This window comes from Arthrobacter cupressi (assembly GCF_900099975.1).
Taxonomy (GTDB): Bacteria; Actinomycetota; Actinomycetes; order Actinomycetales; family Micrococcaceae; genus Arthrobacter; species Arthrobacter cupressi.
In genome coordinates this window covers 1-112,382 of the sequence record NZ_FNEI01000011.1, presented here as the reverse complement: position 1 = coordinate 112,382, position 112,382 = coordinate 1, and the positions used below count along the sequence as shown (strand labels likewise).

Below are 112,382 nucleotides of genomic sequence, written 5' to 3'. Positions count from 1 at the left end.
GCACCGCGTCAGTGTGGAACGGAATGCCCCGTGCGGCGGCGAGCGCTGCCAGTTCGCGGACCGGCTGCACCGTGCCGACCTCGTTGTTGGCGTACATAATGCTGGCGAGCGCGGTTTCCGGGCGCAAGGCGGCGGCGAACGCCTCCGGAGTGACCAGGCCGTGCCGGTCCACCGGCACCACATCGACCGTGAAGCCGTGAACCCGCCGCAGGTAGTCCGCGGACTCCTCGACGGCGGGATGCTCGATGGCGCTGATCGCCACCCGGTCCAGGGCCGGATCGGCGCCCCTGCGGGCCAGCGCGATTCCCTTGAGGGCCAGGTTGTCCGCCTCGGTCCCCCCGGAGGTGAAGGTGACTTCCCCCGGCCGGCAACCCAGCACCTTCGCGACGGCGGCCCGCGCCCCCGCGAGCGCATCCGCCGCGGCCTCCCCCAGGCTGTGGTGGCTGGAGGGGTTGCCGAACTCGCCGCTCAGGTACGGCCACATGGCTTCGAGCACCTCCCGGCGCACGGGGGTGGTGGCGGCTGCGTCCAGGAAGATCATGGCTGTCCTAGGAAACTTCCGCCGGCACGTCCAAGGTAACGTCCAGGCCCAGGTCCAGGGCGGTGACGCTGTGGGTCAGCCCGCCGATCGAGATGACATCGACACCGGCAGCGGCGATGTCCGCCACGGTGGACAGGTTAACGTTGCCGCTGGCTTCCACCACGGCCCGCCCCGCCACCTGCCGTACCCCGGCGCGGAGCTCCTCAAGGCTGAAGTTGTCCAGCATGATGGTGTCCACTCCGGCGGCCAGCACGGGTTCGATCTGCTCGGCCCGGTCCACTTCGACCTCGAAATGGGTGGTGTGCCCAAGCTGCGCCTTCGCCGCGGCCAGGAGGGCGGTGAGCTTGCCGGCATCGCCGCCGGTCATGACGGCGAGGTGGTTGTCCTTGGCCAGCACGGCGTCGGACAGGCTGTAGCGGTGGTTCGCTCCCCCGCCGCAGCGCACCGCGTAGCGTTCCAGGACCCGCAGGCCCGGGGTGGTCTTGCGGGTGTCGGTGATCCGGGCGCGGGTGCCCTCGACCAGGCGGACGAACTCCGCGGTCTTCGTGGCGATCGCGCTCATCCGCTGCGCCAGGTTCAGGCCGACGCGTTCGGCGAGCAGCACCGAGCGGGCGCGGCCGCTGACCCGGGCGAGGTGCGTGCCGGCGTCGAAGGCTGCTCCGTCCGGCAGCAGCAGCTCGACTTCGGTGTCCGGGTCGATGAAGAGCATGGCGTCGCGGAAGACGGTCCCGCCGCTGAAGATGCCGGGCACGCGGGCGTTCAGCACGGCGGTGGCGCGGGCCTCGGCCGGGATGAGCAGCTGCGAGGTGATGTCCCCGCTGGGCGCGTCCTCGGCGAAGGCCCGCTCGAGGATGTCGCGCACGGCGGCTGCGGGAAGGGACAGGCTAGTCAAGGATCAGGCTCGCTTTCCGGCTCATGGTGTAACGCTTGTCAAAGTCTTCGTCCGCGGGACCGTCGACGGCGGCAGTTTCCTCCCACGAATCGCTGCGGTAATGCGCGCCCAGGGAGGTCCGGCGTTGCCGGGCGGCGTGCACCAGCAGCTGCGCGGCCAGCAGGAGGTTCGCGTCCTCGTGCTCGCGGGGGTCCAGGGAATCGGGAACCGTCTCTGGGTCCACGACTTCAGCCCAGGAACCCAGGACGGCGGCCGCCTCCCGGAGCAGTACGCCGTCGCGGAGGACGCCGGCCTTGGCGGTCATGAGCCGCCGCAGGGTCTCCCCGTCGAAAGGTGCCGGATCAACGAGCGGTTCGGGAGATCCCGAAAGCGCCGTTGTTGCGTGGCGGTCCGAGTCGGCCGCCGAGCTTGCGAGGCGTTCGCCGACGCGAGGCCGGAGCGCAGGCGCCGAGGGATCTGGCGAGCCGCCCCACAGAAACCCCTCGACCACCCGCCGCCCGAAGACAAGCCCTTCGAGCAGCGAGTTGCTGGCCAGCCGGTTGGCGCCCTGCACTCCTGTGCACGCCACTTCGCCGGCGGCCAGCAACCCGGGCACCGAGGTGCGGCCGTTCAGGTCGGTGACCACGCCACCCATCCAGTAGTGGGCCGCCGGTGCCACGGGAACCAGCTCGCGGGTCCAGTCGACGCCGGCCTCGAGGGTGCGGGCGGTGATGGTCGGGAAGCGCCGGGCCAGGAAACCCGCGCCGCGGCGCTCTTCGAGCGCGCGGGCGTCCAGGTAGACGTGCCCGTTGGGGTCGCCGAGCGCGGCCAGGTGCAGGGCGATGCTGCGGGAGACGACGTCGCGCGGGGCCAGCTCGGCGTCCGGGTGGTACGCGGGCATAAACCGTTCGCCGTGCGCGTCCACCAGGATGGCGCCTTCGCCGCGGACGGCCTCGGAGATCAGCAGGGGGTCGCTGCCCGCGGTTTCCCTGGCATCCCCGGGAAGCACCATGCAGGTGGGGTGGAACTGGAAGAACTCAAGGTCCGCCACTTCGGCCCCGGCGCGCCACGCCAGGGCCAGGCCGTCCGCCGTGGCAACCGAGGGGTTGGTGGTCTGGGCGAAGAGCCGGCCGGCTCCCCCGGTGGCCAGCAGCACGGCGTCGGCCTGGCAGCTTAGCTCGCGTCCGTCGTGGACATAAGTCACCCCGGTCACGCGGCCGAAGGCCTGGGTCAGGGAGGTCACGTGGGCGTGGCCGATCACCCGGATCCGCCCGGCCGCCTGGGCGTCCAGGACGGCGCGGATCAGCGCCCGGGCCACCCCGGCGCCGGTGGCGTCCCCGCCGGCGTGCAGGATGCGCGGCGCGGAATGGGCGGCCTCGATCCCCAGGGCGGGGTCGCCGCCGTCGTCCAGGTCGAAACGGACGCCGAAGCGCCGGAGCCCGGCAATGTCACGGCGCGCCTCGGCGCACAGCACCCGCACGGCGTCTTCGTCGCAGTGCCCGTTGCCGGCTTTGAGGGTGTCGGCAATGTGCGCGGCGACAGTGTCCCCGGGCGCCGGCTCGTCCAGGACGGCGGAGATGCCGCCCTGGGCGAAGTAGGTGTTGCTGTCCGCCAATGCCCCCTTGCTCAGCAGCACCACCTCGGCGCCGCCCTCGGCGGCGAGCAGGGCCGAGTACAGCCCGGCGATGCCACTTCCGACGACGACCAGCCGCTTGCGCTGCTGCCTTGCGGCAGTGCGTTCCACTGCAAGGTCATGTGCAGTCATGTCAGCCTCGTTCGCTTGCGTACGGCAGGTTCAGGGGCGGGCCGCCAGCATGCGCTCCAGCGCAATCTTGGCGTTGGCCTGCACGGCGTCGTCCACGGTGATGCGGTTGACGATGCGTCCTTCGACGAGTTCCTCCAGCACCCAGGCGAGGTAGCCGGGGTGGATGCGGTACATCGTGGAGCACGGGCAGATGACCGGGTCCAGGCAGAAGATGGTGTGCTGCGGGTTCTCCGCGGCGAGCCTGTTCACCATGTTGATCTCGGTGCCGATGGCGAAGGTGGTGGGCTCGGTGGCCGCCGCGATCGCCTTCTTGATGAAGTCGGTGGAGCCTGCGCCGTCGGCCGCGTCCACGACCTCCATGGGGCATTCCGGGTGCACGATGACGTTGACGCCCGGGTAGTCGGCGCGGGCCTTCTCGATCTGGGCGACGTTGAAGCGCTTGTGGACCGAGCAGAAGCCGTGCCACAGGATCACCCGCGAGTCGCGCAGGGTCTGTTCGTCGTTGCCGCCCAGTTCCTTTCGCGGGTTCCACATGGGCATCTGCTCCAGCGGGACGCCCAGGGCCTTCGCGGTGTTGCGGCCGAGGTGCTGGTCCGGGAAGAACAGCACCCGCTGGCCCCGCTCGAACGCCCACTCGAGAACCGTCTTCGCGTTCGAGGACGTGCAGACGATCCCGCCGTTGCGGCCGCAGAAGGCCTTGAGGGCTGCCGAGGAGTTCATGTAGGTGACCGGGATGACCGGGACGCGGCCGGCGTCGTCGGCTTCGGTCCCGAAGATCTCCTCAAGCTGCTCCCAGCACTCCTCCACGGAATCCTCATCCGCCATGTCCGCCATGGAGCAGCCTGCCGCGAGGTTCGGCAGGATCACGGCCTGTTCCGGGGCAGAGAGGATGTCAGCGGTTTCGGCCATGAAGTGCACGCCGCAGAAGATGATCGCTTCGGCGTCCGGCCGGGTGAGGGCGGCGTTGGCCAGCTGGAAGGAGTCGCCCACAAAGTCCGCGTACTGGACCACTTCGTCGCGCTGGTAGAAATGGCCGAGGATCACGGCCCTGCTGCCGAGTTTCTCCTTGGCGGCACGGATGCGGGCGTCGAGTTCGGCGTCGCCGGCCAGCTTGTATTCCTCCGGCAGCTGGCCCTGGCGGGGGGTGCTGCGCGGCGCGGCGTCGGCGCTGGAGGCGCCGGGTCCGTAGGCGGGGATTCCGGCCAGGGATTCGGCGAGGTCGTACTCCCACGGCCCCTTCGCGAGGGCGGGGCTGCAGGTTGAGCCGGCCACGGAGCGGCCCTTTTCCGCTTCCTCGCGGGTGATCAGCTGGATGGCTGTGTTGACGCTGCTCATGGTGTGCTCCTGTTGTCTGGCCCGAGGCCGGGTGTGCCGGTAAAGCGGTAGAGGCGTGGGGGGCGGTGTTTCCCGCCCTGGAGGTACTCACCGGTTTCTTCGATCTCCGGTGCGGTCTTGAGTTGGCGGCGGAAGTTCGCCGGATCGAGGGGGCGGTCCAGTACGGCCTCGTAGACCTCCCTGACCTGGGCGAGCGTGAAGTATTCGCCGAGGAAGTGGTAGGCGATGGATCCGTAGGCCATCTTGTTGCGCAGCCGCCACAGGGCATAGTCCACGATCGCGTTGTGGTCGAAGGCGAGTTGTTCGAGCCGGTCGGCGCGGAACCAGCGCACGTTCTCGGACTCGTCGGCGAGCGCGGCCTCGGTGGGCTGGACGAGGGCCCAATAGACGATCGACACCACGCGCTGGCTGGGAGAACGGTGCAGGCCGCCGAAGGCGTACAGCTGCTCGAGGTATTCCGGGGCCAGGCCGGTGGTCTCCAGCAGGTTCCGGGAGGCGGCGTCCTGCAGCGATTCGTCGTGGGTGAGCGGCCCGCCGGGCAGCGCCCACATTTCCTTGAACGGCTCGCGGATCCGGCGCACCAGCGGCAGCCAGAGGGTGGGCCGGCCGGAGCTTTCGCTCGGCCGCAGGGCGAAGATCACCGTGGAGATGGCCAGCGACGGCGGCGCGAGCCTGCGTTCGGAGACGTTGGCAGAGTTCGTGAACACCGTTTCACCTGCTTCCCTGCCTGGTGCCATCGGAGGGCGGATTAGTTATGGTCAAAATGACTTTAACTAATGGTAGGGCCCGGCCTGCCGGTTGCCAAATGTGAGCTACGCTGCATAACGCTGTAAAATTCGACGGGTCCCATGCGGGCCAGCACACGATCCGAGGAAACTAAGGCCACCACGAATGACAACGAAGTCCACCGGCGCTATCCCATCCACCCATTCGGCAGGCCTCGGCCATGCGATGAAACCGCGCCAGCTCACCATGATGGGCTTGGGCAGCGCAATCGGCGCCGGGCTGTTCCTGGGTTCGGGTGCCGGGATCCAGGCGGCAGGACCTGCTGTCCTCATCTCCTACCTTGTGGCCGGCACCCTGATCATCCTGGTGATGTGGGCGCTCGGCGAGATGGCCGCGGCGAACCCAAACAGCGGCGCCTTCTCCGTCTACGCCGAAAAGGCCATGGGCAAGACGGCCGGTTCGACCGTCGGCTGGCTGTGGTGGCTGCAGCTGGTGGTGGTGATCGCCGCGGAGGCACTCGGCGCGGCCGGGCTCCTGTTCTCCGTGTGGCCAGTGGTTCCGGTCTGGGTGCTGGCACTGGTCTTCATGACGGTCTTCACCGCGATCAACCTGGTGGGGGTCCGCAGCTTCGGCGAGTTCGAGTTCTGGTTCGCCATCCTGAAGGTCGCCGCGATCATCGCCTTCCTCCTCATTGGTGCGGCGCTGCTCTTCGGCTGGCTCCCCGGCACCGCTTCGCCGGGCCTTGGCAACTTCACGGGGAACTTCGCCCCGGCCGGCTGGGGCGGCATCGCCGCCGCCCTGTTCGTCGTCATCTTCGCCTTCGGCGGCACGGAAATCGTGAGCGTCGCTGCCGCCGAGACCCAAGACCCGGTGCACAGCGTCGGCCGGGCCATCCGCACCGTGCTTTGGCGCATCCTCGTGTTCTACATCGGTTCCGTTTTCGTCATCGCGGCTGTGCTGCCTGCCGGCTCCGAGGGCCTGAAGTCCCCGTTCGCCGGCGTCCTGGACATGGCCGGCATTCCGGGTGCCGGCACGGCCATCACCCTCGTGGCCGTCGTCGCCCTGCTGTCGGCGTTGAACGCGAACCTCTACGGCGCCTCGCGCATGGTGTTCTCCCTCTCCGAGCGCGGCGAAGCTCCGGCTTTCCTCTCCGGCCTGCGCGGCAAGCAGGTGCCGATGGCCGCCGTCGGGGTGTCGGTGGCCTTCGGCTTCATCGCCACGGTGCTCGAACTGCTCTTCCCGGACCGGGTGCTGCCCGCCCTGCTCAACCTGGTGGGCTCCACCTGCCTGGTGGTCTGGGGCAGCGCCTTGGTCTCCCAGCTCATCCTGCGCCGCCGGGCCGACCGCGAAGGCACTGAACTGCCGCTACGGATGAAGGGCTTCCCGGCACTGACCGTTTTCGGCCTGGTGCTGCTGTCCATCGTCTTCGTGGTCGGTTTCTCCAACCCCGAAAGCGCCGGGCAGCTGGTGGCCACGTTCCTGCTGATCGCAGGGATCGCGGTAGCCTGCCGGGTGGGCGAAAAGGTCAAGGCCTCACGGTCAGCAGGCCGCACGATCTGACACGGAGAACTCCCTTTCCGGAGTATCGTGGGCACTGTTCGAGCAGTAGACGCACCGACGCGCCGGGGTTGCCCGGGCGCCGCACTTGATGAGGACTGAGGCCATGACGGGCAGGCACACAGGAGAACTCCACCACACCGTGGAAGGCACCGATCCGGGCCTGTTCGTCGAGGTCCATGAACCCGCTCAAGGCAAGGACGCAGGCCTGCGCCCTGTGCTGCTGATCCATGGCTTCTCATCCTCCGGCAAGCTCAACTGGGGCGACACCGGCTGGGTCGCGGCGCTGCAGCAGGCCGGGCGCCGGGTCATCGTGGTAGACCTTCCCGGGCATGGGCGCAGCGGCTCGCCCGAGGACCTGGATTCCTACTCCCCCAGCAGGATCCGGGCGGACCTCCTGCAGATCGTGTCCGACGCCGGCGCCCGCCCGCTGCGCGACGGTGATCCTGCCAGCGGGCTGGACGTGGTGGGCTATTCGCTGGGCTCCCGGCTCGCCTGGGAGTTCGGCGCGACCCAGCCGGAGCTGGTCCACCGCCTGGTGCTCGGCGGACCGAACAAGGAGGATCCGCTGGCAGCCTTCGACCTCGCCGCAGCGCAGCGGCACCTGGCCGACGGCACACCTGTGGCCGACGAATCGACCGCGGAGCTGCTCAGGATGGCCCAGTTGCTGCCAAGCAACGATCTCTTCGCACTGTTGTCCCTGATCGAGGCCATCAAGGGCGAACCTTTCGACCCCGCCGAGGCCGCGCCGCATATGCCGGTGCTGCTGGTTGCGGGCGAAAAGGACGAGCGCGCCGCCACCATGCCGGAACTGGCCGCGATCGCCGCTCGCTCCGGCAGCATGGCCGAACAGCTGCTTATCCCCGGCCGAACCCACAGCAACGCGGTCACCAGCCGCGCCTTCAAGGACGCCGCCATCGGCTTCCTCGGCGTCTGAACAGGGACCCATGGGCATGCGCTTCAAGGACCGCACGGAGGCCGGGCACCGCCTGGCCGCCGCTCTTCCGCAGCTTCGGGAGCGCCCGGACACCATCCTCCTTGGCCTGGCCCGGGGCGGCATCCCCGTGGCAGCCTCCGCCGCCGCAGCCCTTTACCAGCCCTACGGCGCCGTGCTGGTGCGCAAGCTCGGCATTCCGGGACGCGACGAAACCGCGTTCGGTGCCCTGTCCTGGTCCAACGGCAGGATCGTCCGCATGCTCAACCGTCCCTTGCTGGACCGCATGCTCCGGCACGGCATCAGCCCCGAGTCGCTGGACGCCGTCGAGACCCGCGAACGAACCGAACTGCTCCGCCGGGTGGACAGCTATCCGCGGGTAGCCTTCGACGTCACGGGGAAGACCGTGGTGCTGATCGACGACGGCCTGGCCACCGGGGCCACCATGCGCGCGGCCATCGAGGGGGTGCGGGCCGGCGGTCCCGCCGCCGTCATCGCCGCGGTGCCGGTGGCTTCGCTTGAGGCGCAGGCCTCGATCGCCAGGGCCTGCGACTTCGCCTTCTCCCTCTACACCCCGGGAAAGTTCCACGCGGTGGGTACGTTTTATGAGCACTTTGAGCAACTGAGCGACGACGACGCCGTCACGCTCCTCCGGGAGGCCGGCTAGCTTCCGCCGAACGAAAGAAAAGGGTGCGGACCGGCGGTCCGCACCCTTTCCGGGAATAGCTATCAGTGGGCGCTGAAGCCGAGGTGGCGGCCCTTGGTTTCCTTCGCGAGCACCACGCCCGCCCCGGAAATCACGCACAGCACCATGATGTAAATGCCCACCGAGCCGGACCATTTGGTGTTGTCCAGCAGGGCCTGGGCGATCATGGGGGCGAAGGCGCCGCCAAGGACGGAGCCCAGCGCGTAGCCGATCGAGATGCCGGAGTAGCGGACCTGGGCCGGGAACATCTCGGCGTACATCGCGGACATGGGGCCGTAGGACAGGCCGAGGCCGATGGTGAGCACAAAGAGCGCGGTGCCATAGAGGAAGATGTCCTTGGTGTCGATCAGGGCAAAGAGCGGGATCATCCAGGCGAACACGATTGCGTAACCGGCCAGGAAGGTCTTGACGCGGCCGATCTTGTCCGAAAGCCAGCCGCCCACCATGGTGAAGATGAGCCAGCCGAAGGAGGCGACGGTGGTGGCCAACAGCACCTGCGCGGACGGCATCTTGAGGGCCTTGTTGGCGTAGGAGATGAAGAAGGCGATCAGCAGGTAGCCGGCGGCATTGTTGGCGATGAAGATGAGGGCGGCCAGCACCACTTCCTTGGAGTTCTTGCGGAACAGTTCGCCCAGGGGTGCGCGGCTTTCGGCCTTGCGCTGGGCGATCTCCTTGAATACCGGGCTTTCGCCGACGGCGCGGCGGATCATGTAGCCCACCACGATCAGCACCACGGACAGCAGGAACGGCACGCGCCAGCCCCAGTTGGTGAAGTCCGCGTCTGACATGTTCGACTTGAGCATGGTCAGCAGGCCCGTGGCGAGGATCATGCCGATGGGCACGCCGATCTGCGGGTAGGCGCCGAAAAGTCCGCGCTTGGAGATGGGCGCGTGCTCCACGGCCATCAGGGCCGCGCCGCCCCATTCACCGCCGGCGGAGAAACCCTGCATGACGCGCAGGGCGATGAGCAGCACCGGCGCCCACGCGCCGATGGCGCTGTAGCTGGGCAGCAGGCCGATGAGCGCCGTTGCCGCTCCCATCAGCACGAGGGTCATGACCAGCACCGCCTTGCGGCCCAGGCGGTCACCAAGGTGGCCGGCCACGAACGCGCCGAGGGGGCGGAACAGGAAGCTGATGCCGATGGTGGCGAAGGAAAGAATCTGCGCCAGGCCGGGGTTGGACTCGTTGAGCGGCGTGAGGAACAGAGGGCCAAGAAGGGTGGCCGTCAACTGGGCGAAGATGAAGAAGTCGTACCACTCGATCGTGGTGCCTACCAGGGTTCCGGCAAGCACCCTGCGTTCTTCACGCTTGCTGCTGGGACCCGAAGGGGCATCGACAGAGGAAGTTGCAGTCATTGAAACTCCGATGATGGGGGTGCGGGGAGGCCTGGACGCTCGGTTCGAATTACCGACAGAACGGTCAGTTGGAATAGCTTACTACACCGCCTGTGAGTTGCAACACACCCCGGATCCCGGTGCGCGGAAAACCCGCCCGCCCCGGCGCGGGACCACGCACGGCCAATGCACGGAGCGCCGCCATAGGATGGAACGCATGATGTCTCCCAACGCCGCGAGCAGCCGAAAGGAAGCCGAGGGCACGGTGTCGCCGTCGCAGACCCTGTCCCGTGGCATCCAGGCCCTCGAGATCCTGGCGGCCGCCGAACGTTCCCTTACGATTGCCGAGCTCGCCGCAGCCCTCGGCGTGCACCGCTCCGTGGCGTACCGGATCCTGCGCACCCTGGAAGACCACTCGCTGCTGGTCCGCGACGACGCCGGCCGGGTTCAGCCGGGGCCCGGCCTGGCCGTCCTTGCCCGAGGCGTGTCCCGCACCCTGCAAACGGCGGCGCTCCCCGAGCTCACCCAGCTCGCCAACACCTACAACATGACGGCGTTCGTCGCCGTCTGGGACCACCAGGACTGCGTCACCCTGGTCACGGTGGAACCGCGCCATTCGGCCGCAACACTGGTCCAGCACCCCGGCACACGGCATCCCGCGAATGTCGGCGCGCCGGGGATCGCCATCCAATCCACCATGAGCCCCGAGCAATGGGGCGCCCTGGCGCCCGGACTGCCTTACCGCCCCGAGGCCGCCGATGCCCGGCAGCTCGGCTACGCTGCGAGCCACGACGAGGTGATCGAGGGGCTCTCGTCCCTGGCCGCGCCCATCCATGTCCCGGGCGGACGGCCGGCCGCGATCGCCGTCGTCTACATCCGGCGCGACCAGGACGAGGCCGCCGTCGGGCAGGCACTCGCGGCGAGCGCGGCACGGATCGAAAGCCAGCTTTCCTGACCCACCCGGGCGCGCCGTACTGCGGGTGCCCGGGTGTCCGCGGCTCCTGCCGGAAAGGCCACCCGGCCCGGCCTGAAGTGTAGAATTGCGGGCAAGCTCACACCCCGGCTGGCCCCGTTCCAGGAGGCCGCGGGCGCATATCGGGGCCGTTCGAAGGAGTTCCATGACTGCCGTGGCCGAAACCGGCGCCTCCGCAGTGCAGACCGTCGTCGCCGACAGTTTCCAGGACTGGAGCCGTGCCATTTCAAAATCCTTTGTGCCGCTGATGGTCAAGGACAACGGGGCGGCGGAGTTCCATGGAACGATGCGTTCCCGGGTCCTGGGCAACATCTCCGTGGTGGAGGTGACGGCGGGGCGGCACGCGGTGGTCCGCACCCCGGCCCTGATCGCCAAGTCCGCCACCCGGTACTTCAAGCTCAGCATCCAGCTCACCGGAACGGGAACGCTCATCCAGGATGAACGCGAGGCGGTCCTGGCGGCCGGTGACCTCGCCATCTACGACACCTCCCGGCCCTACGAACTGCGCTTCGACGGCGATTTCCGCAGCCTGGTGCTGATGTTCCCGCACGAGCAGCTCGACCTTCCGGCCGGCGCGATGGAGCACGTCACGGCGCTGCGGATGCCCGGCGACGAGGGCTTGGGCGAACTTATCAGCCCGTTCCTGGTCCGGCTGGCCGACAACCTCGAAGCGCTCTCCGGAACCAACGGACTGAGACTGGTCCACAACGCCCTGGACCTGGTGACCACGCTGTTCAATGGCGAACTTGACCAGTTGGTGGATGCGGGCCGTGACCCCCACCTGCTGCTGCTCGCCCGGATCCACGACTACATCGAAGCCAACCTCGGGGACCCCACCCTCGGTCCCGGTTCGATCGCCGCGGCGCACTATATTTCCACCCGGCACCTGCACGATCTGTTCCAGGAAATCGGCACCACCGTGGCCGCATCGATCCGCCAGCGGCGCCTGGAGCGGTGCCGCCGCGACCTGCGCGACCCTGTCCTGGCAAACCGGCCGGTCACCGCCATTGCGGCCCGCTGGGGGTTCACGGACGCCGCCCATTTCAGCAGGATCTTCCGGGCCGCCTTCGGCAATTCCCCCACCGGGTACCGGAACGCGGGCTAGGCTCCCGGTCTCCGGCCGCCGTCGGGCTGGCCCGCCTTGCCGCGCCGCAGCAGGACGCCGGCCAGCCCGCCGAGCACGGCCAGGGCGGCAGCCGAAGCCAGGGAAACCAGGAACGCTGCCGCGAAGCCCTGGCTCTGCGCCGCCTGGCCGCCCAGGAAAGCGCCCAGGGCCGTGCCGGCGACGATCCCGCTCGCCAGTGCAGTCATGACCGTAGCCATCCGGCCGGCCGGGGCCACCAGCCCGCCGATGCTGAACACCGTGACCATCACCGGGCCCACAGGGATGCCGACCACCAGCAGGACGGCCGCCATCGGCCAGATCCCCGCGGGCAGGAACAACAGGAGCGAGAGCACGGCCATCAGCGCCGCGGCCGAAGTCCAGCGCGCAGCGAGGCCGAACCGCTGGGGCCAGTAGGCGACCGACAGTGCAGCGACGGCAGAGCTGAGTCCCATGACCGCATACATCAGGCCGGCAATCTCCGCCGTGGCGAACTGTGCGGAAAAGGCGCTGAGCGCGTTCTGCAGGGAGCCGAAGAAGGTACCCATGCAGACCATCGCGAGCACGGCCACCGCCACCTTGAGCCAGGCCAGCGCCCCGGCCCCTCGTCCGGGCTTAGTATCCGCATGCTGCCCGACGCCGGCCCCCGCCTTGCGCTTTGCGGGCACCACAGCCAGCTGTGAAGGATGCACCGCGAAGGCGGGAACGAGGGTTGCCGTGAGGAGGGCGGCGAAGGCCAGGGGGAGCCAGGGGGCGAAGAGACTGGCCAGGAGGCCGACCAGGGCGGGCCCGAGCACGAAGGTGAATTCGTCCGCTGTCCCCTCATAGGACAGCGCGGTGTCGAGCTCGGCCCGCCGGGTGGCGATGCTGCCCTGGCTGCGGCCAGTGCCCGGCTCCGTGGCCGCCAGGTCCCGGGTGGTGAGGGCCATCCAGCGGACCCTGGCCATCGGTCCGACCTGGGGGCAACTGGCGCCGGAGAGGAAGGCGGTAAGGACTACCGCGGCGGGGCCGGCGGGCGCGGCAAAGTCGTGCGTGAGGTAGGCGGCGATGATCAGTGCGGCGACGGCCAGGGTGTTGACCGCGGCAGCACACAGCAGCACCGTGCGCTGCCCGGCACGGTCGGCCAGCGCACCGAGCACCGGAGCGCCGGCGGCGGAGCCAATGCCGACGGCCCCCGCCGCGAGGCCGCCGATCGCGTAGGAATGGCTCACCGCCGTCGCAAGGGTCAGGGCGCCGACAGTGAGCATCGCCAAGGGCAGGCGGGCAAAAAGCGCAATCGGCAGGAAGCCCGGGCCGGCGAGTTCCGGGAGCCGGGCGAAGCGGCCGGGCAGCCGGGAACGCCGGGCGTTGCTGCGGGCGGGGCCGTCGGCCGGGACTGCTGCTTTTGCAGGGACTGCGGAACCCGTGGCTTCAGTCGAGGAGGGTTCAGGGGATGCGGCGGCGCCGTAGGCTGCCGCCTTATGGGAAGGCAGGGAGGTCATGTTTCCTGGTTCGCTAAAGGGTGCGCATCGTCCCTCCTCCCGATGCGCGCGACCCGGGTAACCCGGCCATTCTACCGGACGTCGGCCTCCAGCACCCGGACCGTGGAGCCGTTCCTTCCTTTTTCCACCTGCAGTTGGCTCGAGATGCGCTGTTTCATTTCCGCCACGTGGCTGACCAGGCCGACCACACGGCCGCCGTCGCGCAATCCTTCCAGGGCATCCATGACCTGTTCCAGGGCCTGTTCGTCCAGGCTGCCGAATCCCTCGTCAACGAAGAGGGTTTCGATGTCCACCCCGCCTGCCTCCTGCTGCACGACGTCCGCCAGCCCGAGGGCGAGGGAGAGGGACGCCATGAAGGATTCGCCGCCGGAAAGGGTGGCGGTGTCCCGGTGCTGGCCGGTCCACTCGTCGACGACTTCCAGGCCGAGGCCGGATTTCTGCCCGCGGGCGGCCCGGGCGTCGGTGTGGCGAAGCGTGTAGCGGCCGTCGCTCATGGCGACAAGGCGCTCTGACGCGGCGTCGGCGACCTGCTCAAGCCGCGCGGCCAGCACATAGCTGTTGAGGCTCATCTTGTAGCTGTTATCCCCCGCCCCGCGGGCGGTGTCCGCCAACGCGGTGAGCATCCTGGCACGCTCGCGGGGCAGGTGGACGGCCTCGGCGGCGGCCGCGTAACGGGAACGGATCGACGCCAGCGAATCCACGGTGCGTGCGGCCAAGCCCGCGGCAAGGTCGAGGCTGCGGGCGAACTCCGTGCTGCGGCCGGCCTCCCGGACCAGCTCCGCGAGGTCCTCTTCGCCCAGCGGGAATTCGCCCACCTGTGCTTCCTTGGCCGCCAGCACGAGGTCTTCCGATTCGAAGAGCTCCGCGACCCGTGCGCTTTCCTCGTCTGCTTCCCGGACCTGCCGATCAAGCCGTGCGGCTTCGGCGTCGTCCAGGAGTTCACGGCGGGCCGCCTCCGCCGATGCGAAGCCTGCCGCTGGCAGGGCCTGCGCGAGTGCCTCCCCGGCGTCGGCGCATGCTTCCTCGGCCCGGTCCAGCTGCTGTCGGGCGGAAACGACTCCCTGGAGGAGCGACTGCTCTTCGGCAAGATCTGCCATGCGGGCGCGCAGGCTGGCGAATCCGCCGCGCAGTGCAGCAAGGGTGGTTTCCAGGTCAGCGTGCTGTTCGCCCAGCGCAGCGGCGGTGGACTCCGCCTGGGCCGCCTCAGTGGCGGCGCGCGCGAGTTCCTGCTCGGCTCCAGCGATCGCGGTGCCGAGGCGTTCAATCGCAGCCCTGACCCCGGCGAGTTCCGACGCCGCCGCGCGCGCCCCGGCCAGGGACTGCTCAGCTGCGGCGAGCCTGTCCGCAACCTCCTCCGGATCGCTGTCTCCTCCTTGCGCCGCGAGCACGGCCGCTTCCTGCTCCGCCGCGGCATGTTCGCCCGCCAGGCGGCGCACCGTGGCATCGCTCGTTTCGAAGAGTTCGTGGGCCGCTTTTTCTTCGTCCGCCAGGGCGGGCCCGGAGAGGACAGCCTGGGCCGGCTGCGGGTGCTCGCAGCTGCCGCAGACAGGGCAGGACTCGCCCTCTTGCAGCTTGTCCGCCAACTCGGCCGCAGCATTCCGCAGACGCAGTTCGCGCAGGTCGAGCCAACGCTGGCGCAGTTCCAGGGAGTCGTGCCGCGCGGCGCTGTGCCGCTCTGCCGCGGACGCGACCTGCTGCAAGGCGCCGGCGTACCTTTCGATGGTCTCCACAAGAACCGCCGCGGCGGCCGCCTCCTGCTCGCACCGCTCGAGGCTCGCGGCCCTGCCTTCCAACGGGGCGATCCGCGCGGCAAGTCCCTCTGCTTCCTCGCGGAAGGCCGACAGTTCCGCGGTCCGGAGCGCGACGGCGGCCTCCCGCCGCGACCGTTCGGTGCCAAGTGCGGCGAGACGTGCGGCGAGGTCCTGCAGCCGGTGTTCGTCGGGGATCCGGGCGTCCAGGACAGCCAGTTTCTCCTGAACCTCCGCCAGTGCCGCAGCGGGATCGCCACTGTCCGCGGCGGCTTCCTGAAGCCGTTCCCGGGCGGCTGCCAACTTCGCGGTCGCGGCCGAACGCGCAGCGTTAGCCCTGTCCATCCCGTCCAGTTGCCCGCCCAGCACAGCGGCCTTCGCATGGCGGCCAAGCTTCTCCCTGGATTCCTGGTTGGACTCCGCGTCCGCGGCGAGTGCGTCCCGGCGCAGGACGGCGGCCCGGAATCTGGCGTGCCGCCGGCTGCGTTCCTGTGCGGCCTGGAGCCTGTCCGCGAGCTGCAGCCTCCCGGCCTCCGCCGCTTCCGCTGCGTGGCGGCGCCTTGCCAATTCGGCGCATGCGGCGTCTTCCATATCAGAGAGCCGGTGCTCGGGCGCAGGCCCGGGCTGACCGCCGTCCGCTGTTTCCGGCGCAGCCGCTCCCGCCTCTGCTCCGAGCTCGGCGAACTCCGCTTCCGCGCGCTGCATCAGCAACCGCAGGCCGTTCTCCTCCGTTTCAACGACGGCGCGGGCATCCTGTGCCTGACGGCCGAGTTGCTGTTCGAGCGCTTCGAACCGGGCTGTCCCGAACAGCTTCTGTAGCAAGGCCAGGCGGTCGGCTGCCTTGGAGCGCAGGAACGCGGCGAAGTCCCCTTGGGGAAGCATGACCACCCTGGTGAACTGTTCACGGTCCATGCCCAGCAGTTCGGTGATTTCGGCGCCGGCTTCGTCGTTGCGGGAAGACTTCTCTTCCCACGAACCGCCCGTATATTCACGGAGCAGGGTCTTGGCCTGCTGGGTGGTGAAGCCTTTGCGTCCGCGGGCACTGGGGCGGTCCCAGGCCGGAGAGCGCGTGACTTCGAAGCGCCGTCCGCGGGCGGAGAATTCGCAGACCACGCGCGGCTCGGCTGCGGGACCCGCGTGGTCACTACGCAACCTCTTGCCGTCCTGGCGTGCCCCGGGCACCGAGCCGTAGAGCGCAAAGCAGATGGCGTCCAGCACACTGGTTTTGCCGGCACCGGTGGCACCGTTCAGCAGGAACAGGCCCTGGGCGCCGAGTTGGTCGAAATCGATGGTCTGGACGTCGGCAAACGGCCCGAAGGCTTCGATTTCCAGGCGGTGGATCCTCACAGCTCTGCTCCTTCCAGGCGGACCGCTTCCAGTGCTTCCCGGAGCGCCGCCGTCTCCTGGTCGCCTGCCGCGCGCCCGCGGACATGGTCCAGGAAGCCGCAGCACACCCCGAGGTCGTCCTGCGCCCCGGCCACTCGGCTGCTGTAGCTGATCTTGCCCTTTTCCGCGCCGCCCTCGGGTTCGAAGCCAAGAACCAGGGTGTCCGGAAAGCGGGTGCGAAGTTGTTCCATGGCCTGGGGCGGGCGTACGGGATCGGTCAGGGTGACTTGGCAGTAGGCAGATTCGGCCCAGGACAGCTCCGGTGATTCCAGGAGTTCGGCCAGCCGGCCGCGCAGGACGGCGAGTTCACGCGGGGCCTGCCACAGGACCTCGGTGACGCCCGCAAGTCCGTCCGGGCCGACGTCAAGAAGCCAAGCGCCCTTCCGGTGTTTTGATTCGGAAAAGGAGTACGCCAGCGGCGAGCCGGAGTAGCGAACATTCGGCGCAAGTTCCTGCCGGCCGTGGAGATGGCCCAGTGCCGTGTAGGCAAAACCTTCGAACAGGTCCAAGGGGACGGCGCCAAGCCCGCCGATACTCAACTCGCGTTCGCTGTCCGAGGTGATCCCGCCGCTTGCGAAGGTGTGGGCGAGGACCACCGCATGCACGGACGTGGCACCGCGCCGTGCCGCGAGGTCCGCCCGGATGCGTTCCACGGCCGCCCGGGTGACGTCGAAATGGTGGGCGGCGGCCTTGAGTTTTCCTGCCACGAGCCGCGGTTCAAGGTAAGGAATCCCGTAGACGGCGAGCAACGCTCCAGGATGATCCGGTCCTGGATGATCGGGCCCTGAGTGATCCCGTCCAGCGTGGCCACCGGGGTCTTCCGCGGCGCCGACCACCCGCGGACCCTCTTCGCCCAAGGAAAACAGCACCGGGGAGTCAAGCTCCTCGACCCGGGTGCGCAAGTGGACTCCCCCGCGTTCCAGCAGCCGTGAGGCGAAACCAAGGCGGATGGCGGAGTCGTGGTTTCCGCTGGTAAGGACAACCTGCGCACCGGCTCCGGTGATGCCCACCAGGGCTTCGTCCAGCAGCTTGACGACGTCCAGGCCGGGCAAGGCGCGGTCGTAGACGTCTCCGGCGATCAGCACCACGTCCACGGACTGCTCACGGACGAAGTCCACCAGTTGGGCAATGAACGCGCGCTGGGCGTCCAGCATGCCGACACCGTGGAAGGAGCGGCCCAGATGCCAGTCCGATGTGTGAAGAAGCCTCATGTTTCCAAGCTAGGTGGCGGCACCGACATTATTGGCCAGCGGCCCGCCGACACGGCGGAACCGGGGTACTCCCCCCGGAAAGGCCGCCCCTCGTATGTCCTGTTCAGTCCCGATTGCCGTCGAAGAAGTCGCGGGCCTCATCCCGCTGGGCAGCGTCCCGCGCGGCAGTGTCCCGCCGGGCGGTTTCCGCCGGGGCGTCGCCGCCGTCGGGCTCTGCTCCCCCGTTGGGGCCGTCTTCATTGTCGTCCCCCTCGGGAGCGCCCCCGTCAAGCGCGTCATCGTCAGAAGCCGCCTCGTCAGGAACGGCTTCGCCGGCTGCTGTTTCCGGGGCCGGGAGGAGGCCGAAGCCGCGGAACACCAGGCCCGCAATGGCAGCGCCCATCAGCGGGGCCACCCAGAACAGCCAAAGTCCGCCGGCAGCCCAGCCGGTGGAGAAGAGCGCAGCGGCCGTAGCGCGGGCGGGGTTGAACGCGAGGTTACCCATCGACTGGCCAAGCTGGAGGAGTACGGCCACGGTCAGCCCGACGGCAAGCGGAGCGGACAGCGCGGCGCTTTTCCGTCCCAGGCTGGCCCCGAGGTAGATGGCCACCAGCAGCGCGGCACCGAGCACCTCGACCAGCAGGGCGCCGGCCAACTGGACCTTGATCACCGAATGCTCGCCGAAGCCCGAGGCCACGGTGTCGAACGCGGCCCGGCTGTCGCTGATATTCGAAAGGCTCAGGACAACCGCGAAAAGGACAAAGGCGCCCAGGATGCCGCCGATCAGCTGCGCCGCAAGGTAGGCCAGTCCGTCAGCGAAGCGCGTCCTGCCGGCGATCATGGTACCCACGGTGATGGCCGGGTTGAAGTGCCCGCCGGACACGGCCCCGAAGGCAAGCATCGCAGCCGTGACGGCCAGGCCGGCGGCCAAGGAATCCGGAAGCGGGTTCAACTGCGGTACGGCAAACAACGGAACCCCGAGCGCAATCACCACGAGGAACAGGGTTCCCAGGGCCTCTGCGGCTGCCCGGGCAAGCAGGCGGGTGCTGCCGGAGCGGGAAGCGGACACAACTGAGGTCATTTCTGGGAAGTCCTTCGCGTAGGGGGGGTGTCCTGTCGGGTGGCATCCCCCGGACACGGGTCCATTCAGGGGCAAGCGCGGAACAGGGAGAGGCCATTCGCCTCCTGCATCCTGCCAGCCGATTCTGGACAGTTCCTGAATGCTAACAGAGGACACCGGGCCCCGAACTGAGCGTGCGAAGTTGGGAGGAGCGTTAGTGCCCCAGCGCCACGGCCGCGAGCGCGGCGGCTCCCAGGACCAGTACAGCCAGCGTGCACAGCCGCATCATTGCCGCGGACGGCGCGGCGGCACCCGCGGGAGCGAGGCTGTTGGCCTGGCCGCGCAACCGGCCCGCGCCGCGCAACTGGTTCGACCTTGCCCAGACGACACACCCCAGCACGATGGTCGCCGCGGCTGCGGCGGCCGCGCAGAGTCCCTGGTAGAACGCTCCTGGAGTGCCGCCGTCGCCGGCTGCAGCAGAGAGCCAACTGCGCCAGACGAACAGGTCCGCCACCAGCAGCGTGAGCAGGGTGCGGCGCCACGACAAGGTGGTGCGCTCTGCCTGCAGCCCGGGGTCCCGGACGGCGGGGCTCACCTGGCCACCAGGATCAGCACTGCAAAAACGAAAGCCGCCACCGCCACCACGATCGTCATGGCCAGCAGCAGGCGGGAAAAGGGCAGCGCCTGGTCCTGGCGCATGGCTGCCTCCATGAGGCCCCAGCGGCGGTAGGCCATGACGGCCAGCCCCGCGCCCACCAGGGCAAGCATGAGGCACAGGACGATGCGTACGGTGTGCGGGGCAATGTTCGGGGCAAGCTGGTCGATCGCAACGGCGCCGGCGAGCAGTGCCAGGGACGTCCTGATCCAGGCGAGGAAGGTCCGTTCATTCGCCAGCGAAAAACGGTAGTCCGGGGTTTTGCCGGTTTTGCGCCACTCGGGTTCACGCATCTGCGTCCTCCTCTTCCCGTGTGCCACCGTACCAGCGCGGTCCCGGCACCGTGCGCCACGGTAGATTTACAGGCATGAGCGTTCCCCCTGTGACTTCCTCCGCGCCCACCCCGCAGTCCCGGATCCTGGGCTGCCTGCTTGGCGGCGCCCTGGGCGACTCCCTCGGCTACGCCGTGGAATTCGATCCGATCGACACCATCCGCGCCCGTTTCGGTGCCGAGGGGCTCACCTCCTTCGGACAGCTCGACGGCGGCAGCCACTTTTCGGACGACACCCAGATGACCTTGTACACGGTCGACGGGTTGCTGGAGGCGCTCGAATGGGCCAACGACGGCGTGGCCGCCGATGAGACCGCCTGCCTCTGGCTGGCCTACCTCCGTTGGCTCGCCACCCAGGGCGTGGAGACCCCGTCCTCCGCCCCTGTCCCCCAGCCCCGCTGGATCGACGGCCATGAAGTCCTGCGGCACCGGCGCTCCCCGGGCAATGCCTGCCTTAGCGGACTGTCCGGCGGTGAGATGGGCACCGTGGCGCGGCCGGTCAATCCCGACTCGAAGGGCTGCGGCACGGTGATGCGTTCGGCACCGTTCGGGCTCATCCCGCACATCGGGGAGGCCGCCGTCTACAAGCTCAGCGCCGGCGCCGCCTCACTGACGCACGGGCATCCCTCGGCGCGGCAAAGCGCGGCCGCCTTCAGCGTGCTGATCCACCGGATCATGGCCGGCGCGGAGGTCCGGGACGCCGCGCAGCATGCCCTGGAGGTGGTAGAGAACCTGCCCGACGCCGACCCCGACCTGGTAAAGCGGCTGCGCCGTGCGCTGGAACTCACAGCGCGGGAACTGCCGGCGGGCGCCGCACTCAGCCCGGAGGAACTGGTGGGGCAACTGGGTGAGGGCTGGGTCGCCGAGGAGGCCCTCGCCGTCGGGCTCTATGCGGTCCTGGCAACGGACGCCGGCGGGCAGGATCCCGCCGCGCACTTCCGCAAAGCCGTGGCCCTGGCGCTCAACCACAGCGGGGACAGCGATTCCACGGCGTCCATCGCCGGGAACATCCTGGGCGCCCGCTATGGCGAGGAAGCCCTTCCCGCAGACTGGCTCGCCGAGCTGGAAGCGCCGGAACTGATCCGCGGCATGGGCGAGCGGCTGATCGCCGTCACGCTGGGCTAGTCCGCGTCAGAGCCGGCGCAGCTCGATGTTGTTGCAGGCCTCGCAGACGGACTCGGGGATGAGGCCGCGGCGCTGCAGGAGGCCGAAGATCGCGCATCCAAGGCAGAAGCCGGCAAACGCTTCCAAGGATGCCGCCACAATCAGTACGCCCAGCAGGACCCAGGCCGCCGGCGCGAACCCAAGGAAGTACAAGGCTGCCGCAACGGTGCTCAGCCCGGCTCCGATGCCCTGGGCGAAGCGCTTGGGCGGGCCAGGCACCAACTTTGCGCGCCCGATCCGGGGCGCAAGGACCTTGACCGACAGCAGGGCGAACGGTGAGATCCGCGGCCCGAACAGCACCCGGAGCCAGAATCCGGCGGCGATCAGGACCAGCCCGGGTCCGAAGCCGGTGGCGAGGGTGGCCACCGCCGCCACCACGACGAGCGCGGCGGTGATCCTCGCCGCAAACTCGTTGACGGGGTTGGGGAAGGCGAAGATCCCTCGGCCAGGGATGGTTCCGGAGCCTTGCTGGGCTGTGCTCTGCTCGGACATGGTTCAAGGCTAGGGACGCCTGTCCGGGCATGGGAAGCATTGTTGCGCCGTATGAAACGGCGGCAGCGCTCAGGCGCCGCCGACCATCTGCAGGAACTCCCCTTCGGAGAGCACCTCAATCTGCTGCCCCCGGCCGTGCAGTTCCAGTACGCGCTTGGCCTTGCCGGTCAGCCTGCCGCTGCGAAGGTCGTCCGCCACAAAGCCGTCACCCACCACGAGCACAGTTGTCCGGCCGGTCACGCGGCTTTCGGGCCGCGCCCCCATCTCGGCGGCACGCTGCTTGGCCTCGGGACGGGCGATTGCCAGGTCCCCGGTGAACACTACGGTCTGCCCGAACAACGGATGGCCGGGTTCGGCGGCCAGGTTGGGCTCCGGGTTGGGGCCCTCCTCGGGCCAGGCGGCCCAGCCCCGGGCGGAAGATCCGACGGCGGCCCCTCCTGGCGCGGCGGTCCTGCGGGTTCCGGCGCCCAGCACTCCGGCGCTCCCCCGGGCCGCGATGGCGGCGAGGCTCTGCTTGGACAGGGCGTCCCCGGGCCGGACGGCCTGTTGCGTGGGAATGGCCAGGCCGAGCGACAGGTAGAGTTCCGCGATGCTGTTGGCCTGGTTACGGCGGGCGATATCGATGAGGATTCCGGCGCAGGCGCGGGCGTCTTCCGAGGCGTCGTGGTGGTTGACCAGGGGCACCCCTGCCTCCTCGGCCGCGTAGGGCAGGGAGTTGGAGACCAAGGAGTAGCAGCGGCGGGACAGCATCACCGTGCAGACGTAGTCGTACGCAGGACCCGGCAGGCCGGACACTTCAAGGCCGGAACGGATCACGCCGAGGTCGAAGGCTGCGTTGTGGGCGGCCAGGATGTCGTCCCCGATGAAGCCGGCAATCTCCGGGAACAGTTCGCCGAAGCGCGGTGCCCCCGCCACGTCCTCGGCACGGATCCCGTGGATCCGGGTGTTGTGGAAGTCGAAGTGGTCATGGTGCTCCGGCGGCCGCATCAGCCAGGATGCCTCCTCGACCACCACGCCGCCCCGGACCTTGCTCAGCCCCACCGAACACGGTGATCCCCGGAAGCCGTTGGCCGTTTCGAAGTCAATCGCCGTAAAGTCCAATGCCACCTGTCAAGGGTACAGGGAGCGCACGGGCCGTCCGAGCCACGGCAGGCCGCCGACCCCTGCCAGTCACGTACCCTTGAAAGGTGACCCTTTCTGCGATAAGCGACTTTGCCGTATCCACCTTGGGAGGCGCCGGCCCCGTGCAGCCGCATATGGCCTCGTTCCTCCCCGACTGGCTGAACCCCCAGGTTTTCCTGGCCGATCCTGCCCTGGCCCCGTGGGTGGTGCTGCTCGTCTGCGGCATCGTATTCGCCGAAACCGGCCTTTTGGTGGGCTTCTTCCTGCCGGGCGATTCCATGCTCTTCACGGCTGGCCTGCTCGTGGCCACGGACACCATCAAGTTCAACATCTGGGCCCTGGCCGCCCTGATCATCGTGTCCGCGATCATCGGCAACCAGACCGGCTACTTCATCGGCTCCAAGGCCGGCCCCGCGATCTTCAACAAGCCCGATTCCCGCCTGTTCAAGCGCGAGAACGTGGAAAGCGCGCACGCCTTCTTCGAAAAGCACGGCGGCAAGGCCCTGATCCTGGCCCGCTTCGTCCCCATCATCCGCACCTTCGTCCCCGTAATCGTCGGCGTGGCGCAGATGGACAAGCGCAAGTTCTTCCTTTTCAACGTGGTCGGCGCGCTCCTGTGGGGCGGCGGCGTCACGTTGCTCGGCTATCTCCTGGGCGACCGCGTCCCGTGGGTCCGCGACAACCTGGACATCATCTTCATCGTGATCGTCCTTATCTCGGTGATCCCGGTGGGCATCGAGGTGCTCCGCGGCTTCCTGGCCAAGCGCAGGGCGGCGGCGGACGGCACCGATCCCGTGGAGGAATTCATCGAGGAGCACGACGGCGGCCACCGCGGCGAGCGCTGAGCGCGCCGGTCCGGTACACCGGATATCAAAGCACAACAGCAAAGGCACCCTGCCCTGCAGGGTGCCTTTGCTGTATGCGGGTCGCCTTCTTCAGCGCCCTAGCTCAATGCGTCAATAATGGCCGGCAGCAGGGCCCGGAAGGCGTGGCCGCGGTGGCTGATGGCGTTCTTTTCCTCGGAGCTTAGCTCCGCGCAGCTACGGTCCATGCCGCTGGGCTGCAGGATCGGGTCATAGCCGAATCCGCCCTCGCCGCGCGGTGCACGCAGCAGGGTGCCTTCCAGCTGGCCGTATTCCACCACCTCGCGGGCACTGCCGCCGTCCCCCGGGATGGCGAGCGCAGCGGCGCAGATGAAGGCAGCGCCCCGGTGGCTGTCCGGCACGTCGGAAAGCTGCGCCAGCAGCAGCTGCAGGTTCGCGGCGTCGTCACCGTGCCGTCCGGACCAGCGCGCGGAGAAGATCCCCGGCGCGCCGCCCAGCACGTCCACGGCCAGGCCGGAATCGTCGGCGATGGCCACCAGCCCGGTTGCTTCGGCCACGGCCCGGGCCTTCAGCAGCGAGTTCTCGGCGAACGTCACGCCGTCTTCGACGACGTCGGGGGCACCCGCCGCGGCGGCGTCCACTACCTGGGTATCGACGTCGAGCCCGGGGACCTGGCCGCGGAGCAGTTCCCGCAGTTCCCGCAGCTTGCCCTGGTTGTGGGTGGCGAGCACCAGGCGGGGCAGCCGCTCCGTCCCGGCGTGCCCGTCGGAACCGGCGCTCACGGGGCCTCCGCCAGGGTCTCGCGCTGGATGGCTGCCAGTTGCTCGGTGCCAAGCAGTGCGAGGTCCAGCAAGGCGTTGAGTTCGTCGCGGTCGAAGGGCGCGCCTTCCGCTGTGCCCTGGACTTCCACGAACTTGCCGGAACCTGTGACCACCACGTTCATGTCGGTCTCGGCGCGGACGTCCTCCACGTAGGGCAGGTCCAGCATCGGCACGCCGTCGATGATGCCCACGGACACCGCCGCGATGGTGTCCGTCAACGGCTGGGAGGAGGCCGGGATGATCTTGTTTTCCCGGGCGAAGCGGATGGCCTCGGCGAGCGCCACGTAGGCACCGGTGATCGCGGCGGTGCGGGTGCCGCCGTCGGCCTGCAGCACGTCGCAGTCCAGCACGATCGTGTTTTCGCCCAGGGCCTTGGTGTCGATGATGGAACGCAGCGAGCGGCCGATCAGGCGGGAGATTTCGTGGGTGCGGCCGCCGATCTTGCCCTTGACGGACTCGCGGTCGGAGCGGGTGTTCGTGGCGCGCGGCAGCATCGCGTACTCTGCCGTCACCCAGCCGCGGCCTTCGCCCTTGAGCCAGCGCGGCACGCCCTCGGTCAGGGAAGCCGTGCACAGGACCCTGGTGTTGCCGAATTCAATCAGCGCGGAGCCCTCGGCCTGCTTGGACCATCCGCGGGTGATGCTGATGGGCCTCAACTGGTCGGCAGTGCGTCCGTCGGCGCGGATCACGGGGGCAGTGGTGGCTTCTGAAGTCATGCTTCCAGCTTAGCGTTCGGGCCCTGCCCCGATGACCGCGGCGGCGCGGGATCAGACGGTGTAGTGCACCCCGGCGACGGCGACCGCGACGTCCCCGGCGAACTCCGGTTTCGCTTCGGCGAGCACGGCGGTCTGCGAGGTCCACACCGGGATGTGGGTCAGCAGCAGGCGGCGCGCCCCGGCGGCCGTGGCGGCCTGACCGGCACGCTTGCCGGTGAGGTGCACATCCTTGATCCCGTCGTCGCGGCCTTCCTCAAAGGCGGCCTCGCAGAGGAAGAGGTCTGCGCCGCGGGCGGCGTCCTCCAGGCCCTGGCAGCTGTCGGTGTCCCCCGAGTAGGTCAGCACCCGGGTGACCGGCGTGCCGTCCTTGTCCGGTTCGGTGACCTCCACGCGCAGGGCGTAGGCCTCCTCCACCGGGTGGTTCACGGCGAACGGGGTGATGGTGAACGGACCCACCTTGACCGGCACGCGCTCGGCCCAGTTGCTGAAGTCGAATTCCTCATGCATGCCCGGGTCCAGGTCCAGGCCGTAGGCGGTGGCCATGCGGTCGGCCGTGGCGGCGGGCCCCCAAACCGGGATCCGGTCCCGGCCCCAGCCGCCCGGCTTCCACCGCACGGCGACGTGCAGGCCGCACAGGTCCATGCAGTGGTCCGGGTGCAGGTGGGTCAGGAAGATCGCGTCGATGTCCTCGAGGTCGGTGTAACGCTGGATGGCGCCGAGCGCCCCGCTGCCCAGGTCCATGACGATCTTCCACTGCCGGTCGCCGTCCTGCGCCGTGAGCAGGTAGCACGACGCCGGCGAGCCGGGTCCGGGGAAGGAACCGGTACAGCCCACGATGGTCAGCTTCACCGGGAACCTCCCGGTTCCGCGCCGGCCTGGGCCTCCACGAAGTTGGAGGTGCGGCGTGCGCCTCCGACGCGGGCCGCTGCCAGCATTTCCGGGGTGATCCGGGCCAGGCTGCCGGTGGGGTACTGGGCCGCCACGTGGTCCACGTGCCGGACCGAGAGGACCTCCGGGCCCAGGAAGCGGCGCGCCAGGGTTTCGAACTGCGCGGCATCGCCGGTGGCCATGAAGTCGTGGGTGGGGGCTTCCGCGCCGTTGCGCTGGATCCCATGCGTGGCCAGGGCGCGGTACACATCCTTGGCGGTCTCTTCGGCGCTGGACACAAGGGTGACGTCTTCGCCCATCACATAGGAAATGACGCCGGTCAGCAGGGGGTAGTGCGTGCAGCCGAGGACCACAGTGTCCACGCCGGCCTGCCTGAGCGGTTCCAGGTAGCTCCCGGCCGCCGCCAGCAGTTCCGGACCCGTGGTGATGCCCGCTTCGACAAAGCTGACGAACTCCGGGCAGGCCACCGAGGTGATCGCCAGGTCCGGGGCTGCGGCGAAGGTGTCCTCGTAGGCGCGCGAACCCACCGTGGCGGAGGTCCCGATCACCCCGATCCGGCCGTTCCGGGTGGCCGCGACCGCACGGCGGACCGCTGGCTGGATGACCTCGATGACCGGGATGCCGTAGCGGGCGGTGTAGCGTTCGCGGGCGTCGCGCAGCACAGCGGCCGACGCCGAGTTGCAGGCGATGGTGAGGAGCTTGACGCCGGAGTCCACCAGTTCGTCCATGACGCCCAGTGCGTTGGCCCGCACCTCTGCGATCGGAAGCGGTCCGTAGGGGCCGTTGGCGGTGTCGCCGACGTAGAGGATGGATTCGTTGGGCAGCTGGTCGATGATGGACCGTGCCACGGTGAGGCCGCCGACCCCGGAGTCAAAGACGCCGATGGGACGTGACGCCACCGCGTCCCCGCCCGCGGAGTGCTGCCGGTGATCCCCTGCCGGAGCGTTTGCCGTGCCCGATGCTGAATTCATAATTCTCCGAGAATAAAGCACAGCCACTAAGCGCAGCCATGCGTTGCGACGTGCGACTCATGTCTGCTTCGTCACAGGAACGGCCCAAAGCGGACTGGGCGCAGGTGCTCAGGAACGGCGGTCCATCGCTGCCACCATCGACTGCACGAGCGATTCCTGCAGCCAGGTGGTGAAGTTGTAGACGAGGGCGAGGTAGCTTTCGACGTCCTCGGCCTGGGACCAGTCCTGCATGGCATGGACATGGTCGGCATCAGCTTCGTCACGGATGTCCAGGCGCTCTGCGAGCACCAGCCGGATGTCGTTCAGCGCCATGGACCAGAGCCTGGCCTCGTCCTGGGTGAGCGTGAGTTCCTTGCGGTCAAGGCCCATGGCCGCGGCGCGCAGGGCGCCGATCTTGCTCTCCCGCAGCGAGCGTTCGGTGAGCTGGCGGAACTCCAGCGAGCCGGCGTCGTCGTCCTTCATGACGTTGGGAAGCAGGCGCAACAGGGCCCGGTCGGTGGGTGCCTGCACGTCCAGGTCCAGTCCCACGAGGGCGGCGAGCGGGTCCTGGTCCGCGGCTTCGCGGGGCTCGAGCATAGAAACGACGTCGTCGATCAGCCCGCGAAGCAACTCGCGTTCGGCCGGTTCCAGGTATCCCGTGATGCCCTTGAGGCCGTACTTAAAGGCCTTAGCCACGCGCACCGCCCTTGCCCGTTCCGGCGCTGCTCGCCTTCTCGACGGTCGCCCACAGCCCGTAGCCGTGCATGGCAACGGCGTGCTGTTCGACCTGTTCCTTCGCTCCGTGGGCCACGATCGAGCGGCCCTTGCGGTGCACTTCGAGCATGAGCTTGTTGGCCTTCGCCTCGGGATAGCCGAAGTAGCTCTGGAACACGAAACTGACGTAGCTCATCAGGTTGACGGGATCGTTCCAGACCACCAGGTTCCAGGGGATGTCCGGCGCCACGAGGACGGCGGTGGAACTCTGCTCTGCAGTTTCCGTCCGTTCCTCGACATCGACGCCGATGGCAGTGCCTGCGGCAACGGTTGTGGTCATCTGTCCATTCTATGGCGTGGGCCCACGCCGGCGAGGGCCCCGCGTCGAAGCGAAGCGAGACGTGGGAGCGGGTGGGTGGGCCCACGCCGGCGAGGGCCCCGCGTCGAAGCGAAGCGAGACGTGGGAGCCGGTGGGGACGTAGAGTGAAGCCGTGAGTAGATCCACCGCCTGGGACCATCCCTGCACTTCGCTTTTCACCGACCACTACGAACTGACGATGCTCCAGGCAGCCCTGCATTCGGGCGCCGCGCACCGCCGTTCGGTGTTTGAGGCGTTTGCGCGCCGCCTGCCGGACGGGCGCCGCTACGGCATCGTCGCCGGCACCGGCCGCCTGCTCGAAGGCATCCAGAACTTCCGTTTCGGCGAGGACGAACTGGCGTTCCTCGAACGGAACCACGTGGTGAACCGCGAGACCCTCGACTACCTGGCGAACTACCGCTTCAGCGGCGACGTGTGGGGCTACCCCGAGGGCGAGGCCTACTTCCCGCATTCCCCCGTTCTCATCGTGGAGTCGACGTTCGCCGAGGCGTGCATCCTGGAGACCTACATCCTCTCGGTGCTGAACCATGACACCGCGATCGCCTCGGCCGCCTCCCGGATGACCAGTGCGGCCGGCGGCCGCCCGTGCATCGAAATGGGCTCCCGGCGCACCCATGAGGAATCGGCGACGGCGGCAGCCCGGGCCGCGGTGATCGCCGGGTTCGGCAGCACCTCCAACCTCGAGGCCGGCCGCCGCTTCGGCCTGAAGACCGTGGGCACTGCGGCCCATTCCTTCACCCTGCTGCATGACAGCGAGCGTGACGCCTTCGCCGCCCAGATCGAGGCATTCGGACCGGAAACGACGCTCCTGGTCGATACCTACGACGTCGAGACCGCGGTGCGGACCGCCGTCGAACTCGCCGGCGACAAGCTCGGCGCGGTGCGCCTGGACTCAGGCGACCTCGTCACCCAGGCACAGTGGGTCCGCGAACTGCTGGATAACCTGGGCAACACCGGCACCCGGATCGTGGTCACCTCCGACCTGGACGAGTACGCCATCGCTGCCCTCCAATCCGCACCGGTCGATGCCTACGGCGTCGGCACCTCGCTGGTCACCGGCTCCGGGGCACCGACCGCCAGCATGGTCTACAAGCTGGTCAGCCGCAGCAACGACGCCGGTGAATTCGTGCCGGTGGCGAAAGCGGCCAAGAACAAGGCCAGCGTGGGCGGGCGCAAGTACGCGCTGCGCAAGCTCAACGAGCACGGCACCGCCACCCAGGAACTGGTGGGAATCGGGCATCCGCCCGAGGACGACGGCAACGACCGCCAACTGCTGCAGCAATTCATCAAGAACGGCGAACTCCTGCCCGGCTGGACCGGCCAGGAGGGCGTCATCCGCGCCCGCGAACGGCATGACGCAGCCATGGCGGAGCTGCCCTCCGTGGTGCGCCGCCTGCAGCGCGGCGAACCCGCGATCCCCACGGTCTACGAGGAGGACTGACATGGCCAGGGCCCTGATCATCGTCGATGTCCAGAACGATTTCTGCGAAGGCGGGTCCCTTGCCGTGACGGGCGGCGCGGCGGTGGCCGCCGCCATCAGCGACTACCTCGACGCCCGGCACCAGCATTTCGACCACGTCGTGGCCACCCAGGACTGGCACATCGAACCCGGCAGCCACTTTTCCGACGACCCGGACATGGTGGACAGCTGGCCCCCGCATTGCCGCGCGGGAACCAAGGGTGCCGAACTGCACCCGGACCTGGACAGCGAATACGTCCAGGCCTACTTCCGGAAGGGCCAGTTCGCAGCCGCCTATTCCGGCTTCGAGGGTGTCCTCGCCCCGGAGGATGAAGTCCCCACTGGCGAACAGCTCCCCGGCGTGACGGCGGCCGACCCGGAGGATGCCATCGGCCTGGACGACTGGCTGCAGAGCCACGACGTCGAGGAGCTCGTCGTGGTGGGCATCGCCACCGACTACTGCGTCAGGGCCACGGCGCTGGACGCCGTCCAGGCCGGCTACGCGGTCACCGTGATCGGCGAACTCACCGCGGGGATCGCCGAGGACCTCAGCAGCACCTACGCCGAACTGGAGGAGAACGGCGTCGAGCTCGAAGAGGCTTAGCCCACGGCTCCGGTTGCCGGGCGCCCGCGGCGCTACTTGCGTCCGATGAACCAGTCCTGCAGCTTGCGCAGGCGGGCCTGCAGCTGCTGTTCATTGGCCTGGGCCACGGCGGGGCCGCCACACAGTTCGCGCAGCTTGTTGTGCACCACGCCGTGCGGCGTGCCCGTCCGCGCGGACCAGGCGGCCACGTTCTTCGCCAGCTCGTTGCGCAGGTCCGTCAGCATGCGGTGGTCCGGAACCGTTCCCGCGGCGGCCGCCGCCAGCGGGGACTGCCGCTTCTTCCGCGACTGCTGGTCATGCTGGCGCTGGCGCAGCAGCGTGCCCACCTGTTCGGCGTCGAGCAGGCCCGGGATCCCCAGGAAGTCCAGTTCGTCTTCGGAGCCGATGTCCGCTCCGGTGCCGAACTCGCCGCCGTCGAAGAGTACCCGGTCGAAGGAAGCCTGGGAATCCAGCGCCTCGAACTTGCCCTTCTCGAGGGTGTCCGAGGCCTTCTCCTCGCGGTTGGCCTCGGCCATCAGGGACTCTTCGGGGTTGTACAGGCCGTCCGGGTCCTCTTTCTCCGGACGGTCAAGCGCGTGGTCCCGCTCGGCTTCCATCGAGTTCGCCAGCACCATCAGGGGCGGCACGGACGGCAGGAACACCGACGCCGTCTCGCCGCGTTTGCGGGCACGCACAAAGCGGCCAACGGCCTGGGCGAAGAACAGGGGCGTGGATGTGGACGTTGCATAGACACCGACCGAAAGCCTCGGCACGTCCACGCCTTCGGACACCATGCGCACGGCGACCATCCAGCGCTTGTCCCCTTCGGAGAATTCCTCGATCTTGCTGGAGGCCTTCGAATCGTCGGAGAGGATCACCGTGGGCGACTGGCCCGTGATCTTCTTCAGTTGGCCGGCATAGGCCCGGGCGTCCTCGTGGTCGGTGGCGATGACCAGGCCGCCGGCGTCGGGCACCGTGCGGCGGACTTCGCTCAGGCGCTTGTCAGCGGCCGCGAGCACGGCCGGAATCCACTCTCCGGCCGGATTGAGCGCAGTACGCCAGGCCTGCGAGGTGATGTCCTTGGTCACCGCGGCCTCACCGAGCGAGGCCGCCATTTCGTCGCCGGCGCTGGTCCGCCAGCGCATCTGTCCGGAATAGGCCATGAACAGCACCGGGCGGACCACGTGGTCCCGCAGGGCGTTGCCGTAGCCGTAGGTGTAGTCGGCCTTCGAACGGCGGATGCCGTCACGGTCCTCGGCGTACTCAACGAACGGGATCGGCGAGGTGTCGGAACGGAACGGAGTACCGGTCAAGGCCAGACGCCGGGTGGCCGGGTCGAAGGCTTCGCGCAGTCCGTCGCCCCAGGACAGCGCCTCGCCGCCGTGGTGGATCTCATCGAGGATCACCAGGGTCCGGGCCGCCTCGGTCTTCGCCCGGTGCAGCATGGGCTTGCTGGCCACCTGCGCGTACGTCACGGCGACGCCGATGAAGCCGCGGCCGTGCTGGCCGTCGGAGTTCTTGAAGTTCGGGTCGATTGCGATGCCGACGCGGGCGGCCGCGTCAGCCCACTGCCGCTTGAGGTGGTCCGTGGGGGCCACGATCGTCACCCTGTTGACGGCGCCGCTGTCAATCAGCATCGAGGCGATGCGCAGCGCGAAGGTGGTCTTGCCTGCACCGGGAGTTGCCACGGCCAGGAAGTCGCGCGGGCTGTTCCGCAGGTAGAGGTCCAGGGCTTCCTGCTGCCAGGCACGCAGCTTCGGGGCGGTACCCCAGGCGGCACGCTCGGGATAGGCCGGTGGCAGGGAAGGTCCGCCGAATAGCGTCTCCGTCATGCGCCGGCCCCCTGCCCGGCCGGCTGCCCTTCCGCGGGCCGGGCAGGCCGAGCCGCGGCGGCAACTGATCGGGTCGGGTCGGCCGTATCTGGGTCGGCACGGTTCGGTTCGGCGCTGTTCAGCACCTGCCAGCTAAGCACAAAAACACCAATCTGTTCCGGGTCTGTTCCGGGCGTGCCGGATCGCACGGACCGCCGGGTCGGGCGGTTCGGGTCAAGCGGCAAGGAAAGGGGCCGGCGCGAGGTGGCGCCGGCCCTGGGATACGTCAGGGGCGACGGGCCCGCTTAGCGGGAGTCGCCGTCGTCGCCGGGGCGCAGGCCCTCGTAGATCTTCTTGCATTCGGGGCAGACGGGGAACTTCTGCGGGTCGCGGCCGGGAGTCCAGACCTTTCCGCACAGGGCGATCACCGGTTCGCCGGTCAGCGCCGACTCCATGATCTTTTCCTTGCGGACGTAGTGGGAGAAACGCTCCCGGTCGCCGGGTTCCACTTCCTGGCGCGTTTCCTCGCGCTCAATGGTGGCCGTGGAGGCACCGGCTCCGGAAAGCTCGCGCATTGGATCGTTCTCGAAGGGGTCCGGAGGCAGGGTCGTCATGCCAACCATCTTAGCCGCTAGAGGCCCTGCCACCCGGGCTTGCTCTCGAAGGTGTGGCGGTAGTAGTCCGCCAGCCGGAGGGAGGAGGCCGCGGCTTCGTCGATCAGGACGGTTGCGTGCGGATGCAGCTGGAGCACGGACGCGGCGCAGATCGCGGCCACCGGGCCTTCCACGAAGTCGCGTACTGCCTGGGCCTTCCGGGCCCCGGTGGCGATCAGGATCACGTGGCGGGCGTCCATGATGGTGCCCAGGCCCTGGGTGACCACGTGGTGCGGCACGTCGTCGATGCTGCGGAAGAAGCGGGCATTGTCCTTGCGGGTCTGCTCGATGAGCGTCTTGATGCGGGTCCGGGACGCCAGGGAGGAGCCGGGCTCGTTGAAGCCGATGTGCCCGTCCGTGCCGACGCCGAGGAGTTGCAGGTCCACACCGCCGCGCTCCCGGATGGCGTCCTCGTATGCCTGGCAGGCGGCCGGCAGGTCCTCCGCCGTTCCGTCCGGGCTGTGGACATTGGCCGGATCGATGTTCACGCGGTCCGTGAATTCCCTGCGAATGACCTCGCGGTAGGACTCGGGATGGCCGGGTTCAAGGCCGACGTACTCATCCAGGGCGAACGCGTGGGCGCGGCTGAAGTCCAGCCCTTCCTCGTGGTGGCGGCGGCTCAACTCATCGTAGACCGGCAGCGGCGAGGAACCGGTGGCCAGGCCGAGGACCGCGTCCGGCTTGGCCCGAAGGAGCGTTTCGATGGCATCGGCCGCTAACCTGCCGATCTGCCTGGTGCCCGGCAGGATGACAACTTCCATCGTTCACGGCCTTTCTACTCTGGCGCCCGCCCCGCACGGGGCGTCTTCCTTGAGGCTATGCCATGCAGGACGTTTTCAGCGGTTGTCGGCGAGCTGCGCGAACATTTCCGGGCCGCGACGGTCCAGCCAGCGTCCGCCGAGCCTGATTCCGGCCACGAAGAAACCCACCCCGAACACCGGTCCGGCCGCCAGGCCGATCCATGAAAACGCCGCCTGGCCTGTCACGGCCTGGGTAACCACCATCGCGATCTCCGGCAGGAGCAACACCGCCATGACGCCCATTCCCGCGAACTGGACCAACAGGGTCTGGGCGGTGTTTCCCGGCGGCTTCTTGAACGGGCTCTCGCCGGGAGCAGGAACCGCGCTGGTCCACCGGGCGGAGACCACCGATGCCAGGCCCAGGCCCGTGAACAGTGTGCCGAGGGAACTGCCGAGGATGTTGGGCAGCCACTCCCAGCGGCCGGTCGCGGCAGCAGAGCCGACGGCGAACAGCAGCACCAGCGGCAGCGCGAAGGACAGGCAGGCGAGGGCCCGGCCGAGGCGGTCGTCCCGGCCCCGGACCCCTGTGGCCAGATGGAGCGCAAAAGCTGTGTTGTCGTAGGAGACGTCGGCCGAGATGGACCAGGCCAGCAGGAACGCCGTCATCGGAGCCACCACGATCAGCAGGTCCTGGTTGCCGTTCTGGGAGCCGATGAAGTAGAACAGCACAGGCAACAGCGGCACCACCACCAGCGAGCCGGCGTAGCGCGGGTCGCGCATCCAGTAGGTCAGGGACCGCGCCGCCACCGCCCCGGCAGGCGTTGCGGGAAATATCCCGAACAGTCCTGCCTTTCCGGCCTTCCCGCTGCCGCCGCCAGCGTAGGCCGGGGTGACCATGGCCCGTCCCAGCAGCAGGTACCAGGCGCTGCCCAGGACAGCCAGGCTGGCCAGGGCGATCAGCAGTTTCACCCCCGCGGCCGCGGCGTTCCCGGCGTCGAGCTCCCCGCCAAGGGACCAGGCGGCACCCAGCGGGGTCCACGAAACCACCGCGGCCAGCTCCGGAAGATAGTCCCGGCTGTCTCCGACGCCGCCGACCACAGCCGTCACGATTGGCCCGGCCAGCACCAGGGGAATGACGAAGAGAATGCTGCTGATGTCCTTGAAACGGCGGGAAGACAACAGGCTCGACACCGCCGTCGTCACCACCTTGGACGCCACCACGCAGCTCAGCACGCCGAGCACCGCACCGACCAGGGCACCGGCGGCCGGCACGAAACCGCGGGACCAGGTTGCCACGGTGCCCAGGGCTGCGATGAGTGTGGCAATCCCCGGCAGGCCCAGCAGCCCGGCCAGGGCAAGGCCCGGGAGCAGGTCCCGGATCGGGATGGCGGAGGTGGCGAAGCGGCTCGGATCCAGGGTGAGGTCAGCGGCGGAGGTCACGAGCGGTATCACCGCCCAGCCCGTTACGGCCAGCGCCCCGCCGAGCACGACGACGGTCTGCGCGGTCTGCGGATCGGCCCACCGCAGTGCCACGAGTCCGACGACGGCGGACAGCACGAGGCCCGCCGCATAAAGCGCGCCGGCCACGATGCCGACGATCTGCCAGGGGCTGCGCCGGAAACCGTTCAGCAGCAGGCGCCATTTCAGGCTCAGAAGGTGCGCAACCATTCCAGCCCCTCCGCACGTGTGCCGCCGCCCACCAGCGCGACGAAACGCTCTTCCAGCGTTGCCCCGGCGCGCACTTCCTCCACCGTCCCGGCGGCCAGCACCCTGCCGGCGGCCACCACCGCCACGTGGTCGCACATGCGCTGGACCAGGTCCATGACGTGGCTGGAGACGATCACGGTGCCGCCGGAAGCGACGTATTGTTCGAGGATGCCCCTGATGTTCGCGGCGGACACCGGGTCCACGGATTCGAAGGGTTCATCGAGCACCAGCAGCCGGGGTGCATGGATCAGGGCGGAGGCCAGGGCGATCTTCTTGCGCATGCCCGCCGAATAGTCCACCACCAGGGTTCCGGCGTCCTTCGAGAGGTCCAGGGCAGCAAGCAGCTCACCGGCCCGCGACTGCACCACAGCTCGGTCCATGCCGCGCAGCAACCCGGCGTAGCTGAGCAGTTGCTCTCCGCTCAGCCGGTCAAACAGGCGCACCCCGTCGGGCAGGATGCCCATGAGCTTCTTGGCCTCAAGCGGGCGGGCCCAGACGTCCACGCCGTGGATGAAGGCCGTGCCGTAGTCCGGCCGCAGCAGTCCCGTGGCCATGGACAGGAGGGTGGTCTTGCCGGCCCCGTTCGGGCCCACGACGCCGTAGAAGGAGCCCGCGGGCACGTCCAGGCTGATGCCGTTGACGGCGATTTTGTCACCGAAGCGCTTTGCCAGGCCCCGCAGCGCCAAGGCCGGGACGGCAGGCGAAGGGTATCCGGCAGGGCCGGGGTGTTCAGTGGGGCCGGGGTGCGGACCCGTAACGGGGTACGGAGCAGCGCCGGGGTGCGGCTCGGGGGCAGGGTATCCGGGAGACGGGACGCTCATGCTGCCAGCGTAACGCCCGCCGATTTCCGGCGGGATCATCCGGCAGGACGAACTCCGGCAGACGCCGGACGGCGGGGCTCATCCAAAGGGAGGAGCCGCCGCCGTCGTCAGGAAAACGCCCTGCTCAGAAGAGCACGCGGGCAAGGCCCTGCCGGGCTTTGGCCACCCGTTCGTCGGCGACGCCGACGACGTCGAACAGTTCCAGCAGCCGCACGCGTGCGGTCTCCCGCTCGGGGCCGAAATTGCGTCCGATGAACGCGATGATGCGGTTGAAGGCGTCGTCGATGTGTCCGCCGGAGACGTCGAGATCGGCGATGGCCAACTGCGCGTCGACATTGTCAGGCTCCTGCGCGGCCTGCTGGCGCAGTGCCTCGGCCTGGGGAGCCGAAATGGCTTCCAGCCGCTGCATCAGTTCCACCTGGGCCAGGCCGGCCTTCGCCTCCCGGTCCGCAGGCTGTTCGGCGAGGGCCTGCCGGTAGGCCTGGGCGGCCGCCGTGTAGTCACCGGCCTCGATCGCATCGAAGGCTGCCTGATGCAGGGGCGGCACCGGCGCTTCCTGCGGCGCCGCGGCGTCACCCCGGACGCTGCCCGTGACGCCGTTTTCCGCAGCCACCTTCAGCAGTTCGTCCAGCAGCGCCCGGATTTCGTGGTCCGCCGCGGGCCCCTGGAACAACGGCAGGGGCCGGCCCTTCAGGACCGCGACGGCGGTGGGAACGGCTTCGATGCGGAAGGCATCCGCCAGTTGCGGGAAGGCCTCGATGTCGGCGGCGGCGAGGACAATCCGGCCGTCGTAGCTGTCGACCACGGCCTCAAGGCTCTGCAGGAGGGTGCCGGACTCGGGCGAATAACGGGCCCAGAGCAGGAACAGCACCGGAATCCGCGCCGAAAGCTCCACGAGGTCCTGGAAATTCGCCTCATTCGCATCTACCCGGAGGGGGCGCCGGGCGCCCTCTGCTGCGTCCTGGGGTCCACCGTCCGGCACTGCCGCGCCGTTGCCCTGCGCCGGCGGCGCGGGCGGCGGGGCGGCAGGGCGCCGGAGTGCGGAAAGGTCGACGGCGCCGCGGAGGTTGAGCTGGCTGGCGGCGGCCGGGGAAACGGGTCGTGATCCTGGCGAACTCATAGTGTCCACTCTATCCGTTTCGCCGGCCGCCACTGCCTACTTGAAGCTGGCGGCCACCAGTCCGCGGAAGGCGGCCACAAGCTTCATGGGGTCGCTGGATCCTGCCGGCGGAACGTAGATGGCCACGGACTCGGCGAAGGTCTGGGACAGGCCCGTCTTCGTCGATTCCCCGCCGGCCAGCACCGCCGCCGCCTTGTCGGCGATCAGGGTGTCGCCTTCGGCCTTGGGAGTTGTGGTGAACCCGAAGTCCAGCCGGCCCAGCACCAGAGCGCCGCCGTCGGAGGTACGGAAGACCGTCGTGTCGGCGGCAACCGGGGAGTGCGTGAACTTGAAGGTTCCGCTGCTTCCGGCTTTGACGGCGTCAGCCTGGTAGTCCAGGACATCGGCGATGTACGGCGAGCCTGTGCCTTCGACCAGCTTGGTCTTGAATGCCGAGTTCGACTTTGTGAGGCGGTCCGCCAAGGCTGCCATCGCCTCGTTGCCGCTGTAGAGCAGCCCTGTCTTGTCACCGGCAGCTGCCTGCTTGGTGCCGCCGAGCGGGATGGCCGGGAAGGACGTGCCCGGCTGGAGCGGTGCCGTGGCGAGCAGCTTGTAGTTCTCCCGCGGAGCCGACTGGCTCAGGGTCAGCACCTGGGGCACCACGTTTCCGTCGCCCTGGGTCACGGCGACGACGGTGCGCGGCCAGGTGCGCTGGTTGGTCACGACGCTGCCCAGCAGCTTGCCGGCGCGCACGGGCATGCGTGCCTGGTGGCTCGCCACCTTGGCGCGGATCTTGTAGTTCTGCGTCCGGACCAGCAGTTCGGTGCCGCCGACGCGGCTCTTCAGCTTCGCGGCGTCACGGGCGGCGTCGCCGGCCGAGACTGCGTTGGCGACCTGTTCCAGGATCCGCTTGAGCTGGGCGTCGACCAGTACGGGCACGTCCTGGTCTGCCGGGGCGTCCTGCGATGCCGCAGGTGAGGGGGTTTCGGCGGCCTGGGCCGCCGTCACCGAGGTGCCCGCAAGTGCGGCGGAGACGACGCCTGCCAGCAGAACGCGCAGGGCGGTGGAGCCGCCCTTCTCCTTCGGACGCTGGCCCTGGCCTGCCTGGCGCTGGCTTGCCTGGTCCTTGCTTGCCTGGTCCTTGCTTGCTTGGTCAGTGAACGGCGCCGGGGTTGCGGTGGCTGCGGCCTGCGGGGCAGTTTGCCCCGCGGCGCTGCTGCCGCCGCCGTTGCCGCCGGAGCGGCCGTTCCCGCCGTTGCGGGCGCCCAGGAGGCCGCGAAGCACGGGCAGTGCCACACCCGCGGCGATGAGGACGGCGCCGAAGAGGATGAGCGGAACGGCCCAGGGCATCGCGGTGTCGTTCGGGTAGGTCACGGAGATCGACGCCGGCGCGGGTTTGGTGCCGTCACTGGCCAGCAGGAGCGCCCACTCGCCGTCGGCCGGCGGGTTCCACGTGTAGTCAAGCTGACCACTGGCGCTTTCCGTCTCGACCCACAGGTCCGAGCCGGCCGGCGCGGGCGCCGTGGCTTCACCGGCCGTGTTGCTGACCTGAAGCGACTTGCCGTCTTCCGAGATCCCGCTCACGGTGTTGTGGGCGGTCTTGCCTACCCAGCCGTCGACGTCGTCGGGCCGTCCGACAGCCAGGACGAAGTTGCCTTCGCCCTGGATGGTGATCCGGCTCGGCCCGCCTTTGTGGTCCAGGAGGCTTTGCTCGATCACTGTCAATGGCGCGGCCTTGGTGTCGCCGGGAGCGGACACGGTCACGGTGTCGGCAGGAGCCCAGAAGGTCAGCTGGCCGATGCCGGCCAGCAGTACCAGCAGGCCCAGCAGGGCCAGGGTTGCTGCAGTCTTCAATCGCACAGGAATACCAATCATCAGCGGTCGTTGAGCTTTAAGGGTAACCGTTTTGTTACCAGGAGGCCGGTTCGGGGGCCTGGGCCGCCACCCCCGGATTCCGCTCCGTGGCGCGCCAAAACCCCAGATTCAGGCTGCTGGTAGGGTGACGAACAACATTGGAATCGGCTTGCCCACGGGGCCGTCCGGAACGCAAAGGCAGTAGAAGCACAGTGAATGAGCAGAAGTCTCCGACGCCCCCCGAGCCGGCCGCGGAAGCCGACGGAGCCACCGAAGCGGTACACGCCCGGAGGCCCAGGGTAGGCGTCTTCGCCGTGGTCGCCCGCAGGCTCCGGCAGCCCATCCCCGGTGCCCAGCCGCGCGTGCGCTTCGAGATGCCTCCGGAGCTCGAGGGCGGCGATGACGCCGCGCCCGGGCACGGCGATGCCCGTTTCGGTTCGCCGGGCCCGCGGATGTCCGCACAGCACCCGCTGTATCTCGGGTTCATGGGGACTGCCGGCGTCGGCGTCGCGCTGCTCCTCTTCTACATCGGCACGCACACGGCCCAGCTCCTGTTGTGGATCGTGACCGCCCTCTTTATCGCCCTGGGACTGGATCCGGTGGTCCGCTGGCTTGAAAGCCAGAAGGTTCCGCGCCCGGCGGGCATCCTGCTCTCCGTCGGCGTGCTGGCCGCGGCCGTCGCCGGCTTCTTCGCCACCCTGATCCCCACCATCGTGGAACAGGTGACGGAAATCGTCCGCCAGGCACCCACGTGGATCCGGGATTTCCTGGACTCCGAGTTCTTCCGGACCCTGGACAGCCAGTTCGGCGTGCGGGACAGGATCAGCGAGGAAGTGGACAAGTTCGTCAAGAACCCCGACGCCATGGGCGGAATCTTCGGCGGCGTGGTCGGCTTCGGTTCCACGGTTGCCAACAGCCTCTTCGGGGCGCTGATCGTGCTCGTCCTCAGCCTCTATTTCCTGGGCGCCCTGCCGGCGATGAAGAAGTGGGCCTACCGCCTGGCGCCGCGGTCCCGGCGTCCCCGGGTCGAGGCCCTCTCGGAAGAGATCACCCGGTCCGTGGGTAACTATGTGATCGGCCAGGCCTGCGTGGCCCTGCTCAACGCGCTGTTCGCCTTCATCGTCATGACCATCCTCGGCGTCCCGTTCAGCGTCCTGCTCTCGTTCGTGGTCGCGCTGCTCGCCTTCATTCCGCTGGTCGGTGGCATGATCGCGGCCGTCGTGGTGATCCTGGTGGCGCTCACCGTCGGATGGCAAACCGCGCTGATCTATGCGATCTGCTACTTCGCCTACCTGCAGTTCGAGGCCTACTTCATCTCGCCGCGCATCATGCAGCGCGCCGTCGCAGTCCCCGGCGCCGTCGCCGTCATCTCGGTGATCGCGGGCGGGAGCCTGCTGGGCGTGCTCGGCGCGCTCATCGCGATCCCCACCGCCGCCGCGATCATGCTGCTGATCAAGGAAGTCTTCATCGTCCGCCAGGACCGCCACTGACGCTGGGGGCGGTCAGGCCGCCGTCGCGAACGGCCCCGCCCACTCCCGCGGCAGGCCGTCGGCGCCGGCACCCGCTTCGGTGACGTCGTCGACGATTTCGTCCAGGACGCGGGCGGCGTACTTCTCCCCCACCCACAGGTGCTTGGCGCCGTCGACCCCCAGCAGCCGGGCCTGCGGCACGAGGCTGAAGCGCTCCGCCGCCTCGGCAGGCTGGAGGAAGTCATCGTGCTCGGGCACCAGCACGGTCAGCGGCTTGCCGGAGGCGGCCCATTCCTTCAGGTGGACATCCGTGGCGCGGTGCAACGGCGGCGAAAGCAGGATGGCGCCTTCAACCGCGGACGCCACCGGTTCCACCGCCCCGTACATGAGCGCCAGTTCCGTACCGAAGGACCAACCCACCAGCCAGCGGTTCGGCAGTCCGCGATCGACGGCGAAACGCACCGCCGCCTCGACGTCGTACCGCTCGCCGATGCCCTCTTCGAAGCTGCCCTGGCTGGTGCCCCGCAGCGAGTGCGTACCCCGGGTGTTGAAGCGGAGCACAGCGACGCCGGCCAGCGCCGGGAGCCGGTAGGAGGCCTTCCGGTAGACATGTGAATCCATGAAGCCGCCGTGGGTGGGCAGCGGATGCAGGGTGATGAGGGTGGCCGTGATTTCCCCCGACTCCGGAAGTGCCAGCTCCCCCACCAGGACCTTGCCGTCTTCTGTGGTGATTTCGATGTTCTCGCGGCGGGCGGGCAGCACGGTAGATGCGCGGATGGCCACGGGAGCGCCGGGCTGGGTAAACACGAAGGAAGCAGGGTCGAAAGTCATGCTTCCAAGGGTATCCCGCTACCCGGGAAGCGGCCCCCGCGCCTCAGCGGTAGCGGTAGGTGCGGCCGGTCCAGCACTTGTTGTGCCAGTGCCGGCGCTCGGAGAGGCCCGCGGCGTCGCCAAGCAGATGGCTGGCCGACCACACCACAAGGTGCGCGGTTCCCGGGAGGATTGCCATCGAGCAGCCGGGGCAGACGTAGTTCTTCTCGGCGTTCTTCGCGGTCATCGTACGGACGTACCAGTCGCCGTCGGGAGCGTTCTCCCGCCTGGCAATCCCGGCCCGGGCCCGTTCCAGATCCAGTTCCGGAGTTTCGGCACCCCGGGTCCACTTCGAATTCGCGGAGCCGGCACGGCGGGGTCGGTTGGATCGGGGCATGGCTCCATTCTGCCCCAGCGACGCCCGGCACGCGGCAACGCGTCGCGGGCGGTAACAGGCAGTAAAGTTGAGCGGGTGCGACTCGTCATAGCCCGCTGCTCAGTTGATTACGTCGGCCGTCTCAAGGCCCACCTCCCCCTGGCCACCCGGCTCCTGCTGGTGAAGGCCGACGGTTCCGTGCTGGTCCATTCGGATGGCGGTTCCTACAAGCCGCTGAACTGGATGAGCCCGCCGGCCACCCTGCGCGTCACCTCGCCGGAGGAGACCGAGGTCGAGGAAGGCGTCGTGGAGCAGTGGACCGTGCAGTCGGCCAAGACCGACGACCGCCTCATCATCAACATCTACGAGCAGTTGCACGACACCTCCCACGAACTGGGCACCGACCCCGGCCTGATCAAGGACGGCGTGGAGGCCGACCTCCAGCGCCTGCTGGCCGAGCAGATCGAGACTCTAGGCACCGGCTATTCGCTCATCCGGCGGGAATACTTCACCGCGATCGGCCCGGTGGACATCCTGGCACGTGACGCCGACGGCGGCACAGTGGCCGTCGAGCTCAAGCGCCGCGGCGACATCGACGGCGTGGAGCAACTCACCCGCTACCTCGAACTGCTCAACCGGGATCCGCTCCTGGCGCCCGTCCGCGGGATTTTCGCGGCCCAGCAGATCAAACCGCAGGCGAAGGTCCTCGCGAACGATCGCGGGATCGACTGCGTGACGCTGGATTACGATGCGATGCGCGGCGTGGACGATAGTGAGTCCCGGCTCTTCTGATCGCCCCTGATTGAAATATTTTATTTCCAATCAACAGCAGTCATCTTGGCGGCTTGCTCCGGCCCATAGAATCTAGGCATGACAGACCCGCGCCTGCCTTCGGCCATGCCCACGCCCGCCCGCCATCTCATCAGCGGAACCATCGTCAGTGACCGGACTGTCATCGAGAACGGCTTGGTGGCAGTGGAGGGCGACCGCATCGCCTTTGCCGGCCCGGTGGGGGACTTCGACGAGAACGCCTTCGAAGGCTTCGCGGGCCTGCCGCGCGCCGAGCTCCCGGCCGAGCGCTACATCCTTCCGGGGTTCATCGATGTGCATTGCCACGGCGGGAATGGCGGCGACTTCCCCGGCGGTGACGAGGAGTCGGCTCGCAGGGCGATCGATTTCCTGCACCGTTCAGGGACCACCACCCTTCTGGCGAGCATGGTCACCGCCTCCCGCGAGGATTTGCTGCGGGGCATCGGGCTCTATGTGCGCCTGACGGAGGAAGGGCTGCTCGCCGGCATCCACCTCGAGGGCCCCTTCCTGTCGCACGCCCGCTGCGGCGCCCAGAATCCCGCCTACCTCGTGGAGCCCGACCTCGGACTGATGACCGAGCTCATCGAGGCGGCCGAGGGCAAGCTGGCCACAATGACGTACGCGCCCGAACTGCCGGGTGCGGCAGCACTGGTGGACCTGATGACCTCGCACGGCGTGACGCCGTCCCTGGGGCACAGCGACTGCGACGACGCCACTGCCGCCGCGTCGCTGGCCGCCGCCCGGGAGGGCCTGGAGTCGGCAGGGTTCGACGGCGTCAGTTCGCTTCCCACGGTGACCCACCTGTTCAACGGGATGCCTCCCCTGCACCACCGCTCCCCCGGCCCTGTCGCGGCGTGCCTGCGCGCCGCGCAGGCGGGCAAGGCCGTTGTGGAATTGATCGCCGACGGCACGCATCTGGACGCGGCCACGGTGGCCACTGTCTTCCAGTTGGTCGGTGCCCCCAACATCCTGCTGGTGACCGACTCGATGGCAGCCGCCGGACTGTCCGACGGCCACTACATGCTGGGACCGTCCCCGGTCACTGTCAGCGGCGGCGTCGCCACGCTGGACGCTACAGGCTCCATTGCCGGCGGCACCGCCACCATGCTCGACGTCGTACGCCGGACGGTGGCGGCCGGCGTCGGGCTCGCTGACGCCGTCTACTCCGCAACCGCGGTGCCGGCCGCGGTGCTTGGCCTGTCGGATGAAGTGGGCGGGATCCGGCGGGGTCTGCGGGCCGACCTGGTGATCGTGGATGGCGGCCTTGAACCGGCCGCGGTTCTGCGCCAAGGGAGCTGGCTTTAGCCCGCCCGCGCAATGGCCCGGCCTATTACCTTATTTTTAGGAAAATGGCGTTACCTTCTTTTTACTTAAATTTTTCCGGAATTCCTTGGCAGACCGTTGACCTGCACTAATGGCCATGAAAGTGTTGTAGCAGTCTTTGTGTAGGTGTGATTCATGCTCGCAAGACGTGTTGCGAGCTTGAAGCTCCTGCAATGCAAGCCAGGCAATGTCCGGGCGGAATTCAGGTCTTCTCGCGGAGTGACTAAAGCGCGGCACGCGGTGTGCCGGACTTGAAAAGAAGTTCCACAATGAGGAGAAACAAATAATGGCACTGGGCACTGTCAAGTGGTTCAACGCTGAAAAGGGCTTCGGCTTCATCACCCCGGACGACGCCGAAGGCGACGTCTTCGTCCACTACTCGGAGATCCAGACCTCCGGTTTCCGCACCCTCGACGAGAACCAGCGCGTTCAGTTCGAGATCGGCCAGGGCGCCAAGGGTCCGCAGGCAACCGGCGTGACCGCTCTCTAATCGAGCCACGCAAAAAGAAAGACCCGGGCACCCGCCCGGGTCTTTCTTTTTATGCTTCCTGGAATCAGCGCCAGGTTCCGACTCCGATCACCGGACCGGCCTCCAGCCAGGAGGACAGCCCCGCATAGGCTTCAAAGCGCATGGCCAGCATGAAGGACTCCCCTTCGTGCCGCAGTTCAACCACCACGACGTCGGGCTGCAGCTTGGTCAGCTCCACCTCGCTGGGCTTCCGCCGCCCGAGCAGCTCAAGCGAGCTGCGCTTGAAGCTGTGCCGCGGCCGGAAGCTCAGGGACAGGAGGCTGAACCATTCCAGCTCTGAGTCCTGATAACGACAAACCCCCATCCGCCAGCTGTTTCCAGCCATGCAGATGGAGGCGTCCACCGTGCCGAGGGCGCGCCGCAGATTGAAGCGGCGCACCCCCACGAGGCACAGTGTCAAAACAAGCAGGCCAAAGGCACTTGCCAGGATGATGAACGGAAAAACAGAATCGTCCATCAAGGTCGTGCTATCGGATCCCCGCAGTAGCTGATTCGCCCAGCTGGGCGTTGTCAGCAACAATGACCACCCGGTTGTTGTCGACGGAGAAGAATCCGCCGTCGACCGTCACCGCGATGCGGTCCCCGGAAACCGGCTCGATTGCCAGCTCGCCCTCGGCCAGGATGGCGAGCAGCGGCGAGTGGCCCGGCAGGATTCCGATTTCACCATCGCTGGTGCGGGCCTTGACCATCTTGGCCGCGCCGGACCACACGAAGTGGTCCGCCGCTACAATCTCAACCTCGAGCTCAGCCATGCTACTTGGTCTGTTCCTGGATCTTGGCCCACTGGCGCTCGACGTCATCCATGGCGCCGACGTTGAAGAACGCCTGCTCCGCGATGTGGTCGACGTCGCCGTCGCAGATGGCCTTGAAGCCCTCGATGGTGTCCTTGATGGAAACCGTCGAGCCCTCGACACCGGTGAACTGCTTGGCAGTGTAGGTGTTCTGGGAGAGGAACTGCTGGATGCGGCGGGCACGTGCCACCACGATCTTGTCTTCTTCGGACAGTTCGTCGACACCGAGGATGGCGATGATGTCCTGGAGTTCCTTGTTCTTCTGCAGGATCTGCTTCACGCGCACAGCGGTGTCGTAGTGGTCCTTGCCGATGTACTGCGGGTCGAGGATTCGCGAGGTGGAGGTCAGCGGGTCCACGGCCGGGTACAGGCCACGGGAGGCGATTTCACGGGAGAGTTCCGTGGTGGCGTCCAAGTGGGCGAAGGTGGTCGCCGGTGCCGGGTCGGTGTAGTCGTCAGCCGGGACGTAGATGGCCTGCATCGAGGTGATGGAGTGGCCCTTGGTCGAGGTGATGCGCTCCTGGAGGAGACCCATCTCGTCGGCCAGGTTCGGCTGGTAACCCACGGCGGAAGGCATGCGGCCCAGCAGGGTCGACACCTCGGAACCGGCCTGGGTGAAGCGGAAGATGTTGTCGATGAAGAGCAGCACGTCCTGGTTCTGGACATCGCGGAAGTACTCCGCCATGGTCAGGGCGGACAGCGCCACGCGCAGACGCGTTCCCGGCGGCTCGTCCATCTGGCCGAACACAAGGGCGGTGTCCTTCAGAACGCCGGCCTCGTCCATTTCAACCCAGAGGTCGTTGCCTTCACGGGTACGCTCGCCGACACCGGCGAACACGGAAGTACCACCGAAGTTGCGGGCAACACGGGTGATCATTTCCTGGATCAGAACGGTCTTGCCGACGCCGGCGCCACCGAACAGACCGATCTTTCCACCCTTGATGTAGGGGGTCAGGAGGTCGATGACCTTGATGCCGGTTTCCAGCATCTCGGTGGAACCTTCGAGCTGCGCGAAGGACGGAGCCTTGCGGTGGATCGGCCAGTGGTCATCGGCCTTGATCTCGGACTCGTCGACGTCCAGCGGCTTGCCCAGGACGTTGAAGATGTGGCCCTTGACGCCGTCGCCGACAGGCACGGAGATCGGAGCGCCGGAGTCCTGCACGGAGGTGCCGCGGACCAGGCCGTCGGTGGCCTGCAGGGAGATGGCACGAACGAGGTTGTCGCCCAGGTGCTGGGAGGTCTCGAAAGTGATGGTCTTGGTCTCACCGTTGAGGGTGATCTCGGTGGTAAGTGCGTTGTAGATCTCGGGGATTGCGTCGGCCGGGAATTCGACGTCGACAACCGGGCCAATGACACGGGCAATGCGGCCGGTGGCACCGGTCGTTGCGGCTACGTGCTCGGTAGCGGTGGCAGTCATCTCTCTCACTTCATTCGGTAGATGGCGTGGGGTTAAGTTTATCTGTTTGGTGCAGCTGCGGCTGGCGCCGGGCCATGCACCGGCGGCTACGCGCTGAGGGCGTCGGCGCCGGCCACGATCTCGGACAGTTCCTGCGTGATTTCGGCCTGGCGGGCCGTGTTGCGCAGTCGCGTGTACTTCTTGATCAGCTCGGTCGCGTTGTCACCGGCCGACTTCATCGCACGCTGGCGGGCTGCAAGCTCGGACGCTGCGGCCTGCAGCATGGCTGCGAAGATGCGGGACTCGATGTAGCGCGGCAGCAGGGCGTCGAGGACCTGCTCGGCTTCCGGCTCGAACTCATACAGCGGCAGCAGCTCCGATTCGGTGACCGCCTGCTCTTCGACTTCCAGCGGAAGAAGGCGGACCACGGTGGGCTCCTGCGTCACCATCGACTTGAAGCGGGTGTACACGACGTGAATTTCGTCCACGCCGCCTTCCGCGTAGTCGGTGGCGAACTCATCGAGCAGGGCGGCGCCGATTTCCTGCGCCGTCTCGAACTCCGGTGCGTCCGTTCCGCCGGTCCACACGCGGGCGTAGGAGCGGCCGCGGAAGTCGAAGTACGCCTGGGCCTTGCGGCCGAAGATGTAGGTCTTGACTTCCTTGCCTTCGGCACGGAGGAGTTCGTTGAGTCCTTCAGCCTGCTTGAGCACGCTGGCGGAGTAGGAACCGGCCAGGCCGCGGTCAGAGGTGATGACCAGGACGGCAGCGCGGCGGATCTTCTCCGGCTCGGTGACGAGCGGGTGATCGATTTCGTTCTGGCTTGCGACAGCAGAAACGGCACGGGTAATCGCATTGGCATACGGCAGCGAAGCTGCAACGCGGGCGCGGGCCTTACCGATGCGCGAGGTAGCGATCAGTTCCATCGCCTTGAAGATCTTGCGCATCGACGTCGTCGAGCTGATCTTCTGGCGGTAGACCCGGATCTGGGCTCCCATACTTATCCTTTCCTAAGATCCCGGTGCCGGTCCGGCCGGGGCGTTTCCGCCCCGGCCGGACCGGTCAACGGAACTAGCGCTTCTGCTTGACGATCTTTTCCTGGTCGACTTCGCCGCCGGAGATCGCTTCGTGCTCTTCGTGGCCGGCGCCAACCAGACGGTTGTCGCCTTCGCCGAAGAAGCCCTTCTTGAAGTCGGTGATGGAGGACTTCAGCGCTTCCAGGGTGTCGTCATCCAGGACGTTGGTCTGAGCCAGCGTGGTCAGGATGGAGGACTTGTGCTTGAGGTGCTCCAGGAACTCAGCCTCGAAGCGGCTGATGTCCTCGACCGGAACGTCGTCCAGGTAGCCGTTGGTGCCGGCCCAGATGGACACAACCTGGTCCTCGACCGGGAACGGCGCGTACTGGCCCTGCTTGAGCAGTTCCATCAGGCGGGCGCCACGGGTCAGCTGCTGGCGGGATGCGGCATCCAGGTCGGATGCGAACATCGCGAAAGCCTGCATGTCGCGGTACTGGGCCAGGTCCAGCTTCAAGGTACCGGAGACCTTCTTCATGGACTTGACCTGGGCCGAGCCACCCACGCGGGAGACGGACACACCGACGTCAACAGCGGGGCGCTGGTTGGCGTTGAAGAGGTCCGACTGGAGGAAGATCTGACCATCCGTGATGGAGATGACGTTGGTCGGGATGTAGGCGGAAACGTCGTTCGCCTTGGTTTCCACGATCGGCAGGCCGGTCATGGAACCTGCACCGAGCTCGTCGGAGAGCTTGGCGCAACGCTCCAGCAGGCGGGAGTGCAAGTAGAAGACGTCACCCGGGTAGGCTTCGCGTCCCGGCGGACGGCGAAGGAGCAGGGACACTGCACGGTAGGCTTCGGCCTGCTTGGACAGGTCATCGAAGATCACCAGGACGTGCTTGCCCCCGTACATCCAGTGCTGGCCAATGGCAGAACCCGCGTAGGGTGCCAGGTACTTGAAGCCTGCGGGGTCGGATGCCGGGGAGGCCACGATGGTGGTGTACTCCAGGGCGCCGTGGTCTTCCAGGGTCTGGCGGACTGCGGCGATGGTGGAAGCCTTCTGGCCGACACCGACGTAGATGCAGCGGACCTGCTTCTTGACGTCACCCGAAGCCCAGTTGGCCTTCTGGTTGATGATGGTGTCCACGGCGATGGCGGTCTTGCCGGTCTGGCGGTCACCGATGATCAGCTGGCGCTGGCCGCGGCCGATCGGGATCATGGCGTCGATGGCCTTGAGGCCGGTCTGCATCGGCTCGTGGACCGACTTGCGCTGGGTCACGCCCGGGGCCTGGAGTTCCAGCGCACGGGTGGTTTCAGCCTTGATCTCGCCGAGGTCGTCGATCGGCTGGCCCAGCGGGTCGACAACGCGGCCGAGGAAGGCATCGCCCACCGGGACGGACAGGATTTCACCGGTGCGGTGGACTTCCTGGCCCTCTTCAATACCGGTGAAGTCACCGAGGATGATGACACCGATCTCGCGGACGTCGAGGTTCTGGGCGAGGCCCAGGGTGCCGTCTTCGAAGCGAAGCAGCTCGTTCGCCATGACCGAGGGAAGACCCTCAACACGGGCGATGCCGTCACTTGCGGCGGTCACACGACCAACCTCTACGCGCTCGGCGTTACCGGGTTCGTAGGACGCCGCGAACTCGTTCAACGCATTACGGACGTCGTCGGCGTTGATGGTCAATTCGGCCATCTGCAGTCCCTGCTCTCCTGTTTTCGTGGTCATCGTTGCCCACGATGACCGGGTTTTGTATCAGTTAGTTGTTCTTGTCCGGCTAGCCGGCGAGTTGACGGCGGAGTTCGGACAGGCGGGACACGACCGAAGCGTCAAGCACTTCGTCACCCACCTGGACCCGGATTCCGCCGATCAACGCCGGGTCAACGTTGACGTTGACCTTCAGATCGCGGCCGTAGAGGGCATCGAGCCCGGCCTGCAGGCGGCTGGCCTGCGTTTCCGTCAGCGGACGGGTGACGCTGACGGTCGCAATCCAGCGCTGCCGGCGCTTGGCAGCAAGTGCTGCGAAGCTGTCGATGAGCTTGACTGCCTTGACGCCGCGCGGCTGGGACACCGCCTGGCCAATGAGGAGCTTGGCTTCCTCACTGGCACCCGGAACCAGTTTTCCGGCAAGAGCAACCTTCGCTGCTGCGGAAGCCTGCGGCTCTGCCAGAGCAGCTTGTACATCGTGGCTGGAAGCAACGGCCTGCTTGAAAGCAAACAGTTCGTTCTCCAGCTCTTCCAGCCCCGTGAATCCGGAGGCAGAAACGGCCGACTTGTTTTCAGCCACGGCGATGACCACCGTGGCGGCAAGAGTCTCGAGTGCATCGCCGATGTCACGTGCGTCTGCCCAGCGTGAGCCGGCCAGTCCGGACGCGATTTCCGCAGCATCAGCGGAGACTTTCCCGCCAAACAGCTGCTTGACCAGCGCCGACTTCTCTTCTCCGCTGCGGGAGGGGTCAGTCAGGGCGCGGCGCAAGCCAGCCGAGCTGTCTACCGTTCCCAGGATTCCGAAGAGTTCCCTAGCCAACTGCAGCGAGGCGAGCGGAAGCTTGGCTTCCAACTGCTCCAGCGCCGTGGTCAGCGATTCGCTCGATACACCTGCCATTACTTAGCTGCACCTGCGTTCTGGGTCTCCAGATCTGCCAGGAAGCGGTCCACCACGCGGGCGGAACGCTCGTCATCGCTGAGCGCTTCGCCCACGATGCGTCCTGCCAGAGTCGTGGCCAGCGTGCCCACCTCGGAGCGCAGGGCAACAACAGCCGCCTGGCGCTCGGATTCGATCTGGGCGTGGGCCTGCTCGGTGATACGAGCGGACTCGGCAGCAGCCTTGGCCTTCAGGTCCGCAAGGATCTGTGCACCTTCGGCGCGGGCTTCCTCGCGGATACGGTTGGCTTCGGCACGGGCATCGGTGAGCTGCTGCTTGTACTCTTCGAGAGCTGCAGAAGCTTCGGCCTGGGCCTTTTCAGCCTTGGCAATGCCGCCTTCGATCGCTTCGGCGCGCTCTGCGAAGGTCTTCTCGAACATCGGGACAATGAACTTGACCACGATGAACAGGAGGACAGCAAAGCCGACGAGAACGACACCCATTTCCCAGGGGTTGGGCATCAGCGGGTTGGTCTCTCCACCTTCAGTGGCGGCTGAGACAATCAGCTGTTTCATGATTTACCCGTCCTTTCTACTCGTGTGCTGGTTCGCTTCGTTCCAGGGAACGACTAGAGAACGAAAGCGAAGACCAGACCGAGGATGGCGAGGGCTTCAGTCAGAGCCAGACCAAGGAACGCGATCGGCTGCAGCACGCGCTGGGCCTCAGGCTGACGAGCAACACCGTTGATGTAAGCCGCGAACACGAGACCAACACCGATACCACCGCCGATTGCGGACAGACCGTAACCTACGAGGTTGAGATTGCCTTCCATTTTTTTCCTTTCAAGATGCCATGTGCATGGCAGGTTGTTTGGTTTGCTTCATCCCCGCGAAGGGGAAGTCTGTGGGTGCCTTAGTGGCTGTCGGCGTGCAGAGCGCCTTCGATGTAGATCGCGGTCAGCAGGGTGAACACGTAGGCCTGCAGGGCCATGATCAGTGCCTCCAGCATGTACATGGCGATCGCACCGACGAGGACCAGGACCGAGGTGCCCTTCAGGAGGACGTTCTCCTGCATGATGAGGAACTCGATGCCGGAGCCGGCGAGCATGACGATCAGGTGGCCGGCGAGCATGGTCGCGAAGAGACGGAGACTGTGCGTGACCGGGCGGACCAGGAAGTTGGAGATGATTTCGATCGGAACAACGATCGGCAGGATGTACCACGGCACGCCGGACGGAACCGTCGCGAGCTTGAAGTACTTGATGCCGTTCTTCTTCAGGCCGATGCCGATCCAGGTGAAGTAGACCAGGCCTGCCAGCACGTAGGCGCCGCCCACGTGGGAGAAGCTCGGCAGCTGGATCAGCGGGATGGCGCCGTAGATGTTGTTCACGAGGATGAAGAAGAACAGCGAGAACAGCAGCGGCACGTACTTCATGAAGTCGCGGCCGCCAATGATGTCCTTGGCGATGCTGTTACGGACGAAGCCGTAGGCCATCTCGCCTGCGAACTGCAGCTTGCCGGGAACCAGCTGCTGCTTGCGTGCAGCAAGGATGAAGAAGGTGGCGATAATTACGACCGAGAGGATGACCAGCAGCATCTGCTTGGAGAATCCTTCGTGCGCACCCCACGGCAGGATAGCCGGCAGGTGCATTTCGTCGATTCCGGGAGGGGTGAAGGTCCCTGAATCCTGGGCCGGGAGCGCAAGCGCGATCAACGCGTTTCCTCTCTGCAGTGTCCATCATTGGGCTTTGGTGAGAATCGGTCCGCGTTGCCGGCGGCCACTTCCCGTGTGAAATTATTTGGCATTACTGTGCCCCGTCCTGGGACGGGCCGCGGTCTGCTGCGCTCCCACCCGAAGAAGAGCCTTGACGGGTGAGGCCGTGCATATGGGAAAGGTAAAATCCCCCTGCGGCTCCAAGCAGAGCGCCTAGGAGCACGATCCAGCGGGTCCCCCACAGATAATCCAGTCCCCACCCTATCAAACTCCAGACTATGATTCCGCCGATGATGTAGCTGAAGACGGCCATGCCGGCGTTGTATCCGGCATCCTTTCCGTCCTTGGCTTCTTCAGCGGAATTCGTGGGGCCGGAGGCGGCGGGAATGGTCTTCCGGGGATGGCGTTCAGGCTTTGCCACGCGTGCCTCCTTCGTCCGGCGAGGGGTCGTTGTAAATCTGCAGCCGGGACTTGCTGAACCCGCGGATCTCCGCGGCCTGCCAGACGACGACTGTCACGACCGCCGCAATCATGAACCAGCGGCCGTTCAGCCACTCCGGGGCGCCCACAGCAAAGAGGACGACGGCGAAGCCGATGACCTTGATGAAATAGGTGGCTACGAAGAGTCCGACGGCGCCCGAGGGATTGTTACGTCCGACGAAGTGGCCGATCAGGAGGCTGATCGCGAAGAACACGATCACCAGCGCACCCCCGAAGGCGACGGACAGGGCACTCTGGCCACCGTCCAGCACCGCGGCGATTACCGCGGTGACGGCGAGGGCCAGCAGGGCCGCCGTCGTGCTCTGGACCAGGAGCCTGAGCCACAGTGAGCTTCCGGAAACAGCAACGCCGGACTGCGTGGACTGATGTCCGTCGGCGTTGGAAGTCATGGGGATGCCAATCGTCGAGGCAGGGGATGCCAGGTCTCAAAGAGGGTGGGTGCGCGTGCGAGTGACTGCCCGCACCAAGAATTCTACATGAGATAGAACTGTGATGTTAACGCGCCGTCACTGCCGGGTCCGGCTGCCCCTGCGGGCAAAGTAAGGCCATGCAGTCACCACCGCCATGACGAGTGCGGCAGCAATATCAGCGGTGAGCACGAGCTGCCACGGGAAGATCGCGAAGGCCAGGCCGCCGAAGGCCAGGATCGCGGTCCAGACGTACATCATTACGACGGCGGTGCGGTGCGAGTGGCCCAGCTCAATGAGCTTGTGGTGCAGGTGGCCGCGGTCGGCGGACCAGGGCGACTGTCCGCGTGCGGTGCGTCGGACGACGGCGAGCCCCAGGTCCAGCAGCGGCAGGGACAGGACCGCGAACGGCAACAGGATGGGGATGATCGTGGGAATACCGTTCACGCGGTCGTAGAGCCCGGAACTGATCTGCCCCGTGGAGACGATACCGGCCGAGGCCATCACCAGGCCGAGCAGCATGGCGCCGGAGTCTCCCATGAAGATCCGGGCCGGAAACCAGTTGTGCGGCAGGAAACCGATGCAGCAACCCACGAGGATCGCCATGAGCAGCGCCGCGAGGTCGGAGCGGTCCAGCAGGACCGCGTTACGGTGCACCCAGTAGGCGGTGAGGAAGAACGCCACTCCCCCGATGGCTGCCACGCCTGCAGCAAGCCCGTCCAGGCCGTCGATGAAGTTGACGGCGTTCATTGTGGTAACGATCAGCAGGGCGGTGATGACGATCCGGGCCGCTTCGGACTCGATGTGGATGGGCTCGGGGATGAAGGGAATGACGGTCATCCGTACGCCCCACACAGCCACCACTGTCGCGGCCAGGGCCTGGCCGATCAGCTTGATCCACCAGCGGATGTCCAGGAGGTCGTCGGCGAGGCCGACGGCGACGATCACCAGCACCCCGGCGAGGATCCCCCACGGCGCCGTGTTGCCCCGGAAGATGTCCTTGACGAAGAAGGAGTTGCTGGCCACCACCAGGGCGACGGCAAAACCGGCGCAGAGTCCAAGCCCGCCCAGTCGGGAGATCGGCACGGAATGCATGTCCCGGCTGCGGATGGGCCCGAACAACCGCATCTTCTTCGCCAGGAACCGCGCGCCCCACGTGGTCGCGTACGCCACCACGGCAGCCGTCAGCATCATGAGGGAATACATGATCAAGTGGCGGCTCCTGGAGACGGTGATGGTTTGCGCCCTTTGCGATGCGTTGCAGGAGATGCCTGCAACGCCCTGCGCACCGCCGGATATTGCTGTACTACAGTTGGACTCTGTCCAAGATACTAGCGGCAACAGCAGCCGCGCTCCGGCACTCGCGCCCTCAGGGCGAGCCGGTGTGACCCTCTGCCGCTCCGGAAGGATCCCTTCATGCCCGTGCCGGTTGCCGTTGCCGCCGTGACCTTCGACCGCCCGCGCGAACTGGCCGTCCTGCTCGATGCGATCCAGGCCCAGAGCGCCCCGGTGCAGGCCGTTTGCCTGGTGGACAGCGGCACCGTCCCGGCCCGCGAGGTCGCGGCGAAACACCCAGCCGTGGACTATGTGCGGTCCGAGGCCAACCTCGGCGGCGCCGGCGGATTCGCGCTGGCCATCCTCAAGGCCGTGGCCAGCGGCGCCGAATGGGTCTGGATCATGGACGACGACGCCGAACCCACCGACCCTTCCTGCCTCGAAACGCTGCTGCGCGAGGCGGAAGCCCGCAACCTTGACGCCGTGGTGCCGCTGGTGCTGGCGCCCGGGCAGCCGGACAAGCTGTCCTTCTTCTTCCGGATCGACGGCAAGGTGACCCATGACCGGGCCGAGGTCGAGAAGGCGGGGTTCCTGCCCGACGTCGGGCATTTCTTCAACGGCGCGCTGATCCGTTCGGATGTCTTCTTCAAGGTGGGCGTGCCGGACATCCGGCTGTTCATCCGGGGCGACGAAGTGGACTTCATGATCCGTCTGCGGAAGGCGGGCGTCCGGTTCGGCACGGTGGCGACGGCGTCGATCAGCCACCCCCACGCTTTCTCCGAGACGAAGCACGTCTTCGGCGCCCGCTGGCATGTGATCGTGCCGGAAGGGGCCTTCAAGCGCTACTTCTACTACCGGAACCGCGGTTACCTCATCCGCCGGTACCGCCGCGTGAAGTCGCTGGTGGCCGACGTCGGCGGATACCTCGGCTATTTCCTTCCGCGGGGGGACTTCCGTGGGCTCGCCGAATGGTTCCGCGCGTTCTCCGCGGGCCTGCGCGGCAAGGGCTTCGGCCCGCTGGACCAGCAGAAGTTCTAGCGGGCCTTCAGCGGCGGACGAGCCGTTTGCGCAGCAGCAGGCCGAGCAGGACCCAGGGTTCGCCGAACACCCGGTAAGCCACGCGACCCGGATGCAGCAGCAGGCGCCACGCCCATTCCAAGCCGAGCCGGCCAAGCCAGCGCGGCGCGAGTTTCTGGACGCCACCCAGCTGCTCAATGGCACCGCCGACGGCGGCGTATACCGCTGGCGGCAGCTCATCCAGGCGGCGCAGGAGCACCGATTCCTGCAGCGGCATGCCGAGTCCGAACAGCACCAGTTGCGGCCGGAACTCCCCCAGCCATGCGACGGCAGCGTTTTCCTTGGCTTCGTCCCAGGCTTCGCCCGGCCGTCCGGCGACCTCCGCGCCGGGAACCACCCGGCGCAGCCTGTCCACGGCCTTGGCGTTCGCCTCCGCGCCGGCCCCCACGACGGCGATGCGTTCCAGCCCCCGCAGCCGGCCAAGTTCCGGCAGCCAGTCGGTGGATCCAAGGCGGTAGTCCATGGCTGCCCGCCGGGTGGGGCGGCCGTGGGCCTTGCCCCAAAGCATGGCCACGGGTGCGCCGTCCGGCAGGATCACGTCGCCGCGCTCATAGAGGGCACGGAAGTCCGGCCGGGAATGCAGCAGCGTGATGCTGTGCAGGTTGTGGCCCACGATGAGCCTGGTGCTGCCGTCGGCGAGGAAGCCGCCGAGCACCTCCAAAAGTTCGTCCACGCGCAGCGCGGTGACGTCAACATCCAGGAAGGGGACGCGGTCCTTCTTCAATTCCATGCGGTCCACCCTGTCCGAAGCCGCCCTGCCCCCATGTGCCCGCCCAAGAGTCATCCGGCAGCAGGCCCCTTGGATAGTGGGTTGCCAGGCTGGGATTCATCGGCGTCCGACGCCGGTGCCTCAGTTTCCAGCGGCCGTTCAGGTTCCAGCGGACCTTGGGCGTCCTGCGCTGCGTCCTCGTCCGCCAGGGCGTCCGCCACTGCCTCGGCGACGGTCTCGTCGACGGCGTCGCCGACGGTCTCGCCGGCCGCGGGCGCCGCTTCCTCGGGCGCCGCTTCCTCGGGCGCTTCCTGCGGCTCGTCAGCTTCCTGCGGCTCTTCCGGCGGCAGCGGCACGGCTTCGGCCTCAGGCATGGGCTCGGGTGCCACTTCGCCCAAGGCGAGGACACCGGGGACCAACTGCCGGAGCTGTTCAAGGGAAACCGCACCTTCGCGCACCACGCGCAGCGGCAGCGAGGTTGCGTCAACGATCGTGGACGGCACCCCTTCGTCTCCCTCGACGGGCCGCAGGCCGGCTTCGAGGTAGACCTCCACGGACTCCGCCAACTGCTCCTGCGCTTCGGCCGCGGTGCGGGCCGCCGTCTGGCCGGTGCGGTTCGCGGAGGAAACCGCCAGCGGGCCCGTGCGGTTGAGGAGTTCGAGAGCGATCTCGTCGTCGGGCATCCGCAGGGCCACGGTGCCCCGGGTCTCGCCGAGATCCCAGTCCAGGGAGGGCTGGGCGTGGAAGATCAGCGTCAGTCCGCCCGGCCAGAACGTCTCGGCCAGCTTGCGGGCCTCATCGAAAACCTCGGTGGCCAGCCCGTCCAGGGCACCCAGGCGCGGAATCAGCACCGGCGGCGGCATCTGCCGGCTGCGGCCCTTGGAGACGAGCAGCATGGTCACGGCCTGCGGCGAAAACGCGTCGGCGGCGATGCCGTACACGGTGTCCGTGGGCATCACGATGCATTTCTTCTCGCTGATGGCGCGCTGGGCGTGGTCGATTCCGCCGGCGCGTTCTTCCTCTGAGGTGCAGTCGTAGCTAGTGGTCACTGCGTTATTCTTTCATTCCCGCGGGGCGCCCGGCGACAAGACCGCGCTGGTTGCCCGCTGCTTCCCGTTCAGGTCCGTGTGCGAGGTGACTTCGCTCCAGCAGCCCGCTTCCCGCAGGTGCCGCGCGATCCATTCCGACTGCACCTCGGCGTGTTCCATCACGAAGTAGCCCCCCGGTTTCAGCAGCCGCGCCGCGGAGGCGGCTGCCGCCGTCGGGAGGTCCATGCCGTCCGCTCCCCCGCCGTACAGCGCCTCGGGGGGATCGTGCAGGGCCACTTCGGGTTCGTTCGGAATGGCTTCCGCCGGGATATAGGGCGGATTGGACACGACGACGTCGAAGCTGCCGTTGTGTTCGGGCAGGGCATCGCGCAGGTCGCCCTGGATGAGTTTCACGCCCAGCGGCTGAAGGTTCTTCGCAGCCCAGGCATGCGCGAAGGCGCTGAACTCGACCGCGTGGACTTCCGCGCCAGGCACTTCGTGCGCCACGGAGGCGGCAATCGCGCCCGAACCGGTGCCCAGGTCCACGACCTTCGGCCGTTCCGTTCCCGCGAGCCGGTCGATGACCAGCTGCACGACGGTTTCCGTCTCGGGACGGGGAATGAACACACCGGGCCCTACGGCGAGGGTCAGGTACCGGAAATGCGCGACGCCGGTGATGTGCTGGAGCGGTACGCGCCTGGCGCGCTCGGCCACCAGTTCGCCGTAGCCCTCCGGTGCCGGGAAATCGCCGAGCAGCATTGCCCGCAGCCGGCCGAGGCCGACGCCGAGGAGGTGGTCGGCCAGGAGTTCGGCGTCGACCCGCGGCGTGGGGACGCCTGCATCGCTGAGGACGGCAGTCGCCTCGCGGACGGCGTCCGCGAGGCGCTGCCCGCTGTCAAGAGCCATGGTCCGGGCCGGCTGCTATTCGCCGATGGCGTCCAGGCGGGCCTGTTCGTCCATCTCGATGGCGGACTGGATGACCGGTTCCAGGTCGCCGTTCATGACGGCGTCCAGGTTGTAGGACTTGTAGCCGGTGCGGTGGTCCGCGATGCGGTTTTCCGGGAAGTTGTAGGTGCGGATGCGTTCCGAGCGGTCCATGGTGCGGATCTGGGACTTGCGGTGCTCGGCGCTTTCGGCGTCCAACTGCTCCTGCTGGTGCGCCAGGAGGCGGGCACGGAGCACGCGCATGGCCGCTTCGCGGTTCTGCAGCTGGGACTTCTCGTTCTGCATGGCCACCACGATGCCCGTGGGCAGGTGGGTGATGCGCACGGCGGAGTCCGTGGTGTTCACCGACTGTCCCCCGGGGCCGGAGGAACGGTACACGTCGATCTTGAGGTCGTTCTGGTTGATCTCGATCTCTTCGGGCTCGTCCACTTCGGGGAACACCAGCACACCGGCGGCCGAGGTGTGGATGCGGCCCTGGGACTCGGTGGCGGGGACGCGCTGCACGCGGTGCACGCCGCCTTCGAACTTCAGCCGGGCCCAGACGCCCTCGGCGGGATCGTTGGAGGAGCCCTTGATGGCCATCTGGGCGTCCTTGTAGCCGCCCAGATCCGATTCCGTGGAGGAAATGAGCTCGGTCTTCCAGCCGCGGGCTTCGGCGTAGCGGGTGTACATGCGCAGCAGGTCGGCGGCGAACAGGGCTGCTTCCTCGCCGCCTTCACCGCCCTTGACTTCGATGATCACGTTGCGGGCGTCGTCGGGGTCGCGCGGGATCAGCAGCCGGCGCAGCTTCTCCTGCGCGACGGGGAGCTTTTCCTCGATCTGCTCCACCTCGGCGGCGAAGTCGGGATCCTCGGCAGCCATTTCCTTGGCGGCCTCGAGGTCGTCGGTGAGTCCGCGCCACCTGTTGTACGCCTCCACGATGCCCTGCAGCTGCGCGGAACGGCGCCCCAGCTTCCGGGCCAGGGACTGGTCGGCATAAACAGCAGGATCGCTCAGCTGTGCCTGGATGGCAGCATGCTCATCAAGCAATCCCTGTACGGACTCAAACATTTTCCAAACCTCTTTCGTTCTGCGCCAAGTTTAGTAGGCACAGAAATCCGCGCCCAAAGCGGGTGGTTGGCCCCGACGCCGTCGCGCGGATTTTCCGCCCCGGGAGTGGCCCGTAAGGGTCGGGCCGAGGGACCCGACGCGAGCTTGCGAGCGTTGGGAAGGCCCTTACCCGCTGTCGTAGCGTTGCGGCTGACGTACGCAGTACGTCAGCCGCAACGCGAAGGGGCGGGGGCGGAAAATCCGCGCGACGAGCCACGCGAAGGTTCCGACTCCCCGCCCCTGGAAACAGCTACTTGTCGTTGTCCGACTTAGCGCCCAGCGTCGTCTTCTGCACCTGCATGAGGAACTCAACGTTGCTGCCGGTTTCCCGAATCTTGTTGGTCAGCAGTTCAAGGCTCTGCTGCTGCTCCAGGCCGGAAAGGACGCGGCGCAGCTTCCACATGATCTTGACTTCCTCGGCCGAAAGCAGGTTCTCTTCGCGGCGGGTACCTGAGGCGTTAACGTCCACGGCGGGGAAGATCCGCTTGTCGGCCAGCTGGCGGGACAGGCGCAGTTCCATGTTGCCGGTGCCCTTGAACTCTTCGAAGATGACCTCGTCCATCTTGGAACCGGTCTCCACGAGAGCCGTTGCCAGGATGGTCAGGGAGCCGCCGTTTTCGATGTTGCGGGCGGCACCGAAGAAGCGCTTGGGCGGGTACAGGGCTGCGGAGTCCACACCACCGGACAGGATGCGGCCCGAGGCCGGTGCTGCCAGGTTGTAGGCACGGCCCAGGCGGGTCATGGAGTCCAGGAGGACAACCACGTCCATGCCCATTTCCACGAGGCGCTTGGCGCGTTCGATGGAAAGCTCGGCAACCGTGGTGTGGTCGTCGGCGGGACGGTCGAAGGTGGAGGCGATGACCTCGCCCTTCACCGTGCGCTGCATGTCCGTGACTTCTTCGGGACGTTCATCAACGAGCACCATCATGAGGTGGACCTCAGGGTTGTTGGTGGTGATCGCGTTGGCGATGGACTGCAGGATCAGGGTCTTGCCGGCCTTGGGCGGGGAGACGATCAGGCCGCGCTGGCCCTTGCCGATCGGGGCCACGAGGTCGATGACGCGCGGGCCGATCTTCTTGGGGTCGGTCTCCAAGCGCAGCCGCTCGGAGGGGTACAGCGGCACGAGCTTGGCGAACTCGACGCGGTCCTTGAGCTCGTCCGGGGTCTTTCCGTTGACGGACGTGACGCGGACGAGGGCGTTGAACTTCTGGCGGGCGGACTGCTGGTTGCGGTCCTCGCCGTCGCGCGGGGCACGGATCGCGCCGACGACGGCGTCGCCCTTGCGCAGGTTGTACTTCTTGACCTGGGCGAGCGAGACGTAGACGTCGTTGGCGCCGGGCAGGTAGCCGGAGGTGCGGATGAACGCGTAGTTCTCCAGGACATCCAGGATGCCGGCGACCGGCAGCAGGACGTCGTCCTCGGTGATCTCGACGTCGTCGACATCGGGACCCTGGTTGCGGCCGCGGCGGCGCTCATTGCGGTCACGGAAACGGTCGCTGCGGGTGCCGCCGTCGCGGCGGTCGTTCTGCTCGCCGCGGTCATTGCGGTCGCGCCGGTTGCGGCGGCTGCGGCGGCTGCCGCCTTCGTCGCCGTCGTTCTCATCGCGACGGGTGCGGGTGTCCCGGCGTTCGCGCTGTGCGCCTTCGCCGGCTTCGGCGGCCTGCTCGGTGCGGCGCTGCTCGCCCTGCGCCTGGCGCTCACCCTGGGGCTGACGTTCGCCCTGGGCCTGCTCGGCCTGGCGGGTTTCGGTGGCCTCGGCGGTCTCGGCTCCCGGAGCGGCGTTTTCGCCGCGGCGGCGGTTACGGGTGCGCGGCTGGCGGCGCTCACCGGCCGCTTCAGCGCCCTCAGCGGGAGCCGCGGCGGGCGCGGCTGCTTCGACGGCGGCGGCCGGTGCTGCGGCCTCGGCGGTTTCTGCCGGGGCTGCCACTACCCCGTCGCTGGTGGCGCGGCGGCTGCGGCCACGGCCGCGGGCACGGGTGCCCTCCTGGGGCGCGGCTTCTGCGGCCTCGGCGGGAGCGGCCGCAGGTGCTTCGGCCTTGGCCTCGGTCTTGGCGGGCGCCTCAGCCTTTGCGGGTGCTTCAGCCTTTGCCTTTGCCGGGGCCTTGCTGGCGCCGGCGCCCGCGCGGTGCGCGGAAATGGCGGCAACAAGGTCGCCCTTGCGCATCCGGGAGCCGCCGGAAATACCCAGCTGGCTGGCGAGGGCCTGCAGCTGCGCAAGCTTGAGTCCGGCAAGGCCGCTGCTCTTGGCAGGTGCTGCGTCGGAGTTTGTGTCCACAGCTGGAGCCAGCTCAGTGGTTTCTGTCACGAAGGATCCTTCCCCCTCGACGTCGCCCGGACTGGAGCCGGGCGCGATGATGTGTTCTGGACTGCAGTTCAGATCTGCAGCCGGGATGTCGGCGTTGCCGCTGGTTGAGCCAGCAATGCCGCTTCTGATTGCGTCTTCGATGCCCCGGCGTGGGGCGTGGGCTGGCGCTGAAGGGAGCAGAGTCGATCTGCAGTACCTGCGACAGGCCGAAAAGGAGACGACACCGGCAGGGACTTCGACACAGTGGAAGACGGAACGTACCTGTTGCCAGGGTCCAATGTCAGGGAACTGCCCGCGGTTTTACCGCCGGTGCATTTCCACTCTAGCACCTTCAACGTCCACTGCCAGCGTCAGCACGCGCCAGGCCACGCCAGGTGTGTTGTCCGCAGCAAAGGCCGAAATCCTCGACGCGACCACGGCCGCCTCATCTTCGCCGTGGGCCAGGGCCAGCACAGTGGGGCCTGCGCCGGAAACAACGGCAGCGTGTCCCGCTGAACGGAGGGCGGCAATCAGCTTCGCGCTCGGCTGCATCGCCTCCGCCCGGTAACTCTGGTGCAGGTAGTCCTCAGTAGCGGGCAGCAGGAATTCCGGGGCCTTGGTCAGCGCGTGGATCAGCAGCGCGGCACGGCCGGAGTTCATGGCCGCGGCGTGGTGTCCCACCGAAGCGGGCAGCAGGCCGCGCGCGGTTTCGGTGGAAAGTTCGTAATCCGGAACCGCCACTACCGGGATGACGGAGGGAACGACGTCGGCACGGGCACTGCTGTACTGCTCGCTGTCCTGCCAGGACAGCGCCAGTCCGCCGAAAATCGCGGGAGCGACGTTGTCCGGGTGGCCTTCCATCTCGCTGGTCAGCTGCAGGATCCATTCGCGGCCGCGTTGCGCGGCTTCGGGGACCAGCGCATTGGCGGCCGTGACGGCGGCGACGACGGCCGAGGCAGAGGAACCGAGGCCGCGGCCGTGCGGGTTGACGTTGTCCGCGGTGATCTTCAGGCCGTTGTGCCGGTAGCCCAGGCGCTCCAGGGCCGTGTTGATGGCACGCACTACGAGGTGGCTGGCATCGCGGGGCAGGGTGTCCGCGCCTTCGCCGGAGAGCTCGAATTCCAGCTCGCCGTTGTCCAGGGTTTCCACGGTCAGGGTGTCGTAGATGGACAGCGCGAGGCCGAGGCTGTCGTAGCCGGGACCGAGGTTGGCGCTGGTTCCGGGGACCCGCACGGTCAGCTGCTGACCCGCCGCGAGCGTCGTAAGTTCGCCCGCGGCGGGCTGCGTCGTTTCCACTCTTAGTTTTCTTCCAGTCCTGTGTTGCGTCGGGAGGCTATTTGGCGTCCAGGCCCAGTTCGTTTGCCACGGAGACGACGTCGTTCGGAACGCTGACGGGCTGGACATCGCTGCCGTCGGCGGTGCGCAGGGCCCACTGCGGGTCCTTCAGGCCGTGGCCGGTGACGGTGATGACGATGGTCTTGCCGGTGGGCACCTGGCCCGCGGCGTGCTTCTTGATCAGGCCGGCGACGCCGGCGGCGGAGCCGGGCTCCACGAAGACGCCTTCCTTGGAGGAGAGCCAGCGGTGAGCGTCCAGGATTTCCTCGTCGGTCACGGCTTCGATGAGGCCGCCGGATTCATCGCGGGCGGCCACGGCGGTGTCCCAGGACGCCGGGTTGCCGATGCGGATGGCGGTGGCGATGGTGTCCGGTTCGGTGATCGGGTGGCCGGCGACGAACGGCGCGGCACCGGCGGCCTGGAAGCCCCACATGGCCGGGGTCTTGGTGGACACGGCCGGGAGGGTTCCCGCGGTGCCGGACTCGAAGGGAGCGGAGTACTCCTTGTAACCCTTCCAGTAGGCGCTGATGTTGCCGGCGTTGCCGACGGGCAGCACGTGTATGTCCGGGGCGTCGCCCAGGGCGTCGACCACCTCGAAGGCGCCGGTCTTCTGGCCCTGGATACGCGCCGGGTTGACTGAGTTCACCAGGAACACCGGGTAAGACTCGCCCAGCTTGCGGGCGATGTCCAGGCAGTTGTCGAAGTTGCCGTCCACCTGCAGCAGGGTGGCGCCGTGGGCGATCGCCTGGCTGAGCTTGCCCATTGAGATCTTGCCTTCGGGAACCAGCACGGCGCATTTCAGGCCGGCCGCCGTGGCGTAAGCCGCGGCGGAGGCGGAAGTGTTGCCGGTGGAGGCGCACACCACTGCCTTGGCCCCGGCTTCGACGGCAGCGGTCATTGCCATGGTCATGCCGCGGTCCTTGAAGGATCCGGTGGGGTTCATGCCTTCGACCTTGAGGTACACCACGGATCCGGTGAGCTCGGAGAGCTTCTCCGCGTGGACCAGCGGGGTGCCGCCCTCGCCGAGGGTGATGACCTTGGTGGCTTCCGTGACCGGCAGACGTTCAGCGTATTCGCGGATTACCCCGCGCCATTGGTGAGCCACTTAGACCCCTTCTACCCGCAGTACGGATGTGACGGAATTGATGACGTCGAGGGCCTTGACGGCCTCGACGGTTGCCGCGAGTGCGGCTTCGGATGCACGGTGCGTGACAATCTTCAGCTCAGCCGACTCGACGTTCGAGGCGGCATCGCGGTGGATGGTCTGGCGCATGATTTCGATGGAGACGCCGTTCTCGGCAAAGATGTGGGCGATCCGGGCCAGCACGCCGGCCTGGTCGGCGACGTCCAGGCCGATGTAGTAGCTGGTCTCGGAAGCTTCCACGGGCAGTGCCGGGACGTGGCCGGTGGTGGTTTCGGTGCGGCCGGGGCCGCCCAGGACCAGGCGCCGGGCAGCGGAGACGAGGTCGCCGAGCACTGCCGAAGCCGTCGGGGTGCCGCCGGCGCCCTGGCCGTAGAACATCAGTTCGCCGGCGTTTTCGGCCTCGATGAAGACGGCGTTGAATGCGCCGCGGACGGCGGCCAACGGGTGCTCGCGCGGCAGCAGCGTCGGGTGCACGCGCACCGAAACTCCCTCGCCGCCGTCGGCGTCCACCAGCTTCTCGGCAATAGCGAGCAGCTTGATGACAAAGCCGGCTTCCTTTGCCGAAGCGATATCCGACGCCGTGACCTTGGTGATGCCTTCGCAGTGGACGTTTTCCAGGGCGAAGCGGGTGTGGAAGGACAGCGACGCGAGGATGGCGGCCTTCGCGGCGGCGTCGTGGCCTTCGACGTCGGCCGTCGGGTCCGCCTCGGCGTAGCCCAGGCGCTGCGCCTCGGCCAGGGCATCGGCGAACTGCGCGCCGGTGGTGTCCATCTGGTCGAGGATGAAGTTGGTGGTGCCGTTGACGATGCCGAGCACGCGGGTGATGCGGTCTCCGGAGAGGCTGTCGCGGATGGGGCGCAGGATCGGGATCGCACCGGCGACGGCGGCCTCGTAGGACAGCTGCACACCGGCCTTGTCCGCCTCTTCGTAGAGGGTGGGGCCGTCCTGGGCGAGCAGCGCCTTGTTGCCGGTGACCACGCAGGCGCCGTTCTGGATGGCGGTGAGGATCAGGGAGCGGGCCGGTTCGATGCCGCCGAGCAGCTCGATGACGAGGTCGGCGTCCTTGACCAGGGTGTCGGCGTCGGTGGTGAACAGTTCGCGCGGAAGCTCCACGTCGCGCTTGGCGTCGAGGTTGCGTACGGCGATCCCGGCGAGTTCCAGGCGCGCACCGCTGCGGGCGGCCAGGGCCTCGGCGTCGTCAAGCAGAATCCGCGCGACCTGTGCCCCGACGTTGCCACAACCCAGCAGGGCCACTTTCAAGGTGCGCACTTCAGACATTCGCCACTCCCATGTCGCGGTTCAACAGATCTTCTTCGGTTTCCCCGCGGACAATCCACCGGGCCGTTCCGCCGCGCACAGCGACGACGCCCGGCCGGGCAAGGTAGTTGTAGTTGCTGGAGAGGGCCCAGCAGTAGGCGCCGGTACCCGGTACTGCGAGCAAATCACCGGCTGCCACATCCGCGGGCAGATATACATCTCTAACAACTATGTCGCCGCTCTCGCAATGTTTGCCCACTACTCGGGACAGCTGCGGTTCGGCCAGGGACGTCCGGGAGGCGAGTACGGCCGAATAATCCGCGTCGTAGAGCACCGGACGGGCGTTATCGCTCATGCCGCCGTCTACCGACACATAGCGGCGCGGGAACGTAACGTTTTCCGCGCCGTCCGCACCCGCGGGGGCGTCCACACGCACCGTTTTGAGGGTGCCGGTCTCGTACAGGGTGAAGGTGCTGCTGCCGACGATCGCGCGGCCGGGTTCGATCGAAATGCGCGGGGCCTTGATGCCCAGCCCAGCACAGCTGGAACGGACGACGGCGGCCATCGCCTGCGCGATCTCCGCTGCCGGGCGCGGCGTGTCCACCGGGGTGTAGGCGATGCCGTAGCCGCCGCCGAGATCGAGCTCAGGCAGCACGATGGAGTACTTGGACTGCATCGCGGCCAGGAAGACCAGCAGCTTTTCGGCCGCCAGCGCGAAGCCTTCGGGTTCGAAGATCTGCGAGCCGATGTGGCAGTGCAGGCCGAGCAGCTCAATGCTGTCATAGGACGTGGCCGCGGCCACGGCTTCTTCCGCGGCGGAAAGGCCTGCTTCCTCGGTGGAGTCCCCGGCCATGGACAGGCCGAATTTCTGGTCCTCGTGCGCGGTGGCGATGAACTCGTGGGTGTGCGCGTGCACGCCCGGAGTCAGGCGCAGCATCACCTTGGCCACCTCGCCGCGGGCGGAGGCGATCTTGGCCACGCGCTCGAGTTCGTCCAGGCTGTCCACGACGATCCGGCCGAGTTTCATGTCCAGGGCCCGGTTGATTTCGGCGTCGGACTTGTTGTTGCCGTGCAGGCCAAGGTTCGCGCCGTCAATCCCGGCGCGGGCGGCCACGGCGAGTTCGCCGCCGGAACAGGTGTCCAGGCGCAGGCCCTCCTCGGCGACCCAGGACGCCACGGCCGTGCACAGGAAGGACTTGCCGGCGTAATAGACGTCCACTCCCCCGCAGATGTCCTCGAACGCGGCGTCGAAGGCGTCCTTGAAGGCCCGGGCCCGGGCGCGGAAGTCCGTTTCGCTCATCACGAAGAGCGGGCTGCCGAACTGTGCCTTGAGCTCGCTGACGGGGATGCCGTCGATGGCCAGCTCGCCGCCGTCGTTCCTTTCAACACCGGCCGCCCACATGGGCGCGTGCAGGGCGTTGAGGTCCGCCGGCACGGCGAGCCATTCCGGGGCGAGGGGCGAGGCCCCTGTTGTTTCGGTCATCGGGGTCACATCCGTTCGGGCGCGGAAACGCCCAGCAGTTCGAGGCCGTTGGCGAGGACCTGGCTGGTTGCGTCGTTGAGCCACAGGCGGGTCCGGTTGACGTCGCGGACGGGTTCTTCGCCCTGCGGCGAGACGCGGCAGGCGTCGTACCAGCGGTGGTAGGCGCCGGCGATCACTTCCAGGTGGCGGGCCACGCGGTGCGGTTCGCGGAACTCGGCGGCCTTGGCCACGATCGAGGGGTAGCTGCCCAGGTAGGACAGGAGCTCGTTTTCGGTGGCGTGGTCCAGCAGGGAGGCGTCGAAGGCGTCCTCGCCGTTGACCTGGCGTTCGACGCCGGCCTCGGCCGCGTTGCGTGCCGTGCCGCGGGAGCGGGCGTGGGCGTACTGCACGTAGAACACCGGGTTTTCGTTGCTGTTCTTCTTCAGCAGTTCCGGGTCCAGCGTCAGCGGCGAGTCCGCGGGGAAGCGGGCCAGGGAGTAGCGCACGGCGTCGGTGCCGAGCCAGGAGATGAGGTCCTTGAGCTCGATGATGTTGCCGGCACGCTTGGACAGCTTGGCACCGTTGACCGACACCAGCTGGCCGATGAGGACCTCGATGTTGGTTTCCGGATCATCGCCTGCGCAGGCGGCGATGGCCTTGAGGCGGTTGATGTAGCCGTGGTGGTCCGCGCCGAGCAGGTAGATCTTTTCCGGGAAGCCGCGGTCCTTCTTGGACAGGTAGTAGGCGGCGTCGGCGGCGAAGTACGTGGGTTCGCCGTTGGCGCGGATCATCACGCGGTCCTTGTCGTCACCGAAGTCGGTGGTGCGCAGCCAGACCGCGCCGTCCTTGTCGAACACGTGGCCCTGCTCGCGCAGGCGGGCGACGGCGGACTCGATGGCGCCGTGGTCGTGCAGGTCCTTCTCGGAGAAGTAGACGTCGAAGGACACACCGAATTCGGCGAGCGTGGCCTTGATGTCCGCCATCTGGGCCTCGTAGGCGGCCTGGCGGATGACCGGCAGCGCGGCCTCGTCCGTGAGTTCGCGGATGGCGGGATGGGCCTTGAGCACTTCGTCGCCGAGTTCCACGATGTACTGGCCCGGGTAGCCGCCCTCCGGAACGTCGCGGCCATGCAGGCGGGACAGCACCGAGTTGGCGAAGACGTTCATCTGGGAGCCGGCGTCGTTGATGTAGTACTCGGCCGTGACGTCTGCACCGGAGGCGCGCAGCACGCGGGCGATCGAGTCGCCGAGCGCGGCCCAGCGGGTGTGGCCGATGTGCAGCGGACCGGTGGGGTTGGCCGAGACGAATTCCATGTTGACGACGTGGCCTGCGAGCGCCTGGTTGCTTCCGTAGGAGCGTCCGGACTCGACAATGACCTTGGCCAGGGCGCCGGCGGCGGCCGCGTCCACGGTGATGTTCAGGAAGCCCGGGCCGGCGATGTCCACGGCCGTGACGCCGTTGATCTCCTTGAGCCGGGTGCGCAGGATTTCCGCGAAGGCCCGCGGGTTGGTGCCGGCCTTCTTGGCCAGCTGCAGGGCGATGTTCGTGGCCCAGTCACCGTGCTCCCGGTTCTTGGGTCGCTCCACGCGCACCTCATCCGGCAGCTCGGATTCGGAAAGGGCGACGTCGCCGGCGGCAACGGCGTCTTTCAGGCAGGCGGATATGGCGGCAGAGAGTTCTTCGGGAGTCACCCGTCTAGCGTACCGTCGGGGCTTGCCAGTGGAGGAATTGCAACAGCCGGCGTCACAGCCTGGGCACAGATCCGGCTGCAGCTGCGCACAGGGTGAACCAATACGCTGGTTCGGACGTCAAAGGAATGAACCGCTTTGCCACCCCGTCCCGCAAGTTGAAACGAGCACATCATGACCACGCCACTTCGCAAGGGCCTCCTCGCCGGGGTCGCCGGACTCTCCCTCACCGCAACGGTGGCCGCTTGCGCGCCCACCGCCCAGGCCCCGTCCGGCCAAACCACCGCCGCCCAGACACCCTCCTCCAGCACCAGCGGCGGCTCCGCATCCGCCGACCCGGGCACCGGCGGCACAAGCGGCTACAAGGACGGCACCTACAGTGCCGACGGCCACTACGAATCGCCCAACGGCACCGAAACCGTGGGCGTCCAGCTGACCCTGGCGGGTGGAACCGTCACCGCCGTCGAGATCACCACCCACCCCACCAACCCCAACACCCGGAAATTCCAGGGCGAATTCAAGGACGGCATTGCCGCCCAGATCGTGGGAAAGAAGCTCGATGAGCTCAGCGTGTCCAAGGTCTCCGGTTCGTCGCTGACCAGCGGCGGCTTCAACGAGGCTGTGAAGTCCATCAAGGCCCAGGCGAAGTAGCGGCCATGCCGCACCCCGGCTGGGACACCTTCGCTTTCGACGGCATCGGCACCGCCTGGGAAATCTCGACGCCGGATCCGATCGCTCCCGCGGTGCGCGCCCGCCTGCTGCAGGCCGTGGCCGACTACGACCTCAGCTACTCGCGCTTCCGCCCCGATTCCCGGATCGCCGAACTGGCGCGGGCGGCGGTGACGGTGACCCTGCCGGAGCACGCGGAGCAGCTGGAAGCCGTCTTCCGCACCTTGTACCGGCTCAGCGGCGGTTCGATGACGCCGCTGGTGGGCGGCAGCCTGGAGCAGCTGGGCTACGGACCTGACTACGCCCTGGTTCCCCGCGGACCCGCCCGCCCCGCGCCGCGCTGGGAGAACGTCCTCCGCTGGGACGGCACCACGGTGGGCTGCACCGAGCCGGTGGTGCTCGACGTCGGCGCCGCCGGAAAAGGCCAGCTCGTTGATCTGCTGGCGGAGATCCTGCGGGCGGACGGCGTCACGCAGTACCTGGTGGACGGCAGCGGCGACATGCTGCACGCCGGGCCCGCGCCGGTGCGGGTGGGCCTGGAACACCCGTACGATCCCGCGCAGGCGATCGGCGTCGTCGAACTCGGCAACCGGGCGCTGTGCGCTTCGGCGAGCAACCGGCGGGCCTGGGGCGACGGGCTGCACCACGTGCTGGACGCCGCCACCGGCCGGCCGGTGGACACCGTGGTGGCCACCTGGACGACGGCGGCATGCACCCTCGAAGCCGATGCCCTGGCCACGGCGTTGTTCCTTGTGGAGCCTGGCCTGTTGGAGGAAGAATTCGAGTTCGACTGGCTCAGGGTTTTTTCGGACGGCAGGGCACACTGCTCGCAGGGCTTTGAAGGGGTGCTGTTCACATGACCACGGTTGCCATCGCGACCCCCAAATCGCGGCTCGACACCTGGCTGGGCCGCTTCACCATGTACCGGCTGATCCTCTGGGTGCTCGCCATCCTCGCGGCGTACAGCCTGGTCCTCAACACCCTCGGCTGGTTGACGTTCGGCCTGGCGGACATGCTGGCGCATGCCGTGCTCTGCCTCGGCCTGACGTACCTGTCCAACCGCGCTTTCGCCGCGGTGTTCCGGGTCCGGCCGCATTCGGAGTCCTCCCTGATCACCGGCCTGCTGCTGTTCTTCCTGTTCTGGCCAAGCGAGCTGCTGCCGGCGGTCGCCTGGCCGGACCTCGCCGGCGTCGCCCTGGCCTGCGTGCTGGCCTCGGCGTCGAAATACCTGTTGGCGTTCCGTGGCCGGCACATCTTCAACCCGGCCGCGGCCGGGGCATTCATCGTCTCCCTGACAGGGTTGAACGTCGCCACGTGGTGGGCGGCCACCCCCGCGATGCTGTGGGCTGTCCTGCCGGGCGTCGCCCTGATCATGTACCGGACCAGGAAGGTGCTGATGGCCTGCACCTTCCTGCTGGTGTCGGGCTCGATCGTCTTCACCGAACTGCTCCGCGCCGGAATGCCGGCGGGGGCGGCCCTCTGGCAGCCGTTCGCGCAACGGCCGCTGCTGTTCTTCGCCGGTTTCATGTTGACGGAGCCGCTCACCCTGCCGCCCCGGCGCTGGCAGCAGCTGGCGCTTGCCGCCGTCGTCGGCGTGGTGTTCGCGGTGCCGTACAACCTGGGGTTCGTGGCGAACTCCCCCGAGCTGGCGCTGCTGCTGGGCAACCTGCTGGCCTTCTTCGCCGGCCAGCGCGGGGGCATCCGGCTCGTGTTCGCGGGGTCCCGGCCGCTGACGCCGACCACCACGGAACTGCGTTTCGCGGCCCTCCGGCCCGTCCGTTTCACGCCGGGCCAGTACATGGAGCTCGACCTGCCGCACTCCTCCTCCGACGGCAAAGGTCGACGGCGGATCTTCAGCATGAGCAGCGCGCCCGGCAGTGCTGAACTGACGTTCGGGGTGGGGACGGCCGAACCGCTATCGGCGGCGAAGCGGGCCCTGCTCGAGCTGGCTCCGGGCGATCCGCTGCGGGCCACCGCCGTGGGCGGCGACTTCGTGCTGCCGCGCGACGGCGGAACGCCCGTGCTGCTGATCGCGGCCGGCATCGGGATCACCCCGTTCCTGTCGCAGCTGGGCTCCGGCGCGGCCAAGGAGCGCGACATCGTGCTGCTCTATCTGGCCACCGGGGCCGACGAGCTCGCCGGTACGGACGTGCTGGCGGCTTCCGGTGCGCGTGTGATCGCCCGGCTCGCCGACGGTTCCGCTCCGCCGGACTTCATGCATGACGCCGGAACGGTAAGGATCGACGGGTCCTCGCTGCGCGAGCTGGTGCCGGACATTGCGCACCGCACCGTGTATGTCTCCGGCTCCCCCGCCCGCGTGGAATCCCTTCGCAGCGCCGCCCGGCACGCCGGGGCACGGCGCGTCCGGGTGGATGCCTTCGCCGGCTACTGACGGGTACGCCTGCCGGTCCGCCGCCGGGCACGGCCGCCGCGCCGCTTTTCCGCCGCTTTTCCATTGCGGCCCGCGGACCTGCTAAGCTCTTCAACGTCCCGGAAACGGGAACCCGGATGCCCTCGTAGCTCAGGGGATAGAGCGTCTGCCTCCGGAGCAGAAGGCCGTAGGTTCGAATCCTATCGAGGGCACCATTTGAAACCCCGCCGTTCCTTGTGAGCGGCGGGGTTTCTGCGTTGTGGCCGAACATGCCGGGAGCGGGCGGGCAAATTGTCAGTGGCCGCTCCTAAGCTGATTCGTACCTGCTACGCCAGACGCTAAGGGGTTTGCCAATGATCTGCTCCATCGTTCCTCCGTACATGCTGCGCCGCCTCGCCGCCCGCCCGGAGCCCCGGCTCCGCGCCATCGCGCGGGCCGCGAAGGAATCGCTGCTGCACATCAAGGGCCTGCAGGCCGCCCGCGCCCTCCCCGTGCCCGCTACTCCCCCGGGCGCACGCCAGGCCACGCCAACCCCGCCCAAGCGCACCATCTACGACGCCGCGTCCACCGAGACCCTGCCCGGCACCCTGGTCCGGAAGGAAGGGATGCCGCCTGTCGGGGACGCCGCAGCCGATGAAGCCTACGACGGCCTGGGCGATACCCACAGCCTCTACGCGGATGTCTTCGAACGGAACTCCATCGACGGTGCGGGCCTGAAGCTGGACGCCACGGTCCATTTCGGCGAGCTCTACGACAACGCTTTCTGGGACGGCCGCCAGATGGTCTTCGGCGACGGGGACGGCCAGATCTTCCAGCGCTTCACCAAGTCCCTGACCGTGATCGGCCACGAGCTCGCCCATGGCGTCACCCAGTACACGGCCGGACTCGCCTACCGGAACCAGGCAGGCGCCCTCAATGAATCCATGTCCGATGTCTTCGGCGTGCTCGTGGAACAGTACGCCCGCAAACAGCCGGCCGCGGAGGCCAACTGGCTGATCGGCGAAGGACTCTTCACCGACGCCGTGCAGGGTGCGGCACTGCGCTCCCTGAAGGCACCGGGAACGGCGTACGACGACGATGTCCTGGGCAAGGACCCGCAACCGGATTCCATGGACAGCTATGTGCGCACCACCGCGGACAACGGCGGGGTCCACATCAATTCGGGCATCCCCAACCGGGCGTTCTACCTGGTGGCCTCGGAGCTGGGCGGCAATGCCTGGGAAGCGCCGGGCCAGATCTGGTACGGAACCCTGACCAGCGGATCCCTCCCGGCGGCGTGCACCTTCGGCAAGTTCGCCAGGACCACCATCGCCACCGCAGAGGAACTGTTCGGCAGCGGTTCCGCCGAGCATGACGCCGTCCTGAAGGCGTGGGAAACTGTAAAGGTCAAGGTCTGACTCCAGCGCCGGCCGCCGGTGGATCCCTATCCGGGGCGGCACGAAGATCGGTGAGGCATGAAAATCACTGTCCGTCGCAGCGGAGGCATCGCTGCAATGACGCGTGTCTGGAGCGTCAATGCCGTGTCGGCGGACGACAAGGAGCGCTGGATGCCGCTCGTCGAGGCCTGCCCCTGGGATGAAGCCAAGGCGCTGTCCCGCACGGCCAACCAGCCTGACCGGTTCATGTATTCCATTCGGGCAGGGCAGCGCCGGGCCACCCTGCCGGACCGGGAGGTCACCGGCCCCTGGGAAGAGCTGGTGGAGTTCGCCAAGGCCGAGGGTTCCGAAAGCCGCGGAACGCGCTAGCTATCCGGCTCCCGTGCTACCCAACTTCGGCCAGCTGGCCGCGGAACGCCCGGCGGTAGGACTGCGGGCTGGTGTCCAGGACCTTGGCGAAGTGGTGCCGCATCAGCACGGAATGGCCGAAGCCTGCCTCGCGCGCCACCTCGTCGATGTTCAGGTCGCTGGTTTCCAGCAGTTCCTGGGCGCGCAGCACCCGTTGTGAGTTGAGCCAGGCCGCGGGAGTGGCGCCGGTTTCGGCCCGGAAGCGGCGGGCAAAGGTCCTGGGCGACATGTGCAGCCGTTCGGCGAGCTCCGCGATGCTGTGCTCCTGGTCCAGGTTCTCCACCATCCAGCGGAGCAGGGCTTCCATCGGCGCCGAGCCGCAGCTGGGCATGGGGCGGTCGATGAACTGGGCCTGGCCGCCGTCGCGGTGCGGTGCCACCACCATGTCCCGGGCGATCGCCGCGGCCACCTTTGCACCCAGTTCCACGCGGACCAGGTGCAGGCAGGCGTCGATGCCGGAGGCGGTGCCCGCGCTGGTGATGATGGTCCCGTCCTGCACGTAGAGGACGTTCTCATCGACCCGGGCCCGGGGATAGCGGCTGGCCAGGTCCTGGGAATAGTGCCAGTGGGTGGTGCAGCGGCGCCCGTCGAGCAGTCCGGCCCGGGCGAGTGCATAGGCACCGGAGCAGATGGACAGCACCCAGGCACCCCGCTCATGGGCGGCCCGGAGAGTTTCCAGGACCTCCTCGGGTACGTCCAGGTCACGGCCGTAGGGAGCCATGATCACCAGGTCAGCGTCGGATGCAGCCTCAAGGCCCAGGCCCACATGCATCGACAAGCCGGACTTCATGGGGACGTCGCCGGGCTGCGGGGTGCACACCCGGAAGTCGAACTTTGGAACTCCGCCCTCGCGCTCGGAGCGGTCGATGCCGAAAACCTCGAAGGCGGTGCCGAATTCGAAGATCGAGAAGCCCGGAACAACGATGACTGCCACTGATTTCAACATACCTCCAGTGTGGCAGAAATTTTGCTAAATGGGTCGTTTCTGCCACTGTTTCTTGGAGTCGGCCGGGCAGACGATGGAGGCATGGAATTTCTCGTAGCCCTCATCGTCATCATCGTCCTGCTGGCTATCGCAGCCACCATCTCGGCAGTCCTGCGCGACGGCCGCGGCCACATCCCGCCGGTCCGCTCCGAACGCGACTGGCGCGCCCTTGACCTCCCCAGCAGCGCCTACTGGACCATGCGCCTGCTCTGACCCAATACGGCCCACACCGGCGAGGGGCCCCGCCTGAGGCACGAAGGGCGGGGAGCCGGTGGTGGGCCCACACCGGCGAGGGGCCCCGCCTGAGGCACGAAGGGCGGGGAGCCGGTGGGGACTAGGCTGTGGTCCATGATCCAAAGCTCCGCCCGCCTGCTGCAGTTGCTCTCGCTGTTGCAGCTGCGGCGCGAATGGACCGGACCGGCCCTGGCCGGACGCATGGGCGTCACGGAACGCACCGTGCGCCGCGACATCGACAAACTCCGCACGCTGGGATACCCCATCCACGCCTCGCCCGGTATTGCGGGCGGCTACCAGCTGGGAGCCGGCGCCCAGCTGCCGCCGCTCCTGCTCGACGACAACGAGGCCCTCGCGGTCGCCCTCGGATTGAATTCCGTGGCCGCCGGGCCTGTCGCGGGCATCGGCGAAGCCTCCGTGCGGGCCCTGGCCAAGCTTGAGCAGGTCCTCCCTGCCAGGCTGCGCCCGCGCTTTGCCACCCTCAAGGCCGCGGTGACCACGCTGCCCAGCAACGCGGCCTCGGTGGATCCGCACCAACTCACCGTGGTGTCCTCGGCCATCGCGGACCGGCGCCTGATCCGCTTCGACTACGCCAAACCTGACGGCACGGTGGACCGCCGCACGGCCGAACCTTATCGGCTGGTGGACACAGGCCGCCGTTGGTACCTGGTGGCCTGGGACCTCGAGCGGGAAGACTGGCGGACGTTCCGCGCGGACCGCATCGTCTCCCTGCCCGCAGCCACCAAGAAGTTCCTCCCCCGCGCCCTTCCGGCGGAGGACCTGGCCGCCTACGTCCAACAGTCGGTGACCCGTTCGCCGTACCGTTATGACGTCGTCGTGCGCCTGTTCGCCCCGATCGGCGAGGTGGCCGCACTCGTCGGTCCGCACCTGGCGACCCTGAGCGACGACGGCGGATCAGCCACGCTGCTGCATGCCGGCTGGGACAGCCTGGCGCAGCCCGCCGCGAACCTTGCGGCGCTGGGCATGGAGTTCGAGATCATCTCGCCCCCGGAGTTCAAGGAATACGCCCTGGCCCTGGCCGGTCGCCTGGCCCGGTCCGCCGGCACCGCGGCAGGCCAAGCACCTCGGTAGGCCCGGCACCGCAGTAGACTGGCTTGCAGCCATGACACTTCATATCTCCTACCCCGCTGAGCTGCCGGTCTCCGAGCGCCGCGAGGACATTATGGCGGCCATCGCCGCGAACCAGGTCACGATCATCGCGGGCGAGACCGGTTCGGGTAAGACCACCCAGATCCCCAAAATGTGCCTTGAGCTGGGGCTCGGCGACAAGGGGCTGATCGGCCACACCCAGCCGCGCCGCCTCGCCGCGCGAACCGTGGCTGAGCGCATTGCCTTCGAACTCGGCGTCGAGATCGGCCAGGAGGTGGGCTTCCAGGTCCGCTTCACCGGCGAGGTCAGCAAGAGCACCAAGATCAAGCTCATGACGGACGGCATCCTGCTGGCAGAAATCCAGCGGGACAAGCTGCTGCGCAAGTACAGCACCATCATCATTGACGAAGCCCATGAGCGCAGCCTGAACATCGACTTCATCCTCGGCTACCTCAAGCGGATCCTGCCGCAGCGTCCGGACCTGAAGATCATCATCACGTCCGCCACGATCGACCCCGAACGCTTCGCCAGGCACTTCGGCGGCGACGACGCCCCCGCGCCGATTATCGAGGTGTCCGGCCGGACGTACCCCGTGGAGATCCGCTACCGCCCGCTCTCCCAGCCGGCCGGCGGCCCGGCGGAGGGCGACGAAACCCCCGACGACGAACTCGAGGAAGACCGCGACCCGCTGGACGCGGTGTGCGACGCCGTCGACGAGCTCGCCCAGGAGGCCCCCGGTGACATCCTCATCTTCTTCTCCGGCGAGCGCGAAATCCGCGACGCCGCCGAGGCCCTGAACGGCCGGATCCAGGCAAACCGGCGGCTCGCCGGCACGGAGGTGCTGCCCCTCTACGCGCGGCTCAGCCTGCAGGAGCAGCACCGGGTCTTCAACCCGGGCGGCAAGCGGCGGATCGTGCTGGCAACCAACGTTGCCGAAACCTCGCTCACCGTGCCGGGGATCAAGTACGTGGTGGACACCGGCACGGCCCGCATCTCGCGCTACTCGCACCGCACCAAGGTCCAGCGCCTGCCGATCGAGCGGGTTTCGCAGGCTTCGGCCAACCAGCGCTCGGGCCGCTGCGGCCGCGTCTCCGAAGGCATCGCCATCCGGCTGTACTCGGAAGAAGACTACGACTCCCGCCCGCAATTCACCGACCCGGAGATCCTGCGCACCAACCTGGCCGCCGTCATCCTGCAGATGACCGCGATGGGCGTGGCCCGCGGCCCCAAGGACATCGAGGACTTCCCCTTCGTGGAGCCCCCGGAGTCGCGGGCCATCAACGACGGCGTCACCCTCCTGCGCGAGCTCGGCGCCCTGAAGTCTCCGCAACAGGGCGCGCGGCAGCAGGGAGCGAGGGACCAGCAGGGCGGACTGACCGCCGTCGGGCACAAGCTCGCCCAGCTGCCCGTGGACCCGCGGCTCGGCCGCATGATCGTGGAGGCCGGTAAGCGCGGCTGCGTCAAGGAAGTCATGATCCTCGCCGCTGCGCTGACCATCCAGGATCCGCGGGAGCGTCCCACGGACAAGCAGCAGCAGGCCGCCGAAAAGCATGCCCGCTACCGGGACGAGAACTCGGACTTCACCGGCTACCTCAACCTGTGGAACCACCTCCAGGAACAGCAGCGCGAACTGTCCTCCACGCAGTTCCGCCGCTTCTGCCGCAACGAGTTCATCAATTACCTGCGGGTGCGCGAGTGGCAGGACCTGTTCCAGCAGCTCCGGCAGCTGGCCAAACCGCTGGGCATCACCATCGACAACAAGCGCGAGGCCGATCCCGTGGGCCTGCACGATGCGATCCACATCAGCCTGCTCTCCGGGCTGCTGAGCCACATCGGCCTGCTGGACGAACGCAAGCGAGAATACGCCGGCGCCCGCGGCAGCCGCTTCGCCATATTCCCGGGCTCGGCCCTGTTCAAGAAGTCTCCCGCGTTCGTGATGGCCGCCGAACTGGTTGAAACGAGCCGGCTGTGGGCCAGGGTGGCGGCGAAGTTCGATCCGCTCTGGGCAGAGCAGGTAGCTCCGGACCTGGTGAAGCGCACCTACAGCGAACCGCATTGGTCCAGCCGCAACGGCTCCGTGATGGCGCACGAGAAGGTCACCCTCTACGGCGTGCCGGTCATCCCCAACCGGCGCGTCAACTACGGGCGCATCGATCCGGAGCTCTCCCGGGAGCTTTTCATCAGGCACGCCCTGGTGGAGGGTGAGTGGCGCACCCACCACAAGTTCTTCCACCGCAACCGCGCGCTGCTGAATGAGATCGAGGAGCTCGAGACCCGGATGCGCCGCCGCGACATCCTGGTGGATGACAACACCCTCTTCGAGTTCTACGATGCCAGGATCGGCAAGGACGTGGTGTCCGAGCGGCACTTCGACAAGTGGTGGAAGGAAGCCCGGCAGCAGGATCCCGCTCTCCTGGACTTCGACCAGTCGCTGCTGATCAGCGAGGATGCCGCGGAGCTGGACGATTCGGCGTACCCGAAGACCTGGCTGCACAAGGGTTTCGAGCTGCCCCTCAGCTATGAGTTCCATCCCGTGGCCCCGGGCTCCGCACCCAACCCGTCCGACGGCGTCACCGCCGAAGTGCCGGTGCTGTTCCTCAACCAGCTCGACGACGGTGCCTTCCGCTGGCAGATCCCCGGCCAGCGCGTCGAGCTGCTGACGGCCCTGATCAAGTCCCTGCCCAAGCAGGTCCGCAAGAACTTCGTGCCGGCCCCTGACGTTGCCCGGCAGGCGGCCGCTGCCCTGGAGGCGGACTTCGACCCCGCCACGGACGAGCTCGAACCGTCGCTGGAGCTCGTGCTGCGCCGCCTGCGCGGGCACATCATCCCACCCGGCTCGTGGAACTGGGCTGCCGTCCCGCAGCACCTGCGGGTCAGCTTCAAGGTGGTGGACAGCCGGGGCAAGGTGCTCGGCGAAGGCAAGGACCTTGCGGCCCTGCAGGAAGAACTCGCCCCGGCCACCCGACGCGCCATCGCAGAATCCCTCGGGGCGACCCCGGCGACGACGGCGCGCGCCACCACGAAGGCGGCCGGCGGCAAGGCGGGCGGCACCGCGGCCGTGGGCGGCTTCAACGGAAAAGCTCAGGCGTCCGGAAAGGACCGGTCTGCGGCCAGCGCCGCGCAGCCCGCCGGCGGCATCGCCGAGCAGGCAGGGCTCACCGAGTGGAGCGTCGGCAGCATCGAACGCCAGGTCAGCCGGACGGTCAACGGCCATCAGGTGACCGGTTTCCCGGCTCTGGTGGACGAAGGCAAGAGTGTGGCGCTGCGGGTCTTCCAAACCCGGGCAGAGCAGGAAACCGCCATGCGCGGCGGGGTTATCCGCCTGCTCGCCCTACGCGTGCCTTCGCCGGACCGCTACGTCCTGGAGCACCTGAACAATACGGAGAAGCTGACCTTCAGCCAGAACCCGCACGGCTCGGTCAGCGCGCTGATCGCCGACTGCGCCCTCGCCGCGATCGACAAACTGACTCCCGCGGAGCTGCCGTGGGACAGGACGTCCTTCGACGCCCTGTATGAAGCCGTGCGCGCCGAACTGATCGACACCGTGTTCACGGTGACCGCCGTCGTCGAGCGCATCCTCGCCAGCAGCCGGCGCATCGAGAAGCAGCTCAAGGGCAGCACCAGCCTGAGCCTGATCAGTGCGCTCAACGACATCAAGAGCCAGCTGGAACAACTCGTCTTCCCCGGCTTTGTAGCACAGACGGGCTACGCCCAGCTCAGCCAACTGCCGCGCTACCTCGCGGCCATCGAGAAGCGGCTGGAGAAGCTGCCGAACAACGTACAGCGGGACTCCCTGAACATGGCCGCCGTCCAGGCCCTGGAAGACGACTACGACGACGCCGTCTCGGCGCTCCTGCCGGGCCGGCGGGCCGGCAGCGAATTAACCCGGGTGCGCTGGATGCTCGAAGAACTCCGGGTGAGCCTCTTCGCCGTCGAACTCGGCACGGCCTACTCGGTCTCCGAAAAGCGGATCCGCACCGCGCTGAACCAGGCGCTCGCCCCGGCCTGACCCGCAGCCGCCCGTCTTCCCGCCGTCAACCCCGCACCCCCAACTGCGGGCTGCCCACCTGAAAGGACCAGGATGACCCTGCACCCTCCCGCCCTGCAACTTCCCCAAGGCCCCGCCGGAACCGAGATCCGGGGCCTCGGCCATGCCCAGCCTGTCCGCGTCATGGACAACTTTGAGCTCGAGACGATCCTGGACACCAACGACGAATGGATCCGCCAGCGCACCGGGATCGTCACGCGGCACATTGCCGGCGAAGGCGAAACCGTCGCGACCCTGGCAACAGATGCGGCCCGCATGGCACTGGCCGATTCAGGCCTGGAGCCGGAGCAGATCGACCTTGTGGTCGTCGCCACCACCACTTCGCAGGAACGTTCTCCGAACACCGCCGGCCGGGTGGCCCAGGCCTTGGAACTCGGAGCGGCCCGCCGTGGCCCCGGCGTCATTGAGATCAACACGGCCTGCTCGGGCTTCGAGTACGCCCTCGGCATTGCCGACCAGGCCATCCGTTCGGGCTCCGCCACCCACGCGATCGCGGTCGGCGCCGAAACGCTCTCCACCGTTACGGACTGGACCGACCGCACCACAGCGGTGCTGGTCGCGGACGGCGCCGGGGCCGCCGTCGTGGGTCCCTCCGACGCTCCGCGGATCGGGCCGGTGGTGTGGGGATCCCGCACAGACATGGCCGATTCGGTGCGGATCGGCCCGCCGGAGGGCAAGTTCGCGCAAAACGGGCGGGAGGTGCTGCGCTGGGGCCTGCTCGACGCCGTCGGCCACGCCCGCGAAGCCGTGGAACGGGCCGGACTCACCCTGGACGACATCGAGGTGCTGGTGGCGCACCAGGCGAACCTGCGCATCATCGAACCTCTCGCGCAGGGCCTGGGCCTCAGCGACAAGGTGGTGGTGACCGACGTGACCGAGTCCGGCAACACCTCGGCCGCGAGCGTCCCGCTGGGCCTGAGCAAGTGGTGGCACGCCGGCCGCATCCCCGCCGGAGTGCCGGCGCTGCTGTTCGGATTCGGCGGCGGCTTCACCTACGCAGGCATGGTGGCCATGACACCGCAGCGGGCCTGATCTCCGCCTGCCCGGTCACACCCACAGCCGCCGCAGCCGCCGCAGGGAAAAGTAGCGCGGAACCCGCGCCGCGTAGGCGTCGAATTCCGCGCCGAACAGTTCCGACAGCGCCCGCTCCTCGGCCAGCACTCCGCGGTGCTCGGCCAGGGCAGCGGCCGGCGTGGTGAGCAGCGCCCACGCGGAACCTTGGAGCAGTCCGGTGCCGAGGTGTATCAGCCACCAGCCGGCGTACATGGGGTTACGGCTCACGGTATAGGGCCCGGTCACCACCAGCCGCCCCGGATGTTCCAGGTCAAACCCTTCGCCTTCATGCCGCCGGCGCTCCGCCAGCGAGAGGAGGTTGATCACGCACCCGGCCAGGAGCAGGCCCGCACCTGCGGTACGGCCGAGCGAACGGGGTCCCGGCAGCCGGGCGGGCCGCAGCCGGGCGAGGAGCAGGTCCGCCGCCAGCCCGGCCACCTGCCCTGGAGGCAGGGGCACGTTCCCGAGGACCTCCTTGGCACCCATCAGGCCCAGCCCGTCACGCGCCGTCCCGGACCTTCTGCGGCCGGGCCTTCTGCCGGGCCTCCTGCGGCCGCTCCGCGGCGAGGCCGGCGGAGTCCCCGGCCCCGCGGCGGGGAATCTGCCGTGCCAGGTAGGCAGCGTCGCGGGCAACGCCGGGCAGCGTGGCCGACGCTGCCGCATAGAGGAATTCCTGGCCCAGGAAGAACAGGCCCGCGGCGTCCCGCGCCACCCCGCGGTGCTGCCGCGGCCGGCCGGCCCCGTCGAAGGCACGTGGCTCAACCCAGGCGAAGTCATCCGTGTATCCCGTGCACCAGATGACGTTCGCGACGTCGAGGACGCTGCCGTCTTCCGCCACCGGCCTGCCGTCGCGGACGCCTGTGATCCTGGGAACCCGTTCAACGCCGGCATCCGTGAGGTCCTTGATCTTGGTGCGGATCAGCGGGGTCCCGTGGCTGAGGAATCCCGGCGCTGCCTTGCGGCCGATCGGTGTGCCAAGAGTGAGGACGTGGGTGCCGGCGAAGCGCACCAGCGGCAGGATGAAGCGCGCGGCGGCCCGGCCGTGCTTGACCGGAAGCTCGGCGGTCGGCTTGCCGGCCAGCAGGGTGGGGTGGCTGCGGCTGACTTCCAGCGCGATTTCCGCCCCGGAATTGCCCACTCCGACCACCAACACCGGACCGGGCCGGAGCTGCCCGGGATTGCGGTACGCGCTGGAATGGAGCTGGAGAACAGAGTCATCCAGCTGCGCCGCAAAATCCGGAATCTTCGGGGCGACGCAGGCGCCGGTGGCGACCACCACGTTCGCGGCCTTCCAGCTCCGGCCGCCCGCTTCCGCCACGTAGTGGCCGTCGTCGTGCCGGAGGCGCTCTACCTTCGCGCCCAGCCGCACCGGCAGGCCGAAGTGCTGGGCATAGTTTTCAAGGTAATCGGCCACCTCGTCCTTGCCGGGGAATCCGAGGCGGTCTCCCGGGAAAGGCAGTCCGGGGAGGCCGTCGAACTTCACGGGGGTAAAGAGGCGCAGCGAGTCCCAGCGTTGCCGCCAGGCGTCGCCAACCCGTTGCCCGGCGTCGAGGATCGCGAAATCGCGGCCCTGGCGGGAAAGGAAGTAGCCGAGCGCGAGCCCGGCCTGCCCGCCGCCGACAATGATGGTGTCCAGGACCCTATCGGATGCATGGTTCTGCACGGTGTTCATGATGGCACTCCTTATGCTTCGAGCAGTCTTTCCTGGGGACGCAAACCTTTGCCCACCACGTCCGTGGCTCCGCCTGGCGCGCGGCGGTAGCGCAGGCACCAGGCAAGCATCAGAACGGACGCCACAACATAGGCGACATGGAGCAGCCAGATCGGTCCGGCGGGCAGGCTGAACACGTAGACGGAATGGACCGCGTTCGCGATGTTGGCCAGGAGCAGGTTGCCCAGGCTGTACGAGGCAAGGTCCTTCGTGCGTGCAGCCTTCACCAGCATCGGCAGCATGCTCACGGCGAACAGGATTGTCGAGACGGTTCCGGCGATCATGGGAAGGTTCATGCTTCGACGTTATGGCTGCGGGCCACAGCCGCGCATCGGACGGATGATGCATCTTGCCCGGGACGCGGATGGGTAATTCGATGCAGGCCTCACGCCATTAACCCGTGCTCGTACGCATACCGGCTCGCCGACACCCGGGAGCTGACCTCCAGCTTGAGGAAGATGTTGCTCAGGTGCCGCGCAACGGTTTTTTCGCTCAGGAAGAGTTCGACGGCGACCTCCCGGTTGCTCTTGCCGGCCGCCACCAGCCGCAGGACTTCGAGCTCGCGGCCGGTCAGCGGTCCCTGCCCCCCGTCCGGCGCGCCGGTTCGGGCCGCTGCGTCGTCCCGGGCTTGCGTCGCGCCCCCGATGAGCGCATCAGCCAGTGCGTGGGCCGGGGCGGCCCCGAGTTCTTCGAATTCCTTGCCCGCCGCTTCGAAATCCATGAGCGCTGTCTCCTCGTCCCCCAGCCGCCGACGGGCCCTGGCCACCAGCACCCGGCAGCGGGCAGCCTCGTAGGGGATCTCGAGGGTCCGCCACAAGGTCCAGGCAGTCCGCAAGGGTTTCAGGGCCGCGGCCGTTTCGCCTTCTTCGAGGAGCACCGCGCCGTCGGCCTGAGCAGCCAGGGCACGGGGCATCGCCGCCGGATAGCCGGCAGCGAACCGCCCCAGATCTTCCGCCGCGGCGCGGGCAGCCGCGAGGTCGCCGGCCGCCAGCTCGATCTCGACCAGGCCCGGGAGCAGGCGGCTCCGCCACGTCGGGTCTGCGGCAGCCACGGCGTCGTTGATCTGGTGCCTGGCCAGTTGCACCTCCCCCAGCGCAAGGTGCAGGAGGGCCATTCCGGGCTGCGGGTCGAAACCGGAGTCCGCTGCCGCCCGGTAGGAGACCGCAGCAGCCTCGAAGAGGCCGCGGAGCCGCTGTACCTCTCCCTGGTAGTAGAAGGCCCCGAACCTGGCTTCCGGATCTCCGCGGGCGGACCGTTCCTGGGCCTTCGCGGCGGCGGTCATGGCCTCGTCCCACTGGCCGCGCAGGACATACAGTTCCGCCCGGTGCGCATGGCATTGCCCGCTGAAGAGCACCAGGTCCGGCTGCCCCTCGCACCAGCGGTCGAGCGCCTGGGTCCATTCCAGGGCACGGGGCAGGTCGAAGACGGCCTGGCAGGTTCCGATGGTGGCGCAATAGATGATGCCGCACGGAATGGCGGACACCTCGCCGGAGATGGCCGCCACCATCACCTCGTCGAACAGCTCCAACCCGTCTGCCGGATGGCCGAGCATGACCTGCGCCTGGCCCTGGCCAAGCTGCGCCAGGCAGGTGACGTCCCGGTCGCGTGACGCCGTGCCGACTCCGTGGGCCCTGCTGAAGAGGGCGGACGCACCTGCGGCATCGCCTCCGTAAAGTTTCGCGACGGCGGCCGGGATGAGGAGCAGCCCTTGGGCCGCACCGGGCTCGTCGACTTCCTCGAGGAGCCGGGTGCCCCGTGCAAGCCACCCGGAACTGGCCGCCGACGAGCCGCTGTTCAGCAGGTGGATGCCCAGCCAGGCGGCGCACCGCACGGCTCCCGGGACGTCACCGGTGAGCAGGTACTCTTCGTGGGCCCGGGTCAGGGCATCGGTCCCGTCGTCCACGTGGCCCGTGAGGAACGCGACGGTGGCAAAGCGTTCAAGGTCGGCGGCGGGAAGCCCGCCTTCGCGGTGGGCGTTCCCGAAGTGCCCGAAGGCTTCACCCCAGCGGTGATCGTCGTAGGCGGCGCGGCCCAGGTCCAGGCCGGCTTTGGACGTTGCCATGACACCTCCGGCGCACTGCTGCCGCGCGCTGCGCGCGGATTGCGTCCTTGTCTATGCGCCACGGTACGCCTGGGATGTGCGGCCCACAATGCCACGCAGGCTGTGGCTGTGCGGCAGGGCCGCTCAGGACTCGGGGACGAACTCCCCGTGTCCGGCATCCCGCAGGGCCGTGCGGATCCGCTCCGCGTTTGCTTCGAGCTGTGACGGGTCCGGGTTGTGGTCCGCGGAGCCGAAATCGTAGTCGGCCATCGAGTTCGACGGCCAGACGTGGAGGTGGAGGTGGTCCACCTCGTAGCCGGCCACCAGCAGGCCTGCACGGGAGGCACCGAACTCCGGCACCAATGCCTTGCCGATGGTCTGCGCTACAGCGGTCACACGGCCAAGCACCTCGGCCGGCGCATCTGTCCAGCGGTCCACCTCAAGGCGCGGGACAACCAGGACGTGGCCGTCGGCCAGGGGCGCGATGCTCAGGAACGCCACCACGTCTTCGTCTTTCCAGACGAAGCGGCCCGGGATGTCGCCGTTGATGATCTTGGTGAAGAGGGTGCTCATGCGTCTGCCTTTTCGGACGGGGTGTGCAGGGTCTTGGTGTCGAGGACGAAGCGGTATTTCACGTCACCGGCGACCATGCGGTCGTAGGCTTCGTTAAGTCCGTCTGCGTCCACGATTTCGATGTCGCTGGCCACGCCGTGTTCGGCGCAGAAATCGAGCATCTCCTGGGTCTCGGCGAGACCGCCGATCAGGGAACCGGAGTAGGCCAGGCGGCGCCGGATCAGGAGTCCGGGGCTGACCGGCGGCATGTCGCTCGGCGGCAGTCCCAGCTGGAAAAGCGCCCCGCCCAGGCGGAGGGTGCGCAGGTACGGGTTGAGGTCGTGGGGCGCGGCCACGGTGTCGATGATGACGTCGATGCTCGCTTTTGCGGCGCCCATGGCGTCAGGGTCCCGGGAGAGGACCACACGGTCCGCGCCAAGCTCGCCCGCGGCCGCCGTCTTGCCCTCCGAGCTGGTGAAGACGACCACCTCCGCACCCATGGCTTTGGCGATCTTCACGGCCATGTGGCCGAGCCCGCCCAGACCGACGACGCCCACGACGTCTCCGGGTTCGACGTCGAAATAGCGCAGCGGCGAGTAGGTGGTGATTCCGGCACAGAGCAGCGGCGCCGTTGCCGCCGGATCCATGCCTTCGGGAATCCGGAGCACGAAGCGGCGGTCCACCACCACGGTGCCGGAATAGCCACCCTGGGTGATGGCGTCACCGTTCCGCGGATCCTTTGCCCCATAAGTGCCCACATTGCCGCGCTCGCAGTATTGCTCGAGTCCTTCGAGGCAGCTGTCGCATTCACGGCACGAGTCCACCAGGCAGCCGACGCCCACCAGTTCACCGACGCGGAACTCACTCACGGCCGCTCCGGTCCGACGCACCCTGCCCACGATCTCGTGGCCCGGCACCAAGGGATAGGGCCGGCTGCCCCATTCGCCGCGGGTGGCATGCACGTCTGAGTGGCACAGCCCGCAGAATTCAATGTCGATTTCGACGTCGTCCGGCTTCGGGGCGCGGCGCCCGATCGTCAGCGGCACCAGGCCGCTGTCCGCCGAAACAGCCCCCATCGCCGCCGTGAGTGTGCCCTGCCCGGCAAGGGCTTCCGCCGTCGTCAGGGGCCTGCCGAGCGGAGGGGGTACGGGGCGTCCGGGAGTCATGCTCCGACGCTACCACCGGGTGCGGCGCCGACGGCCACCTCGTTCGCGTCCTCGGAGGACCACTGCGAGAAGGAGCCGGGATAGAGAGCCGCGGGGAAACCGGCGATCTCCAGCGCCGCGATCTGGTGGGCTGCGGTCACGCCGGAACCGCAGTAGACCGCGACGGCGGTGCCGCCGTCGATCCCCGCCTCCGCGAAGCGGGAACGCAACTGCGCCGGAGTCAGGAAGCGGCCGTCCGCCGCGAGGTTCTCCCCCGTTGGTGCGCTGACGGCGCCGGGGATGTGTCCGGCCCGGGGGTCGATCGGTTCGATCTCGCCGCGGTAGCGCTCCGCCGCCCGGGCGTCAAGCAGGATGCCTTGTTCATGCCATGCGGCTGCGCCGGCCATGTCGATGGCGGGCATCCTGCCCCGCCCCAGGGAGACCGTACCTTCCGGAACGGTCTGCTCCCCGGACTCCACCGGAAGGCCGGCCGCGCGCCAGGCGGCCAGTCCGCCGTCGAGCAGGAAAACGGACTCCAGCCCGGCATCGCGCAGCAGCCACCAGGCACGGGCCGCGGCGGTATTGCCGTTGTCGTCGTAGGCCACCACGGTGTCGCCGTCGTTGATCCCCCAGGCGCGGGCGCTGCGCTGCAACGCCTCCGGAGCAGGGAGGGGGTGGCGGCCTTCGCCTTCCGCCGAGGGATCCGCGAGTTCGTGGTGCAGGTCCACGAACGCGGCACCGGGCAGGTGTCCTGCCAGGTAATGGTCGTGGCCGTGCGGGTCGCCGAGCACCCAGCGGACATCAAGCAGCACGGTGCGCTTCCCGGAATCCATCCGCTCCTTGAGGGTGGCAACATCCATCAGTGTGCCCATCGGCATCTCCTTCGTTCCCATGGCAGGCAGGCGGTTCCCAGCTTATATCCGGCGCGCCGGTAGGCTGGATCGGTGAAGACTGCAGGGAAGCAAAACAGGCGGTGGGCCAGCGAGGCCATCCGGCGCATCGAGGCGGAGAACAACCGGTCCGCGGACACGCACCTCTATTCGGTGCCGCTACCCGAACACTGGGGCGTGCAGCTGTACCTGAAGGATGAATCCACGCACCGCTCCGGCAGCCTCAAGCACCGCCTGGCGCGCTCGCTGTTCCTGTACGGCCTGGTGAACGGCTGGATCAACGAGGACACGACCATTGTGGAGGCGTCCAGCGGCAGCACGGCCGTTTCGGAGGCGTATTTCGCACGGCTCATTGGGCTGCCCTTTATCGCGGTGATGACCCGCACCACCAGCCCGGAGAAGATCGCCCTCATTGAAGAGTTTGGCGGCAGCTGCCTGCTGGTCGACCACGCTTCGGAGGTTTACGCCGCTGCGCAGGAGGCCGCCAGGACGTCCGTCGGCCATTACATGGACCAGTTCACTTACGCTGAGCGGGCCACCGACTGGCGCGGCAACAACAACATCGCGGAATCGATCTTCGAGCAGCTTGCCCTGGAGGAGCACCCGGTCCCGGAATGGATCGTGGTGGGCGCGGGCACCGGCGGGACCAGCGCCACCATTGGCCGCTACCTGCGGTACCACTGCCACGGGACGCGGCTGGCCGTCGTCGACCCCGAAAACTCGGCGTTCTATCCGGGCTGGCGGGACGGCGTCGAGGAGTACAGCACCGGCATGCCGTCCCGGATCGAAGGCATCGGCCGCCCGCGGATGGAACCGAGCTTCGTGCCGGCCGTCATCGACACCATGATCCCGGTGCCGGATGCGGCGTCCGTCGCGGCCATGCGGCATCTGCGCAGCCTCACCGGCCTGAAGGCCGGCCCATCCACCGGTACGAATCTCTGGGGTGTGTGGCAGCTGGTGGCCGACATGGTGGCGCAGGGGAAGCGCGGAAGCATCGTTTCGTTGATGTGCGACGGCGGCGAACGCTACGCGGGCAGCCACTACAAGCAGGAGTGGCTGGACGCTCAGGGCCTGGATCCGCGCCCGTATGAAGCGGTCCTGGCGGAGTTCTTCGACACCGGAAAGTGGCCCGGGGTATAAGGGTCGTCCCGCGGGCCCCGACGCGAGCTAAGCGTCGTCCCGCGGGCCCCGACGCGAGCTTGCGAGCGTTGGGAAGGGACTTACGCGGCGTTGGGAAGGGACTTACGTGGCGTTGGGAAGGGACTTACGCGCCTAGACCTCCACGGATTCCCGCGGCGCCAGGCTGGTGTAGGTGGCGCCGTATTTGCCGCCGATCCGGCCGATGTGCCCTTCGACCAGTCCGCGGCCGAGCTCGTTGAGGAGCGCGTCATGGATCGGGTAGGCCTGCGGCGCGCGGACGGCCACCACGAAGTCCACCACCTCGCCCACCTTGGACCACGGCGCGTGCAGCGGCACCAGGAGGGTCTTCACGTCGATGCCGTGCGGGACCACGAAGGAATCGCCGGGGTGGTAGACGTTCTCCTCCACGAGGTAGCCGATGTTCGCCACCACCGGCACCAGCGGGTGAATCAGGGCATGCTGACCGCCGAAGGAGCGCACGGCAAAGCCGCCCGCTTCGAAGGAGGAATCAGGCTCGACGGCGTGTACCCGGCCGCCGTCGTCGCCGGCCTTCCCGGCGAGCTCCGCGGCGAGGCGGGCCGGGGCATGGACCCGCAGTTCCGGGTTGCCGCGCAGCGCCTCCAGCAGCGTCGGGGCGTCCACATGGTCCGGATGCTCATGGGTGATGAGCACGGCATGGGCGCCGGCCAGTGCTTCTTCCGCTTCCGAAAACGTCCCGGGATCGATCACCAGCACGTGCCCCTCCTTCTGGAGCCGGACACAGGAATGGGTGTACTTGGTGAGCTTCATGCAGCAAGGCTAGCGTGCGGGCCCACGGGAGAAACAGGTCTCCGCGCCCGCCCGGCTGGTAATCTTGGTGTCTGCACGACGCCGCCAGCGAAATGAGTCCACGCATGCCTCCCGGCCCCAAAGCCGCCACCCAAGCTCCCGGCACCAGCGGGTCCGACGCCAAGCCAGGGCGGGAGCAGCGGGTCACCAAACAGCGCCTCGCGGTGAGCGCGGCCCTCGACGAACTGGACGATTTCGTCAGCACCCAGGAGCTGTACCGGATGCTCCAGAACCAGGGCATCTCGGTTTCCCTCGCCACCGCCTACCGGATCCTGCAGTCACTCGCCGACGAAGGCCTGGTCGACGTCCTGCGCAACGCCGACGGCGAGGCCGTCTACCGCCGCTGCGCGGTCACCGGCCACCACCATCACCTGCTGTGCCGCAACTGCGGCAAGGCGGTCGAGGTGGAGGCGCCCGCCGTCGAGACCTGGGCCGCACGGACCGCGGCCGAGCACGGCTACACCGAGGTGGCGCACACCGTGGAAATCTTCGGCCTGTGCCCGGAATGCACAGCCAGGAGGGCCGCGGGCGAACTCTGAGCCCCGCCGCGCCACGCAAGCTCAGGCGCCGGCGCTGACCTTCGCCGGTGAACCGCTGACCGCCGGCCGGGTGATCCGGCCGTTGTGGCCGCCCCTGGTCCGCACTTCGCCGATGATCCGGCAGACCACGTAGATCAGGAACGAGAGCGTGGTGACATAAGGGCTGATCGGGATCCGGCTTCCCAGCGCGAGCAGGATGCCGCCGACTGTCGCTGTCATGGCGAAGGCCACGCTAAGCGCCAGCACCACCCGCGGCGACGTACTCACCCGCAGGGCGGCCGCCGCCGGGGTGATCAGCAAGGCGAGGACCAGCAGCGCGCCCACGATCTGGATGGACAGGGCCACGCTGACGCCCAGCAGCACCATGAAGCCGATGGCCAGGCCGCGCACCGGCACGCCGCGCGCTTCGGCCATGTCCGGATCCACGCTCGCGAAGCTCAGTGGCCGCCAGATCAGCCCCAGCAAGATCATGACCACGACGGCGGTCCCGGCCAGGGCCTGCAGCTGGACGGTGTCAACCGAGACGATCTGCCCGGTCAGCAGGCCGAACTTGTTCGCCGCGCGGCCTTCATAGAGCGCCAGGAAGAGGATGCCCAGGCCCAGGCCAAAGGGCATGATGACGCCGATGATCGAGTTCTTGTCCCGGGCCCGCACTCCCATGACCCCCAGGAGCAGGGCCGCGGCGACCGAACCGACCAGGGAGCCGAGGACGATATCCGCGCCGATCAGCAGCGCGAACGCCGCACCGGCGAAGGAGAGTTCGGAAATTCCGTGGACGGCGAAGGCAAGGTCGCGCTTCATGACGAAGGTCCCCACCATACCGCCCAGCAGTCCCAGCACGGCTCCGGCCCAGATGGAGTTCTGCACCAGTTGGAGCAGTTCCCCGTAGTTCTCGAAGTTGAAGATGGTCTGCAGGATCGTTCCGAAATCCATCAGTGGCCCTCCGCCGATCCCGTGTGCGCGTCGTCATGGAAGTGCGTGGTGGCATCCGGCAGGCCGACGACGACGATCCGCCCGTTCGCCCGGATCACCTCGACGTGGCTGTCGTAGAGCTCGGAGAGGACCTCGGTGGTCATCACCTCTTCAGGGGTGCCCACCCGGAACTGGCCGCCGGCGAGGTACAGCACCCGGTCGACGTAGTCGATGACGGGGTTGATCTCGTGCGTCACGAAAACCACGGCGCTGTTCCGTTCGTGGCATTGCTGGTTGATCAGGGCGCTCACGGCGAGCTGGTGGTGCAGGTCCAGGGACAGCAGCGGCTCATCGCACAACAGCACCTGCGGTTCGGAGGCGAGCGCCTGGGCCACGCGCAGGCGCTGCTGCTCGCCGCCGGAAAGTTGTCCCAGCGGCACCTTGGCGTAGTCGCTGGCGCCCACCAGGTCCAGGAGTTCATCGATCCTGCGGTTGACGCTTTTCCCGCTCAGCCTCAGGCCCCAGCGGTGCCCGTCGATGCCCAGTCCCACGAGGTCCCGGGCACGCAGCGGGGTGTCCGGTGCAAAGGACTTCTGCTGCGGGATGTAGCCGATCTGCCGGCTGCCCCGCTCCACGGGGCGCCCGCCCAGTTCCACGTGGCCGGAATGCAATTCCTGCAGCCCCAGCAGGACCTTAAGGAAGCTGGTCTTGCCGCTGCCGTTGGGCCCGAGCACGGCGAAGAATTCACCGGGATTGATCTCGAGGTCCAGGCCTTCCCAGAGCACCCTCTTGCCGAACTTCAGGCTGGCTCCGCGAAGGCTCACAAGCGGTGTCAAAAACTATCCTCTATCCATGCGTTCAAGGCGTTCCATGCGTTGGCCAACGAACGCAAGTCTACTGGGTGATGGGGTCCTGCGGGCCGGGCCGGGCTACTTCAGGGCGCCGGCCAGCGCGTCGGCGTTGCCTTCCATCCATTCCAGGTAGTTCTTGCCGTCCGGGATCGTTTCGGTGAAGTCGACCACCGGAATGCCGGCCGCCGTTGCGGCATCCTTCACGGCTTCGGTCTGCGGGCCTTCCGTCTGTTCGTTGTACGCAAGGAGCTTGACGCCGCCTGCGGCGAAGAGGTCCTTGGTCTCCTTGAGCACCGCGGGGGAAACGTCCGTGTCTTCTTCGATGGCGTCGCTGTATTCCGCCGGGGTCTTGTTCACCAGGCCGGCGGCCTGCAGCAGGTAGACCGGCACCGGCTCGGTGATGGCCACAGGGGTGTTGGCGTGCTTTACCTTCAGGGCGTCGAGTTTGCCGGTGATCCCGGCCAGCGCTGTCTTGAACTTGCCGGCGTTGGCTGTGAATTCCGCGGCGGAGGCGGGGGCCAGGGCACCCAGCCGTGCGGCCACCGCGTCGGCCACCTTCGCCATGGCGGCGGGGTCGTACCAGACGTGTTCGTTGAACGCGCCGTGGTCGTGGTCATGTTCCTCCGCCGAGTGCGAAGCCTCATCCTCATGCGGGGCAAGGCCGGTGGCCTCGACTGCGGTGACGATGTTCGCGTGGTCAAAGCCGGTGTCGTCCGCGAGCTTGTGCAGGAAGCCGTCATAGCCACCGCCGTTTTCCACGAGCAGCTTGGCCTTGGACACGGCCAGTTTGTCCTGGGCGTTCGCCTCGTAGGAGTGCGGGTCCTGGCTGGTCTTGCTGATGATGGCGTCCACGGACACTTTGTCCCCGCCGATGCTCCTGACGATGTCGCCGTAGACATTCGTGGAGGTCACCACCGGGATGGTCCCGGCGGCAGCCGACGACGACGGCGACGTTGCGGCGGGTGCCGAGCATGCGGACAGGAGGATTGCCAGTCCGGCGGAGAGGGCAAGGGAGAGACGGGCGGCTGGGCGGCGCACGGAAACCTCAGATCTATTCAGATGGAGTGGAACTCAAACGGTCTGGCACGAGTCTAACCCTAAATGGGAATGATTCCTATTTAGGGTTTCTTTCCCAGCCCTGGCCCGGGTCCCGGCCGCGGCCGGGACCCGGGAGGAAGATCAGGCGCCGCTGCCCCCGCCGAGGCGCCGGATGCCGGTGGCCTGGGTGGCGTCCCTGATTTCGCCCACGAGCTGCTCGATCACGTCTTCCAGGAAGAGCACGCCGAGGGTGCTTCCCGCGGGGTCCACCACCCGGGCAAGGTGCGAGCCCGTCCGCTGCATGACCGCCAGCGCGTCCTCGATTTCCTCGTCGGGCGAGAGGTTGGCCAGGGAGCGGATCCGGCCTTCCGAAATCGGATGCGACTGCCCCTCCTCGGGAATCGAGAGCACATCCTTGATGTGCAGGTAGCCGGCCAACCCGCCGTCGTCGTCCAGCAAGGGGAAGCGGGAGAATCCGGTGCGGCTGACCGCCTTCTCCAGTTCCCGCGGCGTGGATCCGGGCTTGAGGGTCACCAGCTTGTCCACGGGCACCATGATGTGCGCAGCGGTGTGCGCCGAGAACTCCAGGGCGCCGCTGAGCAGCCCGGAATCGTCGGCCACGAGCCCGTGCCGCGTGGATTCCTGCACGATGGACTGGACTTCCTCGAGGGTGAACGAGGACGTGACCTCGTCCTTCGGCTCGATCCGCATCAGGCGCAGGATATGGTTCGCGCTCCAGTTCAGGCTCCAGATCACCGGCTTCACGAAGCGGGCGATGTGGACCAGCGGCGGAGCCAGCAGCAGGGCCGCCCGGTCAGCCACGGAAACCGAGATGTTCTTCGGAACCATCTCGCCGAACGTCACGTGCAGGAAGGTCACCACAAGCAGCGCAGCCGTGAAGGCTGCCGCGTCTGCCAATTCATGGGGCGTACCGAGCATTTCGAGAGGCTCGGCGAGTAGGTGGTGGATCGCGGGCTCGGCCACCTGCAGGATCAGCAGCGAGCACACCGTGATGCCCAGCTGGGCGCAGGCCAGCATGAGCGACACGTTCTCCATGGCGTGCAGGGTGGTTTTGGCACGCTTGGACCCCGCCTCAGCGAGCGGTTCGATCTGGCTGCGGCGCGCCGACATGACGGCGAACTCGGCACCGACGAAGAAGGCGTTGCCGATCAGCAGGAAGACAAGCCAGAGGATTCCCGTCCAGTCGCTCACGCCGTTGCCCCCTTCACGGTCCGGCCGTCCTGTCCGGTGGCCGCACCAGCCGGATCCTCCGCGGGCGCGGGCCGGAAGCAGATCCGGTCGATCCTGCGGCCATCCATCCTGGTAACGGACAAGGTGCCGCCGCCAGCTTCGACGACGTCGCCCGTCACGGCGATGCGGCCCAGCTGGCTCATGACGTAGCCACCCACGGTTTCGTAGGCCGGGTCGTCCGGCACGCTCAGCCCGGGGATCTGCTCGGTAACCTCATCGGGGCGCAGCAGGCCCGGGAAGTACCAGTCCCCGGAAGCGCTCTGCAGCAGTCCGGGGCGCACCCTGTCGTGCTCATCGGCCACTTCGCCCACGATCTCTTCCACCAGGTCCTCGAGGGTGGCGATCCCGGCGGTGCCGCCGTACTCGTCCAGAACGACGGCGAGCTGCAGGTTGCCCTCCCGAAGTTCGGAAAGCAGTGCATCCAGGTGGATGGTCTCGGGAACCCGGAGCACCTCGGCCATGATCGCGCCGGCCTCAAGGCCTTCGCGCCGTTCCCTGGGGACGGCGACGGCCTTCTTGACGTGCACCACGCCGCGGATGTCGTCGGCGGACTCGCCGATAACCGGGAACCTCGAATACCCGGTCCGGCGGGCTGTTTCGATGATGTCGGAGACCGGCTGCCCGGCGCCGATTGTCTCCATCCTGATGCGGGGCGTCATGACGTCGGCTGCGGTCCGTTCGGCGAAGCGGAGGGTACGGGCCACGAAATTGGCCGTCCCGGCGTCGAGCGTCCCGAGCTCCGCCGAGCGCCGCACCAGGGATGCCAGCTCGGCCGGCGAGCGGGCGCCGGAGATCTCCTCCTTGGCCTCAAGACCGACGAGGTGCAGGACCCGGTTCGAGAAGCCGTTGAGCAGCAGGATGGCGGGCTTGAAGACCGCCGTAAAAATCAGTTGCGGGCGGGCCAGCGCCTTGCCCACCGGGAAGGCCTTTGCGATAGCGAGGTTCTTGGGGACGAGTTCGCCGATCAGCATCGACAGCAAGGTGGCGAACACCATGGCGATGAACAGGGAAACCGAACGGGCCGCGGCCTCCGGCGTGCCGATCAGCAGCAGCGGACCATGCAGCAGTTCACCGACCGACGGCTCCATGACGAAACCTGTCAGCAGGGTGGTCAGGGTAATGCCCAGTTGGCAACTGGAAAGCTGCGTGGACAGGGACTTGAGGCACTTCAGCAGCGGACGCGCCGCGTGGTCGCCGTTTTCGACCGCCCGCTGCACGGACGTCTGGTCAAGCGCCACGAGGGAAAATTCGACGGCGACGAAAAAGCCCGTGCCGAGGATCAGGAGGAGACCGGCGAGGAGCAGGAGCCATTCCATTCAGGCCCCACCGCCGGTTCTTAGCGGGCGCCGGGGAAACCGGCCGGAAGGTGCCGGCGGAGGCTGGTCAGCCGCGGCGGAGGACTGGGACGCGGCGCCGCCGGAGGCGGCAGAGGGCGCGTGATGGGCATGTGTACGGGTATTGCCGGCGCTGTGGAACGCCCGCGGGAGGACAGCCGATTGGCTTCCCCCGCAGCGTCCAGGCCGGCACCTGGAGTTACTGTCCATAAGGGCTCCAGTCTACAGCCCCGCCAACACTCCGCGGCGCTCAATTTGCCGGACCGGTTGGCGGTCCGGCCCTGCCGCGCGGAGCAGCCGGGCCGTCACTTCGTAGCACAGACATGATTTAGGTCACCACTATTGGCAGAGAGGCGCAGACCGTCACTAGACTGGCAAGGGTCTGAGCCCGAGGGACCGGACCCTGGCCCGAGTCGTATTTCCAGGCAATTCCACCGGGCCAGCTGGACATCAACACTCATGGAAGAGGCGTATTTCAAGTGCCAGAGCAGCCAAGCCATCGTCTACCAGAGGAATTTGGCGGAAACGAGTGGCTCGTTGACGAACTGTACGAGCGGTACCAGCAGGACAAGAATTCGGTCGACGCCAAATGGTGGCCTCTCTTCGAATCCTTCAACACCTCTGACGGCACGTCTTCCAACGGAACGTCCGCCGTCCCTGCGAACCCCGCAACCCGAGTCCTTCCTGTCGTAGCACAGGCCCCGGCGCCCGCGGCAACGGCGCCCGCCCCGGCGCCTGAAGCTTCGCCCGCCGCACCGGCCCCGGCCGCAGCCCCTGCTGCAGCCCCGGCCCCTGCTGCAGCTCCGGCAGCCCCCGCAGCGCCTGCCAAGAAGGCACCGGCCACTGTCGCCAAAGACGGCGCGCAGAAGCCGGCTGCCGGGCAGGCCCAGCCCATCCCGGCACAGCTGCCCAAGAGCACCAAGGCCCCCACCCCGCCCGAGGAAGACGTCGTCTCCGTCCTCCGCGGCCCGGCAAAGGCCATCGCCGCCAACATGGTGACAAGCCTGGAAGTGCCGACCGCCACCAGCGTCCGCGCGGTTCCGGCCAAGCTGCTGATCGACAACCGCGTTGTCATCAACTCCAACCTCGCCCGCGCCCGCGGCGGCAAGGTCTCCTTCACGCACATCATCGGCTACGCCGTGGTCCGGGCACTCTCCCAGTTCCCGTCCATGAACGTCTACTACGACGAGGTCGACGGCAAGTCCGTGGCCGTCCAGCCCGCGCACGTCAACTTTGGCATCGCGATCGACATGCCCAAGCCCGACGGCACCCGCCTCCTGATGGTCCCGAACATCAAGAAGGCGGAGACCATGAACTTCGCGGAGTTCTGGCACACCTACGAGGACCTCATCAAGCGTGCCCGCAACGGCAAGCTCACGGCCGACGACCACGCCGGCACCACCGTTTCGCTGACCAACCCCGGCGGCATCGGCACCGTGCACTCCGTCCCCCGCCTTTCCAAGGGCCAGGCGGCAATCATCGGCGTCGGCGCGCTCGACTACCCGGCCGAATGGCAGGGCGCCAGCGAGAAGATCATCGCCCAGAACGCCATCAGCAAGATCCTCACGCTGACCTCCACCTATGACCACCGCGTCATCCAGGGTGCGGGCAGCGGCGAGTTCCTCAAGCTGGTCCACCAGCTGCTGCTGGGCGCCCAGAACTTCTACGACGAGATCTTCGAAGCCCTGCGCATTCCGTACGAGCCCGTCCGATGGAGCCCCGACCTCCAGGTCGACCCCGCCGACGAGATCAACAAGGTTGCCCGCATCCAGCAGCTGATCCACTCCTACCGGGTCCGCGGCCACCTCATGGCCGACACCAACCCGCTCGAGTACGTCCAGCGCAAGCACCCCGACCTTGACGTCCTGACCTACGGCCTGACCCTCTGGGACCTGGACCGCGAATGGCCGACGGGCGGCTTCGGCGGCAAGCCGATGCTGAAGTTCCGCGACATCCTTGGCGTGCTGCGCGATGCCTACTGCCGCACCACGGGCATCGAATACATGCACATCCAGGAGCCCAAGGAACGCCAGTGGTTCCAGGACCAGCTGGAGCACCCGTACTCCAAGCCGAGCCGCGAAGAGCAGCTGCGCATCGTCTCCAAGCTCAACGCTGCCGAGGCGTTCGAAACCTTCCTGCAGACCAAGTTCGTCGGCCAGAAGCGCTTCTCCCTTGAAGGCGGCGAATCCCTGATCCCGCTGCTGGACACGATCATCTCCGACGCCGCCGACGATGGACTCGACGAGGTCGCGATCGGCATGGCCCACCGCGGCCGCCTCAACGTGCTGACCAACATCGCGGGCAAGACCTACGCCCAGGTGTTCCGCGAGTTCGAAGGCACCCAGGACCCGCGCTCCGTGCAGGGTTCCGGTGACGTCAAGTACCACCTCGGCACCGAAGGCACCTTCACCTCGGACAACGGCAAGCAGACCAAGGTCTACCTTGCCGCCAACCCCTCCCATCTGGAGGCCGTGGACTCGGTGCTCGAAGGCATCGTCCGCGCCAAGCAGGACCGCCTGGACCAGGGTGAGACCTTCCCGGTCCTGCCGATCATGGTCCACGGCGACGCCGCGTTCGCCGGCCAGGGTGTGGTTGCCGAAACCCTGAACCTGTCCCAGCTGCGCGGTTACCGCACCGGTGGAACCATCCACATCATCGTGAACAACCAGGTGGGCTTCACCACCGCGCCGTCCTCCTCGCGCTCCTCCACGTACTCCACGGACGTCGCGAAGATGATCCAGGCACCGGTGTTCCACGTGAACGGCGACGACCCCGAGGCCGTGGTTCGCGTGGCCCAGCTGGCCTACGAATTCCGCCAGCGCTTCCACAAGGACGTCATCGTGGACATGGTGTGCTACCGCCGCCGCGGCCACAACGAGGGCGACGACCCCTCGATGACCCAGCCGCTGATGTACAACCTGATCGAGGCGAAGCGCTCGGTCCGCAAGCTGTACACCGAGTCCCTGATCGGCCGTGGCGACATCACCGAGGAAGAAGCAGAGCAGCTGCTCCGCGACTACCAGGAGCGCCTGGAGCGGGTCTTTGCGGAGACCCACGCCGCCCAGACCTCCCCCATCCCGATCATCACCGCCGACTCCGCAGCTGTTTCGGGCATTGAGCGCCCGATCGCACAGCAGGCGGACTCCGGGACGAACTCTCCGGCGTCGACGGCCATCTCCGCCGAGGTGCTGCAGCACATCGGCCGCGCCCACCTTGAAATCCCGGAGGACTTCACGGTCCATTCCAAGCTCAAGCAGCTCCTGGAGAAGCGCGAGCAGATGTCCCGCGAAGGCGGCATCGACTGGGGCTTCGGCGAAATCGCGGCCTTCGGTTCCCTCATCATGGAAGGCGTCCCGGTCCGCCTGGCCGGCCAGGACTCCCGCCGCGGCACCTTCGTGCAGCGGCACGCCGTGTTCCACGACCGCCTCAACGGCAACGAATGGATGCCGCTGGGCAAGCTCAGCGACGACCAGGCAAAGCTGTGGATCTACGACTCCCTGCTGTCCGAATACGCCGCCATGGGCTTTGAATACGGCTACTCCGTGGAACGTCCGGACGCCCTGGTGCTCTGGGAAGCCCAGTTCGGCGACTTCGTCAACGGCGCCCAGACCATCATCGATGAGTTCATCTCCTCGGCCGAGCAGAAGTGGGGCCAGCGTTCCTCGCTCGTGCTCATGCTGCCGCACGGCTACGAGGGCCAGGGTCCGGACCACTCCTCCGCCCGCATCGAGCGCTTCCTGCAGCTGTGCGCCGAGGACAACATGGTGGTCGCCAACCCGACCACCGCCGCCTCGCACTTCCATCTGCTGCGCCGCCAGGCCTACAGCCGGCCGCGGAAGCCGCTCATCATCTTCACCCCGAAGCAGCTGCTTCGCCTGAAGGCCGCGGCATCCGCCGTCGAGGACTTCACTTCGGGCGGCTTCAAGCCGGTTATCGGCGAGCACGAGGCCCTGCAGAACGTGGACCGCGTGCTGCTGGTTTCCGGCCGCCTGTACTACGACCTGCTGTCCAGCCGCCAGAAGTCCGGTGACACTTCGACCGCGATCATCCGTGTGGAGCAGCTGTACCCGCTGCCGCAGGCGGAGATCGAGGCCGAGCTGGCGAAGTACCCGAACGCCGAGGTCGTCTGGGCCCAGGACGAGCCCGCGAACCAGGGTCCGTGGCCGTTCATCGGCCTGAACCTGCCGCAGGCCCTGGACCGCAAGGTCCGCCTGGTGTCCCGCCCGGCGTCGGCCTCCACGGCTGCCGGTTCCATGAAGCGCCACGCCGCCGAGCAGAGCACCCTGCTGAAGCAGGCCTTCGAACGCAAGTAAAACAACATGGGTGCCCGGCCGGAGCTTCGGAAGAGGCCTCCTGCCGGGCACTTCTGTTTAAATGGGTAGACATGCCGGGCAGCGCTTGCCGGCGCACAGCACGGACCGCAACGTTGGTGAAGAGGTAACAGTGGAAGACAGGAAGCTGCGCATCGCGGCTGTAGGAGATGAACTGCTCGCAGGACTCGGCGATCCCCGCGCCCTGGGCTGGCTGGGACGGGTGCTCGCGCGCACGCCCCAGGACGCCGTCGCCGTGGAGAGCTATTCGCTTCCCTGCCCCATGGAAGGCACCGAAGGCCTCGCCGCCCGGTGGCTCGACGAAGCCGGCCGGCGCTTCAGCGACGCCCATGAGAACCGCCTCGTAATCGGCCTGTCCGCCCGCGACATCGAGTTCGGCCTGTCCACCGCGAGGAGCCGACTCAATCTCGCCAACATCCTGGACGGCGCCAGCCAGAACAGCGTGGAGGTATTCGTGGTCGGACCTCCCCCGGGCCTCGACCCGGCGCGCAACCGCCGCCTCGCCGACCTTAACGCCGCGTTCTCCGATGTCACCACGCGCCGCAACCACCACTACGTCGATACCTTCTCGCCCCTGCTGAACCACGAACAGTGGCGTACCGACCTCGCCTCGAACGGCGGCACGCCCGGCCAGGCGGGCTACGGCCTCATGGCGTGGCTGGTGCTGCACCGCGGCTGGTTCCAGTGGCTCCGGATCGCCCAGCCCGAATAAGGTCAGCACCCCTCCCCGAAAACCATTGCGATCCCCGCAATTGCGATATATCGTGACTTCATCAACGCGATATATCGCAATTTCTGGAGGGGTCATGTCAGAACAGAACTGGACCGTCACCGGCCCGCAGACCATAGACGTCGACGGCGTCCGCTCGCTGAGGCTGGGAATCGTCAAGGGCCGCTTCGACATCGTCACGCATGACGAGGCCACGGCCCGCATCGAAGTCTCGGAGATTGCGGGCGATCCGCTGAGCATCACGATCGTCGATGGCCGGCTGGAAATCCGGCACCAGCTTCACGGCGCGCAGGGCTGGTTCCGCAACCTCATGGACACGGTCAGCAACACCAGCAACAACACAGCGGTCATCGGCATCGCCGTTCCGGCGGGAATCACCGTGGAGGCCGGCACCGTCAGCGGCGATGGGATGGTCTCCGGAACCTCCGCCACCACCAGGCTCAACACGGTGTCAGGTTCGGTCTTGTCGGACGGCACCAGCGGCGAGCTGCATGTGAACACCGTCAGCGGCGAAGTCATCGCCCGCGACCACCACGGCGTCATGACCGCCAAGAGCGTATCGGGTGAGGTCACCGCCTCCGGCGATTTCTCCAATGTCCGTGCCAGCACCGTCAGCGGGGACCTCAGCTTCGACCTGCATGGCCACACGCGCGACCTCGCCGCCCACTCGGTGTCCGGCGATGTCACGGTGCGACTTCCGCGGGACATCGGTGCCGATGTCGCCGCTAAATCGGCAAGCGGCGCCGTGGTGATCGACGGGCAGCTCCACAACCATCCGGGCAACAATGTCCAGACGACTGTCGGCCCGACGGAACGGATCACCCTCGTGCGGTGTAATTCGGTATCCGGCAAGACCTACGTCATCCACGGCAGCGCCGCGGCCACCGGGTCTCCGGCCGCGGGCGGGCAGGTGCCTGGCGGGGGCGGGCTCTGATGCCGCCGGTCTTCGCCCACGGCGAGCTCCGGCTCTACCTGCTGGCTCTGCTTGAGACAGGGCCGAAGCACGGCTACGAGATCATCAAGGCCCTTGGCGAACGCTTCGGCGGCACCTACTCCCCCAGCGCCGGAACGGTTTACCCCCGGCTCGGGAAACTGGAGGAGGAAGGCCTGGTGGCCACGGAGAACGACGGGCGCCGCACCAACTACTCGATCACGAAAGCGGGGCTCGCCGAACTGGACAGCCGGCGCGCCGAACTCGCCGAGGTGGAAGCGGGGATCTCGGCCTCGGTCCGGCGCCTGGCGGATGAGCTCAGGGAGGATATCCGCAGCAACATGCGCGGCCTGCGGGCGGACCTGGCTGCCAGCGCCGAGTCGGCCCGGTCCGCGGCTGTGCCGGCGGGAACCGGTCCCCGGACGGGGCGGCATTCACCCGAAAGCATCCGGCTGCTCAAAGAGGCCGAACTCATGGTGCAATCCTTCCGTGACGACATGCGGGTGGAACTGCGCAGGCACGCCGGAGCCGCCCAGTTGACGCCGGTCGCGCTGGAAACCGTGCGCACCGTCCTTGACCAGGCACGGATAGCGATCAGGAACTCCATGCGGTCCTGAGAGGCGCCCTGACCGGACCGTCTGTGCCTGCCGGTTCGCCGCCCGGCCCCCGCATGTGGGAGACTGGAGGGCAGCTTTGTTGAATACAAGAAACGAAGGAGGCCGGCTATGAGCAAGCGTGCACGCAAGCGTCGTGACCGTAAGCGCGGCGGCGCAAACCACGGCAAGCGTCCCAACACCTGAGTTGTTGGAGCAAACATGGAAGGGCCCCGGAAACCTGATGGTTTCCGGGGCCCTTCCATGTGAGGACGCCTTTGATCAGACTTCGGCCGAATTCATCGAATGGATCCGGTCCAGGATGGAATTCTTGAGGTTCTCCGGGGCGAATTCGGTGCAGGAACGCTTTACCACCGTCCGGATGACGCATTCGAGGTCGTATTCCTCGGTGCACTCCGGGCATTCCTGCAGGTGCTGCTTGATCTCGGCGATGTCCTCGCGGGTCAGCGCACCGTCAAGGTATTCATAGATGCGCTGCATCCGCGCATCATCGCAGTCGCCCAGTCCTTGGCAGCTCATTTCCTTTTCTCCTGTGTCTTGCTTGCGGCGGCGTCCCCGGCGGGGGTGTCCGTGGCGCCCCTGATTCCCCGTTCCGCGGCGTAGTCAGCCAGCAGTTCCCGCAGCATTTTCCTGCCGCGGTGAAGCCGGGACATGACCGTACCGATGGGGGTGTTCATGATGTCCGAAATTTCCTTGTAGGCGAAGCCTTCGACGTCCGCGAAGTACACGGCCAGCCGGAATTCCTCCGGGATGGTCTGCAGTGCACGTTTCACATCGGAATCGGGAAGATGATCCAGCGCTTCTGCTTCCGCCGAACGCAGCCCCGTCGAGGTGTGCGATTCGGCGCGGGCCAGCTGCCAGTCCTCGATCGTGTCCGAGTTCGACTGCAGCGGTTCACGCTGCCGCTTCCGGTACAGGTTGATGTAGGTGTTCGTCAGGATGCGGTACAGCCACGCCTTGAGGTTGGTCCCGGGGTTGTACTGGTGGAACGCCGAAAACGCCTTGGTGTAGGCCTCCTGGACCAGGTCCTCCGCGTCCGAAGGGTTCCGGGCCATGCGCATCGCAGCCGAATAGAGCTGGTCGACATACTGCATGGCGTCCCGTTCGAAGCGGGCCCGCCGCTGTTCGGGCGTTTCGCTTGCGACGTCAATGGCGACGTCGGGGCCGGACTCTTCAGCGGCGCCCTGCAAACCCGTTTGAGGCTGCTCCGCTGCTTCGTACATGGCCGCTGCGGCCGGGTCCAAGGTGCTCATTGCGTTCAAGTCTACTGTCACCCGGCGCGCACCTTTCTCCGGCTCCCGCAACGGTGCCGGCACTTCCTGACGGTCTTTCACCAAGCTCAAGAAAGCGGCTCCTTCCACTTGATACTGGCTTCGCAGGCCGCGGCGCGCGGACTTCCCCGCGCGCTGCCGCGCCTTCTTCTCACAACCAGAGCCCCCGGGCAAATATTCCGCAAAGATGCAAGACTAGAGGCGACTGCACCCTTGACCGTTGTGGCAAGCCATTCAGGAGGCAAGACATGTCCCTCATCCGTTTTCCCGCCCGGCCAATGCTGGCCTCGAGCTTCGTGGTTTCCGGACTCGACAAGCTCAAGAACACGGACGACACTGCCAGGCAGCTCTCCCCGCTCCTGCGCCGGGCATCGGATTCCCTGCCCTTCCCGGCCGACGAGAAGCTCATCGCCCGCGTGATAGGCGGCACCCAACTGGGCGCCGGAGCCCTGCTCGCACTGGGCAAGCTGCCCCGTTTCTCCGCCGGCCTCCTCGCCCTCATCTCGGGCCTGAACACCTTCGTCGAGTGGCGCTCGGCGGACATCAGCACCAAGGAGGGCCGGCTGGAACGCCGCGCCCAGCTGCTGAAGAATATTTCGCTGACCGGCGGGGCGCTGCTCGCCGCCGTCGACACCGCAGGCAAGCCGAGCCTCGCTTGGCGTGCCGAGCACCTCGCCATGGACGCCCGCAAGGCCGGCGGCAAGCAGCTGAAGAAGGCGGACCGCGCCGTCCGCAAAGCAGTAGACAAAACAGTTGGAGCATAAAGAACGCATGACCGGCACCACGGAAGCCACCACCGCCGCACCTCTCTGGGACGCACCTTTCGCGCACCGGCCCGTTGACGCCACCGTCACCGTTCCGGGTTCCAAGTCCCTCACCAACCGGTACCTCGTCCTCGCCGCACTGGCCGACGGTCCGTCCCGGCTTCGCGCTCCCCTGCATTCCCGGGACTCCGCCCTGATGATCGAGGCACTCCGGCAGCTGGGGGCCACCGTCACGGAAGTAGCCGGCGACGGCAGCTACGGTCCGGACCTGCTGATCGAGCCGATCGATCCCGCCGCCCCGGCCTCCGACTGCGCCATCGACTGCGGGCTCGCCGGCACCGTGATGCGCTTCGTGCCTCCGCTCGCTGCCCTGCGCAACGGTTCCTCGGCGTTCGACGGCGACCCGCACGCCCGCAACCGCCCCATGAACACGATCATCGAGGCACTCTCGGCGCTCGGCGTCGGGATTTCCGGGCCGGACGGCGGCCCGGCGTCGTCGCTTCCCTTCACCGTTGACGGCACCGGTTCGGTTCGCGGCGGCCACCTGGTGATCGACGCCAGTGCCTCATCCCAGTTCGTCTCCGCACTGCTGTTGGTGGGCGCACGGTTCAGCGAGGGCCTGCACCTGGAGCACATCGGCAAGCCGGTGCCCAGCCTGGACCACATCAACATGACCATCGCCGTGCTGCGCGGCGTGGGGGTCGCCGTCGACGACTCCGTGCCCAACCACTGGGTGGTCTCCCCCGGCACCATCCGGGCCTTCGATGAACGGATCGAGCAGGACCTCTCCAACGCCGGTCCGTTCCTGGCGGCTGCCCTCGCAACCCGCGGCACCGTCCGGATTCCCAACTGGCCCGCCGACACCACCCAGGTAGGCGACCTCTGGCGGCAGATCCTGCAGACCATGGGCGCCACCGTCAGCCTCGAAGGCGGCACGCTCACCGTGACCGGCGGGCCCGAAATCAAGGGAGCGGAGTTCGATGAAACCAGCGAACTCGCGCCCACGGTGGCGGCACTCTGCGCGCTGGCCGCCGGCCCGTCGCGGCTCACCGGCATCGCCCACCTGCGCGGGCACGAAACGGACCGGCTGGCCGCCCTCGTGGCGGAGATCAACCGGCTCGGCGGCGACGCCGAGGAAACCAGCGACGGCCTGGTGATCCGGCCCGCCAAGCTGCACGGCGGCGTCGTGCACAGCTATGCCGACCACCGCATGGCGACTGCCGGCGCCATCCTGGGCCTCGCCGTCGAAGGCGTGCGGGTGGAGGACATCGCCACCACGTCCAAGACCATGCCGGAGTTCCCGCAGATCTGGACGGCCATGCTCGAACAGGACAGCGGCGGCCGCGAAACGACGGCGGCCGGTCACTGACGATGGGACGCTCCGCACGGTCCTGGGATGAATCCGACGTCCGGATCCGGCCGAACAAGAAAGGTTCCCGGCCCCGCACCAAGGACCGCCCCAGCCACGAGGACGCCGTACTCGGCCGGATCATCACGGTGGACCGCGGACGCTACACCGCCGTGGTGGCCGAGGACACCGCCGAAGAACGCATTGTCGTGGCAGCCCGCGCCCGGGAACTGCGCCGCACCCCCGTGGTGCCGGGCGACTTCGTCGCACTCGTGGGCGATGTGTCCGGGGCCCCGGACACCCTGGCGCGCCTGGTCCGGGTCGAGGAACGCAAAACCGTGCTGCGGCGCAGCGCCGATGACACCGATCCCGTGGAACGGGTGGTGGTGGCCAATGCCGACCAGCTGGTGATCGTCGTCGCGGCAGCCAACCCGGAGCCGCGCACCGGATTCATCGACCGCGCCCTGGTGGCAGCGTACGACGCCGGCATCGAGCCGCTGCTGCTCGTCACCAAGGCTGACGTCAAGGACCCTGCGCAGCTGCTCGCCAACTACCTCAGCCTCGACTTCCCGGTGATCATCAGCCGCACGGCCGACGCCGAGGCGTCCGGGATCGATGCCCGGAGCGACGACGGCCTGTCCGCCCGGCTCGACGGCGGCGCCGTCGAGCGCCTGCGCGAGTACCTCGACGGCAAGGTCACCGTGCTGCTGGGGCACTCCGGCGTTGGGAAATCCACCATGGTGAACGCCCTCACCGGCGCCGAACGCGCCACCGGCGGCGTCAACGCCGTCACCGGCCGAGGCCGCCACACATCCTCATCCGCCCTCGCCCTGCGGCTGGACGAGGCGCCCGCCGGGAGCTGGATCATTGACACCCCCGGCATCCGCTCGTTCGGCCTCGCGCTCGTGGACCCGGACCGGATCATGCACGCGTTCCCGGACCTCGAACCGGGTACCGAATCCTGTGAGCGCGGCTGCAAGCACGATGCAAACGCCGTCCGCTGCGGACTCGACGACTGGGTTGCCTCGGGTTCGGCCGGGGAAGCGGGCCCGGCCCGCCTCGCCTCGCTGCGCCGCCTCCTGGGCGCGGATCCGCGCCAGGAGGCCAAGGAAACCAAGGAACTGGGCACCGTCATCTGACGGCGCATGCCACGTGGTCCGCTGGCGGGCAGTGTTTTGCCGGTAGTTTGGAATCATGACCCAAGCCGATCCGAACTACAACGACGACCTCCGCCTTGCCCACGTGCTGGCAGACTCCGTCGATGCCCTGACCATGGAGCGATTCAAGGCCCTGGACCTGCAGGTCGAGTCCAAGCCTGACCTGACCCCCGTGACCGACGCCGACCGCGCCGCCGAGGAAGCCATCCGTGGCCAACTGTCCCGTTCCCGTCCCCGGGACGCCGTGCTGGGCGAGGAATTCGGCAGCACCGGGCACGGTGCCCGGCGCTGGATCATCGACCCGATCGACGGAACCAAGAACTTCGTCCGCGGCGTTCCCGTCTGGGCCACGCTGATCGCCCTCGTCGACGGCGACGAGGTGGTGGTCGGCGTCGTCAGCGCCCCGGCCCTGGGCAGGCGCTGGTGGGCTGTGAAGGGCGGCGGCGCCTACACCGGCCGCTCCCTGGCCTCCGCGACCCGGCTGAAAGTCAGCAACGTCTCCCGGCTGTCCGACGCGTCCCTGTCCTACTCTGAAATCTCGGAATGGAAGAAGCAGGGCTCGCTCGATTCCTTCCTGGACCTCGAAGACGCTGTCTGGCGCAGCCGGGCCTACGGCGATTTCTGGTCCTACTGCCTGGTCGCCGAAGGCGCGGTGGACATCGCCGCCGAACCGGAGCTTGAGCTCTACGACATGGCGGCGCTGGTGCCGATCGTGACTGAGGCCGGCGGCCGTTTCACGTCCCTGGACGGCAAGGACGGCCCTTTCGGCGGGAATGCCGTGGCCAGCAACTCGATCCTGCACTCCGAGGCGCTCAGGAAGCTCAACCCCTCCCTCGACGACCTCCTCTGATCCTGCGCCCCGGAGCTCCGGCGAAGAATCATCGGCAGGTGTCCCCGGCGCGGGGCACCTGCCGATTTTTGTTCGGCAAAGCAGCCCGAATCCGCCGATCGTAACAATCGGCTTAACAAAGTCCTCCGGCTTTGGCGCCTCGCGTATGGTGTCTTAGTCTCAAAGACAGGTCACGAGTGCCAGCGTGAAACCCCGGTTTGCTGGCCGGCAACCCTCCATCGCGGCGGGGTGCCCCGGGTGACGACCCGGCCGGTCCGGAACGGATGCGGCAAGCGCGGATCCCCTGCATGCAGGGTTCCCTTGAATGAGGACTCCCATGAGCACTGCCACTTTCACTTCGCCCGAACTCCGTCACGACGACTCCCTGCTGTCTCCAGCTGCCCGCCCGTTGGCCGCGGTCACCGGCGCCGAACTGCAGGCCCCGCTCATCCAGGGCGGACACGTGCGCTACGCAAACCTCGACTACGGCGCCTCCGCCCCGGCCCTGACCGTGGTGTCCGCCTACCTCAACGAGGTCCTGCCCTACTACGCCAGCGTCCACCGCGGCGCCGGCTACGCCTCCCAGATCAGCACCTCGGTCTACGAGAACGCCCGCAACATCGTGCGGGACTTCGTGGGCGGCCGCGCGGAAGACACCGTGATCTTCACCCGCAACACCACGGACTCGCTGAACCTGTTGGCCGGCTGCCTGCCCGTCGTAGACGGACACCCTGCCGGCGAAGTGCTGTACCTGGACATCGAGCACCACGCCAACCTGCTTCCCTGGCAGCACGTGCCGCACCGCAGCATCGTGGCGGCACCCACCCTGGCGGAAACCATCGCCAACGTCCGCGAAGCCCTCGCCCAGGGCGGCGTCAGCCTTCTCGCCGTCACTGGCGCCTCCAACGTCACCGGTGAAATCCTGCCGGTCAAGGAACTCACCGCACTCGCCCACCAGTACGGCGCGCGCATCGTGGTCGACGCCGCCCAGCTCGCCCCGCACCGCAGTGTCGATATCGCGGCGGCGGACATCGACTACCTCGTCTTCTCCGGGCACAAGCTCTACGCGCCGTTCGGCGCCGGCGTCCTGGTGGGCCGCCCCGACTGGCTCGACGCCGGCACCCCGCACCTCGCCGGTGGGGGCGCCGTACGCGAAGCCCGCCTCGATTCCGTCACGTGGGCCACCGGTCCGGCCCGCCACGAAGGCGGCTCCCCGAACGTGCTTGGCGCAGCCACGCTGGCCAGGGCCACCCAGGTCATCGCGGAACTGGACCAGGACGAGTGGCACGCCCACGAGTCCGCGATCCGCACCCACCTGGTGGAGGGCCTCAAAGGGATCGAGGGCGTCACCGTCCACCAGATCTTCAGCGACACCGACCCGGCCGACACCATCGGCGTGGTGAACTTCTCCCTCGAGGGCTACGACGCCGGCCTGGTCGCCGCCTACCTCGCCGCCGAACACGGCATCGGCCTGCGCGACGGACGTTTCTGCGCCCACCCGCTGCTCAAGCGGCTCGGCCTCCCCTCCGGTTCCCTGCGCGCCAGCTTCGGCCTGGGTTCCCGGCTCGAGGACGCCACCCGCCTGATCGCCGGAATCAAGGCGCTCAAGATCGAGGGCCTCGGCTGGGACTACGTCGTCGACTCCGGCCGCTGGGTTCCGGCCAACGACCACCGTACGTACCCGCACTGGGCACCGAACACCCCCGGAACGGCGGGCGCAGCGCCCTGCAGCACAGACTGAGTGCGGTAGATTCGTAGGGTACTTCAGGACCCTACGAGGAGTGGACGCGTGGCTTTGCGATCCGGTGGACACCGCGGACCGGGACTCCCTGGAATCCATGGTCCCAAGCTGACCAGGAACCGGCGGCACGAACTCGGGTCGAGCTTCCAGGACGGCGGCGAGCATTACCACCGCGTGCGGCCGGGCTACCCCGCCGATTCCGCCGAATGGCTGGTGCCCGCGGGCGCCAGGACCGCCGCGGACATCGGCGCCGGCACCGGAAAATTCACGGCCCTCCTGCTGGAGCGCGGCCTGCAGACTGCCGCCGTCGATCCCTCCGAAGACATGCTCGCGCAGCTCCGGAAGGATTACCCCGCTGCAACGGCGCTCCTCGGCACGGCAGAAGCAACAGGGCTGGCGGACTCAGCATTCGACGTCGTCAGCGTTGCCCAGGCCTGGCACTGGTGCGACCCGCTCCTGGCCAGCACCGAACTGGCCCGCATCCTGGGTCCCGGCGGAATACTCGGCCTGGTGTGGAACCAGCTGGACACCTCGGTCCCCTGGGTACACAGGCTCTCGCGCATCATGCATGCCGGCGACGTCCACAAAGCGGACTTCCGGCCCGTGGTGGGACCAGAGTTCGCCGGCCTGGAAAGCCATTTGAGCCCGTGGGAAGATCCGCTGTACCCGGAAGACATCATGGAACTGACGAAGTCCCGCAGCTACTACCTGCGGGCGAACGAGGCCACCCGGGCGAAGGTCATCGCCAACCTCCAGTGGTATCTGTTTGAGCACCTGGGCCACGGACCGTCCGACATCATCCGGCTGCCCTACGTGACGCAGAGCTGGCGGGCCCGGAAAGCCTGAGCCCGCAAATTTCCAGGCGGGCCGTTCACGGTAGGCTTGGAACGTGAAGACCGGTACGCCCTCATCCTCGATCGAGGACTACGTCAAGGTCATCTACTCGTTTACCGAGTGGCAGGACAAACCCATCACGTCCTCTCAGCTCGCCCAGCGGCTGGGCGTGGCCAACTCCTCGGTTTCGGAGATGGTCCGCAAGCTCAAGGACCAGGGGCTGGTGGACCACCAGCCCTACAGCGCCATCACTCTGACTCCGGAAGGAATGCGGCTCGCCCTGGCCATGGTCCGCCGCCACCGCCTGATCGAGAGCTATTTGGTGACGGAGCTTGGCTACAGCTGGGACGAAGTCCACGACGAAGCGGAACTTCTCGAACACGCCGTCTCCGATACTTTCATCGAACGCATGGCCCAGAAGCTGGGCGACCCCGCACGCGATCCCCACGGCGACCCCATCCCTGCCGCGGACGGCACCGTCGCTCTGCCCCATGCCCACCGGATGGTTGAACTCGACAAGGGGCATTCCGGGCGGATCACCCGGATCAGCGACGAAAACCCGGAACTGCTGCGCTACCTCGCGGCAGAGGAAATCGACCTGGACGCCAGCGTGGAGGTGGTGGGCCGCAAACCGTTCGGCGGGGCCCTGGTGGTGAAGATCGGCAGCGGGGATTCCAGCCGCGAATACGACCTCGCCGACGAGGTCGCCTCGGCACTCTGGGTCGCCTCGGAGTCGACCCACGAAGGCTGCACCCTCGCCGACTAAAGTTCCGGGCTGCCGCCCCCGGCCTGCTGTTCGTCCGCCTGCGGCACGGATTCCAGCTCCGGATTGCGGATCCCGACGGCGGACGCGGCCGCCCCGATCATGAGCAGGACCGCGGTGACCACGGCGCCCTGGTGGAGGCCCGCCGTCGTCAGCACCGGGCCGGTGATGATCCCGGCGAAGGCGATGCAGATCAGGCCGGCGATGCGGGCCACCGCGTTGTTGATCGCCGAACCGATGCCCGCCTGATCGGGCGGAACCGCGCCGAGGATGGCGGCGGTCAGCGGCGCCACCGTCACGGCCAGCCCGACGCCGAAGACGATCTGGCCCGGCAGCACCTGGGTCCAGTAGTTCAGGGTTTCCTGCACCGTGAGCAGCAGCAGGAAACCGATGCCGCACAACACCGGGCCGAAGGTCATGAACCAGCGGGGCCCGTATGTGCCGGCGAGCCCGCCGAAGTAGCTGGAGGCCAGCATCAGGATCACGGTGGAAGGAAGCAGTGCTATGCCCGCCGTCGTCGCTGTCATCCCGCCCACCTGCTGCAGGTAGATTCCCAGGAGGAAGAAGCCCAGGGAGAAGGCGGCATAAATGGCCAGCGTGGCGATGTTTCCCCAGCCGAAGTTCCTGATCGCGAAGAGCCGCAGCAGCAGCATCGGGGTCGGGGTCCGGGCCTCGTGGGCCAGGAACAGCAGCAGCGCCACCACCCCTGCGGCGAGCGGCAGCCACACGAACGGACTGTTCCAGCCCAGGTGCCCCTGCTCGATGAACGCATAGACCGGGCCGCCGAGCCCCACGATGGCCAGCAGCGCGCCAAGATAGTCGATCCGTCCGGCCGCGGGGTCCCTGCTGTCGTCCGGCCGCAGCCTCAGGACCAGCGGCCAGACGATGGCCAGCGGGACAACGTTGGCAAAGAAGAAGAAACGCCAGGACAGGTAGTCCACCGAGAGGCCGCCCACTAGGGGCGCAACGATGGCGGCGGCGCTGGTCCACCCCGACCACTGGCCGATGGCCCGGGATTGTGCCGGGCCGCTGAAGAAATTCACGATGAGCGCCAGCGAACTCGGAACCACCAGTGCACCGGCGACGCCCTGCAGGGCACGGGCAACCACCAGGACTTCACCCGACCAGGCCAGGCCACACAGCACCGAGGTCACGGCAAAGCCGCCCAGCCCCCATTCCAGGACCCGCACCCTGCCGAAGTGGTCGGACAACGAGCCCGCCACGAGGATCAGGCCGCCGAGCGTGAGCAGGTACGCGTCCACCACCCACTGCTGGATGACCAGCCCGCCGCCCAGTTCTCGGCCGATCGCGGGCAAGGCCAGATTCACCACGAAAGTGTCCAGGAAGGCGATGAACGAAGCAACAACGGCCACCACCAGCACGCGCTTCTGCAGCGGGGTCGCCGGAGGGAGCGCGGCCGTGTCGTTCATGTGCACAGCCTACGCCCGGGCACTGGCCTTGTATCCAGCCGAAAGGGGCGTAGTTTACAAAGTAGGGGCCGATGGTCTCCAGAGGCGGCCCCTCCGGTATCCGGCATAGGAGCACGTCATGCCTGACAAGTCACCACACCAGCACGAGATGAAGAAGAGCGGCAAGTCCATTAAGCAGAAGCGGGCCATCAAGCGCGCCAAGCACGATTCCGGGACCGATAGCGACCCCGTGGCGCATCTCAAGCGGAAGTAGCGGTGTCCGGGGCAAATGCCCCGGACACTTCTGTTCAGCCCTGGCGCTCCATCGCCTCGTCGAGTTCCTCCGGCACGGCGACCAGGCCAAGTACTTTGCCGTCGCGCAGCACGGACATCCTGAACGGTTCACCGAGGGCCTGCGCAAAAAGCAGCTTCTGGAGGCTTTCCGCGCTCGTGAGGGCCCGGTCCTGTGCGCTGAGCACCAGGTCCCCCGGCTGAAGTCCGGCACGCTCGGCCGGCGACCCCGTGATGACTTCGACGATCCGTAGCCCTTCCTTGAATCCGGTCCGGACCACCGCCGCCACGTCGAGAGGGACGGGAGTGGTGACCAGGCCCAGGTAGGCACGGACAACCCGGCCGTCCCGCAGCAGCGCCGCGATGATCCGGCGGGTGGTGCCGTTGATCGGCACTGCCAGGCCGAGGCCGGCGCCTGCGACCGCGGTGTTGATGCCGACCACCCGGCCCTTGGTGTCCGCGAGGGCCCCGCCGGAGTTCCCCGGATTCAGCGAGGCGTCGGTCTGGATGACGTCTTCAATCAGCCGGGTGTGGCGGCCGGAGCGGACCGGGATGGCCCGGCCCAGGCCGCTCACGACACCGGCCGTCACCGATCCGGACAAGCCCAAGGGATTCCCGACGGCGACCACCAACTGGCCCACCTTCAGCGTTTCCGCATTGCCGAGCACGGCCGGGGGCGGGGCCTGCCGGGCACGAAGCACCGCGAGGTCCGACAGCGGGTCGGCACCAACAAGCTCCACCTCGCTGTGCCTTCCGTCGGCGAACAGGGCCCGCCCGCTGCTCAATCCCGCCACCACGTGCGCGTTCGTGAGAAGGTAACCGTCCTCGGTGAACACCACCGCCGAACCGGCGCCGCGCCTGATGAATCCGTTGCGCCGTGCGCTGCTCATCTCCAGCGCCGCGACATGGGCGGTGACGCTTTCGGCCACCCCCGTGACGATCAGCGAGTACGCATCCAGTGCGTCGCCGTCGTCCGTTCTTTCGCTGTCCATCGTTCTTTCGCTGTCCACCGCCGCCTCCTTGCAGATCTACCTGCTTCAACGCACGCGGCGGCGGCAGTACTCCGCAAGCCGCTACGCCGTGGGTGAACCTTCTCCGGGCGCCGAATTCCAGTGCTGCGAAGGCACAAAAAAGGCCCCTGTTCCAGGGGCCTTGATTTTGTGGAGATGGGGGTGTGTGATTTCAGGACATCGTTTACACCTGTGGCGGGACATCGTTGACGGGTGATAGTTGACTGCTGTGGCGGGACATCGTTGACGGTCTCGGCATGTCGCGGGACATAGACGACAGCTGGCCTGATGGGCTGGGCCATGTCGAAGAACAAGGTCATCGTCCTGGCCGTACTCGAGGGCGGAATGTCGAAATCCGAGGCTGCCCG

General features: G+C 67.8%; 107 protein-coding genes, 1 tRNA gene and 1 riboswitch (1 of these 109 running past the window's edge). Of the genes, 39 read left to right on the top strand and 69 right to left on the bottom strand.

Annotated features, from left to right (window positions below; all coding sequences use genetic code 11):
- The 5 genes in view from BLP88_RS13500 to BLP88_RS13480 are tightly spaced (at most 30 nt apart) and all read right to left on the bottom strand, a layout consistent with a single transcriptional unit that may run on beyond the window.
- Positions 1–541: the 5' portion of a cysteine desulfurase family protein gene (locus BLP88_RS13500; protein ID WP_074589965.1), read on the bottom strand. The gene continues 617 nt to the left of window position 1, outside the view; the window shows 541 of its 1,158 coding nt (coding positions 1–541); its start codon is at positions 539–541; its stop codon lies off the left edge, out of view.
- A gap of 7 nt (positions 542–548) precedes the next feature.
- Complete coding sequence (nadC, locus tag BLP88_RS13495) at positions 549–1,433, bottom strand: carboxylating nicotinate-nucleotide diphosphorylase (RefSeq protein ID WP_074589963.1); 885 nt, start codon at positions 1,431–1,433, stop codon at positions 549–551.
- Positions 1,426–3,177, bottom strand: coding sequence for an L-aspartate oxidase (gene nadB / locus BLP88_RS13490; RefSeq protein WP_074589962.1), 1,752 nt, complete (start codon positions 3,175–3,177; stop codon positions 1,426–1,428). Before nadB ends, nadC begins: the two co-directional genes overlap by 8 nt.
- Positions 3,178–3,207: 30 nt before the next feature.
- The gene (nadA, locus tag BLP88_RS13485) at positions 3,208–4,512 is read right to left on the bottom strand and encodes a quinolinate synthase NadA (protein ID WP_074589960.1); all 1,305 of its coding nucleotides are present in this window, start codon (positions 4,510–4,512) and stop codon (positions 3,208–3,210) included.
- Complete coding sequence (locus BLP88_RS13480) at positions 4,509–5,249, bottom strand: NUDIX hydrolase (RefSeq protein ID WP_074589959.1); 741 nt, start codon at positions 5,247–5,249, stop codon at positions 4,509–4,511. The genes nadA and BLP88_RS13480 overlap by 4 nt, the downstream gene beginning before the upstream one ends.
- 154 nt (positions 5,250–5,403) lie before the next feature.
- Here BLP88_RS13480 and BLP88_RS13475 point away from each other — a divergent pair, with 154 nt between their 5' ends.
- From BLP88_RS13475 to BLP88_RS13465, 3 genes are all read left to right on the top strand, one after another.
- Positions 5,404–6,798 carry an amino acid permease gene (locus BLP88_RS13475; RefSeq protein ID WP_074589957.1) on the top strand — a complete coding sequence of 465 codons (1,395 nt, stop codon included), beginning with the start codon at positions 5,404–5,406 and terminating at the stop codon, positions 6,796–6,798.
- 103 nt (positions 6,799–6,901) lie between these two features.
- Positions 6,902–7,732 (top strand): alpha/beta fold hydrolase, encoded by an 831-nt coding sequence (locus BLP88_RS13470; RefSeq protein WP_074589955.1) that lies wholly within the window; start codon positions 6,902–6,904, stop codon positions 7,730–7,732.
- Between the two features lie 10 nt (positions 7,733–7,742).
- Entirely contained in the window at positions 7,743–8,396 is a 654-nt protein-coding gene (locus BLP88_RS13465) for a phosphoribosyltransferase (RefSeq protein ID WP_074589953.1), read from the top strand.
- A gap of 62 nt (positions 8,397–8,458) precedes the next feature.
- Here BLP88_RS13465 and BLP88_RS13460 read toward each other — a convergent pair whose 3' ends face one another.
- Positions 8,459–9,790 carry an MFS transporter gene (locus tag BLP88_RS13460; RefSeq protein WP_074589951.1) on the bottom strand — a complete coding sequence of 444 codons (1,332 nt, stop codon included), beginning with the start codon at positions 9,788–9,790 and terminating at the stop codon, positions 8,459–8,461.
- A gap of 199 nt (positions 9,791–9,989) precedes the next feature.
- On the opposite strand from BLP88_RS13460, the gene BLP88_RS13455 reads away from it, so the two are divergent.
- A complete protein-coding gene (locus BLP88_RS13455) occupies positions 9,990–10,724 on the top strand; it encodes an IclR family transcriptional regulator (RefSeq protein WP_139163395.1) in 735 nt (244 codons plus the stop codon).
- 163 nt (positions 10,725–10,887) lie between these two features.
- Positions 10,888–11,847 (top strand): AraC-like ligand-binding domain-containing protein, encoded by a 960-nt coding sequence (locus BLP88_RS13450; protein WP_074589948.1) that lies wholly within the window; start codon positions 10,888–10,890, stop codon positions 11,845–11,847.
- Here BLP88_RS13450 and BLP88_RS13445 read toward each other — a convergent pair.
- The 6 genes from BLP88_RS13445 to BLP88_RS13420 all read right to left on the bottom strand — a co-directional run bounded on the left by BLP88_RS13445 (position 11,844) and on the right by BLP88_RS13420 (position 19,657).
- Entirely contained in the window at positions 11,844–13,325 is a 1,482-nt protein-coding gene (locus BLP88_RS13445) for an MFS transporter (RefSeq protein WP_245679867.1), read from the bottom strand. The genes BLP88_RS13450 and BLP88_RS13445 overlap by 4 nt on opposite strands.
- Before the next feature lie 71 nt (positions 13,326–13,396).
- On the bottom strand, positions 13,397–16,420 hold the full coding sequence (locus BLP88_RS13440; RefSeq protein ID WP_074589946.1) for an AAA family ATPase: 3,024 nt from the start codon (positions 16,418–16,420) through the stop codon (positions 13,397–13,399).
- Complete coding sequence (locus BLP88_RS13435) at positions 16,417–17,670, bottom strand: exonuclease SbcCD subunit D (RefSeq protein WP_074589944.1); 1,254 nt, start codon at positions 17,668–17,670, stop codon at positions 16,417–16,419. The genes BLP88_RS13440 and BLP88_RS13435 overlap by 4 nt, the downstream gene beginning before the upstream one ends.
- A 103-nt stretch (positions 17,671–17,773) precedes the next feature.
- Positions 17,774–18,730, bottom strand: coding sequence for an MIP/aquaporin family protein (locus tag BLP88_RS13430; RefSeq protein WP_074589942.1), 957 nt, complete (start codon positions 18,728–18,730; stop codon positions 17,774–17,776).
- 193 nt (positions 18,731–18,923) lie between these two features.
- Positions 18,924–19,304 (bottom strand): DUF202 domain-containing protein, encoded by a 381-nt coding sequence (locus BLP88_RS13425; RefSeq protein ID WP_074589940.1) that lies wholly within the window; start codon positions 19,302–19,304, stop codon positions 18,924–18,926.
- Entirely contained in the window at positions 19,301–19,657 is a 357-nt protein-coding gene (locus BLP88_RS13420; RefSeq protein WP_074589938.1) for a YidH family protein, read from the bottom strand. Before BLP88_RS13420 ends, BLP88_RS13425 begins: the two co-directional genes overlap by 4 nt.
- A 74-nt stretch (positions 19,658–19,731) precedes the next feature.
- Here BLP88_RS13420 and BLP88_RS13415 point away from each other — a divergent pair, with 74 nt between their 5' ends.
- The gene (locus BLP88_RS13415; RefSeq protein ID WP_074589936.1) at positions 19,732–20,820 is read left to right on the top strand and encodes an ADP-ribosylglycohydrolase family protein; all 1,089 of its coding nucleotides are present in this window, start codon (positions 19,732–19,734) and stop codon (positions 20,818–20,820) included.
- 6 nt (positions 20,821–20,826) lie between these two features.
- On the opposite strand, the gene BLP88_RS13410 is transcribed toward BLP88_RS13415, so the two are convergent.
- Both BLP88_RS13410 and BLP88_RS13405 read right to left on the bottom strand, forming a co-directional pair.
- Complete coding sequence (locus BLP88_RS13410; RefSeq protein WP_074589934.1) at positions 20,827–21,351, bottom strand: DUF4395 domain-containing protein; 525 nt, start codon at positions 21,349–21,351, stop codon at positions 20,827–20,829.
- A gap of 69 nt (positions 21,352–21,420) precedes the next feature.
- On the bottom strand, positions 21,421–22,458 hold the full coding sequence (locus BLP88_RS13405; RefSeq protein WP_074589932.1) for a 3'-5' exonuclease: 1,038 nt from the start codon (positions 22,456–22,458) through the stop codon (positions 21,421–21,423).
- A 95-nt stretch (positions 22,459–22,553) separates the two neighbouring features.
- Between BLP88_RS13405 and BLP88_RS13400 the strand changes: the two genes are divergently transcribed.
- A complete protein-coding gene (locus BLP88_RS13400; RefSeq protein ID WP_074590023.1) occupies positions 22,554–23,318 on the top strand; it encodes a VTT domain-containing protein in 765 nt (254 codons plus the stop codon).
- Positions 23,319–23,416: 98 nt separating this feature from the next.
- Here the strand turns inward: BLP88_RS13400 and rdgB are convergent, their stop codons facing one another.
- The 6 genes from rdgB to clpS all read right to left on the bottom strand — a co-directional run bounded on the left by rdgB (position 23,417) and on the right by clpS (position 27,726).
- Positions 23,417–24,079: an RdgB/HAM1 family non-canonical purine NTP pyrophosphatase gene (gene rdgB / locus BLP88_RS13395; protein WP_245679866.1), complete on the bottom strand. Its 663-nt coding sequence runs from the start codon at positions 24,077–24,079 to the stop codon at positions 23,417–23,419.
- Positions 24,076–24,834, bottom strand: a complete 759-nt coding sequence (rph, locus tag BLP88_RS13390) for a ribonuclease PH (RefSeq protein WP_074589931.1) — start codon at positions 24,832–24,834, stop codon at positions 24,076–24,078. The genes rdgB and rph overlap by 4 nt, the downstream gene beginning before the upstream one ends.
- Positions 24,835–24,885: 51 nt before the next feature.
- The gene (locus BLP88_RS13385) at positions 24,886–25,683 is read right to left on the bottom strand and encodes an MBL fold metallo-hydrolase (protein WP_074589929.1); all 798 of its coding nucleotides are present in this window, start codon (positions 25,681–25,683) and stop codon (positions 24,886–24,888) included.
- Positions 25,680–26,693 (bottom strand): glutamate racemase, encoded by a 1,014-nt coding sequence (gene murI / locus BLP88_RS13380; protein WP_074589927.1) that lies wholly within the window; start codon positions 26,691–26,693, stop codon positions 25,680–25,682. The genes BLP88_RS13385 and murI overlap by 4 nt, the downstream gene beginning before the upstream one ends.
- 108 nt (positions 26,694–26,801) lie before the next feature.
- Positions 26,802–27,368 (bottom strand): DUF2017 domain-containing protein, encoded by a 567-nt coding sequence (locus tag BLP88_RS13375; RefSeq protein WP_074590020.1) that lies wholly within the window; start codon positions 27,366–27,368, stop codon positions 26,802–26,804.
- Positions 27,361–27,726 (bottom strand): ATP-dependent Clp protease adapter ClpS, encoded by a 366-nt coding sequence (gene clpS / locus BLP88_RS13370; RefSeq protein ID WP_074589925.1) that lies wholly within the window; start codon positions 27,724–27,726, stop codon positions 27,361–27,363. The genes BLP88_RS13375 and clpS overlap by 8 nt, the downstream gene beginning before the upstream one ends.
- Positions 27,727–27,877: 151 nt before the next feature.
- On the opposite strand from clpS, the gene BLP88_RS13365 reads away from it, so the two are divergent.
- Positions 27,878–29,206: a nicotinate phosphoribosyltransferase gene (locus tag BLP88_RS13365; RefSeq protein ID WP_074589923.1), complete on the top strand. Its 1,329-nt coding sequence runs from the start codon at positions 27,878–27,880 to the stop codon at positions 29,204–29,206.
- A gap of 1 nt (position 29,207) precedes the next feature.
- Positions 29,208–29,828 (top strand): isochorismatase family protein, encoded by a 621-nt coding sequence (locus BLP88_RS13360; protein WP_074589922.1) that lies wholly within the window; start codon positions 29,208–29,210, stop codon positions 29,826–29,828.
- Positions 29,829–29,860: 32 nt separating this feature from the next.
- Here BLP88_RS13360 and BLP88_RS13355 read toward each other — a convergent pair whose 3' ends face one another.
- The 7 genes from BLP88_RS13355 to BLP88_RS13325 form a co-directional block, all read right to left on the bottom strand.
- A complete protein-coding gene (locus BLP88_RS13355) occupies positions 29,861–31,639 on the bottom strand; it encodes a DEAD/DEAH box helicase (RefSeq protein ID WP_074589920.1) in 1,779 nt (592 codons plus the stop codon).
- 284 nt (positions 31,640–31,923) lie between these two features.
- The gene (locus BLP88_RS13350) at positions 31,924–32,241 is read right to left on the bottom strand and encodes a DUF3039 domain-containing protein (RefSeq protein WP_074589918.1); all 318 of its coding nucleotides are present in this window, start codon (positions 32,239–32,241) and stop codon (positions 31,924–31,926) included.
- A gap of 8 nt (positions 32,242–32,249) precedes the next feature.
- The gene (gene nagB, locus BLP88_RS13345) at positions 32,250–33,032 is read right to left on the bottom strand and encodes a glucosamine-6-phosphate deaminase (RefSeq protein ID WP_074589916.1); all 783 of its coding nucleotides are present in this window, start codon (positions 33,030–33,032) and stop codon (positions 32,250–32,252) included.
- A 75-nt stretch (positions 33,033–33,107) separates the two neighbouring features.
- Positions 33,108–34,679: a transporter gene (locus tag BLP88_RS13340; protein WP_074589915.1), complete on the bottom strand. Its 1,572-nt coding sequence runs from the start codon at positions 34,677–34,679 to the stop codon at positions 33,108–33,110.
- Positions 34,661–35,539, bottom strand: coding sequence for an ATP-binding cassette domain-containing protein (locus BLP88_RS13335; RefSeq protein WP_139163392.1), 879 nt, complete (start codon positions 35,537–35,539; stop codon positions 34,661–34,663). The genes BLP88_RS13340 and BLP88_RS13335 overlap by 19 nt, the downstream gene beginning before the upstream one ends.
- Positions 35,540–35,663: 124 nt before the next feature.
- Positions 35,664–36,659 (bottom strand): tetratricopeptide repeat protein, encoded by a 996-nt coding sequence (locus BLP88_RS13330; RefSeq protein ID WP_074589912.1) that lies wholly within the window; start codon positions 36,657–36,659, stop codon positions 35,664–35,666.
- A 36-nt stretch (positions 36,660–36,695) separates the two neighbouring features.
- Positions 36,696–38,513 carry a DUF8094 domain-containing protein gene (locus BLP88_RS13325; RefSeq protein WP_074589910.1) on the bottom strand — a complete coding sequence of 606 codons (1,818 nt, stop codon included), beginning with the start codon at positions 38,511–38,513 and terminating at the stop codon, positions 36,696–36,698.
- A 191-nt stretch (positions 38,514–38,704) separates the two neighbouring features.
- Here BLP88_RS13325 and BLP88_RS13320 point away from each other — a divergent pair, with 191 nt between their 5' ends.
- Entirely contained in the window at positions 38,705–39,982 is a 1,278-nt protein-coding gene (locus tag BLP88_RS13320; RefSeq protein WP_074589908.1) for an AI-2E family transporter, read from the top strand.
- A gap of 12 nt (positions 39,983–39,994) precedes the next feature.
- On the opposite strand, the gene BLP88_RS13315 is transcribed toward BLP88_RS13320, so the two are convergent.
- Together BLP88_RS13315 and BLP88_RS13310 are read right to left on the bottom strand one after the other, a co-directional pair.
- Entirely contained in the window at positions 39,995–40,792 is a 798-nt protein-coding gene (locus BLP88_RS13315) for an alpha/beta hydrolase (protein WP_074589907.1), read from the bottom strand.
- Positions 40,793–40,835: 43 nt separating this feature from the next.
- Positions 40,836–41,168 carry an ATP/GTP-binding protein gene (locus tag BLP88_RS13310; RefSeq protein ID WP_074589905.1) on the bottom strand — a complete coding sequence of 111 codons (333 nt, stop codon included), beginning with the start codon at positions 41,166–41,168 and terminating at the stop codon, positions 40,836–40,838.
- A gap of 75 nt (positions 41,169–41,243) precedes the next feature.
- Between BLP88_RS13310 and nucS the strand changes: the two genes are divergently transcribed.
- From nucS to BLP88_RS13295, 3 genes are all read left to right on the top strand, one after another.
- On the top strand, positions 41,244–41,939 hold the full coding sequence (nucS, locus tag BLP88_RS13305) for an endonuclease NucS (protein ID WP_074589904.1): 696 nt from the start codon (positions 41,244–41,246) through the stop codon (positions 41,937–41,939).
- Positions 41,940–42,017: 78 nt separating this feature from the next.
- The gene (locus BLP88_RS13300; protein ID WP_074589902.1) at positions 42,018–43,262 is read left to right on the top strand and encodes an N-acetylglucosamine-6-phosphate deacetylase; all 1,245 of its coding nucleotides are present in this window, start codon (positions 42,018–42,020) and stop codon (positions 43,260–43,262) included.
- A gap of 304 nt (positions 43,263–43,566) precedes the next feature.
- Positions 43,567–43,770 (top strand): cold-shock protein, encoded by a 204-nt coding sequence (locus BLP88_RS13295; protein WP_074589900.1) that lies wholly within the window; start codon positions 43,567–43,569, stop codon positions 43,768–43,770.
- A gap of 64 nt (positions 43,771–43,834) precedes the next feature.
- On the opposite strand, the gene BLP88_RS13290 is transcribed toward BLP88_RS13295, so the two are convergent.
- The 12 genes from BLP88_RS13290 to BLP88_RS13235 form a co-directional block, all read right to left on the bottom strand.
- Positions 43,835–44,266 (bottom strand): DUF2550 domain-containing protein, encoded by a 432-nt coding sequence (locus tag BLP88_RS13290; protein WP_074589899.1) that lies wholly within the window; start codon positions 44,264–44,266, stop codon positions 43,835–43,837.
- Between the two features lie 10 nt (positions 44,267–44,276).
- The gene (locus BLP88_RS13285; RefSeq protein ID WP_074589897.1) at positions 44,277–44,561 is read right to left on the bottom strand and encodes a F0F1 ATP synthase subunit epsilon; all 285 of its coding nucleotides are present in this window, start codon (positions 44,559–44,561) and stop codon (positions 44,277–44,279) included.
- A gap of 1 nt (position 44,562) precedes the next feature.
- A complete protein-coding gene (gene atpD / locus BLP88_RS13280; protein WP_074589895.1) occupies positions 44,563–46,017 on the bottom strand; it encodes a F0F1 ATP synthase subunit beta in 1,455 nt (484 codons plus the stop codon).
- An 86-nt stretch (positions 46,018–46,103) separates the two neighbouring features.
- Positions 46,104–46,991, bottom strand: coding sequence for a F0F1 ATP synthase subunit gamma (locus tag BLP88_RS13275; protein ID WP_074589893.1), 888 nt, complete (start codon positions 46,989–46,991; stop codon positions 46,104–46,106).
- A gap of 73 nt (positions 46,992–47,064) precedes the next feature.
- A complete protein-coding gene (gene atpA / locus BLP88_RS13270) occupies positions 47,065–48,702 on the bottom strand; it encodes a F0F1 ATP synthase subunit alpha (protein WP_074589892.1) in 1,638 nt (545 codons plus the stop codon).
- A gap of 82 nt (positions 48,703–48,784) precedes the next feature.
- Positions 48,785–49,612 carry a F0F1 ATP synthase subunit delta gene (locus BLP88_RS13265; protein WP_074589890.1) on the bottom strand — a complete coding sequence of 276 codons (828 nt, stop codon included), beginning with the start codon at positions 49,610–49,612 and terminating at the stop codon, positions 48,785–48,787.
- Positions 49,612–50,166, bottom strand: coding sequence for a F0F1 ATP synthase subunit B (locus BLP88_RS13260; protein ID WP_074589888.1), 555 nt, complete (start codon positions 50,164–50,166; stop codon positions 49,612–49,614). The genes BLP88_RS13265 and BLP88_RS13260 overlap by 1 nt, the downstream gene beginning before the upstream one ends.
- Positions 50,167–50,219: 53 nt before the next feature.
- Entirely contained in the window at positions 50,220–50,423 is a 204-nt protein-coding gene (gene atpE, locus BLP88_RS13255) for an ATP synthase F0 subunit C (RefSeq protein ID WP_009356484.1), read from the bottom strand.
- Between the two features lie 80 nt (positions 50,424–50,503).
- Positions 50,504–51,304 carry a F0F1 ATP synthase subunit A gene (gene atpB, locus BLP88_RS13250; RefSeq protein ID WP_074589886.1) on the bottom strand — a complete coding sequence of 267 codons (801 nt, stop codon included), beginning with the start codon at positions 51,302–51,304 and terminating at the stop codon, positions 50,504–50,506.
- Positions 51,305–51,395: 91 nt separating this feature from the next.
- Positions 51,396–51,725: a hypothetical protein gene (locus tag BLP88_RS13245; protein WP_373366879.1), complete on the bottom strand. Its 330-nt coding sequence runs from the start codon at positions 51,723–51,725 to the stop codon at positions 51,396–51,398.
- The gene (locus BLP88_RS13240) at positions 51,712–52,194 is read right to left on the bottom strand and encodes a Cg1360 family ATP-synthase-associated protein (RefSeq protein ID WP_074589884.1); all 483 of its coding nucleotides are present in this window, start codon (positions 52,192–52,194) and stop codon (positions 51,712–51,714) included. The genes BLP88_RS13245 and BLP88_RS13240 overlap by 14 nt, the downstream gene beginning before the upstream one ends.
- Before the next feature lie 117 nt (positions 52,195–52,311).
- Positions 52,312–53,424, bottom strand: a complete 1,113-nt coding sequence (locus tag BLP88_RS13235) for an MraY family glycosyltransferase (protein ID WP_074589883.1) — start codon at positions 53,422–53,424, stop codon at positions 52,312–52,314.
- A gap of 204 nt (positions 53,425–53,628) precedes the next feature.
- Between BLP88_RS13235 and BLP88_RS13230 the strand changes: the two genes are divergently transcribed.
- The gene (locus BLP88_RS13230) at positions 53,629–54,525 is read left to right on the top strand and encodes a glycosyltransferase (protein WP_074589881.1); all 897 of its coding nucleotides are present in this window, start codon (positions 53,629–53,631) and stop codon (positions 54,523–54,525) included.
- 7 nt (positions 54,526–54,532) lie between these two features.
- Here the strand turns inward: BLP88_RS13230 and BLP88_RS13225 are convergent, their stop codons facing one another.
- From BLP88_RS13225 to argS, 10 genes are all read right to left on the bottom strand, one after another.
- Complete coding sequence (locus tag BLP88_RS13225; protein WP_074589879.1) at positions 54,533–55,294, bottom strand: WecB/TagA/CpsF family glycosyltransferase; 762 nt, start codon at positions 55,292–55,294, stop codon at positions 54,533–54,535.
- A gap of 50 nt (positions 55,295–55,344) precedes the next feature.
- Positions 55,345–56,322 (bottom strand): L-threonylcarbamoyladenylate synthase, encoded by a 978-nt coding sequence (locus BLP88_RS13220; RefSeq protein ID WP_074589878.1) that lies wholly within the window; start codon positions 56,320–56,322, stop codon positions 55,345–55,347.
- Between the two features lie 12 nt (positions 56,323–56,334).
- Positions 56,335–57,207 carry a peptide chain release factor N(5)-glutamine methyltransferase gene (gene prmC / locus BLP88_RS13215; protein ID WP_074589876.1) on the bottom strand — a complete coding sequence of 291 codons (873 nt, stop codon included), beginning with the start codon at positions 57,205–57,207 and terminating at the stop codon, positions 56,335–56,337.
- Between the two features lie 15 nt (positions 57,208–57,222).
- On the bottom strand, positions 57,223–58,296 hold the full coding sequence (gene prfA, locus BLP88_RS13210) for a peptide chain release factor 1 (protein ID WP_074589875.1): 1,074 nt from the start codon (positions 58,294–58,296) through the stop codon (positions 57,223–57,225).
- A 289-nt stretch (positions 58,297–58,585) separates the two neighbouring features.
- A complete protein-coding gene (rho, locus tag BLP88_RS13205) occupies positions 58,586–60,640 on the bottom strand; it encodes a transcription termination factor Rho (RefSeq protein WP_074589873.1) in 2,055 nt (684 codons plus the stop codon).
- Between the two features lie 300 nt (positions 60,641–60,940).
- Positions 60,941–61,915, bottom strand: a complete 975-nt coding sequence (gene thrB, locus BLP88_RS13200) for a homoserine kinase (protein ID WP_074589871.1) — start codon at positions 61,913–61,915, stop codon at positions 60,941–60,943.
- 37 nt (positions 61,916–61,952) lie between these two features.
- Positions 61,953–63,059: a threonine synthase gene (gene thrC / locus BLP88_RS13195; protein ID WP_074589869.1), complete on the bottom strand. Its 1,107-nt coding sequence runs from the start codon at positions 63,057–63,059 to the stop codon at positions 61,953–61,955.
- The gene (locus tag BLP88_RS13190; protein WP_074589868.1) at positions 63,060–64,376 is read right to left on the bottom strand and encodes a homoserine dehydrogenase; all 1,317 of its coding nucleotides are present in this window, start codon (positions 64,374–64,376) and stop codon (positions 63,060–63,062) included.
- Entirely contained in the window at positions 64,369–65,838 is a 1,470-nt protein-coding gene (gene lysA, locus BLP88_RS13185; RefSeq protein WP_074589866.1) for a diaminopimelate decarboxylase, read from the bottom strand. Before lysA ends, BLP88_RS13190 begins: the two co-directional genes overlap by 8 nt.
- Before the next feature lie 5 nt (positions 65,839–65,843).
- Entirely contained in the window at positions 65,844–67,508 is a 1,665-nt protein-coding gene (gene argS, locus BLP88_RS13180) for an arginine--tRNA ligase (protein ID WP_074589864.1), read from the bottom strand.
- 171 nt (positions 67,509–67,679) lie between these two features.
- Here argS and BLP88_RS13175 point away from each other — a divergent pair, with 171 nt between their 5' ends.
- The 6 genes from BLP88_RS13175 to BLP88_RS13150 all read left to right on the top strand — a co-directional run bounded on the left by BLP88_RS13175 (position 67,680) and on the right by BLP88_RS13150 (position 72,290).
- Positions 67,680–68,156, top strand: coding sequence for an FMN-binding protein (locus BLP88_RS13175; RefSeq protein ID WP_074589863.1), 477 nt, complete (start codon positions 67,680–67,682; stop codon positions 68,154–68,156).
- Positions 68,157–68,161: 5 nt separating this feature from the next.
- Entirely contained in the window at positions 68,162–69,034 is an 873-nt protein-coding gene (locus BLP88_RS13170; RefSeq protein ID WP_074589861.1) for an FAD:protein FMN transferase, read from the top strand.
- Positions 69,031–70,566 (top strand): FAD-dependent oxidoreductase, encoded by a 1,536-nt coding sequence (locus tag BLP88_RS13165; protein WP_074589859.1) that lies wholly within the window; start codon positions 69,031–69,033, stop codon positions 70,564–70,566. The genes BLP88_RS13170 and BLP88_RS13165 overlap by 4 nt, the downstream gene beginning before the upstream one ends.
- A 118-nt stretch (positions 70,567–70,684) precedes the next feature.
- Positions 70,685–70,760 (top strand) — tRNA-Arg (locus tag BLP88_RS13160).
- Positions 70,761–70,898: 138 nt separating this feature from the next.
- Complete coding sequence (locus tag BLP88_RS13155; RefSeq protein WP_245679865.1) at positions 70,899–71,942, top strand: M4 family metallopeptidase; 1,044 nt, start codon at positions 70,899–70,901, stop codon at positions 71,940–71,942.
- A 57-nt stretch (positions 71,943–71,999) separates the two neighbouring features.
- Entirely contained in the window at positions 72,000–72,290 is a 291-nt protein-coding gene (locus tag BLP88_RS13150; protein WP_074589857.1) for a protealysin inhibitor emfourin, read from the top strand.
- Positions 72,291–72,306: 16 nt separating this feature from the next.
- Here the strand turns inward: BLP88_RS13150 and BLP88_RS13145 are convergent, their stop codons facing one another.
- Positions 72,307–73,275, bottom strand: coding sequence for a GlxA family transcriptional regulator (locus BLP88_RS13145; RefSeq protein ID WP_074589855.1), 969 nt, complete (start codon positions 73,273–73,275; stop codon positions 72,307–72,309).
- An 81-nt stretch (positions 73,276–73,356) separates the two neighbouring features.
- On the opposite strand from BLP88_RS13145, the gene BLP88_RS18990 reads away from it, so the two are divergent.
- The 4 genes from BLP88_RS18990 (at position 73,357) to BLP88_RS13130 (ending at position 79,738) form a co-directional block, all read left to right on the top strand.
- A complete protein-coding gene (locus BLP88_RS18990) occupies positions 73,357–73,527 on the top strand; it encodes a hypothetical protein (RefSeq protein ID WP_175453554.1) in 171 nt (56 codons plus the stop codon).
- A gap of 135 nt (positions 73,528–73,662) precedes the next feature.
- Positions 73,663–74,640 carry a helix-turn-helix transcriptional regulator gene (locus BLP88_RS13140; protein WP_074589854.1) on the top strand — a complete coding sequence of 326 codons (978 nt, stop codon included), beginning with the start codon at positions 73,663–73,665 and terminating at the stop codon, positions 74,638–74,640.
- Positions 74,641–74,671: 31 nt separating this feature from the next.
- Entirely contained in the window at positions 74,672–78,667 is a 3,996-nt protein-coding gene (hrpA, locus tag BLP88_RS13135; RefSeq protein WP_074589852.1) for an ATP-dependent RNA helicase HrpA, read from the top strand.
- A gap of 72 nt (positions 78,668–78,739) precedes the next feature.
- Positions 78,740–79,738, top strand: coding sequence for a beta-ketoacyl-ACP synthase III (locus BLP88_RS13130; RefSeq protein ID WP_074589850.1), 999 nt, complete (start codon positions 78,740–78,742; stop codon positions 79,736–79,738).
- 15 nt (positions 79,739–79,753) lie between these two features.
- On the opposite strand, the gene BLP88_RS13125 is transcribed toward BLP88_RS13130, so the two are convergent.
- The 7 genes from BLP88_RS13125 to BLP88_RS13095 form a co-directional block, all read right to left on the bottom strand.
- A complete protein-coding gene (locus BLP88_RS13125; protein WP_245679864.1) occupies positions 79,754–80,218 on the bottom strand; it encodes a methyltransferase family protein in 465 nt (154 codons plus the stop codon).
- Between the two features lie 40 nt (positions 80,219–80,258).
- On the bottom strand, positions 80,259–81,431 hold the full coding sequence (locus BLP88_RS13120) for a flavin-containing monooxygenase (protein WP_074589847.1): 1,173 nt from the start codon (positions 81,429–81,431) through the stop codon (positions 80,259–80,261).
- An 11-nt stretch (positions 81,432–81,442) separates the two neighbouring features.
- Complete coding sequence (locus BLP88_RS13115; RefSeq protein ID WP_074589845.1) at positions 81,443–81,766, bottom strand: hypothetical protein; 324 nt, start codon at positions 81,764–81,766, stop codon at positions 81,443–81,445.
- A gap of 89 nt (positions 81,767–81,855) precedes the next feature.
- The gene (locus tag BLP88_RS13110; RefSeq protein ID WP_074589844.1) at positions 81,856–83,532 is read right to left on the bottom strand and encodes a helix-turn-helix domain-containing protein; all 1,677 of its coding nucleotides are present in this window, start codon (positions 83,530–83,532) and stop codon (positions 81,856–81,858) included.
- Positions 83,533–83,655: 123 nt separating this feature from the next.
- The gene (locus BLP88_RS13105) at positions 83,656–84,084 is read right to left on the bottom strand and encodes an HIT family protein (protein ID WP_074589842.1); all 429 of its coding nucleotides are present in this window, start codon (positions 84,082–84,084) and stop codon (positions 83,656–83,658) included.
- Positions 84,081–85,229: an NAD(P)-dependent alcohol dehydrogenase gene (locus BLP88_RS13100; protein WP_074589840.1), complete on the bottom strand. Its 1,149-nt coding sequence runs from the start codon at positions 85,227–85,229 to the stop codon at positions 84,081–84,083. Before BLP88_RS13100 ends, BLP88_RS13105 begins: the two co-directional genes overlap by 4 nt.
- Positions 85,226–86,080: a sulfurtransferase gene (locus BLP88_RS13095; protein WP_074589838.1), complete on the bottom strand. Its 855-nt coding sequence runs from the start codon at positions 86,078–86,080 to the stop codon at positions 85,226–85,228. Before BLP88_RS13095 ends, BLP88_RS13100 begins: the two co-directional genes overlap by 4 nt.
- A 72-nt stretch (positions 86,081–86,152) precedes the next feature.
- On the opposite strand from BLP88_RS13095, the gene BLP88_RS13090 reads away from it, so the two are divergent.
- Complete coding sequence (locus BLP88_RS13090; RefSeq protein WP_074589836.1) at positions 86,153–87,238, top strand: PLP-dependent cysteine synthase family protein; 1,086 nt, start codon at positions 86,153–86,155, stop codon at positions 87,236–87,238.
- Positions 87,239–87,370: 132 nt separating this feature from the next.
- On the opposite strand, the gene BLP88_RS13085 is transcribed toward BLP88_RS13090, so the two are convergent.
- A complete protein-coding gene (locus tag BLP88_RS13085) occupies positions 87,371–88,027 on the bottom strand; it encodes an MBL fold metallo-hydrolase (protein ID WP_074589835.1) in 657 nt (218 codons plus the stop codon).
- A 104-nt stretch (positions 88,028–88,131) separates the two neighbouring features.
- Between BLP88_RS13085 and BLP88_RS13080 the strand changes: the two genes are divergently transcribed.
- On the top strand, positions 88,132–88,605 hold the full coding sequence (locus tag BLP88_RS13080; RefSeq protein WP_074589833.1) for a Fur family transcriptional regulator: 474 nt from the start codon (positions 88,132–88,134) through the stop codon (positions 88,603–88,605).
- Positions 88,606–88,626: 21 nt separating this feature from the next.
- Here BLP88_RS13080 and BLP88_RS13075 read toward each other — a convergent pair whose 3' ends face one another.
- The 5 genes from BLP88_RS13075 to BLP88_RS13055 form a co-directional block, all read right to left on the bottom strand.
- Positions 88,627–89,538 carry a metal ABC transporter permease gene (locus tag BLP88_RS13075; RefSeq protein ID WP_074589832.1) on the bottom strand — a complete coding sequence of 304 codons (912 nt, stop codon included), beginning with the start codon at positions 89,536–89,538 and terminating at the stop codon, positions 88,627–88,629.
- The gene (locus BLP88_RS13070) at positions 89,538–90,341 is read right to left on the bottom strand and encodes a metal ABC transporter ATP-binding protein (protein WP_074589830.1); all 804 of its coding nucleotides are present in this window, start codon (positions 90,339–90,341) and stop codon (positions 89,538–89,540) included. Before BLP88_RS13070 ends, BLP88_RS13075 begins: the two co-directional genes overlap by 1 nt.
- Before the next feature lie 105 nt (positions 90,342–90,446).
- Positions 90,447–91,406: a metal ABC transporter solute-binding protein, Zn/Mn family gene (locus BLP88_RS13065; RefSeq protein WP_074589829.1), complete on the bottom strand. Its 960-nt coding sequence runs from the start codon at positions 91,404–91,406 to the stop codon at positions 90,447–90,449.
- A gap of 141 nt (positions 91,407–91,547) precedes the next feature.
- Positions 91,548–92,618 carry a hemolysin family protein gene (locus BLP88_RS13060; protein WP_074589828.1) on the bottom strand — a complete coding sequence of 357 codons (1,071 nt, stop codon included), beginning with the start codon at positions 92,616–92,618 and terminating at the stop codon, positions 91,548–91,550.
- Complete coding sequence (locus BLP88_RS13055) at positions 92,615–93,973, bottom strand: hemolysin family protein (protein WP_074589827.1); 1,359 nt, start codon at positions 93,971–93,973, stop codon at positions 92,615–92,617. The genes BLP88_RS13060 and BLP88_RS13055 overlap by 4 nt, the downstream gene beginning before the upstream one ends.
- Positions 93,974–94,470: 497 nt before the next feature.
- On the opposite strand from BLP88_RS13055, the gene BLP88_RS13050 reads away from it, so the two are divergent.
- From BLP88_RS13050 to BLP88_RS19310, 5 genes are all read left to right on the top strand, one after another.
- Positions 94,471–98,304 carry a multifunctional oxoglutarate decarboxylase/oxoglutarate dehydrogenase thiamine pyrophosphate-binding subunit/dihydrolipoyllysine-residue succinyltransferase subunit gene (locus BLP88_RS13050; protein WP_074589826.1) on the top strand — a complete coding sequence of 1,278 codons (3,834 nt, stop codon included), beginning with the start codon at positions 94,471–94,473 and terminating at the stop codon, positions 98,302–98,304.
- A 130-nt stretch (positions 98,305–98,434) separates the two neighbouring features.
- Positions 98,435–99,034, top strand: coding sequence for a GDSL-type esterase/lipase family protein (locus BLP88_RS13045; protein ID WP_175453558.1), 600 nt, complete (start codon positions 98,435–98,437; stop codon positions 99,032–99,034).
- A gap of 94 nt (positions 99,035–99,128) precedes the next feature.
- Positions 99,129–99,986: a DUF4097 family beta strand repeat-containing protein gene (locus tag BLP88_RS13040; protein ID WP_074589823.1), complete on the top strand. Its 858-nt coding sequence runs from the start codon at positions 99,129–99,131 to the stop codon at positions 99,984–99,986.
- A complete protein-coding gene (locus tag BLP88_RS13035; protein ID WP_074589822.1) occupies positions 99,986–100,600 on the top strand; it encodes a PadR family transcriptional regulator in 615 nt (204 codons plus the stop codon). The genes BLP88_RS13040 and BLP88_RS13035 overlap by 1 nt, the downstream gene beginning before the upstream one ends.
- Positions 100,601–100,708: 108 nt before the next feature.
- Complete coding sequence (locus BLP88_RS19310) at positions 100,709–100,783, top strand: 50S ribosomal protein bL37 (RefSeq protein ID WP_369299106.1); 75 nt, start codon at positions 100,709–100,711, stop codon at positions 100,781–100,783.
- A 75-nt stretch (positions 100,784–100,858) separates the two neighbouring features.
- Here BLP88_RS19310 and rsrA read toward each other — a convergent pair whose 3' ends face one another.
- Together rsrA and BLP88_RS13025 are read right to left on the bottom strand one after the other, a co-directional pair.
- Positions 100,859–101,116: a mycothiol system anti-sigma-R factor gene (gene rsrA, locus BLP88_RS13030; protein WP_074589820.1), complete on the bottom strand. Its 258-nt coding sequence runs from the start codon at positions 101,114–101,116 to the stop codon at positions 100,859–100,861.
- Positions 101,113–101,850 carry a sigma-70 family RNA polymerase sigma factor gene (locus BLP88_RS13025; RefSeq protein WP_139163390.1) on the bottom strand — a complete coding sequence of 246 codons (738 nt, stop codon included), beginning with the start codon at positions 101,848–101,850 and terminating at the stop codon, positions 101,113–101,115. The genes rsrA and BLP88_RS13025 overlap by 4 nt, the downstream gene beginning before the upstream one ends.
- A gap of 266 nt (positions 101,851–102,116) precedes the next feature.
- On the opposite strand from BLP88_RS13025, the gene BLP88_RS13020 reads away from it, so the two are divergent.
- The 7 genes from BLP88_RS13020 (at position 102,117) to BLP88_RS12990 (ending at position 109,307) form a co-directional block, all read left to right on the top strand.
- Complete coding sequence (locus BLP88_RS13020) at positions 102,117–102,632, top strand: DoxX family protein (protein ID WP_074589816.1); 516 nt, start codon at positions 102,117–102,119, stop codon at positions 102,630–102,632.
- Between the two features lie 7 nt (positions 102,633–102,639).
- Complete coding sequence (gene aroA, locus BLP88_RS13015; protein ID WP_074589815.1) at positions 102,640–104,001, top strand: 3-phosphoshikimate 1-carboxyvinyltransferase; 1,362 nt, start codon at positions 102,640–102,642, stop codon at positions 103,999–104,001.
- A 2-nt stretch (positions 104,002–104,003) separates the two neighbouring features.
- On the top strand, positions 104,004–105,119 hold the full coding sequence (gene rsgA, locus BLP88_RS13010; protein WP_074589813.1) for a ribosome small subunit-dependent GTPase A: 1,116 nt from the start codon (positions 104,004–104,006) through the stop codon (positions 105,117–105,119).
- A 55-nt stretch (positions 105,120–105,174) separates the two neighbouring features.
- A complete protein-coding gene (gene hisN, locus BLP88_RS13005; protein ID WP_074589811.1) occupies positions 105,175–105,987 on the top strand; it encodes a histidinol-phosphatase in 813 nt (270 codons plus the stop codon).
- A 168-nt stretch (positions 105,988–106,155) separates the two neighbouring features.
- A riboswitch (SAM riboswitch) is annotated at positions 106,156–106,268 on the top strand.
- A gap of 35 nt (positions 106,269–106,303) precedes the next feature.
- Positions 106,304–107,707, top strand: coding sequence for an aminotransferase class V-fold PLP-dependent enzyme (locus tag BLP88_RS13000; RefSeq protein WP_074589810.1), 1,404 nt, complete (start codon positions 106,304–106,306; stop codon positions 107,705–107,707).
- 48 nt (positions 107,708–107,755) lie between these two features.
- Complete coding sequence (locus BLP88_RS12995; protein ID WP_074589808.1) at positions 107,756–108,553, top strand: class I SAM-dependent methyltransferase; 798 nt, start codon at positions 107,756–107,758, stop codon at positions 108,551–108,553.
- A 43-nt stretch (positions 108,554–108,596) separates the two neighbouring features.
- A complete protein-coding gene (locus BLP88_RS12990) occupies positions 108,597–109,307 on the top strand; it encodes a metal-dependent transcriptional regulator (protein WP_074589807.1) in 711 nt (236 codons plus the stop codon).
- On the opposite strand, the gene BLP88_RS12985 is transcribed toward BLP88_RS12990, so the two are convergent.
- Entirely contained in the window at positions 109,304–110,734 is a 1,431-nt protein-coding gene (locus BLP88_RS12985; RefSeq protein ID WP_218871796.1) for an MFS transporter, read from the bottom strand. The two genes, BLP88_RS12990 and BLP88_RS12985, sit on opposite strands and share 4 nt — an antisense overlap.
- Positions 110,735–110,852: 118 nt before the next feature.
- Here BLP88_RS12985 and BLP88_RS19235 point away from each other — a divergent pair, with 118 nt between their 5' ends.
- Complete coding sequence (locus BLP88_RS19235; protein ID WP_257028142.1) at positions 110,853–110,987, top strand: hypothetical protein; 135 nt, start codon at positions 110,853–110,855, stop codon at positions 110,985–110,987.
- Positions 110,988–111,021: 34 nt separating this feature from the next.
- Here BLP88_RS19235 and BLP88_RS12980 read toward each other — a convergent pair whose 3' ends face one another.
- On the bottom strand, positions 111,022–111,996 hold the full coding sequence (locus BLP88_RS12980) for a S1C family serine protease (RefSeq protein ID WP_074590015.1): 975 nt from the start codon (positions 111,994–111,996) through the stop codon (positions 111,022–111,024).
- Between the last annotated feature and the right edge of the window lie 386 nt (positions 111,997–112,382).

Bases quoted from the DNA above. Each gene is read 5' to 3' on its own strand.
- BLP88_RS13315 (WP_074589907.1), bottom strand. From the start codon at position 40,792: ATGACTTTCGACCCTGCTTCCTTCGTGTTTACCCAGCCCGGCGCTCCC.
- BLP88_RS13085 (WP_074589835.1), bottom strand. From the start codon at position 88,027: ATGAAGCTCACCAAGTACACCCATTCCTGTGTCCGGCTCCAGAAGGAG.
- BLP88_RS12985 (WP_218871796.1), bottom strand. From the start codon at position 110,734: ATGAACGACACGGCCGCGCTCCCTCCGGCGACCCCGCTGCAGAAGCGC.
- clpS (WP_074589925.1), bottom strand. From the start codon at position 27,726: ATGACCACAACCGTTGCCGCAGGCACTGCCATCGGCGTCGATGTCGAG.
- BLP88_RS13165 (WP_074589859.1), top strand. From the start codon at position 69,031: ATGACCACGGTTGCCATCGCGACCCCCAAATCGCGGCTCGACACCTGG.
- BLP88_RS13460 (WP_074589951.1), bottom strand. From the start codon at position 9,790: ATGACTGCAACTTCCTCTGTCGATGCCCCTTCGGGTCCCAGCAGCAAG.
- BLP88_RS13355 (WP_074589920.1), bottom strand. From the start codon at position 31,639: ATGACGGAGACGCTATTCGGCGGACCTTCCCTGCCACCGGCCTATCCC.
- BLP88_RS13450 (WP_074589948.1), top strand. From the start codon at position 10,888: ATGACTGCCGTGGCCGAAACCGGCGCCTCCGCAGTGCAGACCGTCGTC.
- BLP88_RS13020 (WP_074589816.1), top strand. From the start codon at position 102,117: ATGTCCCTCATCCGTTTTCCCGCCCGGCCAATGCTGGCCTCGAGCTTC.
- hisN (WP_074589811.1), top strand. From the start codon at position 105,175: ATGACCCAAGCCGATCCGAACTACAACGACGACCTCCGCCTTGCCCAC.
- BLP88_RS13285 (WP_074589897.1), bottom strand. From the start codon at position 44,561: ATGGCTGAGCTCGAGGTTGAGATTGTAGCGGCGGACCACTTCGTGTGG.
- BLP88_RS13075 (WP_074589832.1), bottom strand. From the start codon at position 89,538: ATGGATTTCGGAACGATCCTGCAGACCATCTTCAACTTCGAGAACTAC.
- BLP88_RS13150 (WP_074589857.1), top strand. From the start codon at position 72,000: ATGAAAATCACTGTCCGTCGCAGCGGAGGCATCGCTGCAATGACGCGT.
- BLP88_RS13055 (WP_074589827.1), bottom strand. From the start codon at position 93,973: ATGGAATGGCTCCTGCTCCTCGCCGGTCTCCTCCTGATCCTCGGCACG.
- BLP88_RS13170 (WP_074589861.1), top strand. From the start codon at position 68,162: ATGCCGCACCCCGGCTGGGACACCTTCGCTTTCGACGGCATCGGCACC.
- BLP88_RS13340 (WP_074589915.1), bottom strand. From the start codon at position 34,679: ATGGTTGCGCACCTTCTGAGCCTGAAATGGCGCCTGCTGCTGAACGGT.
- BLP88_RS13000 (WP_074589810.1), top strand. From the start codon at position 106,304: ATGAGCACTGCCACTTTCACTTCGCCCGAACTCCGTCACGACGACTCC.
- prmC (WP_074589876.1), bottom strand. From the start codon at position 57,207: ATGGCTCTTGACAGCGGGCAGCGCCTCGCGGACGCCGTCCGCGAGGCG.
- BLP88_RS13240 (WP_074589884.1), bottom strand. From the start codon at position 52,194: ATGACTTCCAACGCCGACGGACATCAGTCCACGCAGTCCGGCGTTGCT.
- BLP88_RS13100 (WP_074589840.1), bottom strand. From the start codon at position 85,229: ATGACTCCCGGACGCCCCGTACCCCCTCCGCTCGGCAGGCCCCTGACG.
- BLP88_RS13330 (WP_074589912.1), bottom strand. From the start codon at position 36,659: ATGAGTTCGCCAGGATCACGACCCGTTTCCCCGGCCGCCGCCAGCCAG.
- BLP88_RS13025 (WP_139163390.1), bottom strand. From the start codon at position 101,850: ATGAGCACCTTGGACCCGGCCGCAGCGGCCATGTACGAAGCAGCGGAG.
- BLP88_RS13230 (WP_074589881.1), top strand. From the start codon at position 53,629: ATGCCCGTGCCGGTTGCCGTTGCCGCCGTGACCTTCGACCGCCCGCGC.
- BLP88_RS13260 (WP_074589888.1), bottom strand. From the start codon at position 50,166: ATGAAACAGCTGATTGTCTCAGCCGCCACTGAAGGTGGAGAGACCAAC.
- atpD (WP_074589895.1), bottom strand. From the start codon at position 46,017: ATGACTGCCACCGCTACCGAGCACGTAGCCGCAACGACCGGTGCCACC.
- BLP88_RS13465 (WP_074589953.1), top strand. From the start codon at position 7,743: ATGGGCATGCGCTTCAAGGACCGCACGGAGGCCGGGCACCGCCTGGCC.
- BLP88_RS13445 (WP_245679867.1), bottom strand. From the start codon at position 13,325: ATGACCTCCCTGCCTTCCCATAAGGCGGCAGCCTACGGCGCCGCCGCA.
- BLP88_RS13480 (WP_074589959.1), bottom strand. From the start codon at position 5,249: ATGGCACCAGGCAGGGAAGCAGGTGAAACGGTGTTCACGAACTCTGCC.
- prfA (WP_074589875.1), bottom strand. From the start codon at position 58,296: ATGTTTGAGTCCGTACAGGGATTGCTTGATGAGCATGCTGCCATCCAG.
- BLP88_RS13290 (WP_074589899.1), bottom strand. From the start codon at position 44,266: ATGGACGATTCTGTTTTTCCGTTCATCATCCTGGCAAGTGCCTTTGGC.
- BLP88_RS13105 (WP_074589842.1), bottom strand. From the start codon at position 84,084: ATGAGCACCCTCTTCACCAAGATCATCAACGGCGACATCCCGGGCCGC.
- BLP88_RS13335 (WP_139163392.1), bottom strand. From the start codon at position 35,539: ATGAGCGTCCCGTCTCCCGGATACCCTGCCCCCGAGCCGCACCCCGGC.
- BLP88_RS18990 (WP_175453554.1), top strand. From the start codon at position 73,357: ATGGAATTTCTCGTAGCCCTCATCGTCATCATCGTCCTGCTGGCTATC.
- BLP88_RS13410 (WP_074589934.1), bottom strand. From the start codon at position 21,351: ATGTCCGAGCAGAGCACAGCCCAGCAAGGCTCCGGAACCATCCCTGGC.
- BLP88_RS13420 (WP_074589938.1), bottom strand. From the start codon at position 19,657: ATGCGTGAACCCGAGTGGCGCAAAACCGGCAAAACCCCGGACTACCGT.
- BLP88_RS13360 (WP_074589922.1), top strand. From the start codon at position 29,208: ATGGCCAGGGCCCTGATCATCGTCGATGTCCAGAACGATTTCTGCGAA.
- BLP88_RS13175 (WP_074589863.1), top strand. From the start codon at position 67,680: ATGACCACGCCACTTCGCAAGGGCCTCCTCGCCGGGGTCGCCGGACTC.
- rph (WP_074589931.1), bottom strand. From the start codon at position 24,834: ATGACTTCAGAAGCCACCACTGCCCCCGTGATCCGCGCCGACGGACGC.
- BLP88_RS13095 (WP_074589838.1), bottom strand. From the start codon at position 86,080: ATGGGCACACTGATGGATGTTGCCACCCTCAAGGAGCGGATGGATTCC.
- rsrA (WP_074589820.1), bottom strand. From the start codon at position 101,116: ATGAGCTGCCAAGGACTGGGCGACTGCGATGATGCGCGGATGCAGCGC.
- BLP88_RS13455 (WP_139163395.1), top strand. From the start codon at position 9,990: ATGTCTCCCAACGCCGCGAGCAGCCGAAAGGAAGCCGAGGGCACGGTG.
- BLP88_RS13115 (WP_074589845.1), bottom strand. From the start codon at position 81,766: ATGAACCTTCCCATGATCGCCGGAACCGTCTCGACAATCCTGTTCGCC.
- BLP88_RS13325 (WP_074589910.1), bottom strand. From the start codon at position 38,513: ATGATTGGTATTCCTGTGCGATTGAAGACTGCAGCAACCCTGGCCCTG.
- BLP88_RS13140 (WP_074589854.1), top strand. From the start codon at position 73,663: ATGATCCAAAGCTCCGCCCGCCTGCTGCAGTTGCTCTCGCTGTTGCAG.
- BLP88_RS13130 (WP_074589850.1), top strand. From the start codon at position 78,740: ATGACCCTGCACCCTCCCGCCCTGCAACTTCCCCAAGGCCCCGCCGGA.
- lysA (WP_074589866.1), bottom strand. From the start codon at position 65,838: ATGACCGAAACAACAGGGGCCTCGCCCCTCGCCCCGGAATGGCTCGCC.
- BLP88_RS13475 (WP_074589957.1), top strand. From the start codon at position 5,404: ATGACAACGAAGTCCACCGGCGCTATCCCATCCACCCATTCGGCAGGC.
- BLP88_RS19235 (WP_257028142.1), top strand. From the start codon at position 110,853: ATGCCTGACAAGTCACCACACCAGCACGAGATGAAGAAGAGCGGCAAG.
- BLP88_RS13155 (WP_245679865.1), top strand. From the start codon at position 70,899: ATGATCTGCTCCATCGTTCCTCCGTACATGCTGCGCCGCCTCGCCGCC.
- aroA (WP_074589815.1), top strand. From the start codon at position 102,640: ATGACCGGCACCACGGAAGCCACCACCGCCGCACCTCTCTGGGACGCA.
- BLP88_RS13470 (WP_074589955.1), top strand. From the start codon at position 6,902: ATGACGGGCAGGCACACAGGAGAACTCCACCACACCGTGGAAGGCACC.
- nadB (WP_074589962.1), bottom strand. From the start codon at position 3,177: ATGACTGCACATGACCTTGCAGTGGAACGCACTGCCGCAAGGCAGCAG.
- hrpA (WP_074589852.1), top strand. From the start codon at position 74,672: ATGACACTTCATATCTCCTACCCCGCTGAGCTGCCGGTCTCCGAGCGC.
- atpA (WP_074589892.1), bottom strand. From the start codon at position 48,702: ATGGCCGAATTGACCATCAACGCCGACGACGTCCGTAATGCGTTGAAC.
- atpE (WP_009356484.1), bottom strand. From the start codon at position 50,423: ATGGAAGGCAATCTCAACCTCGTAGGTTACGGTCTGTCCGCAATCGGC.
- rsgA (WP_074589813.1), top strand. From the start codon at position 104,004: ATGGGACGCTCCGCACGGTCCTGGGATGAATCCGACGTCCGGATCCGG.
- BLP88_RS13120 (WP_074589847.1), bottom strand. From the start codon at position 81,431: ATGAACACCGTGCAGAACCATGCATCCGATAGGGTCCTGGACACCATC.
- BLP88_RS13145 (WP_074589855.1), bottom strand. From the start codon at position 73,275: ATGTTGAAATCAGTGGCAGTCATCGTTGTTCCGGGCTTCTCGATCTTC.
- BLP88_RS13350 (WP_074589918.1), bottom strand. From the start codon at position 32,241: ATGGTTGGCATGACGACCCTGCCTCCGGACCCCTTCGAGAACGATCCA.
- BLP88_RS13040 (WP_074589823.1), top strand. From the start codon at position 99,129: ATGTCAGAACAGAACTGGACCGTCACCGGCCCGCAGACCATAGACGTC.
- BLP88_RS13295 (WP_074589900.1), top strand. From the start codon at position 43,567: ATGGCACTGGGCACTGTCAAGTGGTTCAACGCTGAAAAGGGCTTCGGC.
- BLP88_RS13300 (WP_074589902.1), top strand. From the start codon at position 42,018: ATGACAGACCCGCGCCTGCCTTCGGCCATGCCCACGCCCGCCCGCCAT.
- BLP88_RS13275 (WP_074589893.1), bottom strand. From the start codon at position 46,991: ATGGGAGCCCAGATCCGGGTCTACCGCCAGAAGATCAGCTCGACGACG.
- nadA (WP_074589960.1), bottom strand. From the start codon at position 4,512: ATGAGCAGCGTCAACACAGCCATCCAGCTGATCACCCGCGAGGAAGCG.
- murI (WP_074589927.1), bottom strand. From the start codon at position 26,693: ATGAATTCAGCATCGGGCACGGCAAACGCTCCGGCAGGGGATCACCGG.
- BLP88_RS13190 (WP_074589868.1), bottom strand. From the start codon at position 64,376: ATGTCTGAAGTGCGCACCTTGAAAGTGGCCCTGCTGGGTTGTGGCAAC.
- BLP88_RS13225 (WP_074589879.1), bottom strand. From the start codon at position 55,294: ATGGAATTGAAGAAGGACCGCGTCCCCTTCCTGGATGTTGACGTCACC.
- BLP88_RS13435 (WP_074589944.1), bottom strand. From the start codon at position 17,670: ATGAGGCTTCTTCACACATCGGACTGGCATCTGGGCCGCTCCTTCCAC.
- BLP88_RS13430 (WP_074589942.1), bottom strand. From the start codon at position 18,730: ATGACCTCAGTTGTGTCCGCTTCCCGCTCCGGCAGCACCCGCCTGCTT.
- nagB (WP_074589916.1), bottom strand. From the start codon at position 33,032: ATGGAAGTTGTCATCCTGCCGGGCACCAGGCAGATCGGCAGGTTAGCG.
- BLP88_RS13415 (WP_074589936.1), top strand. From the start codon at position 19,732: ATGAGCGTTCCCCCTGTGACTTCCTCCGCGCCCACCCCGCAGTCCCGG.
- BLP88_RS12980 (WP_074590015.1), bottom strand. From the start codon at position 111,996: ATGGACAGCGAAAGAACGGACGACGGCGACGCACTGGATGCGTACTCG.
- BLP88_RS13110 (WP_074589844.1), bottom strand. From the start codon at position 83,532: ATGGCAACGTCCAAAGCCGGCCTGGACCTGGGCCGCGCCGCCTACGAC.
- BLP88_RS13035 (WP_074589822.1), top strand. From the start codon at position 99,986: ATGCCGCCGGTCTTCGCCCACGGCGAGCTCCGGCTCTACCTGCTGGCT.
- BLP88_RS13265 (WP_074589890.1), bottom strand. From the start codon at position 49,612: ATGGCAGGTGTATCGAGCGAATCGCTGACCACGGCGCTGGAGCAGTTG.
- BLP88_RS13310 (WP_074589905.1), bottom strand. From the start codon at position 41,168: ATGCCCCGATCCAACCGACCCCGCCGTGCCGGCTCCGCGAATTCGAAG.
- BLP88_RS13080 (WP_074589833.1), top strand. From the start codon at position 88,132: ATGCCTCCCGGCCCCAAAGCCGCCACCCAAGCTCCCGGCACCAGCGGG.